The organism is Accumulibacter sp. (assembly GCF_023806625.1).
GTDB lineage: Bacteria > Pseudomonadota > Gammaproteobacteria > Burkholderiales > Rhodocyclaceae > Accumulibacter.
The window spans coordinates 1-115,343 of record NZ_JAMTDX010000057.1 but is presented as its reverse complement, the minus strand read 5'-3'; the positions used below and the strand labels follow the sequence as shown (position 1 = coordinate 115,343).

General features: G+C 66.2%; 96 protein-coding genes and 2 pseudogenes. 32 read left to right on the top strand and 66 right to left on the bottom strand.

Annotated features, from left to right (window positions below; genetic code table 11):
• Positions 1 to 114 precede the first annotated feature (114 nt).
• Both NFW05_RS10780 and NFW05_RS10775 read left to right on the top strand, forming a co-directional pair.
• A complete protein-coding gene (locus NFW05_RS10780; protein WP_295306253.1) occupies positions 115 to 417 on the top strand; it encodes a hypothetical protein in 303 nt (100 codons plus the stop codon).
• Positions 418 to 446: 29 nt separating this feature from the next.
• The gene (locus NFW05_RS10775; protein WP_295306250.1) at positions 447 to 626 is read left to right on the top strand and encodes a hypothetical protein; all 180 of its coding nucleotides are present in this window, start codon (positions 447 to 449) and stop codon (positions 624 to 626) included.
• A gap of 30 nt (positions 627 to 656) precedes the next feature.
• On the opposite strand, the gene NFW05_RS10770 is transcribed toward NFW05_RS10775, so the two are convergent.
• The 8 genes from NFW05_RS10770 to NFW05_RS10735 form a co-directional block, all read right to left on the bottom strand.
• Positions 657 to 1,916 (bottom strand): D-amino acid dehydrogenase, encoded by a 1,260-nt coding sequence (locus NFW05_RS10770; RefSeq protein ID WP_295306247.1) that lies wholly within the window; start codon positions 1,914 to 1,916, stop codon positions 657 to 659.
• A gap of 140 nt (positions 1,917 to 2,056) precedes the next feature.
• Positions 2,057 to 3,697 (bottom strand): GDYXXLXY domain-containing protein, encoded by a 1,641-nt coding sequence (locus tag NFW05_RS10765; RefSeq protein ID WP_295306244.1) that lies wholly within the window; start codon positions 3,695 to 3,697, stop codon positions 2,057 to 2,059.
• Positions 3,694 to 4,668: a DUF2157 domain-containing protein gene (locus NFW05_RS10760; protein ID WP_295306243.1), complete on the bottom strand. Its 975-nt coding sequence runs from the start codon at positions 4,666 to 4,668 to the stop codon at positions 3,694 to 3,696. The genes NFW05_RS10765 and NFW05_RS10760 overlap by 4 nt, the downstream gene beginning before the upstream one ends.
• Positions 4,669 to 4,885: 217 nt before the next feature.
• Complete coding sequence (locus NFW05_RS10755) at positions 4,886 to 5,098, bottom strand: hypothetical protein (protein WP_295306240.1); 213 nt, start codon at positions 5,096 to 5,098, stop codon at positions 4,886 to 4,888.
• 224 nt (positions 5,099 to 5,322) lie between these two features.
• A complete protein-coding gene (locus tag NFW05_RS10750) occupies positions 5,323 to 5,505 on the bottom strand; it encodes a DUF6116 family protein (RefSeq protein WP_295306238.1) in 183 nt (60 codons plus the stop codon).
• A gap of 128 nt (positions 5,506 to 5,633) precedes the next feature.
• The gene (locus NFW05_RS10745; protein ID WP_295306236.1) at positions 5,634 to 6,734 is read right to left on the bottom strand and encodes an AI-2E family transporter; all 1,101 of its coding nucleotides are present in this window, start codon (positions 6,732 to 6,734) and stop codon (positions 5,634 to 5,636) included.
• Between the two features lie 101 nt (positions 6,735 to 6,835).
• Positions 6,836 to 7,546: a hypothetical protein gene (locus NFW05_RS10740; protein WP_295306233.1), complete on the bottom strand. Its 711-nt coding sequence runs from the start codon at positions 7,544 to 7,546 to the stop codon at positions 6,836 to 6,838.
• A 38-nt stretch (positions 7,547 to 7,584) separates the two neighbouring features.
• Positions 7,585 to 8,898: a DUF2254 family protein gene (locus NFW05_RS10735; RefSeq protein ID WP_295306232.1), complete on the bottom strand. Its 1,314-nt coding sequence runs from the start codon at positions 8,896 to 8,898 to the stop codon at positions 7,585 to 7,587.
• A 355-nt stretch (positions 8,899 to 9,253) separates the two neighbouring features.
• Between NFW05_RS10735 and malQ the strand changes: the two genes are divergently transcribed.
• The 12 genes from malQ (at position 9,254) to NFW05_RS10675 (ending at position 23,899) form a co-directional block, all read left to right on the top strand.
• Positions 9,254 to 10,780, top strand: a complete 1,527-nt coding sequence (gene malQ / locus NFW05_RS10730; RefSeq protein ID WP_295306230.1) for a 4-alpha-glucanotransferase — start codon at positions 9,254 to 9,256, stop codon at positions 10,778 to 10,780.
• Positions 10,781 to 11,101: 321 nt separating this feature from the next.
• Positions 11,102 to 11,674, top strand: coding sequence for an aminodeoxychorismate/anthranilate synthase component II (locus NFW05_RS10725; protein ID WP_295306285.1), 573 nt, complete (start codon positions 11,102 to 11,104; stop codon positions 11,672 to 11,674).
• Positions 11,671 to 12,696 (top strand): anthranilate phosphoribosyltransferase, encoded by a 1,026-nt coding sequence (gene trpD / locus NFW05_RS10720; RefSeq protein WP_295306228.1) that lies wholly within the window; start codon positions 11,671 to 11,673, stop codon positions 12,694 to 12,696. Before NFW05_RS10725 ends, trpD begins: the two co-directional genes overlap by 4 nt.
• Positions 12,697 to 12,721: 25 nt before the next feature.
• Entirely contained in the window at positions 12,722 to 13,318 is a 597-nt protein-coding gene (locus NFW05_RS10715; protein ID WP_295306226.1) for a Uma2 family endonuclease, read from the top strand.
• Positions 13,315 to 14,178, top strand: coding sequence for an indole-3-glycerol phosphate synthase TrpC (gene trpC, locus NFW05_RS10710; protein WP_295306223.1), 864 nt, complete (start codon positions 13,315 to 13,317; stop codon positions 14,176 to 14,178). The genes NFW05_RS10715 and trpC overlap by 4 nt, the downstream gene beginning before the upstream one ends.
• A gap of 187 nt (positions 14,179 to 14,365) precedes the next feature.
• Positions 14,366 to 15,586: a porin gene (locus tag NFW05_RS10705; RefSeq protein WP_295306221.1), complete on the top strand. Its 1,221-nt coding sequence runs from the start codon at positions 14,366 to 14,368 to the stop codon at positions 15,584 to 15,586.
• A gap of 359 nt (positions 15,587 to 15,945) precedes the next feature.
• Positions 15,946 to 17,091 carry a porin gene (locus NFW05_RS10700; RefSeq protein ID WP_295306219.1) on the top strand — a complete coding sequence of 382 codons (1,146 nt, stop codon included), beginning with the start codon at positions 15,946 to 15,948 and terminating at the stop codon, positions 17,089 to 17,091.
• A 498-nt stretch (positions 17,092 to 17,589) separates the two neighbouring features.
• A complete protein-coding gene (locus NFW05_RS10695) occupies positions 17,590 to 18,783 on the top strand; it encodes a TIGR03087 family PEP-CTERM/XrtA system glycosyltransferase (protein WP_295306216.1) in 1,194 nt (397 codons plus the stop codon).
• A gap of 211 nt (positions 18,784 to 18,994) precedes the next feature.
• Positions 18,995 to 20,023: a glycosyltransferase gene (locus tag NFW05_RS10690; protein ID WP_295306213.1), complete on the top strand. Its 1,029-nt coding sequence runs from the start codon at positions 18,995 to 18,997 to the stop codon at positions 20,021 to 20,023.
• A 2-nt stretch (positions 20,024 to 20,025) separates the two neighbouring features.
• Positions 20,026 to 21,405 carry a phenylacetate--CoA ligase family protein gene (locus NFW05_RS10685; RefSeq protein WP_295306210.1) on the top strand — a complete coding sequence of 460 codons (1,380 nt, stop codon included), beginning with the start codon at positions 20,026 to 20,028 and terminating at the stop codon, positions 21,403 to 21,405.
• Between the two features lie 189 nt (positions 21,406 to 21,594).
• On the top strand, positions 21,595 to 22,869 hold the full coding sequence (locus NFW05_RS10680; protein ID WP_295306207.1) for a putative O-glycosylation ligase, exosortase A system-associated: 1,275 nt from the start codon (positions 21,595 to 21,597) through the stop codon (positions 22,867 to 22,869).
• Between the two features lie 40 nt (positions 22,870 to 22,909).
• A complete protein-coding gene (locus NFW05_RS10675; protein ID WP_295306204.1) occupies positions 22,910 to 23,899 on the top strand; it encodes a polysaccharide deacetylase family protein in 990 nt (329 codons plus the stop codon).
• A gap of 95 nt (positions 23,900 to 23,994) precedes the next feature.
• Here NFW05_RS10675 and NFW05_RS10670 read toward each other — a convergent pair whose 3' ends face one another.
• The 17 genes from NFW05_RS10670 to NFW05_RS10590 form a co-directional block, all read right to left on the bottom strand.
• Positions 23,995 to 24,807, bottom strand: coding sequence for a hypothetical protein (locus NFW05_RS10670; RefSeq protein WP_295306202.1), 813 nt, complete (start codon positions 24,805 to 24,807; stop codon positions 23,995 to 23,997).
• Between the two features lie 260 nt (positions 24,808 to 25,067).
• A complete protein-coding gene (locus NFW05_RS10665) occupies positions 25,068 to 26,069 on the bottom strand; it encodes a phosphotransferase (protein ID WP_295306200.1) in 1,002 nt (333 codons plus the stop codon).
• Positions 26,070 to 26,185: 116 nt separating this feature from the next.
• Positions 26,186 to 27,682, bottom strand: a complete 1,497-nt coding sequence (locus NFW05_RS10660; RefSeq protein WP_295306197.1) for a lipopolysaccharide biosynthesis protein — start codon at positions 27,680 to 27,682, stop codon at positions 26,186 to 26,188.
• A gap of 148 nt (positions 27,683 to 27,830) precedes the next feature.
• Entirely contained in the window at positions 27,831 to 28,700 is an 870-nt protein-coding gene (locus NFW05_RS10655) for a hypothetical protein (RefSeq protein WP_295306195.1), read from the bottom strand.
• Positions 28,697 to 29,722: an acyltransferase gene (locus NFW05_RS10650; protein WP_295306192.1), complete on the bottom strand. Its 1,026-nt coding sequence runs from the start codon at positions 29,720 to 29,722 to the stop codon at positions 28,697 to 28,699. Before NFW05_RS10650 ends, NFW05_RS10655 begins: the two co-directional genes overlap by 4 nt.
• 183 nt (positions 29,723 to 29,905) lie before the next feature.
• Positions 29,906 to 31,111 carry a TIGR04063 family PEP-CTERM/XrtA system glycosyltransferase gene (locus NFW05_RS10645; protein ID WP_295306282.1) on the bottom strand — a complete coding sequence of 402 codons (1,206 nt, stop codon included), beginning with the start codon at positions 31,109 to 31,111 and terminating at the stop codon, positions 29,906 to 29,908.
• 2 nt (positions 31,112 to 31,113) lie between these two features.
• Positions 31,114 to 33,060 (bottom strand): XrtA/PEP-CTERM system amidotransferase, encoded by a 1,947-nt coding sequence (locus NFW05_RS10640; protein WP_295306190.1) that lies wholly within the window; start codon positions 33,058 to 33,060, stop codon positions 31,114 to 31,116.
• Positions 33,061 to 33,203: 143 nt separating this feature from the next.
• Positions 33,204 to 34,376, bottom strand: a complete 1,173-nt coding sequence (locus NFW05_RS10635) for a TIGR03088 family PEP-CTERM/XrtA system glycosyltransferase (protein WP_295306187.1) — start codon at positions 34,374 to 34,376, stop codon at positions 33,204 to 33,206.
• Positions 34,377 to 34,600: 224 nt separating this feature from the next.
• Entirely contained in the window at positions 34,601 to 36,151 is a 1,551-nt protein-coding gene (xrtA, locus tag NFW05_RS10630; protein ID WP_295306184.1) for an exosortase A, read from the bottom strand.
• A 102-nt stretch (positions 36,152 to 36,253) separates the two neighbouring features.
• A complete protein-coding gene (locus NFW05_RS10625; protein ID WP_295306181.1) occupies positions 36,254 to 37,339 on the bottom strand; it encodes a FemAB family XrtA/PEP-CTERM system-associated protein in 1,086 nt (361 codons plus the stop codon).
• Complete coding sequence (locus NFW05_RS10620; RefSeq protein WP_295306179.1) at positions 37,336 to 38,202, bottom strand: XrtA system polysaccharide deacetylase; 867 nt, start codon at positions 38,200 to 38,202, stop codon at positions 37,336 to 37,338. The genes NFW05_RS10625 and NFW05_RS10620 overlap by 4 nt, the downstream gene beginning before the upstream one ends.
• Positions 38,184 to 39,389: a non-hydrolyzing UDP-N-acetylglucosamine 2-epimerase gene (gene wecB, locus NFW05_RS10615; RefSeq protein WP_295306177.1), complete on the bottom strand. Its 1,206-nt coding sequence runs from the start codon at positions 39,387 to 39,389 to the stop codon at positions 38,184 to 38,186. The genes NFW05_RS10620 and wecB overlap by 19 nt, the downstream gene beginning before the upstream one ends.
• 15 nt (positions 39,390 to 39,404) lie before the next feature.
• On the bottom strand, positions 39,405 to 40,508 hold the full coding sequence (locus tag NFW05_RS10610) for an XrtA/PEP-CTERM system-associated ATPase (RefSeq protein ID WP_295306174.1): 1,104 nt from the start codon (positions 40,506 to 40,508) through the stop codon (positions 39,405 to 39,407).
• Between the two features lie 9 nt (positions 40,509 to 40,517).
• The gene (locus NFW05_RS10605) at positions 40,518 to 42,077 is read right to left on the bottom strand and encodes a TIGR03016 family PEP-CTERM system-associated outer membrane protein (protein ID WP_295306171.1); all 1,560 of its coding nucleotides are present in this window, start codon (positions 42,075 to 42,077) and stop codon (positions 40,518 to 40,520) included.
• Positions 42,078 to 42,114: 37 nt separating this feature from the next.
• Positions 42,115 to 43,080 (bottom strand): XrtA-associated tyrosine autokinase, encoded by a 966-nt coding sequence (locus NFW05_RS10600; protein ID WP_295306168.1) that lies wholly within the window; start codon positions 43,078 to 43,080, stop codon positions 42,115 to 42,117.
• 9 nt (positions 43,081 to 43,089) lie between these two features.
• On the bottom strand, positions 43,090 to 44,649 hold the full coding sequence (locus NFW05_RS10595) for an XrtA system polysaccharide chain length determinant (protein ID WP_295306165.1): 1,560 nt from the start codon (positions 44,647 to 44,649) through the stop codon (positions 43,090 to 43,092).
• 91 nt (positions 44,650 to 44,740) lie between these two features.
• Complete coding sequence (locus NFW05_RS10590; protein ID WP_295306163.1) at positions 44,741 to 45,373, bottom strand: XrtA/PEP-CTERM system exopolysaccharide export protein; 633 nt, start codon at positions 45,371 to 45,373, stop codon at positions 44,741 to 44,743.
• A gap of 458 nt (positions 45,374 to 45,831) precedes the next feature.
• Here NFW05_RS10590 and xth point away from each other — a divergent pair, with 458 nt between their 5' ends.
• The 3 genes from xth to NFW05_RS10575 all read left to right on the top strand — a co-directional run bounded on the left by xth (position 45,832) and on the right by NFW05_RS10575 (position 47,603).
• Positions 45,832 to 46,599 carry an exodeoxyribonuclease III gene (xth, locus tag NFW05_RS10585; protein ID WP_295306160.1) on the top strand — a complete coding sequence of 256 codons (768 nt, stop codon included), beginning with the start codon at positions 45,832 to 45,834 and terminating at the stop codon, positions 46,597 to 46,599.
• Positions 46,600 to 46,602: 3 nt separating this feature from the next.
• On the top strand, positions 46,603 to 47,280 hold the full coding sequence (locus NFW05_RS10580; RefSeq protein WP_295306157.1) for a Crp/Fnr family transcriptional regulator: 678 nt from the start codon (positions 46,603 to 46,605) through the stop codon (positions 47,278 to 47,280).
• Between the two features lie 125 nt (positions 47,281 to 47,405).
• Positions 47,406 to 47,603: a DUF2892 domain-containing protein gene (locus NFW05_RS10575; protein WP_295306154.1), complete on the top strand. Its 198-nt coding sequence runs from the start codon at positions 47,406 to 47,408 to the stop codon at positions 47,601 to 47,603.
• A gap of 328 nt (positions 47,604 to 47,931) precedes the next feature.
• Here NFW05_RS10575 and rsmA read toward each other — a convergent pair whose 3' ends face one another.
• Genes rsmA through NFW05_RS10555 form a run of 4 tightly spaced genes read right to left on the bottom strand, consistent with a single transcriptional unit; the run spans position 47,932 to position 53,414 of the window.
• Entirely contained in the window at positions 47,932 to 48,714 is a 783-nt protein-coding gene (gene rsmA, locus NFW05_RS10570; protein ID WP_295306151.1) for a 16S rRNA (adenine(1518)-N(6)/adenine(1519)-N(6))-dimethyltransferase RsmA, read from the bottom strand.
• Positions 48,711 to 49,715: a 4-hydroxythreonine-4-phosphate dehydrogenase PdxA gene (gene pdxA, locus NFW05_RS10565; protein ID WP_295306148.1), complete on the bottom strand. Its 1,005-nt coding sequence runs from the start codon at positions 49,713 to 49,715 to the stop codon at positions 48,711 to 48,713. Before pdxA ends, rsmA begins: the two co-directional genes overlap by 4 nt.
• Positions 49,705 to 51,012 (bottom strand): peptidylprolyl isomerase, encoded by a 1,308-nt coding sequence (locus NFW05_RS10560; RefSeq protein ID WP_295306145.1) that lies wholly within the window; start codon positions 51,010 to 51,012, stop codon positions 49,705 to 49,707. The genes pdxA and NFW05_RS10560 overlap by 11 nt, the downstream gene beginning before the upstream one ends.
• Positions 51,013 to 51,023: 11 nt before the next feature.
• Complete coding sequence (locus NFW05_RS10555; RefSeq protein ID WP_295306142.1) at positions 51,024 to 53,414, bottom strand: LPS-assembly protein LptD; 2,391 nt, start codon at positions 53,412 to 53,414, stop codon at positions 51,024 to 51,026.
• 735 nt (positions 53,415 to 54,149) lie between these two features.
• Here NFW05_RS10555 and NFW05_RS10550 point away from each other — a divergent pair.
• The 5 genes from NFW05_RS10550 (at position 54,150) to minC (ending at position 59,247) form a co-directional block, all read left to right on the top strand.
• Positions 54,150 to 55,181: a phosphotransferase gene (locus NFW05_RS10550; protein WP_295306140.1), complete on the top strand. Its 1,032-nt coding sequence runs from the start codon at positions 54,150 to 54,152 to the stop codon at positions 55,179 to 55,181.
• The gene (murU, locus tag NFW05_RS10545) at positions 55,181 to 55,870 is read left to right on the top strand and encodes an N-acetylmuramate alpha-1-phosphate uridylyltransferase MurU (protein ID WP_295306137.1); all 690 of its coding nucleotides are present in this window, start codon (positions 55,181 to 55,183) and stop codon (positions 55,868 to 55,870) included. The genes NFW05_RS10550 and murU overlap by 1 nt, the downstream gene beginning before the upstream one ends.
• On the top strand, positions 55,867 to 57,174 hold the full coding sequence (locus tag NFW05_RS10540) for an aminopeptidase P N-terminal domain-containing protein (protein ID WP_295306134.1): 1,308 nt from the start codon (positions 55,867 to 55,869) through the stop codon (positions 57,172 to 57,174). Before murU ends, NFW05_RS10540 begins: the two co-directional genes overlap by 4 nt.
• The gene (locus tag NFW05_RS10535) at positions 57,167 to 58,321 is read left to right on the top strand and encodes an FAD-dependent monooxygenase (RefSeq protein WP_295306131.1); all 1,155 of its coding nucleotides are present in this window, start codon (positions 57,167 to 57,169) and stop codon (positions 58,319 to 58,321) included. The genes NFW05_RS10540 and NFW05_RS10535 overlap by 8 nt, the downstream gene beginning before the upstream one ends.
• Positions 58,322 to 58,461: 140 nt before the next feature.
• Positions 58,462 to 59,247, top strand: coding sequence for a septum site-determining protein MinC (gene minC, locus NFW05_RS10530; RefSeq protein ID WP_295306129.1), 786 nt, complete (start codon positions 58,462 to 58,464; stop codon positions 59,245 to 59,247).
• 311 nt (positions 59,248 to 59,558) lie between these two features.
• On the opposite strand, the gene NFW05_RS10525 is transcribed toward minC, so the two are convergent.
• From NFW05_RS10525 to nhaR, 10 genes are all read right to left on the bottom strand, one after another.
• The gene (locus NFW05_RS10525) at positions 59,559 to 60,011 is read right to left on the bottom strand and encodes a TerB family tellurite resistance protein (protein ID WP_295306126.1); all 453 of its coding nucleotides are present in this window, start codon (positions 60,009 to 60,011) and stop codon (positions 59,559 to 59,561) included.
• 14 nt (positions 60,012 to 60,025) lie between these two features.
• Positions 60,026 to 61,903 carry an ATP-binding protein gene (locus NFW05_RS10520; RefSeq protein ID WP_295306123.1) on the bottom strand — a complete coding sequence of 626 codons (1,878 nt, stop codon included), beginning with the start codon at positions 61,901 to 61,903 and terminating at the stop codon, positions 60,026 to 60,028.
• Positions 61,904 to 61,923: 20 nt separating this feature from the next.
• Positions 61,924 to 62,634, bottom strand: coding sequence for a PspA/IM30 family protein (locus NFW05_RS10515; RefSeq protein ID WP_295306121.1), 711 nt, complete (start codon positions 62,632 to 62,634; stop codon positions 61,924 to 61,926).
• A 23-nt stretch (positions 62,635 to 62,657) separates the two neighbouring features.
• A complete protein-coding gene (locus tag NFW05_RS10510) occupies positions 62,658 to 63,545 on the bottom strand; it encodes a hypothetical protein (protein ID WP_295306118.1) in 888 nt (295 codons plus the stop codon).
• A gap of 2 nt (positions 63,546 to 63,547) precedes the next feature.
• Positions 63,548 to 64,423, bottom strand: coding sequence for an ATP-binding cassette domain-containing protein (locus NFW05_RS10505; protein WP_295306115.1), 876 nt, complete (start codon positions 64,421 to 64,423; stop codon positions 63,548 to 63,550).
• The gene (locus tag NFW05_RS10500) at positions 64,420 to 65,217 is read right to left on the bottom strand and encodes an ABC transporter permease (RefSeq protein ID WP_295306112.1); all 798 of its coding nucleotides are present in this window, start codon (positions 65,215 to 65,217) and stop codon (positions 64,420 to 64,422) included. Before NFW05_RS10500 ends, NFW05_RS10505 begins: the two co-directional genes overlap by 4 nt.
• A gap of 30 nt (positions 65,218 to 65,247) precedes the next feature.
• On the bottom strand, positions 65,248 to 66,942 hold the full coding sequence (locus tag NFW05_RS10495; RefSeq protein WP_295306109.1) for a phosphate ABC transporter substrate-binding/OmpA family protein: 1,695 nt from the start codon (positions 66,940 to 66,942) through the stop codon (positions 65,248 to 65,250).
• Between the two features lie 23 nt (positions 66,943 to 66,965).
• Positions 66,966 to 67,691, bottom strand: a complete 726-nt coding sequence (locus NFW05_RS10490) for a methyl-accepting chemotaxis protein (protein ID WP_295306106.1) — start codon at positions 67,689 to 67,691, stop codon at positions 66,966 to 66,968.
• Positions 67,692 to 67,916: 225 nt separating this feature from the next.
• Positions 67,917 to 68,828 (bottom strand): Tim44 domain-containing protein, encoded by a 912-nt coding sequence (locus tag NFW05_RS10485; RefSeq protein ID WP_295306103.1) that lies wholly within the window; start codon positions 68,826 to 68,828, stop codon positions 67,917 to 67,919.
• 123 nt (positions 68,829 to 68,951) lie between these two features.
• Positions 68,952 to 69,953 carry a transcriptional activator NhaR gene (gene nhaR, locus NFW05_RS10480; RefSeq protein WP_295306100.1) on the bottom strand — a complete coding sequence of 334 codons (1,002 nt, stop codon included), beginning with the start codon at positions 69,951 to 69,953 and terminating at the stop codon, positions 68,952 to 68,954.
• Between the two features lie 108 nt (positions 69,954 to 70,061).
• Here nhaR and NFW05_RS10475 point away from each other — a divergent pair, with 108 nt between their 5' ends.
• The 5 genes from NFW05_RS10475 (at position 70,062) to dacB (ending at position 75,453) form a co-directional block, all read left to right on the top strand.
• Positions 70,062 to 70,457 carry an HPF/RaiA family ribosome-associated protein gene (locus NFW05_RS10475; RefSeq protein ID WP_295306098.1) on the top strand — a complete coding sequence of 132 codons (396 nt, stop codon included), beginning with the start codon at positions 70,062 to 70,064 and terminating at the stop codon, positions 70,455 to 70,457.
• 36 nt (positions 70,458 to 70,493) lie between these two features.
• Positions 70,494 to 71,366: a protease HtpX gene (gene htpX / locus NFW05_RS10470; protein WP_295306095.1), complete on the top strand. Its 873-nt coding sequence runs from the start codon at positions 70,494 to 70,496 to the stop codon at positions 71,364 to 71,366.
• A 329-nt stretch (positions 71,367 to 71,695) separates the two neighbouring features.
• Positions 71,696 to 72,388, top strand: coding sequence for a Crp/Fnr family transcriptional regulator (locus tag NFW05_RS10465; RefSeq protein WP_295306092.1), 693 nt, complete (start codon positions 71,696 to 71,698; stop codon positions 72,386 to 72,388).
• A 45-nt stretch (positions 72,389 to 72,433) separates the two neighbouring features.
• Positions 72,434 to 73,912 carry a CYTH and CHAD domain-containing protein gene (locus NFW05_RS10460; RefSeq protein ID WP_295306089.1) on the top strand — a complete coding sequence of 493 codons (1,479 nt, stop codon included), beginning with the start codon at positions 72,434 to 72,436 and terminating at the stop codon, positions 73,910 to 73,912.
• Positions 73,913 to 74,139: 227 nt separating this feature from the next.
• Positions 74,140 to 75,453, top strand: a complete 1,314-nt coding sequence (gene dacB, locus NFW05_RS10455; protein WP_295306086.1) for a D-alanyl-D-alanine carboxypeptidase/D-alanyl-D-alanine-endopeptidase — start codon at positions 74,140 to 74,142, stop codon at positions 75,451 to 75,453.
• A 93-nt stretch (positions 75,454 to 75,546) separates the two neighbouring features.
• Here the strand turns inward: dacB and NFW05_RS10450 are convergent, their stop codons facing one another.
• The 6 genes and pseudogenes from NFW05_RS10450 to ubiA form a co-directional block, all read right to left on the bottom strand.
• The gene (locus NFW05_RS10450) at positions 75,547 to 76,260 is read right to left on the bottom strand and encodes an ankyrin repeat domain-containing protein (RefSeq protein WP_295306083.1); all 714 of its coding nucleotides are present in this window, start codon (positions 76,258 to 76,260) and stop codon (positions 75,547 to 75,549) included.
• A gap of 180 nt (positions 76,261 to 76,440) precedes the next feature.
• Positions 76,441 to 80,658, bottom strand: a pseudogene (locus tag NFW05_RS10445) (EAL domain-containing protein).
• 58 nt (positions 80,659 to 80,716) lie between these two features.
• The gene (locus NFW05_RS10440) at positions 80,717 to 81,118 is read right to left on the bottom strand and encodes a hypothetical protein (RefSeq protein ID WP_295306080.1); all 402 of its coding nucleotides are present in this window, start codon (positions 81,116 to 81,118) and stop codon (positions 80,717 to 80,719) included.
• Between the two features lie 73 nt (positions 81,119 to 81,191).
• Positions 81,192 to 82,655, bottom strand: coding sequence for a 4-hydroxy-3-polyprenylbenzoate decarboxylase (gene ubiD / locus NFW05_RS10435; RefSeq protein WP_295306077.1), 1,464 nt, complete (start codon positions 82,653 to 82,655; stop codon positions 81,192 to 81,194).
• Between the two features lie 20 nt (positions 82,656 to 82,675).
• Entirely contained in the window at positions 82,676 to 83,104 is a 429-nt protein-coding gene (locus NFW05_RS10430) for a cytochrome C (protein ID WP_295306073.1), read from the bottom strand.
• Complete coding sequence (gene ubiA, locus NFW05_RS10425) at positions 83,101 to 83,997, bottom strand: 4-hydroxybenzoate octaprenyltransferase (protein ID WP_295306070.1); 897 nt, start codon at positions 83,995 to 83,997, stop codon at positions 83,101 to 83,103. The genes NFW05_RS10430 and ubiA overlap by 4 nt, the downstream gene beginning before the upstream one ends.
• Positions 83,998 to 84,173: 176 nt before the next feature.
• Here ubiA and NFW05_RS10420 point away from each other — a divergent pair, with 176 nt between their 5' ends.
• Complete coding sequence (locus NFW05_RS10420) at positions 84,174 to 84,905, top strand: SAM-dependent chlorinase/fluorinase (RefSeq protein WP_295306279.1); 732 nt, start codon at positions 84,174 to 84,176, stop codon at positions 84,903 to 84,905.
• Between the two features lie 24 nt (positions 84,906 to 84,929).
• Here the strand turns inward: NFW05_RS10420 and NFW05_RS10415 are convergent, their stop codons facing one another.
• From NFW05_RS10415 to NFW05_RS10400, 4 genes are all read right to left on the bottom strand, one after another.
• A complete protein-coding gene (locus tag NFW05_RS10415; RefSeq protein WP_295306067.1) occupies positions 84,930 to 86,810 on the bottom strand; it encodes an MFS transporter in 1,881 nt (626 codons plus the stop codon).
• A gap of 279 nt (positions 86,811 to 87,089) precedes the next feature.
• Entirely contained in the window at positions 87,090 to 87,401 is a 312-nt protein-coding gene (locus NFW05_RS10410; RefSeq protein WP_295306064.1) for a metalloregulator ArsR/SmtB family transcription factor, read from the bottom strand.
• A gap of 227 nt (positions 87,402 to 87,628) precedes the next feature.
• Complete coding sequence (gene recG / locus NFW05_RS10405) at positions 87,629 to 89,671, bottom strand: ATP-dependent DNA helicase RecG (protein WP_295306061.1); 2,043 nt, start codon at positions 89,669 to 89,671, stop codon at positions 87,629 to 87,631.
• Complete coding sequence (locus NFW05_RS10400) at positions 89,671 to 90,054, bottom strand: RidA family protein (protein WP_295306277.1); 384 nt, start codon at positions 90,052 to 90,054, stop codon at positions 89,671 to 89,673. Before NFW05_RS10400 ends, recG begins: the two co-directional genes overlap by 1 nt.
• Positions 90,055 to 90,099: 45 nt before the next feature.
• On the opposite strand from NFW05_RS10400, the gene NFW05_RS10395 reads away from it, so the two are divergent.
• Complete coding sequence (locus tag NFW05_RS10395; RefSeq protein WP_295306056.1) at positions 90,100 to 90,438, top strand: tetratricopeptide repeat protein; 339 nt, start codon at positions 90,100 to 90,102, stop codon at positions 90,436 to 90,438.
• A 65-nt stretch (positions 90,439 to 90,503) separates the two neighbouring features.
• On the opposite strand, the gene NFW05_RS10390 is transcribed toward NFW05_RS10395, so the two are convergent.
• The 10 genes from NFW05_RS10390 to NFW05_RS10345 all read right to left on the bottom strand — a co-directional run bounded on the left by NFW05_RS10390 (position 90,504) and on the right by NFW05_RS10345 (position 104,096).
• A complete protein-coding gene (locus NFW05_RS10390) occupies positions 90,504 to 91,043 on the bottom strand; it encodes an SPOR domain-containing protein (RefSeq protein WP_295306053.1) in 540 nt (179 codons plus the stop codon).
• A 105-nt stretch (positions 91,044 to 91,148) separates the two neighbouring features.
• Positions 91,149 to 91,775, bottom strand: a complete 627-nt coding sequence (locus tag NFW05_RS10385; RefSeq protein WP_295306050.1) for a DUF2802 domain-containing protein — start codon at positions 91,773 to 91,775, stop codon at positions 91,149 to 91,151.
• A 197-nt stretch (positions 91,776 to 91,972) separates the two neighbouring features.
• Positions 91,973 to 93,175 (bottom strand): acetyl-CoA C-acyltransferase, encoded by a 1,203-nt coding sequence (locus NFW05_RS10380; RefSeq protein WP_295306047.1) that lies wholly within the window; start codon positions 93,173 to 93,175, stop codon positions 91,973 to 91,975.
• Positions 93,176 to 93,195: 20 nt separating this feature from the next.
• Positions 93,196 to 95,583 carry a 3-hydroxyacyl-CoA dehydrogenase/enoyl-CoA hydratase family protein gene (locus tag NFW05_RS10375; protein WP_295306044.1) on the bottom strand — a complete coding sequence of 796 codons (2,388 nt, stop codon included), beginning with the start codon at positions 95,581 to 95,583 and terminating at the stop codon, positions 93,196 to 93,198.
• Positions 95,584 to 95,784: 201 nt separating this feature from the next.
• Positions 95,785 to 97,092, bottom strand: coding sequence for an outer membrane protein transport protein (locus NFW05_RS10370; protein ID WP_295306042.1), 1,308 nt, complete (start codon positions 97,090 to 97,092; stop codon positions 95,785 to 95,787).
• Positions 97,093 to 97,195: 103 nt separating this feature from the next.
• On the bottom strand, positions 97,196 to 97,594 hold the full coding sequence (locus NFW05_RS10365; protein ID WP_295306039.1) for an acyl-CoA thioesterase: 399 nt from the start codon (positions 97,592 to 97,594) through the stop codon (positions 97,196 to 97,198).
• On the bottom strand, positions 97,587 to 99,515 hold the full coding sequence (locus NFW05_RS10360; RefSeq protein WP_295306036.1) for a 3-hydroxyacyl-CoA dehydrogenase NAD-binding domain-containing protein: 1,929 nt from the start codon (positions 99,513 to 99,515) through the stop codon (positions 97,587 to 97,589). The genes NFW05_RS10365 and NFW05_RS10360 overlap by 8 nt, the downstream gene beginning before the upstream one ends.
• Positions 99,516 to 99,540: 25 nt before the next feature.
• Positions 99,541 to 100,827: an acetyl-CoA C-acetyltransferase gene (locus tag NFW05_RS10355; protein WP_295306033.1), complete on the bottom strand. Its 1,287-nt coding sequence runs from the start codon at positions 100,825 to 100,827 to the stop codon at positions 99,541 to 99,543.
• A gap of 87 nt (positions 100,828 to 100,914) precedes the next feature.
• The gene (locus NFW05_RS10350; protein ID WP_295306030.1) at positions 100,915 to 103,269 is read right to left on the bottom strand and encodes an acyl-CoA dehydrogenase; all 2,355 of its coding nucleotides are present in this window, start codon (positions 103,267 to 103,269) and stop codon (positions 100,915 to 100,917) included.
• Between the two features lie 83 nt (positions 103,270 to 103,352).
• Positions 103,353 to 104,096, bottom strand: a complete 744-nt coding sequence (locus NFW05_RS10345; RefSeq protein ID WP_295306027.1) for a TetR/AcrR family transcriptional regulator — start codon at positions 104,094 to 104,096, stop codon at positions 103,353 to 103,355.
• 187 nt (positions 104,097 to 104,283) lie between these two features.
• On the opposite strand from NFW05_RS10345, the gene NFW05_RS10340 reads away from it, so the two are divergent.
• Positions 104,284 to 106,086: an ABC transporter ATP-binding protein/permease gene (locus tag NFW05_RS10340; RefSeq protein WP_295306024.1), complete on the top strand. Its 1,803-nt coding sequence runs from the start codon at positions 104,284 to 104,286 to the stop codon at positions 106,084 to 106,086.
• Positions 106,087 to 106,335: 249 nt separating this feature from the next.
• Here the strand turns inward: NFW05_RS10340 and NFW05_RS10335 are convergent, their stop codons facing one another.
• On the bottom strand, positions 106,336 to 106,665 hold the full coding sequence (locus NFW05_RS10335; RefSeq protein ID WP_295306021.1) for a type II toxin-antitoxin system RelE/ParE family toxin: 330 nt from the start codon (positions 106,663 to 106,665) through the stop codon (positions 106,336 to 106,338).
• Between the two features lie 214 nt (positions 106,666 to 106,879).
• On the opposite strand from NFW05_RS10335, the gene NFW05_RS10330 reads away from it, so the two are divergent.
• On the top strand, positions 106,880 to 108,010 hold the full coding sequence (locus tag NFW05_RS10330; protein ID WP_295306274.1) for a Fic family protein: 1,131 nt from the start codon (positions 106,880 to 106,882) through the stop codon (positions 108,008 to 108,010).
• A 797-nt stretch (positions 108,011 to 108,807) separates the two neighbouring features.
• Here the strand turns inward: NFW05_RS10330 and NFW05_RS10325 are convergent.
• The 6 genes and pseudogenes from NFW05_RS10325 to NFW05_RS10300 all read right to left on the bottom strand — a co-directional run bounded on the left by NFW05_RS10325 (position 108,808) and on the right by NFW05_RS10300 (position 113,900).
• Positions 108,808 to 109,092 (bottom strand): type II toxin-antitoxin system RelE/ParE family toxin, encoded by a 285-nt coding sequence (locus NFW05_RS10325; RefSeq protein WP_295306018.1) that lies wholly within the window; start codon positions 109,090 to 109,092, stop codon positions 108,808 to 108,810.
• Positions 109,089 to 109,382, bottom strand: a complete 294-nt coding sequence (locus NFW05_RS10320) for an antitoxin of toxin-antitoxin stability system (protein ID WP_295306015.1) — start codon at positions 109,380 to 109,382, stop codon at positions 109,089 to 109,091. The genes NFW05_RS10325 and NFW05_RS10320 overlap by 4 nt, the downstream gene beginning before the upstream one ends.
• Positions 109,383 to 109,663: 281 nt before the next feature.
• Positions 109,664 to 110,110 (bottom strand): hypothetical protein, encoded by a 447-nt coding sequence (locus tag NFW05_RS10315; protein WP_295306012.1) that lies wholly within the window; start codon positions 110,108 to 110,110, stop codon positions 109,664 to 109,666.
• Positions 110,111 to 110,411: 301 nt separating this feature from the next.
• Positions 110,412 to 110,648, bottom strand: a pseudogene (locus tag NFW05_RS10310) (alpha/beta hydrolase-fold protein); the annotation flags it as partial.
• A gap of 9 nt (positions 110,649 to 110,657) precedes the next feature.
• Positions 110,658 to 111,764 (bottom strand): S-(hydroxymethyl)glutathione dehydrogenase/class III alcohol dehydrogenase, encoded by a 1,107-nt coding sequence (locus NFW05_RS10305; RefSeq protein WP_295306271.1) that lies wholly within the window; start codon positions 111,762 to 111,764, stop codon positions 110,658 to 110,660.
• Between the two features lie 669 nt (positions 111,765 to 112,433).
• Positions 112,434 to 113,900 carry a DUF1254 domain-containing protein gene (locus NFW05_RS10300; protein ID WP_295306268.1) on the bottom strand — a complete coding sequence of 489 codons (1,467 nt, stop codon included), beginning with the start codon at positions 113,898 to 113,900 and terminating at the stop codon, positions 112,434 to 112,436.
• A gap of 260 nt (positions 113,901 to 114,160) precedes the next feature.
• On the opposite strand from NFW05_RS10300, the gene NFW05_RS10295 reads away from it, so the two are divergent.
• Entirely contained in the window at positions 114,161 to 115,213 is a 1,053-nt protein-coding gene (locus tag NFW05_RS10295; RefSeq protein WP_295306009.1) for an AraC family transcriptional regulator, read from the top strand.
• Positions 115,214 to 115,343: the final 130 nt, after the last annotated feature.

The window sequence follows — 115,343 nt, the reverse complement described above, 5'->3', positions numbered from 1 at the left end:
ATCGCCGCTCGTTCGCCGCTGCACAGCGCCAGCGGCGATGATCGACCACGCGGCAACGTCGCGGCAAGGACTGCCGGCCGACTGGGCGGGAGCCCTGACCAGCGGCCCCCGACGATGGCCAACCTCGTCGACCTCGCCGCGGCGCGCCAGTGGGTCGGCCGCCTCGGCTTCGACGCGGCCGACGAAGGCCTGTCCGGCCATCCGCCGACCACCGTCCTCTCGGGCACCGGGGTTCCCCTCGGCGCGCTGACGCGTCTCGGCACACTCGCCGACCTGCTCGACGTTCACCCCAGCGGTACCTGGCCGCCGGTCGACGGCGCGTTCCGGCTGTTCGCCACGCTCTCACAAGAGCTCGCCCACCTGTGCCACGGAATCGAGCAGCCGACACGGTCGCCGCCGACCAGCACAGGTGGCTGAACGTCCCTTACGACTGCGACTTCGCTTTCTTGCCCGATGTCACGGCGCTCCGGGAAGCGTTCTTCGCTGGCGGCGCCGACGTCACCGGCAGGGCCTTCAACGGACGCGCCGCGATCCCTGTCGCTTGCGACAACTGGCAAACCAGCGAAGAGGATGTCCCGATCCACGAGCAGGCCATCGCCAGCGTCGCGGAATCGCTTGGCGGCTGAACGCAATGGCCGCGGTGCGCGCGGGACGATCTAGACCAGCGTCAGGCCGTCGAGCGGCACGGGGGCCTCGCGTCCGGCAAGCATCGCCGCGAGCACCCGGGCCGAACCGGTGGCCAGCGTGAACCCGAGCGCGCCATGTCCGACGTTCAGCCAGATCCCCGGAACTCCGGAAGGACCGAGAATCGGCGCCCCGTGCGGCGTCGCCGGACGCAGGCCGGCCCAGGACACCGCCCGGCCGTAATCAGCCGCTTCGGGGAGTGTCGCACGGACGACGCGCAGCAGTGATGCGACACGCCGTGGATCGACACGCGGGTCGGCTCCGACGAGGTCGGCGAGCGCGGCAATTCGCAGGTCTTCGCCGATCCGGGCGTAGAGCACCTTTCTCTCGAAATCGGTGACACTGACCTCAGGCGCGCGATGCGCTCGACCGATCGGCGCGGTCAGGCTGTAGCCCTTGACCGGGTAGATCGGCAGCCGAACGCCGATGTTCCGAGCCAGAGACGAACTGTGCAGGCCGGCGGCGACGACGAACTCGTCGGCCGGGATCTCGTCGTCCCCAGCCCTGACCGCGACTGCGCGACCCTGGTCGCGGACGAAACCCGCAACGCGCGTCCGGAGGAGCACGCGAAAGTCGCGACTTTGGGACAGTTGCTCGAGCAGGCGCAGACAGAACAGGCGGCAATCAGCAACCGCCTCGCCACCAGTGAAGATACCACCGGCAATGAGGCACTGCGCACCGTCGAGCGCCGGCTCGCGCGCCACGCACCCGTCAGCGTCGAGGATGCTGAATTCGCCCATCGCGTTCGGCGGTTCATTCGTCGGCATGGCGCGGACCGCCCGGGCAAGTTCGCGCGCCTGGCGGAAAATCACCAGCTTGCCGGGCGTACGCAATGCAATGCTCTCCGGCCTCACCTGCTTGGCGAGTTGCCCGAAAGCCGCCCGACTCAGTTCGCCGAGCCTCAGCAGGCGAAGCGTCGTCCGGCGATTCGCCGACCGGCTGCAATTGGCCAGAAAACGCACAAGCCACGACCACTGACGAATCGAGGGCTCCAGACGCAGCTGCTGCGGACTGTCGCGTTCGAACATCCAGCGCAGGGCCTTGAGCGCAACGCCTGCGTCGGCGATCGGCGACACATAACGGTAGCTGAGTTGCCCGCCGTTCGCTTGGCTCGCGCCAGTGGCGACCGAGTCGGCTGCTTCGACGAGCAGGACCTCGAAACCGGCCACGAGTAGTTCCCAAGCTGTGGTCAGTCCGATCACCCCACCACCGATCACGAGCACTCGCTTCATCCGATCCCGATCAACTGGCAAGCCTGCTGCCCGGTCATCGGTCGCCGGTTGTCGCATGACCAGCGCCTCGCCCTGTCCCGAAGACAGCCGGGAGGTGCCAGGCAAATGCAAAAGTCAAGACCTGACCCCAAGCTCCAAGCTCACGGACGCAGAGGTTCGAGATTGGCGTCGGCGAGTCCGACGAGGAGCGCCTGGCCATCGGGGGCCACGCGAAACTCGCCGAAGCGGGCGGCAGCCCAGCGCTTCGCGTCGCCCTCCCTGAAGAACCACGCATCGCTGACCAGGATCCAGCGCCCGTCTTTCGGTGTCAGTTCGACGATCATCTCGTCCGCAGCCAGCGCTTCGTTCGCGCGATAGAGGCGCAGCAGGGTCAGGACGCCGCCCGGACCGCGCCGCCCGACGACCCGCGGCCGATCGCTCGTCAGGAGCGACTGGGCTTCGCTGATGACTTCTCCGGGTATCCGGAAGTTCAGGCGCATGTAGTCGCCCTGCATCAGCGAGCGCGGGTCGACCGGCGCCAGTTCGACGAAGATGGGCTGACCCGTGGCGATCAGCGTCTCCTTCTGCCAGATGCCGGCGTTGACCACGGCCAGAGTGAGCGCCGCGACAACCACAAAGACCCAGGATTCGCGGGAGCGAGCCAGGCGTGCCGGAGATCCGGCTGAGGATCTCTCGCCACGCCGGTGCGTCAGCCACGCCAGGCCGCCGAGCAGCGCGCCGCACGCGGTCAGCACCACAGCCTTGGTCGCCAGAGGCCAGTGCAGCTGATAGTAGAAGCTGCCGACGATCCAGACGACGGCGAAGCCGGCCGCATCGGCCAGGCGATAGCGCTGCGTCGTGGCGCTGACTGCGAGGGCAAGCAACGCCCCGCCGAGCTGCGGAATGAACCAGCCGAGGACGACGAGCACGACGGCGACCGGCGCGTTCGCCGCGCGTCGCAACCCCACCCATCGATAAGCACAGACGCCGGTGGCCAATGCCGCGAGCAGCGCAGACCCCGCCTGCATGGCAATCGACTGCCAGCTGGCCCCCTGACGCTGACCCAGTTCACGCACGATGTCACCGGTCGCGCCGGCGCCCAACATGCTGCCGACGAGAAAGCTCATTCCGGAGAGCACGGCGAGACAGGCAATCGCGCCGAGCAACCAGCCCGCGGCGAGCGACTCGACGGCGGACGCCGCATGGGCCCGCGAGCCGTCGCCAGGAGCCGCGCGCTGCAGCCACAGGGTCCCCAGCCAGATGGCCAGCACCGTGTGCACCGCCAGCCACGGGCCGGCGGGAGAACGGGTCCACAGGAACCCGCTGGCCGGAGTCAGCGACACGGTGGTCAGTCCGGCGGCCGCGAAACCGACCAGGTTGCGCAGCCACGCTCGTGGAATGCCGAAGCCGACGGCCAGCGCCAGCCCGGCGAGGGCCGCACAGCCGGCACGTTCGTGCAGATCCCGGAAGATCCCGAAGCCGATCGTCCCGGCACCGACCAGCAGCACGGGGACGACCAGTTGTTCGACAAATGGCGGCACTTCCCGTGCGCGCAGGACGATCACCGCAGCGCTGAGCAGCAACGAGCCGACGACGTAGGGTCCGGCTCCGCGGGTCAGGAAGTCGCCGAAAAAGATGCCGACTGCGACGAGCAAAGGCAGCGCCGCCAGCCAGGCACCGATGGCGATCAGCACGACGACCGGCCAGGGCCGACCTTCGATCGGCCGGCGCCTGGCGTCCGCCGGCAGCAGGCCCTCGGCGACGGCTGCGTCCAGCAGCCGATCGAAGCGCTCGGTCATCATGCCGTCCCGGTCCCGGCGTATCGTTTCGACAGGTGCAGGATCGCGCTCACCGATGCAGCCAGAAGGCACGCGGCCGCAGCGCCAATGATCAGCAGGACACCGACCTCGCCATGGACGTTCCGAAGAAGGCGGTGACCCAGACCGGCGATCAGCAGCACGTCGATTCCGAGGGCCAGCGTGCTCAGGGCAAAGACATCGAAGCTTCGACGCCGGGCGAAGCAGGCCGCCGCTGCCGACAGGACGAGCAGTCCCAGCGGGTACTGCACGGCGACCCGGTCGCCGGACAGCAGGCCGCCCAGTGCGTTCAGGGTGATCATCGTCGTAGCCAGCGCGACCGCGCCGTGCATCGACGGCCGACCGGCACCGGTCAGTTTCCGAGCGGCCGGCGACAGCAGGACGGTGACCCCGACCGCGGCCCCCCAGGCCAGCGTGTGGGCCAACAGATCGTCAGGCAGAACACGCCAGCGATGGCCGGTGTGGGCGTGTGCCCATAGCGCGATCGCCGTCATCGTCACCAGCGTCCAGGGCAGCCAGAGCACATCGCTGCGCGCAGCAAGACACAGTGGCAGGGCCAGCGCCGCCCAGAACGCAAACAGTGGCCACGGATCGGCCCCCGTCTGGTACGTCTGACCGAAGAACGCCAGCAGTCCGCCGATGCCGAGAAGCGCGAGCAGGGCCAGCGGCAGGCGCGCAGCGAGGCTCCAGAAAGCGCCTGCGCACATCGTGACGACGAATGCCTGGAGCAACGCGAACCGCCCCAAACGACCGAGCGACTCCCAGTTCGCCGCGACCCAGAGGAGAACTCCGAAACCGCCCAGGGCCGCAGCGAGCACCGCGACGGCCCGTGCGACCCGTGTCGGCAGACCGGGAGGTTCGTCTCCGAGCCCGGCCAGTTCCTGCAGTCGCCGCGTCGCGGCGGCATCGAGCCGGTAGGTGGCGACCAGTTCGTAGATCTTCAGACGCAGATTCATCGATGGGCGTTGTCGCCGCGCATCGCGGCCATGGCTTCCCGGTGCTACGCGGCGCGGCTCGCTCTTCTTCCGCCTGCCAGCCAGAGAGTCAGGCCATCGCCAGCGACTCGCTGCACGCAGCATAGACGATGCCCGAGCTTGCCTGCAAGCCTTCCGCACCAGCTGCCGGCAGCCGCCGGCAGCTCCCCAGCAGGGCAGCGGCCTGACGGTGCGCAGCTCAGCTGCCTGCCGTTGGCCGCCGGCGCCGGGCGGGAGAAGCGGCGTAGCGTTCGGGCGACGGAAAGCTCGCCGCATGGCGTGCGATCCACTCGAAGGCGGCCGTGTCACCGTCGAGCTGGCGACCCTCGCGGCTCAGGACACGCTGCCGATAGCGCTCGATCAGCCGGATCTGTTCCCGCATGCGCGCAGCGAATGGGTCGTCGAGGTTCATGGTGTGACAGGCAAGACTCGGAATGGTCGGACGTTGACGAGCAATGAACGTGCCGACCTGCGATGGCCACGATAAATCAGCCGGATGCCGCGACCGGAGGATCCCGGAAGACTGGTCGTGTCAAATCCTCCGACACGGCAGGGAAGGCCCGTCGGGCCGCGCCAATCGCCGAAGCGATCCAGCGTGCGCAGCGCAGCAGGGCAGGCCTTCGCACAGTCGCCTGGCTAGCGCTTCTTCCAGGCGCCGAGCAGGGCGGCGCCGAGCCCGAGCAGGATCTCGTCGGCGAAGGGAATCACGTCGGGGATCGCGAGGTCGATCAGGAACAGCGCGACGGTGATCGCGAACAGGGTCGGAAAGCGCAGCCCCGAGAGGTAGGCGATCAGCGGACCGATGATCAGTTTGTGCATTCGTGCCCGTCAATATTCCTGAGATCGTCGGTGACCTTGTCGTTGCACGCGAAACCGGACTGCTTGCGCACAGGCATCCTGGCGTTCTCGAGTCAGGATGCGCAAGGTCGATCGCTTCCCTCCGGGGTCTATTCTACCGGCCGATCAGGATTGGCCGCCACCCAGCCCATGAAGATCTGGTAGCCGAGGGCGAGCAGCGTCGAGCCGACGAACATGCCGATGATCCCGGTGGTCGCCATCCCGCCGAGTGCGCCGATGAGCACGACAGGCATCGGCGCGTGGACCCCGCGCCCGAGCAGGAGCGGCTTGAGCACGTTGTCGGCCATCCCCGAGACGAGCAGCAGGACGGTATAGCCGATCGCCGCCGACGTCCCGTACTCGCCGCTCGACCAGATGTAGCCGATCGCTGGCAGCGTCACGATCAGCGCCGGCAGCTGGGCGATGCCGATGACCAGCACGACCACCGCCAGGGGGCCGAAGAACGGCACGCCGGCGACGAGCAGCGCGAGCCCGATGAGGATCGCCTGGATGAAGGCAATGCCGATGACGCCCTGGGCGACCGCGCGAATCGTCGCCGTCGCCAGCTCACAGAACTCCTGGCCACGCTCGACGCCAACGATCCGCTCGAAGATCGCCTGGCTGCTCCTCCCGCCGGATTCGCCAAAAGCCATGATGATTCCGGCGACGATGAACGAGCCGAGAAACATCAGCACTTCACCGCCGATCGCTGCGACGACGCCGAGAATCCGTTTGGCCAGCTCGCCGATCTTCGGCTGCAGGCTCTGGATGAATCCCGGCAAATCCTCGTGTGCCTTGGCCCAGGTCTCATAAACCCTCTTGCCGACCAGCGGCCAGTCGGCGACCGAGGCTTTCGGCGCCGGGATCGACAGCGTGTCGTTCCTCACCGCGTCGATCGTCGCGTTGAGCGAATCGCCCATCGCGCCGACCAGGACGGCCGTCGGCACGACGACCAGCGCAACGCCGGCGAGCGTGATCAGCGTCGCCGCCAGGCCCTGCCGACCCCCCAGATTCGCGGCCAGACTGCGCTGGATCGGGTAGAGGTTGATCGCCAGGATCACCGCCCAGGCCATCAGCGCGATGAACGGGGCGAAGATGCGGTAGCAGAGGATCGCCAGGACGAGGATCAGGCCGGCACGAATGAAGACGTCGAGCAGGCGTCCGAAGAGGCGATTTTCGAGTTCGGGATCGACTTTTGCGGGGAAATTCACCACGGGACTCCTTTCGTCAATGGGCAATCCGAAAACAGCGTTGATCCTGCGCAGCGACGAACAGCCGGGGGGCTAGCCGATACGGGCGGGCCAGGCCGACATCAGCCATCTTCCCGACACGCAGCGTCGCGCTCAGCAGGCGATGGCCGGCGCCACTCGTCGATCAGGATGAACACGCTGACCAGCATCACCCAGAGCGGGAAGACGAGAATGATCCTTTCGATATGGCGGTTGCTGAGCAGCAGCACCAGGGCCAGCGCGTAGCCGACGAAGGCGATCCAGCGAGCGATGAAACGCGTGCGCAGGGCCACCGTCGAGGTGACGATCATGAACACGCCGGCCATCCTGACCGCGTAGATGTTCATCACCTCATAGACGATCGCCCGCCCGAGAGTGAACGCCGGCGAACCGAGCAGGCGTGCCGGATCGACGGTATAGGAAATGATCAGGCCACCGGCGACTGCTGCCGAGTGGAAGAGCAGAGCAAGGAAGAGCAGCCCGCTGCCGAAAAAGACCGTCGAGAACAGGCGGTCCTCGAGAGCGCCGAGCCGATCGCGCAGGACGCCGACGAACCAGAGGAAGGCGATTCCGGCGAAGGGCACCAGGTTCAGCGCCGTGACGACCGTCGACGCCTGCGTCTTGAGCCACGCGCCGGCGTCGAGCGGGTCCTCGGGAACTGCTTCGCGAAGCAGCCACAGGCTGCCGATCAGCAGCACGGAAAAGAGGATGCCGGCGATCGCCGCAGCGCGCGGGGCGCGCATCAGCCGAGCGGCCCCCGGGTGAGCGGTGCCGGGCGTCGGTTCATTCGGCATCGCGAAGTCCAGAGAGAAGGAGTGGGCGGCGCACCGGGTCACCCACGGCCGCGGGAAAGGCCGAGGCCCTGCCGGTCGCCCTGCAGCGCCATCGCCTGGTCTTCGGCGTCGAAGTGCGATTGTTCGACGGCTAGGTCCAGATGATGCAGATAACGCCGGACGGTCTCCTGCCGGTCCGCCCCGATAACCGAGTCGGCGAGATCGAGTAGCGCCGAGCGCAGGCGCCGCATCACCTGCAGCGAGCCGGAACCGTACTGGCGGATCTCGTCGAAGGCCAGGGTCAGGTAATCGGCCCACGAGGGGGTCGGAAAGACCAGGCGCAGGACGCCGTGGCGATCGCTGGCCAGACCGGCATCGAGCGTCCGCCGCCCGAGGCGGCGGAGCAGGTCCTCGATCTGGTCGATCGCCTGAACGGCCGTCGTCGGGTCGTTGATCGCCGGCGAGAGGGCCTTGATCGCCACGTCGACGAGCAACCGCAGCGCATACTTCGGGTCCTGGTCGAAAGTGCGCTGCGCGGCGAGACCCACCGTCTCCAGGAGGAGGCTTTCGGAAAGGCGCCGCCTACCGCCGTGAACGCGCAGGATCACCGTGTTCTCGACGAGCGTGTCGCCCACCGCACACTCCATGGCGATCACCGCATCGACGCTCTCGGCAAGCTCGACGAGTCTGGCCTTGTCGAAGCCGGTCACGCTCACCGGCTCACCGCCGTGGTGCAGCTCCTGCAGGACCGGTCGCTGCCGGGCCTGATCGAGGGCTGCGGCAAATCCGCCTGGCGCCGTCGCGGCCTGCGGATCGAGCGGCGGGAAGAGGGCGTCGATGACTTCGCGGCCCTGGTGGCCGATGAAGCGCAGGACATTGCCGACCTGCAAGGCCTCGAGGCGCAGGACGACGCGCGAGAAAGCCAGCAGACTCAGGCCGAGCAGGACAATCACGACGAGCAGCGAAAGCAGGGGAACCCGCCCGCTCCCGCCGCGATCGGTCCAGGCCATCGTCGCGATCGCGTAGCCGAAGGTGGCGACGATCAGGCCCAGCCCGTGGACGAGCTGCACTTCGCGGCGAACGGCAGCGATCAGGCGTGGCGAATAGGCCGCCGCGCTGAACTGGACGACGACGAAGCCGAGCGCGAAGACGACACCAGCGAGCGCCATCATCCCCGAGGCGATCGTCGACAGCACCGCCAGTGCGGCACTGGCCGACGCTTCGTGACTGAAGCCGGCGAAGTACTGCTGCTCGACGCGCGGCAGGACGATCCCGCAGATCAGCGTCAGGACCACGTAGGTGAGCAGGATCAGCCATGCCGGGAGGCGCGCGGGACGCAGAGCCCGCCTGGCGAGGAGCAGCCGGCTAGCCATGTCGACCGGCCACCACGTACACCAGGCGGGGACCCGGCAGCGATCGCCTCTGCGACGCGAACCCGGCACCCGGCGATCCGATTGTTCTCACTGTCCGCGCAATCCTGATCAGCAGTACGGCGGAAAGGCCTCCACCGCTGGCGAGAGTATCGGAGATCCGCCTGCAGGGGGTCAATCGGCAGGTGGAACGCCGACCGCCGGGCGAGGCCTCCGAGCACCCGCCGCGACCCGGCGGCCGCGCGGCGATGCCGCTGAGCCGCGTTGCGCGTTACGATTATGGTTGTTCGCTTCGCGGAAGACGGTCGACCACGAGTCCTTCGCTTCCCGGCGCCCACGGATCGACACTGAGGACCCCATGACTGCCCAGCCCCGCCGAAACGGCGTTCTTCTTCACCCGACCTCGCTGCCCGGTCCGCACGGATCGGGCGATCTCGGACCCGCGGCTCGCCACTTCGTCGACTGGCTCGCCGCCGCCGGCCAGTCGTTCTGGCAGGTGCTGCCCCTGGGCAGCGTCGGCCCGGGCAACTCGCCGTACATCAGCCCGTCGGCTTTCGCCGGCAGCGAACTGCTGATCGACCTCGAGCAGCTGCGCGAAGCCGGCTGGCTCGGCGAAGCCGAACTCGCCGAAGTGCCCGATTTTCCAGCGGGGCGGGTCGACTATGGCGCGGTTCGACGCTTCCGGATCGCTCATCTGCGCCGTGCAGCCCGGCACTTCTTCGCGCGCAAGCAGTCTCCGGGCCGCGACGACTTCGCAGACTTCTGCGCTCAGGAGAAGGCGTGGCTCGACGACTACGCGCTATTCATGGCCCTCGACCACGCGTACGGCGGCGAAGGACGGCTATGGCAGGACTGGCCCGCACCGCTGGCGCTGCGCAAGCGCGACGCGCTGCGCGAAGCCCGGCGCAAGCACGCCGACGAGGTGGACTTCTGGAAGTTCTGTCAGTGGCGCTTCGCCGAACAATGGGCCGCAGTCAAGGCCTACGCGCATTCGCGGCACGTCGAGATCATCGGCGACCTGCCGATCTTCGTCGCCGCGCACAGCGCCGACGTCTGGGCGAACCGCGAACTGTTCGACCTCGACCGGAACGGTCGGCCACGCGTCGTCGCCGGCGTTCCTCCGGACTATTTCAGCGCCACCGGGCAGCGCTGGGGCAACCCGCTCTACCGCTGGCCGGCCCATGCCGCCGAGGATTATCGCTGGTGGGTCGAGCGCATGCGTCAGACGATGAAGCTCTGCGACCTCGTGCGCATCGACCATTTCCGGGGCTTCGAGTCGTTCTGGGAGATCCCGGCCGAAGCCGAGACGGCGATCGACGGCCGCTGGCAACCCGGCCCGGGAATCGCCGTCTTCGACGCGATGCGCCGCGAACTCGGCGACGCACAGGGCCCGCTGCGGATCATCGCCGAGGATCTCGGGATCATCACCCCCGAAGTCAATGCGCTGCGCGAGGCCATCGGTCTGCCCGGGATGCGCATCCTGCAGTTCGCCTTCGACGGCAGCCCGGCCAACCCGTACCTGCCGCACAACTACGATGCCCACACGGTCGTCTATACGGGCACTCACGACAACGACACGACCCGCGGCTGGTGGGAATCGCTGAGCCACGGCGAACAGGCGTACGTACGCGCCTACCTCGGCGTCGGCGACGAGGACGACGAAGGCATCCACTGGACACTGATCCGCCTGGCCTGCGCTTCAGTCGCCGCGACCTGCGTGATTCCACTGCAGGACGTGCTCGGCCTCGACTCGGCGCACCGGATGAACGACCCGCGGCTCGGCGAAGGCTCGTGGGAATGGCGTTTCGACTGGCGCCAGGTCGAGCCGTGGCACGCCCGGCGTCTCGACGAGTTCGCCCGCCTCTACGGCCGCCGGCGCAACTGAACCAGACTGACGCACTCGCCTGCGCAGCCCGCCCTCCTGATCGGCATCCCGGCGCAACAGCACAGCGCACCGGCCGGACGAACAGGGGAAGACCATGACCCTGCGCACCGAGCGCCCCGAGAACACGCCTCGTCGATGCTCTGGCGTGAGCCGATGCCCTGGACGATGGCGACTTTGAACCGGGAGCGATCTGCGGGAGAATAGGGCCTCTCGCCCGTTCGATTCCGCGCCGTCGGCACGAGCGGCCATCGACCGGCAAAGCGGATGTCAGATGGCGAAAACGGCCAATCGACCGCTGCCGAACAGAGGGGTATCGCGTTCATGCTGCTGATGATCGATAACTACGACTCGTTCACCTACAATCTCGTCCAATATTTCGGCGAATTGGGACAAGAGGTCCAGGTCTTTCGCAACGACGCGATCGGCATCGCCGACATCGCCAGACTCAAGCCTGCGCTGCTGGTCATCTCTCCGGGTCCCTGCGCGCCGGCGCAGGCAGGCATCTCGCTGACCGCGATCCGCGAATTCGCCGGCAGGATCCCCTTGCTCGGCGTCTGCCTCGGGCATCAGGCGATCGGCGAAGCCTTCGGCGGCCGCGTCGTCCACGCCAGGAAACTGATGCACGGCAAGGTGTCGCCTGTTCATCACGCCGGCCAGGGAGTCTTTCGCGGCCTGCCGAGTCCGCTTCAGTGCACGCGTTATCACTCGCTGGCCGTCGAGCGGAGTTCGCTGCCGGACTGTCTCGAAGTCACCGCGTGGACCGACGACGGCGAGATCATGGGCCTGCGCCACCGAACACTCGCCGTCGAGGGTGTGCAGTTCCATCCCGAGTCGATCCTCACCGAGCACGGCCACGACCTGTTGAAGAACTTTCTCGAGGAGCACAGTCGATGAAGCCCCAGGATGCACTCGCGCGGGTCATCGAACACCGCGAAATCTTCCACGACGAAATGATCTCGCTGATGCGCCAGATCATGGGAGGCGAGGTCTCGCCGGTGATGATCGCGGCGATCATCGTCGGCCTGCGGGTCAAGAAGGAAACCATCGGCGAAATCTCGGCGGCGGCGCAGGTGATGCGCGAACTGTCGACGAAGGTCGAGGTCGCCGACCGGACGCACCTCGTCGACACCTGTGGGACCGGCGGCGACGGCGCGCAGACCTTCAACATCTCGACCGCCGCTATGTTCGTCGCCGCTGCCGCTGGCGCACGCGTCGCCAAGCACGGCGGGCGATCGGTGTCTTCGCAGTCGGGCAGCGCCGACGTGCTCGAAGCGCTCGGCGCGAACATCAACCTGACGCCCGAACAGGTCGGGCGCTGCGTCGATGAGATCGGCATCGGCTTCATGTTCGCGCCGAACCATCACAGCGCGATGAAGCACGCCGCCCCGGTTCGCCGCGAACTCGGCGTGCGCACGCTGTTCAACATCCTCGGACCACTGACCAACCCGGCCGGAGCACCGAGCCAGGTACTCGGCGTCTTCCATCCCGACCTCGTCGGCATCCAGGTGCGCGTGCTGCAGAGGCTCGGCAGTTCGCGCGCGCTGTCGGTCTTCGGCCGCGAAGGGCTCGACGAAATCTCGATCTCGGGCGAAACGCTGGTCGGCGAACTCAAGGACGGTCGCGTGGCCGAGTACGTGATCCATCCCGAGCAGTTCAACCTGCCGGTGCATGACCCGAAAGTGTTGCGTGTGGCCAACGTCGAGGAGTCGAAGGCGATGCTGCTCGCCGCGCTCGAGGATCGCGGCGGCGCGGCACGCGACATCGTCGCGCTCAATGCCGGGGCGAGCATCTACGTCAGCGGCCTGGCCGGGACGCTCGAGGACGGCGTCGACCGTGCTTTCGAGGTCATCGCCTCGGGCGCCGCCCGCGCACGGGTCGACGAGTTCGCTGCGCTGACCTGCCGCCTCGCCGGCTGAACGACCGCACGACGGCGATTCGCTGATGGCCCTGCCCCAGCGCGAAGCGCGTTTCGATGCCGCAGCCTACCTCGCCTGGGAGGAAACCCAGACCGGGCGGCACGAATACCTCGCCGGCGAAGTGCTCGCGATGGTCGGCGTTCGCCAGTCGCACAACGTGGCGACAGGCAATCTCTACACGGCCCTGCGCCGTGAACTGCGCGGCAGTCCTTGCCGCGTGTTCATCGAGGCGATCAAGCTGCGCGTCGAGGCCGCCGACTGCTTCTTCTACCCCGACGTGACCGTCACCTGTGATCCGCGCGACCGCCTGACTCCCGACTACGTCAGCCACCCGGTCCTCGTCGCCGAAGTGCTGTCCGAGTCGACGGCGGCGTTCGATCGCGGCGGCAAGTTCGCGGCGTATCGCAAGCTCGACAGTCTGCGCGAGTACGTCCTCGTCGACCTGGCCGCGCAACGGATCGAGGTCTTTCGCCGCGATCCGGAAAACCACTGGGTCCTCTACGACTACTCGCCGGACGACGAGATCGAACTGCCTTCGCTCGGCGTGCGCCTCGGCGTTGCCGAGCTGCTCGCCGACACACTCGAGGACGCCGGGAGCGCCGAGATCGCGGGGGAACGATGAGCGACATCCTGCAGCGAATTCTCGCCGTAAAGCGCGACGAGGTCGCCGAGGCGATCGCCGCGACTCCTGCCGCCGCACTGCGCGAGCTCGCCGAGGCCCAGCCCGCAGCGCGAGACTTCGTTGGCGCGATCCGCCAGCGGATTGCCGCCGGCCGGGTAGCGGTCATCGCCGAGATCAAGAAGGCCAGCCCTTCACGTGGCGTGCTGCGTGCCGACTTCGATCCGCCGGCGATCGCCGGCAGCTACCAGAGGCACGGCGCGACCTGTCTTTCGGTGCTCACCGACCGGCAGTTCTTCCAGGGCCATCCGGCGTATCTCGAGGCGGCGCGTGCGGCCTGCGAGCTGCCGGTGCTGCGCAAGGACTTCATCGTCGACGCCTATCAGGTGTACGAGGCGCGGGCGATCGGCGCCGACGCGATCCTGCTGATCGCCGCCGCGCTCGACCTGCCCGAGATGCGCGACCTCGAAGCGCTGGCCGGCGAACTCGGCATGGCCGTGCTCGTCGAGGTCCACGACGCCGACGAACTCGACCGCGCGCTGCAACTGCGCACGCCGCTGGTCGGGATCAACAACCGGAATCTGCGCAGCTTCAGTGTCGACCTGCAGACGACCGTCGAGCTGCTACCGCGAATACCCTCCGCGCGCACCGTCGTCACCGAGAGTGGAATCCTCGCGCCGGCCGACGTACACAGGATGCGCGGGAACGGCGTCCACGCCTTTCTCGTCGGCGAGGCATTCATGCGCGCCGCCGACCCGGGCGCCGCTCTGGCCGGGCTTTTCGGGCGATCGCTGCCCGGCCCTGCGGACGCGCCGCGGGGACCTGCAGCGACTTCCGAAACCGGGCACGACACGGCTGTATGACGATTTGCGACGCCCGTTGCAAAAACACAACAACCACTGCCCGGCAACACACGAAAACGTGCGGGGAACTTGCTCAGCCCAGCGCCCTTTGCCAGAATCGCCCCAACTTCTCGTTTTCCTTTCGAGAGGTACAGTTTGGTGAGGCAGCAGCCACGCTCACCGATCTCAAACCTAGAGGAGATTCACCATGCAAAAGAAACTCATCGCACTGGCGGTCGCCGGCCTCGCCTCGGGCGCTGCCGTTGCCCAGACCAACGTCACGCTCTACGGCATCGCCGACCTCGGCTATGTCTATAGCAAGGGCGACAACGGCCTCCCGGGGGGCACCAATCCGCCCATTCTGGCCATCGGCGGCAGCAACCAGTTCAGCGGCATCCAGTCGGGCCTGCTCAGCGGTTCGCGCATCGGCTTCAAGGGTGAGGAAGCGCTTGGCAACGGCCTGAAGGCGATCTTCACGCTCGAATATGGCATCACCCCCGACACCAACAGCGGTATTGGCAACGCCTCGTACGGCCCCAACGCGCGGCAGACGTTCGTCGGTCTGGCTCACAACAACTGGGGTTCGCTGACCCTCGGCCGCCAGTACTCGCCGGGCTATCAGGCCACGGCCAACAACGATCCGGCCGCCGGCGCAGCGTTCGAGCCGCAGTCCTATCTGTCGGCGCAGGGTGGGAACACGATCACGCCGAACAACGCGGCCCGCTGGAACAACGCGATCGCCTATACCAGCCCGAACTGGGGCGGCTTCAGCGCGAAAGCGATCTATGGCTTCGGCGAGACCGCGAACGCCAACGGCACGTTCAGCAGCCAGACCTGCGACCCAGCGGCGGCTCCTGCGGGAGCGTGCGCGGGAACGAACCCGGACGTCAACGGCAAGTGGGCGGTCGGCTTCAACTTCGCGAGTGGGCCGTTCAACGCCGACCTGGTCTATCAGCAGCGCGGGCTCGTCACCGGCGGTTCGATCCTCAGCACGCCCGGCTTCGCCGTCTTCGGCGCCAACGGCCAGAACATCAACGAGTGGTACGTCGGCGCGAGCTACGACTTCAAGGTCGTCAAGATCATGGGTAGCTACCAGGCGCAGAACGACAAGAACGCCGTCAACCTCGACAACCAGCTCTGGTCGATCGGCGCGGTCATCCCGGTCCTCGGCAACAGCAACATCCATCTCGCCTATGCCCAGCTGATGTGGGACGGCGGACACCTGCTCGGCAGAGACTGGCTGGTGAACAACAACGACTCGGCGATGATCGCCTGGACGACCAACCTGTCGAAGCGCACGACCTTCTACGCTGGCTATGTGTGGAACGGCAACGACAACTGGGCGCTCAACGCAGGTCCGGTCGCCGGTGTCGGTGCGGTCAACCAGGACAACAATACCTTCCTCGCTGGCCTGCGTCACACCTTCTGAGCGAGTTCGTCTCGCGCAGTCTCCCCGGCGGGCGCTTCGGCGCCCGCTTTTTTTTGTTGACCTGACTCGAGGCTCCTGACACCACCGATCTTCGGGGATGCACCCAGGAAGGCCGGCAAAGCGCCTGCCCCCGGAAATCCAACCAGCGCGCCGCCGCGACCCGGAAGGCAATCGCTGCCGGAGCGTGGCGTCGACGCAACGAACGGCTACGGAGCGGACGTCATGCCTCTCTCGCCGTTGCGCCGAGTTCCCCGCGTCTGCCAGAATCGCGTCCGCGGACTTGGCTCGCTCGACCGAGCCGACCGGGCAGCGGTCAGTCTCTGCGGAACAGTGTTGCGGTTACTTGGGAGCTTGCAAAAATGCACAAGAAAATCATTGCGCTGGCGATTGCCGCGTGTGCGTCGGGAAGCGCGTCGGCGCAAAGCAACGTCACCCTCTACGGCGTTCTCGACCTCGCGTATCTGTACAGTTCGGGCAACGGAGCCAACGGCGGCCAGAACACCTTCAGCGGCATCAGCGGCGTCGGCGCCGGAAGCCGCCTCGGTTTCAGGGGCGAAGAGGCACTCGGCAACGGGCTGAAAGCGGTGTTCACGCTCGAGTACGGTCTCGACCCCGACATCAACTGCGGCGTCGGGACCTGCGGTCTCAACGCCCGGCAGCAGTTCGTCGGCCTCGCCGGCGGCTTCGGTACCGTCGCCCTTGGCCGCCAGTACGCGCCGGGCTTCAACGCCACCGCCCGGAACGACGCACTCGACGCCAGCGACATGAGCATCCAGTCGAGCTTGAGCGCGCTCAACGGCTACACGATCACCCCCAACAGTCCCGCTCGTTTCAACAACGCGGTGACCTACACCAGCCCCAACTGGTCGGGCCTGCAGGTCAGCGCGATTTACGGTTTTGGCGAAACCGGTAGCGAAGGCGTCAATAGGGGCATCTACAACAGCAACACGGTGAGCCCCGACGACAACAGCAAATGGGGGATCGGCGTGAACTACGCCAACGGCCCGCTGAACCTTGACCTGCTCTTTCAGCAGAGGATCAGCGTGACCGAATTCAGCCCGCTGGGTGTCAAGCTCCCCGGCTTCGGTGGGAACATCAGCGAATGGTACGCCGGCGGCAGTTGGGACTTCCAGGTCGTCAAGCTTTTCGCGAGCTATCAGGCACTGAACAACGACAACGACGTGCGCGTCACCGGCGGTCTGGACCGCAGCAACCTGTGGACTCTCGGCGTCAGCGCGCCGCTTGGTCGTGGCACGCTGGGCCTGAGCTACGGCAGGCTGACCGCTGACTATCAGAGCGGCGTCTCGGACGGCGTGAGCTGGGGCGCGGGCACGATGTACACCTATCCGTTGTCCAAGCGCACGTCCCTCTATGGTGCTTACAGCTACTTCAACAACAACAGCACCGTGTTCGTCCCGGGACAGGTGATTGCCGTCCCGGGTGTGGTCGGAGCGGCCGGCGAGAACAACTACGCAATTGGCGCCGGCATCACCCACAGTTTCTGATTGGCCACCCGACCGCAAAAGAGCAACGGGCGCCTTGGGCGCCCGTTGTCTTTTTGCGGCCGTCAGATCAGCGAGGCGCTCTGTTTCCGAATGTCTGCGCGGCAAGCTCTGGCGAACACGAATCCTGCCGGCCGCCCATCGCCCATCAACAGGAATTCCGAAGTCGAGGGCAGGGGCTTCGCGCAGTAGTTGGCAAAACAGCTCGCGCAAGTGCGCTACTCTGCAACCTGCGCTCCAGGATTCGAGGCGCAGCACAGTTCCCGAATGGCCAAGAAAGGGACATGGTTCTGATGTCTTGCCGACAGAGAGGTCCAGCAGCAGCCTCGTCCGAGTCCGGTCGCCGATCGCCCCAAGACCGGAGGTCGGACTCGAGCCCGGGCGCCGTGCTACAGTTTCCGCCTCGGCTGGCCGTTGAACGTCCTGATTCCCGGCGCGCCACCATGTGCACGAGCCGGTCATGCCTTGGCCCGGACACAACCTTCCTTTGCTAGCCCGCGAATGAGCAACCTTCTCTATCTGGTGCATCGACTTCCGTATCCGCCGAACAAGGGGGACAAGGTCCGCTCGTTCCACCTGCTCAAGCACCTCGCCGAGCGACATCGCGTGTTCCTCGCCACTTTCATCGATGATCCGCAGGACGACGCTTACCTCGACACCGTGGCCGGCTACTGCGCGGAAATGCACGCGGCGCGCCTCGTTCCGGCGGCGGCGAGGATCCGCAGCCTCAGCGGTCTGGCCCGCCGTAGTCCGCTGACTCTCCCCTACTATCGCAGCGGCGAGCTTCAGCGCTGGGTCGATCGAGTCCTCAGCGAACACCGGATCGACGCCGCGGTGGTCTTCTCGTCGGCGATGGCCCAGTTCGTCGAGGGGTCCCCGCGTCTGCGCCGGCTCGTCGATTTCGTCGACGTCGACTCGGCCAAGTGGACGCAGTACGCGACCAACCATTGCTGGCCGCTGTCCTGGCTCTATCGCCGCGAGGGCGAGCGACTGCTGAGTTTCGAGCGCTCCGTCGCTCTCGGTGCCGAGCGTTGCTTCTTCGTCACCGAGCCCGAAGCCGACCTCTTTCGCCACCTCGCGCCCGACTGCGCGGACAAGGTCGAAGCGATCGGCAACGGTGTCGATGCCGACTATTTCTCGCCGGCTCATGAGTTCCCCTCCCCTTTCGCCGAAAACGAGATCCCGCTCGTGTTTACCGGAGCAATGGACTACTGGCCGAACGTCGATGCCGTGACCTGGTTCGCTGCCGAGGTGCTCCCTCGCCTGCAGACCGACTGGCCGACCCTGCGTTTTAACGTCGTCGGGCGCAGCCCGGCGCCGGCCGTCCAGGCGCTCGCCGGGCCGGGGATCTCGGTGACCGGAACGGTTCCGGATGTGCGCCCCTATCTGCGTCATGCGGCGGCCGTCGTCGCGCCGCTGCGACTGGCGCGCGGGGTGCAGAACAAGATTCTCGAAGCGATGGCCATGGGCCTGCCGGTCGTCGCTTCGAAGCAGTGCGCGGGAGCGATCGACGCCGTCCCGGGTTGGGATTTCCTGGCCGCAGGGGCGGCCGACGAGTACGTCGCCGAGGTCGGACTGCTGCTCTCAGACCGGCAGCGGGCGGCAGCGATCGGCAGTGCCGCCCGCGAATGCGTGCTTGCCCGCTACAGCTGGAATGCCCATCTGTCGCGGATCGACCGGCATCTCGATGCCTAGCATGGGCTCCTGCCTGCTCACTGTGACGCCTGGCCCCAACTCGCTGGCCGGCGATGCCGAAGGCAGGCGTGCCTCTCGGGACGACGAGCGAAGGACCGTCAGAAGCGACGAGACCTCGAGCACGGACCACGCCAGCAGCGAATCGCCCGTCGACCGATCCGCAGTCCCGTCGGTCTGCGTGGTCGGCCCGCTGCCGCCGCCGTCTGGCGGCATGGCCAATCAGTGTGAGCAACTCGTCCGTCTGCTGTGCGAAGAAGGCTGCGCTGTGCAGCTGGTGCGCACCAATCCGCCGTACCGGCCGGCCTGGATCGGCCAGCTGCCGGTGGTCCGCGCCGGCTTCCGCCTCGTTCCTTACCTGCGGGCGCTCTGGCGGGCAAGCGGCCAAGCTGGGGTGATGCACCTCTTCGCCAACTCCGGGTGGTCCTGGCATCTCTTCGCTTCCCCGGCGATACTCGTCGCGCAGATCAGGAAGACCCCGGTGATCGTCAATTACCGTGGCGGTCAGGCTGACTCGTTTCTCGCCCGCGCGCCGCGTCATGTCCGGTCGCTGCTCGGCGCCGCTGCGTTGCGCGTCACGCCTTCGCCGTTCCTCGAGCGCGTCTTTGCGCGCCACGGTCTCCCCGCGGAAGTCATTCCGAACATCATCGATCTGACCCGTTTTGCACCGTCCCCCGAGCGCTCGTTCGGCGACGCCCCCCACCTCGTCATCACGCGCAACCTCGAATCGATATACGACGTGCCGACGGCGATCCGCGCGTTCAAGCGCATCCGTGTCGTGTTCCCGCGAGCACGCCTGACGATCGCCGGCAGCGGACCGGAACTCGCACGCCTGCAGGCGCTGGTTCGAGCGCTGGATCTGCAGGACAGCGTGCACTTCGCGGGGCGGATCGCCAACGAGGCGATCCCGGCCCTCTACGCATCGGCGGACTGCATGCTCAACCCGAGCACCGTCGACAACATGCCCATATCGATACTCGAAGCCTTTGCCAGCGGCGTTCCGGTGGTCAGCACGTCCGCAGGAGGAATTCCGGATATCGTCACCCACGGCGTGTCCGGCCTGCTGGTACCGGTCGGCGACGAAGAGGCGATGGCCCGCGAAGCGCTGCGCGTCCTTCGCGACCGCCACCTCGCCGAGGGTCTGCGCAACGTCGGCCTGCAGCAGGCCGCACGCTACGCCTGGCCGACGGTCCGCGAGCAATGGCTCGGGGCCTACCGCCGCGCCGCGGCAATCGGGAGCTAAGCTTGAACCTGTATACGGCCGTCTGTTCGCACCTCCTGTTTCCCCTGCACGAGCGCCTCAAGGGACACCAGACCGTGGCCGTCCTCAAGCGGCTCGAGCAGAGCCAGTGGTGGCCGGCCGAACGCATCGAGGAAGATCGCAAGCGGCGACTGCGGGCCTTCCTCGGCGAAGTCGGCCGGCGCGTTCCCTATTACCGTGACCTCTTCCGCAGCACCGGCTTCGACCCACAGTCGGTGCGCGCCACGGCCGACCTCCAGGCACTGCCTCTGCTAGACAAGCCGGCGATCCGCGCCAACGTCGAGCGCCTCAAGGCCGAGGGACACGGCCCACTGACCCGCTACAACACCGGCGGTTCGTCGGGCGAGCCGCTGATCTTCTTCATGGGCAAGGGACGCAAGAGCCACGACGTGGCCGCCAAGTGGCGTGCGACGCGCTGGTGGAACGTCGATATCGGCGACCGGGAACTCGTCGTCTGGGGCAGTCCGATCGAACTCGGCGCCCAGGACCGGGTCCGGCGACTGCGCGACGCGCTGCTCAGGAGTCATCTTCTGCCAGCCTTCGAAATGTCGGCGAACAATCTCGACCGCTTCGTCGAGACGATTCGCGCCTTGCGGCCAGCGATGCTCTTCGGCTATCCATCGAGCCTTTCGCTGATCGCCCGGCACGCCCGCGACCGTGGAATCGAGATGAGCGGTCTGGGCATCCGCGTCGCCTTCGTCACGTCCGAAAAGCTCTACGACGAGCAGCGACAACTGATCGGCGAGGTTTTCGGCTGCCCCGTGGCCAACGGTTACGGAGCGCGTGATGCCGGATTCATCGCCCACCAGTGCCCGGCCGGCAGCCTGCACGTCAGCGCCGAGGACATCGTCGTCGAGACGCTTCGCCCGGACGGCCAGCCGACGGCGCCCGGCGACGCCGGCGAGATCGTCGTCACCCACCTGGCCACCGCCGATTTTCCGTTCGTCCGTTATCGAACGGGCGACGTGGGAATCCTCGGCACCCGGCGCTGTGCCTGTGGCCGGGGGCTGCCGGTACTCGACGAGGTGCAGGGCCGGACGACCGACTTCGTCGTCGCCCGCGACGGCACGGTCATGCATGGTCTGGCGCTGATTTACACCGTTCGCGACCTTCCCGGCGTCGAGCGCTTCCGGATCGAACAGTTGTCACTCGACCGTACGGTGGTCCGACTCGTCGCCGGACCCGCATTCGATCGCTCGGCCGAAGAACGAATCGTCCGCGATTTCAAGGCCCGGCTGGGCGAGTCGGTCGACATCGGGATCGAACGGGTTCCGGAAATCGTCAACGAATCTTCGGGCAAGTATCGCTACGTCGTCAGCCGGGTCAAGGCCTTCGCCGTCGAAGGAGACAACGCCCGTGGCTGATTGCCGCATCAACCGTAGCAAACCGCTTCTTCGGCGTCGCTCGCCGCGGACAGGACAACGACCAGCCCGGCGGCCAGAGGCCGCGCCGGGACAGCCTCGCATATTGCCATACCCGGCGCCAGCGCCAACGCCCCACGCTGACACCGCGCACTCCCGGCATTGCGCGGCGGGTGTCCCGAGAGGAACCAGATGCGCGACATCCTGATCACGCTGATCATCGTCGGTACCCTGCCGTTCATCCTCTACCGCCCGTCAGTGGGCACCTACGTCTGGGCCTGGCTGGGGATGATGAATCCGCACAAGAGTGCCTACGGGTTCGCCACCTCGCTGCCGTTTTCCCAGATGGTGGGCATCGCGACGCTGATCGCGTTCCCCTTTTCCCGCGAGCGGCGGCCATTCCCGATCAACACGATTACGGTACTCTACCTGCTGTTGCTGCTGTGGATGACCATCACCTCGTTCTTTGCGCTGAACGCATGGTCCATCGTACTCGATCGCTGGCTCTTCGTACTCAAGATCCATCTGATGATCTTTCTCACCCTGATGCTCCTCCGCGGCCGTCAGTCAATCGAGCGACTGGTCTGGGTCATCGCGCTGTCCATCGGTCTGTACGGGGTCAAGGGCGGGCTGTGGACGATGTTCACGGGCGGCGGCGGGAGAGTTTGGGGGCCACCCGGAGGATTTGCGTCGGAGAACAATACCTTCGGCCTCTCACTGGTGATCCTTCTGCCACTGTTCTACTATCTCTATCAGGTGGCCACCCGCCGTGTGATACGTCTGGCCCTCATCGGCTGCCTGGTGACTCTTCCTTTCGCGATCCTCGGAACCCAGTCGAGAGGAGCGCTTCTCGCGCTGATCAGCATGGCAACCCTGCTCGGACTGAAGGGCAAACGCCCGGTGCTGACGACCATCCTGATCGCTACCGTGGTCGCTGCAGCGGTGGCGTTCATGCCCGACTCTTGGAGCGGCCGGATGCAGACGATCCAGAGTTACGAGGAGGACTCGTCGGCGATGTCTCGCCTCTACGCCTGGCTGACGATGTGGAATCTCGCCGTCGACCGGCCGATCGTCGGCGGCGGATTCGTCGTCGATACCCCACAGGTCTATGCCCTCTACTCGCCAGGCGAAGTGGGCTCTTACAAGGGCGGCGGCACCGTCCTGGTGGCACACAGCATCTACTTTCAGATGCTCGGCGAACACGGCTTTCCGGGTCTGATCCTTTACGTCCTTCTCGGCATCAGCAGCTGGCGCAGGGCCGGCACGCTGGCCAAGGAAGCCGAGCGCCATCCGGAGTACAGCTCATGGGCGCCGATGCTGATGCGCATGGTTCAGGTCAGCCTTGTCGGATTCGCCGCCGGAGGAGCTTTTCTGAGTCTGGCACACTTCGACCTGATCTATTACATCATCTCGCTGATCGTTCTGGTCGATGCAAGCTTGCGCGAACAGCGGCGCGCGCCGGCCTGAAGCCATGGACGCGCCGGCCGTCGCGAGACAGGAGGGAATCGTGGATGCCGTGATTGCGGCGGCCAGCAGGGCCGCCGTCGGGCTGACGCACGCGGCGCTCGGAGCGCGGCTTTCGATCCTCATCTTCCATCGCGTGCGTGCGCAGCCTGATCCGCTCTTTCCCAATGAACCAGACGCGAGGCGCTTCGAAAGGCTGATGCGCCTGGTCGGCAAGAGCTTCACAGTGCTCCCGCTCGGCACGGCCGTGTCACAGATCGCCGCCGGCGATCTGCCGCCAAGGTCGCTGGTGATCACTTTCGACGACGGTTACCGGGACAACGCCGAGATCGCCCTGCCAATCCTCGCGCGCCACGGTCTGGTGGCCAGTTTCTTCGTGACGACCGGGTTTCTCGACGGCGGCCGCATGTGGAATGACTCGCTGATCGAGTCGGTCAGAACCTCCCCGCTCAACGAGTTGGACCTGGGTTTTCTCGGACTGGGGCGCCGCCCGCTGACCAGCCTGCCCGACCGGCGAGCAGCGATCGACACCCTGCTCGCGCGGATCAAGTACCTTGGCCCAGAAGAGCGGAACGCAGCGGTCTCGCGCGTCCAGGAACTCTGCCGGGTGCGTGAATTGCCCGGCTGCCTGATGATGGCGGCAGAGCAGGTCCGGGTGCTGCACCGGGCCGGGATGGAAATCGGTGCCCACACCGTGAGCCACCCGATATTGACCGCGCTGGGTCCTCACGAGGCTGAACGGGAGATTGCCGCCGGTCGCCGGCGTCTCGAGGAAATCATCGACGCGCCGGTCGATCTTTTCGCCTACCCGAACGGCAGACCTTTCCGGGATTTCGACCAGACCCATGTCGACATCGTCCGGCGCCTTGGTTTCAGGGGGGCGGTCAGCACCGCCCAAGGCGTCGCCCGACCAGGCGACGACGTCTTTCAGCTGCCGCGGTTTACGCCGTGGGGCGACCCACTCTGGAAGTGGGCAACGCAACTGACGCTAAGCCAGACCAGGACACGCTACGCGACGACGGTCGCTTCCTGAGATGTCGTCGTGCGTCGCCTGAGGCCGATATGCTCGGCGTCAAGGCACAACGTCTGAGATCCCGAGTACCCGGAACGGAAGGGTCGGCAACCGTCTCACAGCCATAGCCACGGGGCAGCCATGCGCAGAAACCGGCGAATCGCATCCTTGCTCTGCTGTTGCGGCGAGAGGTAATCGTGCAGGTGCCGACCGCTGATTCCCTGAAGGACAGGCTGAACCGGAAAGCGGTGGATGATCCTCAGCCCGGGGAAGCTCTCACGCACACGATGAAACAGGAAGTTTGCGTCGAAACCCTCCTCATGATCCTGCCAGAGACCGCGGAATACGGCGTCGTAGGCACGCCGTCGGAAGGCAAAGACGCGCAGATCCATGTTCTCGTGGTCCCGCCACTTACGCGCATTGACCCATGGCACGTTGCGCAGGTCGCACAGGATGTCGAATTCCATTCCGCTGCACTGCCGGGACATTTCGGCAAGGTTGAGGAACCTCAGGCGACCGGTCGTCTTCCAGATCAGGTCGTCTGGCGCAAACAGACTGGTCTGCGCCAGCCCGAAGTCCATCAGCCGGAACTCGCCGTAGGCCTTGCCTCGCTGCACCGGGTGATCGTTGCCCGCGAAACTGATCAGTTCGACATCCTTGTCGTGCTCACGGGCACTGACGAAGCTGAGCAACGGATTCAGATCAGCGTTCGAGTTGTCCACGAACAGGATGCGATCGACAACGTCCCGCGGCAAGGATAGATAGAAGTCGAGCGCATCGAGGTAGTCCTTCAGGCGCTCTTCCGGATCATTGCGCGCCACGGCCCCCGCCGGCGGGACGAGTGTCGCGGTCATCAGCAGACCGGTGCCGCGGTGTGCAGCGTCAGGCTCCCTTGTGCTGCCCTGCAGGCGAAAAGCCGTATGCGTCATTCCCGCCTCCTGCAAACGCTGGCACCCCCAGCGAAACGCTCCGGGAGGCCATGCTCCCTGCCCGCTGCATGCTCCCTGCCGCCTGCATCCCATACACCGGAATCCCTGGCTGGCGGCGATTCTACCAGCAAGCGCAGCGGGTGCGCCGCCGGGACGAGCCCGGCGCGACCGCCATCACTGTCCCTTCGTCTTCGCACGCTGTCTGAGCAGCCAGTTCCCGTCTCCCAGCGACTCACCTCAGCCCCAGCGCAACCACTCCGTCACCTGTCCTCGATCCTCAGTATCAGGCGCCTGCTCAGGCTGGCGAAGATCCGGTTCAGCAACCACTTGCGAATCCCGCTGTGCGAACCGGTCATCGTCGAATACCAGAAGGGCAGGATCAACGACAGCCGCAGCCAGTCGACGTATTCTGGCGATACGCCCGGCCCCGTCGAGCGGTAGCCATTCCAGAAGGCTTCTTCGAGGTCACCCTGGAGCCAGGAGACGTGCAGCTTCGCCGGGGCGCTCAGGACCAGGTGGAAGTTGTTGAGCCACATCGCCAAGTCGTATTCGACCGCATTCTCGTAGGCGAGCCCGATATCGATGCCGAACGTGTCGTCTCCGCAGAGGAGGAAATTGTCGGTCTTGCAGTCCCCATGCAGCCAACTGATCCGCACCTTGAGCGTGCGCAGTGCGGACGAACTACGGCGAAGGACATCCAGCCCCCTGCCGAAAGCCGGGTGCGTCAGACCAATCCCCCGTAGGCTCTCGACGACAGCCAGGCGCTCGTCGAGATTCACCGTCCTCTCGGCGACCGGGCCTGCGGAATGAAAGCGGCCGAGCCACGCCCCCACGTTGCCAAACCATCGCAGGCCATCACGCACGACGCCCGGAATTCGCAGCTTGCTGGTCAGTGACTCTCCGTCGATCCACGACATGGCATAGGTGGCCAAGTCGGGAACGTGACACAACGGGCGAGCGACCAGGTAGCTGTGGGAGCGGCAACCGCCGAGCGCCTCGTACACGCTTTTCAGGGCAGCATACTGTTGGCTTGCCGCAGCGACATCGGCGAGCCCCGTTTGCGGATTGAGACAGTGCTTGACCGCTACCCGGAAAGGCGGATCCGCGTGGACGACGGCGCGAAAAACCCGCGAGTTCGGCCGCACGCTGACCGGTCCATCGAGCCTGACCTCGGCACCCGCGGACGACACCGACAGATGCTGAACGAACAGCCTGACCACGGCCATCGGATCGTCGCGCGAAAGGTCTGCGACCAGGCTCATCGGCTCGCGAGGAGAATCCCGGTGCTCTCGGACACCCTACGGATCACCCCCGTGGTGGCGAGAATCGCCCGTCCCGCCACAGCGACAGTCTCGTTCTTGCCGTACATGGCGAAGGGCTAGTTTCCCCGCGAGCGAAGGACTCCGGCGACCTTGCCGGAGAGTTCCAGGATTTCGCTCCACAACGGATGCCGAGCGGCTCGGAGGGCAAGCAACCAGAGCACGGGGACGATCCCTCCTCCAACCACGGCGAAGCGCACGAAATTGTCCTCCGCTATACGCTCGACGACCGCCCAGCATGCCAGCGGCGCAGTGGAGAACAAGGCGACGCAGAGACTCGGCAGGCAGCTGCGCAGAACGTCCCGCGCATGCAGTCCGAGGGCGCGGGAAAGAAACGACTGGGACAGAAAAAGACCGAAGACGGAGGCACCGAGAAGACCCCAGCACGCGCCCACGAGACCGAAGGGCACGACGGCCAGCAAGCCGGCAATCCGGCTCGTCTGAATGCCGATCTGCAACAGGTTGCTGCGTTTGATCTCACCGACCGCGACGAGCGCTTCCTTGGCCAGGTAGTGAACCAGTTCCACCGCCCCGACCACGCAGAGCACCTGCGCGAGAGGCGCCGATTCGGTCCACTGCGGGCCATAAAAGATACGCACGGCAGAATAGGCCGCTATACCCACGAAACCGAGGAAGGTCCATCCGATCGCCGTGAGGTACGATACGCTGGTCAGATAACCACTGATCAGGCTCCCGGTCTCGCGGTTGCTCTTGGCGAAATATGGCAGGCACACCGGGGTCACCGCTCTCAGTACGGTCCGGTTGAACAGTTCGACCAGTCCACTCGCCCGGCTGAACATGGCCACCGCCGCCATGTCCTCCGCTCGGCCGATGATCATTTCCGGAGCGCCCTTGCCGAGTTGTCCGAAGACGTAGATCCCGCTGGCGAACTTCCCGAACTGGACGACCCTGCCGACGCCACGAAGGCCCGGCCATCGCGGAAACCCTGGCGGCCGAAACCAGAGCGATGTGGCAACGGTCACCACGACGCCGGCCAGAGACGACCAGGCGAGGCTCATGTAGCTGAGCCCGTTGAGTGCGCCGAGCGTCGACACGGTGAAGGTTGTCAGGTTGGTCAGCAGGCCGGCCAGGAAGATCGGCCTGAAATCGAGCTGGCGCCTGAAATAGGCCATCGTCACGGCGCCGAAGGGGATCAGCAGAAAATTGACCGCCTGCACGCGCATCACCTCGCCGACGCCCGGATCCCGGTAGAACTCGGCGGCAAATGGTGACCCAACGAAGAGGAGCAGACCCATCACCCAGGAGACGGCGATATTGACCGTAAACGCTGCGCGGATGTGTTCCGGCCCCAGTTCGGTCTCCTGGATCAGGTACTCGGCCACCCCGAAGTCACGGAAGGTGCTGGCGAAAGCGGCAAAAACGGCTGCGACGGCAAAGACGCCCGCTTCCTGGGGGGTCAACAGACGAGAAATGATCATCGTGCCGATAAGCTGCAGCGGCAGCGCCACGTAGCTGTCGGCAATCGAATAGGCAAGCGAGCGACGGACCGTGGTCAACAGGATGTCTCCGGTGGTTTGAGGGCACTCCCAGAGCATCGACGATTCCCCCGGCGACAGCGACCGCGAAGCGGCCAGCCTCCCGGCATCAGCCTGGTGAACCTTGATCGGCTTGGGCGGCTGCCCACATTGCCATTACGGAGGCCGTATCGTGGCAGGCCGGTCACCGTCAGACCGAAGACAGAGCTCATTCCTGCTTCGCCGACCCTGGGGCCACGAGATGGCCGATGGCCTCGGCCCAGAGTCCAGCCGCGCCGTCGAGCCCGGCAACCGTCAGATGGCAACCGTCGCGATACTCTTCTCCCGAAAGTCGATCCGTATCCGGACCAGACCGAAATCGCCTGTCTTTGGCGATCAGACCGTCGATCGCGCTTCTGATCGCTGCATTCGGCGTGGAACGGCAGACAGTCGAACGGGCAAGAAGGATGGGCGCGTCTGCACCGGCTTCGCCGAGCAGGGTGGCCAGCCTGTCGAGCGACGAGGCGTAGCTCTCGTCCGCGTTGCCGGCCTTGGCGTCAGCTTCCCCCTGCTGCCAGAGGACGAACTGCGGCGGCAGTCCCGCGGCGAGCATCGACTTGACATGCGCGGCCAGACGCTGCCTCAGTGGGCTGCCCTCGTCGACCCAGTCCCCGATGTGGCTCGCGTCTACGGCGAGAACCGAGACCACCACCGGACGCCGGTAACCTCCGGCAGCCAGACTTTCGGGCAAGCGCTCCCAGATGCTCCCGCCGGTTCCTGTTCCGCCGGGCAGCGGAGCGATGCTCCGGAAGCACCTGCCGTCGACAACGACCGTAACCATGCGCTTCACCGACGCGGGCGAGCCATGATTCCCGGCGTTCGACTGGCCGAGAGCGAGCAGGACCAACGGCTGGTCCGCGGCAACGTCGGCGCAGGCCAACTCCTCGCGTCCAGAAGCCGTAACGATCCCCTCGATTCTCATCCGCAATGACGCTTCCGCACGCTGATCTTCCCGGTAGCGTTGGGCGAAGAACACGGCCGCGCCACAGGCGATGAGAACGAGAGCGCCGAGGACCAGGCGGACGCTGCGGCCAATCACGCCAGGGCCCTCCGCCGGCCATAGGCTTGTCGAATCCAGCGCATCGCCGGCTGTTCGATCCACGCAGTGACTGCCCAGGCCAGACCAAGGCTGAACAGCACGACGACTACGACGGTCTGGTCGGGATCCAGGCCATAGGCCCGCAGCCGCAACTGCATGCTCCAGCCGATGTTCTCGTGGAGCAGGTAGAGCGGATATGAAATGCTGCCCAGCCAAACCAGCGGGCCGATGCGCAGAACCGGCGCCCGCCCGCTTGCTGCGAGATAGACCAAAGCTCCCAGAGCAGCGGCGATCAACGCCAGAACGGGCGGCTCGACAAGCAACAGGGTGGCCAAGGCGCAGAAAATGGTCACCAGCGGCGCCCACCCGGCCGTGTCGCCGCGGCTCACCAGCTGGTAGATCGAAATCCCGATCGCAAACCACGGGATGTACCTCAGGATCAGAAACCGGAAAATCATCCAGGGGAGGTCGACACCAAAAACCCGTTCGCTGATGAAATAGCCGACGCGCAACAGCAACATCGCCAGGAGGACCTTGTTGACCAGATCGAGGCGCTGGACCCGGTAGAGCAGGAACATGCCGCAATAGAACAGCAACTCCACTTCGAGCGTCCAGTAGACGCCATCGACATGCGCCATGCCGAAAACCCCGTGGAACATCAGCATGTTGCCCACCGCCGTGCCGACGCCGACGAGCTTTCCGGGCAGACCCAGGGCGTGGGTGATCAAAAAGGTCAGCAGGATGGCGAACCAGTAGGCAGGAAACAGCCGGCTGAAACGCGAGATCACGAAATCCATCGGCCGCAAGGTTCTTTCGAGCGTCATGAAAATGACGAAGCCGCTGATGATGAAAAAGAGATTGACACCCAGATGACCGTGGGCAAACGACAGCATGGGTAGCGGCAGTTCTCCGAAGAGTTCGTTGAAGCGGGTCGTGTAGTGGAACAGAACGACCGACAGCGCGGCGATGCCACGCAGGGCATCGACCTCGACCAGCCGCCTGGTGCCCGTTGCCGCAGTCATGCCGCCTGCCAGAAGCCTGACCGGACCAGGACAGTCAGCCGGCAGGCTGCCTCTGCCTGGTCGCAGTGACCGAGGATTCGGCCATTCCGGGACAGTGGCGCGACCGACGAGGAGCCGGACTGGCCAGGAGACCTTGCGACTCCTGGCCGAGGAGCCCAAGCGCTGGCGCTCACCCTGGGTCGGTCAGTGGTCGACACGTCGCCCCAGGGATGCCAGTGCCTTGGCGTAGACTTCGCGATAGTGAGCCGCACTGCTCGCCCAGGTCCTTTCGACCTCGACGTAACGGCGAGCTCGCGCGCGGATTGCCGGCCAGTCCGACCTTTTCGCCAGCGCATCGGCGAGTGCTCCGGCCAGCGAGGCTGCGTTCCCAGCACGGAAGAGGAACCCGGTTTCGCGGTCGCGGATCAGCTCCCGATGACCACCGACGTCGGAGGCGATCAGAACCCTTCCGAGGGCCATCGCTTCGAGCGGCTTGAGCGGCGTGACCAGCTCGGTCAGGCGCATCGGCAGACGCGGATAGGCCAGCAGGTCGACCAGTTCGTAGTAGCGCGGCACCTCGCCATGGGGAACCCGGCCCGTGAATACGACCTGTTCCGCGAGCCCGCAAGCCGCAACCTGAGCGCGCAGACTGCTCTCCTGCGGTCCGCCGCCGACCAGCAACAGTCGCAGCCGTGGGTACCTCGGCAGCATCACGCGCAGCGCTTCGACCAGCAGCCCGAGTCCCTCATAGCCGTAAAACGAACCCGCAAAACCGATCACCGTGGCCCCTTCCAGCCCCAGCGAGCGGCGCAATTCAGGATCGGGCTCGGCGCCAAAGCGGAAACGGGCCACGTCCACCGCATTCGGAATCACCGTGATGCGCTCCGGCGGGATGCCCCGGTCGATCAGGTCGCGGCGCAAACCTTCGCAGATCGTCGTCAGCTGATCCGCGCGCTTGGCCGCAAAGGTCTCGATCGCCCTCGATGCGCGATAGCGAAGACTGCCTTCGGTCGTCGAACCGTGGTCGACGGCGGCATCTTCCCAGAAAGCGCGAATCTCATAGACCACCGGCAGCCGATGCCGCCGCCCTACCCATAGCGCGGGCAGGGCGTTGAGGACCGGCGAATGGGCGTGCAACAGGTCAGGCCTGACCGCCTCGACGATCTCATTCAGCCGGGCAGCAGTCAAGCGCATTTGCGACGGCATGCCCACACCAGCCGCGGCCGGTGTGCGGTAAAAGGTCCACCCGTCTGCCTCTTCCTGAAGGGCGGCACCGCTGCCCTGCTTCGGCGTCGTCAGATGAAACGTCTCCCAGCCCAGAGCCCGCTGCTCACGCAGGATCGAGACGGTACGGAAGGAGTATCCGCTGTGCAGGGGAAGCGAATGATCGAGAATGTGCAGGACGCGCAGGCTCATTGTCCGGTCCCCGGGATCGGTGTCCCTGACGACGCCGTCGCCTCGACCGGGGCGTCGAGTACATTGCGCAGGAAGGACTCGAACATCAACACCGTCCATAGCGCCGCACTGTGGTCGTAGGCCCCCGACTGATGGGTGTCCACGAGGCGACGCAGGTAGCCTGGACTGAACCAGCCGGTCTCGGCGAGCCGCGGACCGAGAACCGACTGCCGAACGCGTTCGCGCAGTGGCCCGCGGAACCAGCGGGCCAGCGGGACGGCGAAGCCCATTTTCGGGCGATAGAGAATGTCCACGGGTAGGCGCTTCTCCATGGCCCGCTTGAGCAGGAACTTGCCTTCCTGCCCGCGGACCTTGAGCGACGAAGGCAGACGCGCCATCCATTCGACGAGTTCATGGTCCATCAGCGGTTCGCGCACTTCGAGCGAATGCGCCATGCTCGCGCGATCGACCTTGGTGTTGATGTCGCCGACGAGGTAGGTGTTGAGGTCGAGATACTGGATCAACGCCAGTGGATCGTCGGTATCGGCGCGGGCGGCATGAAAACGGAAGACATCTTCCGCACTGTAGCCGTCGATCTCCCGGCGGAAGCGCTCGGAAAACAGGGCCGTGCGCATCGGACCACGAAGAATCGACATCGAATGGAAATAGGCTTCGACCGAATTTCGGCCCATGCCCTCGAAGGTCGTCTTGGCGCGAAAGACACGCGGCGCCCAGTCGGCCTTGGGATAGAGACGTCCGAGAAAGCCGAACACGCGCCGGCGCAGGCCGTAGGGAATCGCCGAGCGCAGGCGCTCTTCCATCAGGTGCAGGCGATAGCGCCGATAGCCGCCGAAGGTCTCGTCGCCGCCGTCGCCCGAGAGCGCCACCGTGACATGCCTGCGCGCCAGCTGGCAGACACGGTAGGTCGGGATCGCCGAACTGTCGGCGTAAGGCTCGTCGTACAGTCTCGCCAGGGTGTCGATGAGGTCGAAGTCGTCACTGGCCACGACGTCGCAATGGTGATTCGTTCGATAGCTGTCGGCAACCTTCTGCGCGAAGGTCGACTCGTTGAATGCCGGAACGTCGAAGGCGATCGAACAGGTGTTGACCGGTTCGGCCGAAAGCCCGGCCATCAGGGCGACCACCGCACTCGAATCGACGCCTCCCGACAGGAAGGCACCGAGCGGCACGTCCGAGATCATCCGCAGCCGAATCGACTCGCGAAGCCTCTCGTCGAGTTGTGCGCAGGCCTCCGCCAGCGAGCAGTCGTTGTCGGTGGTAAAGCGGACGTCCCAGTACTGGCTGGGCTCCGGCGAGGGTTGTCCGCGGCGCAGGGTCAGCGTGTGTCCCGGCGGCAGCTTCCTCGCCTGACGAAAGATCGTCCTCGGCTCGGCGACATAGCCGAGAGCGAAGTACTCCTCGACCGCGAGCGGGTCGATGGCTCTTTCGAGACCGCCGTGCGCGAGCAGCGACTTGAGTTCCGACCCGAACAGGAACATCCCGTCGGGCAGGAAGGCATAGTACAGCGGCTTGACCCCGAGCCTGTCGCGTGCCAGAAACAGGGTCTCGCGGTGGCCATCCCAGAGTGCGAAGGCAAACATGCCGCGAAAACGCTTCACGCACTCCGCTCCCCAGGCCTCCCACGCGTGGACGATGACTTCCGTGTCGCTGCGCGTGTGAAACACATGCCCGAGTGCCAGCAGTTCCGGAATCAGTTCCTGGTAGTTGTAGATCTCTCCGTTGAAGACGACGCAAACGCTGCCATCTTCGTTGTACAGCGGTTGCTGGCCGGTCGACAGGTCGATGATCGACAGTCGCCGATGGCCGAGGCCCAATCCAGCCTCGACGTGCAACCCGCCTTCGTCGGGACCGCGATGGTACTGCGACTCGTTCATCCGCACGAGAACGGCCCGATCGATGTCGCGATGCCCCCTGGTATCAAGAATTCCGGTAATACCGCACATATTTGGTTTTCGTCTTCTTTGGTCGGTCAGTCGAGGGAGAGCGTCACGCCGCGCTGCCTGAACTGAGGCCAGGAGGCCGATCGAGGCGTGCCAAGCCCGCGGCCGGAAGGCATCGCCAGCGCTCCGGCCTCGGGCCAGACAGGCTAGGTCCGGTTGCAGAGTTCTTCATACACTGCCTGGTAGCGGCCCACCATCGTCGGCAGACTGAAACGCGTCACGGCCATCTCACGAGCCCGCCTGCCCTGATCGCGAAGCATCGCCGGTTCGTCGACGTAGCGGCTCAGCAGTCGGACGAGCGTAGCCACGTCGCGCGGTTCGAACAGCCAGCCGTTCTCACCCTCGGTGATCAGTTCCCGGTTGCCGCCGACTGCGGTGGCGAGGACCGGAAGGCCGGAAGCCATGGCTTCGAGCAGCGTGTTCGAGATGCCCTCGGCCAGAGACGGCAGGACGAATACGTCGCAGTTCCGCAGGAGGCCGGCAACGTTGCTGACGGTGCCCGGAAACCAGCAACGATCGGCGATGCCCAACGACGCGGCGAGTTCGACGAGCGCCGTCCGCATGGGCCCGTCGCCGGCGACGACGAGTCTTGCCTCTGGTCGTCCGCCGGCAACCAAGAGCGCAAAGGCGCGCAGCAGGGTCTCCTGGTCTTTGACCGGTTGCAGTCGCCCGACGGTACACACCACTAGCGCGTCGCGACCGCGGAAACCGTCGGGAAGCCCGCTGCGCCCCGGCTCCGCAGACGGACAGAAACGTGCGGTGTCCACACCATTGACGATCTGTACGACTCGCTGCGGAGCAATGCGGACACGCTCGACCAGATAGTCGCGAAGATGATCGGACACCGTGATGTAACGATCGACGAGCGGCGAATGCAGGCGACGCAGCATGGCCGGCTTGACCTGCCGACCTTCGAGATCGTTGACGTCCCAGCCGTGTTCACCGTGTATGCAGCGACGAACGCCGGCAAGACGTGCCGGCAACAGAGCATCGAGTCCCGACTGGTTGCGCGAGTGAACGATCGTCGGCCGCAACCTGCGGCAGAGCGAGAACAGGGCCTTGCGCAGGCGCCACACGCCGATCTGCGAACGATGCAGGGCGATCACCGGCGCGTCCCCACGTTCGAGGCGGTGGCGAAAATCAGAGAAGTCCTCGATACAGACCACTGCGTGCCGGAAACGCGACTCCGGAAGGCAATTGATCAGATTGACCAGGCCGTTCTCCAGACCACCGGTCCGCAACTGATGGATGACATGGAGAATCAGCGGCCTGACGTCGCCGGCAAGGGCTGTGCTACGGACATCGTCAGCTACCAACACGGGCCAATCCTCCGCCATCATTCGCGGTCACTACAGACCATTCTCATTGCCCCTGGAAAGACCCGGAGGACGCCGTGACGATGGGCCAGGGCTACGCCGGGCGCCCGGGGAGCGGCGCACTCACGGTCTGTGACGAGACGAAACGCTCCGCTGATCGACAACCTCTTCGCCATCCCCGCCTCACCGCCATGCTCCGTGCTCAAGCGGGTTCCCAACGCCTTGGATCACCGCTTGCGGGTCCTCTCGAGGCTCTCGGCCAGAGCCGGACCTGCCGCCCCGACAAAGTCTCCGAGTACGGCATCCGCCCCGCCGTCTGCACGCCTCGCCGCAAATACGATGATCACTGCCGAGTCGTCCCCCCGCGCCGTCAGACGGGACAGCGCAGTATACGCCTTGGCGACGAAGTCGCTCGCCGTCCATCGGCCGTTGATCCAGTACCATTGCCAGACCCTCAGACCGGTTCCTGCGTGTTCACGCAGGTCGGCCGTACGCACCTGGACGACACCACCGTCGACAGCGATCTCGTGCGTTCCACCGCCAATCCTCGCCCACCTGGCGTCGTCACTGCGCGCCAGCGCATTCGTCGAGCTGACCAGCTTGCGGTTCTCGCGCTGGTTCTGATAGTAAGCGAGGAAGACCCCGACCTGCGTGCCGTCCCTCTCGAAGTACAGCTGCGTGCTGGCTGAATCACCCTCGAATGCCGGACGCCAGTCGGTAAACCCCTGTTCATCGCGCTGCCAGCCGGGAACCGTTCCGAGCGGAGCGATCTGATCGACCTGTGGCACCGTCGGGCGCGCCAGTTCCCTGTCGGCCAGCGGCCAGATCGCCATGGTCAACACGCTGAGCAGAGTGGTCACCGCCAGCGGTCCTGCTGTGGAAGGCACCGTGGGCCGCGCGGCAACGCGCGCAGTGTCCTGTGCGCCAGTTCCGTGCATCGGAACGTCCTCGTCCTCGCGCCAGCGTGCGCCAATCCAGAACATCGCCAGAATGACCACGCCAAAGAACGCCCAGCCATAGATCAGGTGATCGACGCCGACCGCCAGCCGATTGCCCGACAGATGCCCGAGCATGACGATCATGTAGGCACGCAGCCAGTTGGCGACGATGGGCACGAGAATCGAGACGCCCACGAAGAGCAGCCGTCGGCTCAGAGAACGATAGGTGAGATAGGCGAAGAGCGTACCGACGGTCACCGAGGCGATCAGATAGCGGACGCCACTACACGCTTCGACAACCGACCAGCTGCCCGATGGGATGACCAGATGCTGTCCCTCGTGGAAGACCGGCACCCCGGAAAGCCTCAGTCCGAAGACCGTCGCGTGCGCGGTCCACTCCATCAACTTGGGCTGGGTGAAATCACCGAAAGGCACGGCAAAGAACAGGAAAGCCAGCGGGAAGGCGATCGTCCGGACGACCTCCCAGCCGACCACTGCCGGCACGGTCAGCACGAGGATCGCCACGAAGGCGAACTGTGTGAGGGCGTTGACCGCAGCCACCTGGCCGAGGAGCCAGGCAAGACCGGCAGCAGCGAGCAGCGGCAAGGCCAGGTAGCTGCCTCTCGGTGTCACCGCACCGACACTTGCGCGAACCCGCCAGACCAGCCAGAGCGAGATCGCCGGCACGAGCATGCCGTGGGCGTAGGTATCCGACCTCGCCCAGATCGCCACCATCGCCAGCGCCGTCTCGTGGAACAGGATCAGCGCAGCCACCAGAGCGACGGCGAGCGCTGGCAGGGCCATGCGCCAGCCCGAACTGGCCACGGGAGAGACGGACATAGGCAGGGATCGATTCATTGCGTGGGCCACTGGCTAACAGGTCAGTTCAGCGCCGATCACCGGCCGCGGAGCGACGATCGACGAGCGCAAACATCGCGCAGATCATCCGACGTTGCGCACGATCAGCGGTCCCAGCCAGTTGGCCAGACCAATCGGCATCCGGCGCCAGGCGTTGATCAGCAGCCGGTATCTGGCGTTCGCTGGGTTGTTCTGGGGAACCGACGCGCGACGGTAGAGGCAGTACTCGTATGACAGGGGCTCGGGCACGAAGCCCCAGTTCTTCTTGAACGAGAACGAGCCGGTCCCCTGTTTGCTGCGTCCGTAATCGAAAGTGCGACAGCCCCTTTCGCAGGCGCGGCGCATCAGTTCCCAGTACTTGAAGTCATTCGCCGCGAGGTCGCGTGCTGCGAGGTGATCGCCTGCATAATAGGGCAGGACTTCGTCACGGAAGTAGAAGCTCAACACGCTGCTCACTGGTCGACCGGCGGCGTCGACGACGGTCAGAATCTCGCAGTCGTCGGCGAACTCGTGCTGCAGCACCTCGAAGTACCGCTTCGGAAACGCTGGCGTTCCGTGGCGGTGCACGTTATCCGCGTAGAGAGCGAAGAATCGTCCGGCATCGTAGTCGATCTCGCCGCGCAACCCGTTCCTGATCCCCTTGCGGACCATGGCCCGCTGCTTGCGCGGAATGGCCAGCAGGTTGGCTTCGGCATCCGCGGCGAGTTCCTTGCGAAACCTCACGTAGAGATCCTGTCGAGGCCATTCGGGATGGCGCTGTCGGACGTTGCGCAGTTCGAGGTGCTCCACACCGAGGCGCCGGGCCTCGGCCTGGGCCTCGATCTCGAGCGCTTCAACGGCGTCCGGCTTCGAAGCCGCGACGCCACCGTAAACGGCAAAGGGCAGGGAAACGAGCGAGTGGCCGAAGAGCAGGCTGCTGACCTGCGCCATCGGCAGAACGCCGACGATCTGGCCGGCACTCTCCGCGTACAGGTAATGGGTACGATGGCGGAAGACCCGGCCGATGATTCGCTGCCAGCCGGCCCGATGGAAGAAGGTGGCTTCCGGACACGCCGTCACGAATGCCTCCCATCGCGACTCAGCCGCGGCGTCGCCCGGGTCGAGTCGCCTGACGACCACCCGTCCCCCTCCCGTGCCCGGCCTGGACGGCTCGTGCGCGCGGGCAGTCATGCCGTCACCGCCGCTCCGCGCAGCGTCGGGCCCAGGAATACCTCGTCAACTCTTGCCCAGCTGAAATCGGCGAGCAGGCGGCGCAGCTTGGCCTCGGTGTGCCGCAAATTGACGTAGTGGCGAAAGCGCGTCCGGGGAGTGATTCCGCCAATCCGCGGCTGACCGTCGTCGATCTCCCACGGGTGGAAATAGAAGATCGCCGGCCGGCCGTCGAGCTCATTGACCCGACGCAGCAGCCAGCGCGACACCCCGTACGGGAGCAGGCGGAAATAGCCCCCGCCGCTCGCCGGCCAGTTGCGCTCCAGGATCCGCGCCGTGCTCACCGGCAATTCCAGCAGTCCCGGTCTGACCTGATGGGCAAAGCGTGGCGCGTCGGGGACGCCGTAATGGTCATGCCGGATCGGATAGACGCTCGAACTGTAGCGATAGCCGGCGCGTTCGATGCAGTCGAAAGCCCAGGGATTGCTTTCTCCGATCGAAAAGCTCGGCGCCCGATAGCCTCTCACCTCGCACCCCGAAATGTCTTCCAGCAGTTTCTTGGCCATGACGATGTCGGAAAGGAAATCGCTCTCGCTCAATTCGTTGGCTCGCTGGTGTCCGTACCCATGACTCGCCACCTCGTGCCCGCAGTCAACGAGGCGGCGCACGAGTGCAGGATAGCGCTCGGCGATCCAGCCGAGTGTGAAGAAAGTGGCCCTGATCCGCTTTTCGTCGAGCATCAGCAGGATCCGCTCGACGTTGGCCTCGACCCGACATTCGCGCGAATCCCACTCGCCGCGTGCTATGTAGGGAGCCAGGGCAGAAACCTGGAAATAGTCCTCGACGTCGATCGTCAGGGCGTTGGTTACTTGCCCACCGGGCATGACCGAGCCTCCGACTCTTGCTGGCTGCACTGCGACTGGCCGCTGGTCAGCCATCGAGCCAGGTCGGCGGCGATCCGCTCTGCAGCCCGCCCGTCCCAGAACTCCGGAACGCGGCCCGTCTTGCCCCCGCCGGCGACGATCTCGTCGACCGCCTTCGTGATCGCCTCGGGGTCACGGCCGACCAGGGTGTTGGTTCCCTGCTCGACGGTGATCGGGCGTTCGGTGTTCTCCCTGATCGTGAGACACGGCACACCCAGAGCGGTGGTTTCTTCCTGCAGACCGCCCGAATCCGACAGCACGACGCTCGCCCCGGCGAGCAGGCCGAGCATCTCCAGGTAGCCCTGTGGAGGCAGAACCGCAATCCGTGGGCTGACCAGCAGTTCGTCGAGCGCGAAGCGTTCGATGTTGCTGCGCGTCCGCGGATGCAGCGCCATCACCAGCGGCACCTTTCCGGAAACCTCGCGCAGAACGACGAGCAACGGACGCAAGGTCTCGACCTGGTCCACGTTGGCAGGGCGATGAAGGGTCACCACGCCATAAACCTGCCGCTCAGCGAGAAAAGCCCGATCGATGCCCGCTGCCTGCAGGGTCGCCGAGGGCGGCAACGCAAACTCGCGATTGAAGAGCAACGAGTCGATCATCACGTTGCCGACGAAGCATACCCGGGCGGGATCCACTCCCTCGCGCGCCAGATTGGTCTCGGCGCTTCTTTCAGTGGTGTACAGCCGATCCGCAATCTGGTCGGTCAACAGGCGGTTGATCTCCTCCGGCATCGTGCGGTCGAAACTGCGCAGACCGGCCTCGACATGGACGACCGGGACAGCTTTCTTGGCACAGACCAGCGTACACGCGAGCGTCGAATTGACATCGCCGACGACCAGGACGCAGGATGGTCGATTGGCGTCCACGATGGGCTCGAAGCGCCGCATCACTTCCGCGGTCTGCACGGCATGGCTGGCTGAACCGACGCCAAGGTTGATATCCGGGTGCGGCAGGCGCAGATCCGAAAACAGACGATCGTTCATCTCCCGATCGTAGTGTTGGCCGGTATGGACGAGCAGCGCCGGGATCGCCGGACGATGCGCCGCGAAGGCCCGCAGGATGGGCGCGATCTTCATGAAGTTCGGACGCGCCCCGACGACACAGATCACCGGGCCGAGTGCGGCCGGCCACTCTTGCTCACTCAAGCTTCCGCCCTCCTTTCAGGACCGGGCCCTTACGGCATCGACGAGTTGCTGCAGCAGGCTCAGCAGGGCCGCGTTGTTGCGTTCGAGGCGAAACATGCTGCGCTCGATGCGGATCATCCTCTGCTCCGCCTGACCAGTCCTCAGATCGGCAATGACCCGCGAGGCCTGGTCGGCAGTACTGGCGTCGAGCGCCAGCCTGCTCACGTCCACGTCGAGCAGGCCGCTGTCGGTCAGCTGGGAAGTCCCTCCCGACGGACCCTCGTCGGTCGCGCGCTCGGCACTGGCGGCATTTCCCGGCGGGGAGGAATGCGTCTCCTCCCGAAGTTCCCTGGCTACTTCCTCGACGTCGGCCCGTGTAAACTCGCTCCGGCCGTTGAGAAAGCCCGAGAGCAGCAGGCGATCGCAGTGCGCATTGATTCGCCTCGGAATCCCGCCACTGGCTTCATAGATCGCCTCGAATGCGCCAGCGTCGAAGTGCGGAGAACCCTTCGAACCAGCACACTTGAGTCGATGCTCGATATACGCCTGGGTCTCGTCCTGGTCCATCGGACCAATGTGGCAGGCGGCGATCACGCGTTGCCGCAACTGCTGCATCTGCGGGCTCTGCATGATCTTGCGGAACTCCGGCTGACCGATCAGGAAGCTCTGCAGCAGAGCCTGGGTTCCGAACTGGAAGTTCGACAGCATGCGCAGTTCCTCGACGGCACGCGCGGTGAGGTTCTGCGCTTCATCGACGATCAGCAGGCAACGCTTGCCCTGGCGGGTCACATCGACCAGGAAGGCCTCGAGGGCGAGCAGCATTTCGGACTTGCCGAGATTCTTCATCCCCACACCGAAAGCCGCGGCCACCATGCGCAGGGTATCCTCGGCGTCGAGCTGGGTGCTGACCAGCTGAGCGGCCACGACCTTGTCCGGGTCCAGATCGTTGAGCAGGCCGCGAACGATCGTCGTCTTGCCGGCACCGACTTCGCCCGTGACGACGATGAATCCTTCGTTCTGGTTCAGCCCGTATTCCAGATAAGCCATCGCGCGCCGGTGCTGCTTGCTGGCGAAATAGAACGAGGGATCGGGATTGAGCTGGAAAGGCTTGCTGGTCAAGCCATAGAAGGATTCATACATGAGCGGCGGTCAGAAACGGTATGAGAGGACCCCGGTCAGCGCACTTTCCGTATAGCTGGTATTGACTGCCCCATCGTAGATGACCCGCCGCGCGCCGATGTTCGCCGTCGCATTCGGTGAAACCTGGGTCGTCAGCAGGAAGTATGCGCCGGTCGTCTTGTTGTCCACCTGGCTGGCGAGCTGGCTGAGGCTGCGCGACTGATTGAGCGAGAGCGAGAGCGACGTGAACCCGGTCAGTTGGTGTCCCCAGACGACCCCGGCGCCACGCTGGGTGATCTGGTTGGCCAGCGAGAAATCGTCGGTCACGCCGCTGACCAGACCGAGTGGCTGCTGCTTGACTTCGCTGGCGTTGAAGGTCACCGTGTTGCGCACACCGAGCAGGGCGAGCGACAGCTGCTGCCCGGTGGACAGCGTTGGACGGTTGTTCAGAAAGCCGTTGACCACCGTCCCGTCTGCGGGAACCCCTCTTCCCTGGAGAATCTGACTCACCTGCGCGCGAATGTCTTGCGGCGATGCACCCGGATTGTTGGCCGCCACGATCGCGTAATAGGCGTCGTAGTTGCTGCCCTGACCGGTGTAGTTCACGCCTGCCGGCTGATAGGACACGTCCCGACTGGCCGAGTAGCGGATCAGCGAGCGCCGCATTCGGTGACTGAAGGCGACCTGATAGCCGTTGCCGAAGTAACGCCGGGTCATGGTCCCTTCGAGCTTGGTCCGCGGACTCGGCGACCACACGAGGCCGAAACCCGAATCGTTGTAAGTCTTGTCCTGCAGGCTGACCATGTTCGTCGTTTCGCGGCCGAGAATCGCCGACAGCTGGAACTGCGGCGTGAAACGATACGGCAGCGTCAGTCCGTAACGCGTGTCGGTGCGGTCCCTGCCCAGATCGTAGTTGGTGCTCACGCGGCTCGCGTCGAGCGACCAGCCGAGGGAACTCCAGCGCGTCGTTCCGTTTATCCGACCCACCCACTGACTCATCGTCATGTCCGAGGCGAGTGAGGACTGCGAACTCGTCGTGCTCGTCGAGTAGCGCAGGAAGTACTCGGTGGAGGAGAGAAAACGCCCCTTGACGTATGGGGAGATCGAGTAGCTCGAGGTCTCCGTACGGTTGTTGTCGATGTTGGCGATGCTTGGCGAAGTGGGGCCAAAGGCACTCAGGTACTGCTGAGAGATGACTCCCGAGGCGTCGAGGAACAGGAAGTCCTCGATGGCCTCGAGCGTGCCCGACGCGGTCAGTGCGTTCTGACGATTGTTCTGCGAGGACTCACGGGCATAGAGCTGCTGAGTGAGCCCGTAATTGAGGTTCAGTCTCGCGCGCGCTCCCTGTCCGTTGATCGAGATCCCGGGCGTGATGCCGGTCACCAAGTCACCGGTCCGGTTGCTCGAGGAGAGGAAAAGGTTGTTGGTCAGCGTTTCGCTGACGCTGATGCTCGGGGTGATCTGCCAGTTCTCCGCGTGCACCGGGAAGAACACCGAGAGCAGCGAGATGCCGACGAGCGAGGACTTCAGGCGAGCGTCGCCCGGACCACGAGCGTCAGCCAGCGCCTTCAACGATACTGACCCCGGCAACTCCGACCTCTCTCGATACGACACCCGGCGCACGCGCTCAGGTCCCATCCGAACCATAACCATAGCCATAGCCGTAGCCATACCCATAGCCGTAGCCGTAACCATAGCCGTCCTGGCTCGACGCCCTGGCTTGATTGAGAAGCAGCAGTTTCACGGGGCAGGCTTCGATCGCCGACAGCGCATGCTTGACGTCGCCGCGGACGGTGCTTTCGGCCTTGACCACGACGACTACCTGGCCCATGTGAGTGGCCAGCACCCTTGACTCGGTGGTCATCAGCAGTGGCGGGGAATCGAAGATGATGATCCGGTCGGGGTAACGGCTGGCCATCTCGTCAAGAAGCTTGGCCATCATCTCGCTGGCCAGAAGTTCGGTCGCACGCGGATGCTGGGTGCCGCTTGGCAGGAGGCTCAGCTTGTCTACGTTGGTGCGCAGGATCACCTGCGAAAGACTCGTCGACTCGTCGGTCAGGACGTCGAGCAAACCCGGGGCGGCGGGGAGCCCAAGCATCTTGAGCACCGAAGGCTTGGGCACGTCCGCATCGACGAGCATCACCGTGTTGTCGAGTTCCATGGCGATGCTCATCGCCAGATTGACCGCCGAAAAAGTCTTGCCCTCGCCGGACAGCGCACTGGTGACCATGATCAGGTTCCCCCGCTTGATCGGTGTGGCCCCCCTGCCCATTGCATTGGCGATCAGCGGACGCTTGATCACCCGGTATTGATCGGCCAGCTGCGATCGGGGAGCATCGGGGCTGATCAATCCGGCGACGGCCAGCGCGTTCAAATCGAGGTCGACCCGGCGAGACATCTGAGCAGCGGCTGGAGAGGGAGATGGCACGACCGGCACGCCGTCCGAACCGGCCAGAGGAACAGCCGAAACAGGCTCGATCGCGGGCATCGCCGCGACGATGGGCTGGCCACTGTCCTTCGCCGGGCGAGACAGGTCCACACCTGCTCTGCGCAACTGTTCCAGGCGTTTGGCTGCTTGTTCAATGAGGCTCATCGACTTTCCTCAGACTGTACGGGCAGAAAGGAGGAACAGGGCAAGCAGTCCCGCTCCATAGGCCCCGAGAAGCGAGACGCAGGCAGCGACAAAACGCCACAAATCCTTCTTGTCGCGGCGCTTGACGGTCTCGTCGACGAGCAGCGAAACCGTGCCGAGCAACGGCAGGCCGCAGGCTTCGCGCAAGGAACGGGACTCGAAGAAGACCGGACGCAGCTGACTCGCGGCAAACGATGCGGCGATGCCCGCGGCAACCGCGAGAAGCAGCGTCAGCGGGAGGAAGAGCGTACGATTGGGCGCCACCGGCTTGGGCGAAACCCTCGGTGGATCGATCAGCCGGAAGTCGACTCCTGCCGTGCTCTCCATCTCGCTGCCCATGCTGGCCGACTCGCGCCGCTGGACGAGTTGCTCGTAGTTCTTCTTGTTGATCTCGTAGTCGCGGTTGAGCTGAGCGAACTCGGCTTCGATCTGCGGCATCATCTTCCCCGACTCGGCGAGACGACTGTAACGCGCCTGATACTCGGCCAGCCGTGTCCGCAACGCGGCCACCTTCGCTTCCGCCTCCGCCAGCGCCATCTTGAGCCGCTGGCTCACCGGGTTCGTATTGACTGAAGAGGCGGGATCGGTCAGTGCGGTCTTCCGCCGGGCAGCCAGTTCCTCGCGCTTCTGCTCCTCGAGTTCCTTGATCACTCGGCGCGTGCTGATCACGTCGGGATGCTGCTCGGTGTAGCGCAGCAGCATGGCATCGAGGTTGCGCTGTACGGCGTCGATCCGCGCATCGATCTCCGGGACGGACAAGCCAGCAATCGATTGCTGTGCGGCTCCCGACGAGCGCGACGGCTCGTCGCCGACGATCTGCCGCCTGATCGCGTCGCGCGTCTGCTCCGCCTCACGCAGCGCGAGCTGAGTTTCCTCGATCTGTGCTGCAGCGGCAGACATCCGGCTCAGGTGATCCTTGCCATCGGTGCCCTGCGTGCCCAGGTTGCGCAGCTTGAAATCCTTCAGTCGCGCCTCGGCCTCCTCGAGCCTTTTCTCGTAGGCCGCAATCTCCTTGTCGAGGAACTTGCGCGCCGATTCGGTATCCTTGCGCGCGTCACCCAGATTCGATTCGACGAAGATCGATACCAGGGACTGGACGACCCGCTTGGCACTCTCCGGCTGAGTATCGCGGTAGGTGATCGTGTAGATGTTGTCTCTCGTGGTATTGTTGATCTTCAGCGATGACATCAGCGTCTCGGCCAACGCGTCGCGATCCTCCTTCGAGCGAATCTTGAGGTCGAGATCCGCCATGCGGATCAGCTTCTCGACGTTCGGGCGCGTGATCAGCGTCCGGCTCAGCATCATCACCTGCTGGTCCATGTTCGGCTGGGTCACCAGGCCGGACATCAGCGGTCTGAGGATCGACTGCGTATCGACGTAAATCCGCGCGGAAGCCTCGTACTTGTCGGGGATGGCCAGCACCGCGACGACGCTGGCGACACCGACCACCCAGGCGACGATGACTCCCAGCCAGCGACGCCGCCACATCCCGCGCAGGACAGCCGTCACTTGTCGCAGCAGTTCATCCATCAGAGTCAGCCCCTATGTCTAGCAGGTTCGGGAGCGACCGTCGCGCCATCACGAGGCGGTCGGCGAGCAGTCGAGTTTGCTGGCCTGAAGGTCAGAACCAGCTTTGCGGGATGATCAGCACGTCGCCTGGCTTCATGTCGACGTTGGCCGACACCTCGCCACGACGGATCAGGTCGGTGAGACGAACGCTGTACTGCTGCCTCCCTTCGGACGAATTGCGCACAATCGTCGCCGCGTTCCCGTCGGCGAAGTCGGTCAGCCCTCCGACGGCGATCATCACGTCGAGCACCGTCATGTTCTGCCGATAGGGCAGCGCCTGCGGCTTGGCCGCCTCGCCGACGACGCGTATCTGCTCGCTCTGCGTGCCCACGAAGCCGGTGACCACCACTGTCACGATTGGGTCACGGATGAACGTCGCGAGGGCCTTCTCCATATCCCGGGCGAGCGCCGTCGGCGTCTTGCCCATCGCCGGCATGTCCTCGATCAGCGGCCCGGCGATCATTCCGTCAGGGCGCACCGGGACGGCCATCGACAGTTCCGGATTCCGCCAGACGATGATATTGACGTTGTCGCCAGGCCCGATGATGTAGCGGTAGTCTGCCGAAGCAGCCGATGGAGGCGCCGGTGGATGATAGGACGCGCAACCAGCTGCGAGAGCCCCCAGCACACCGACACCGGCCCAGTGGAACGAGACGCGAAACAAATCCTGCAGGCGGGTAAACATAATGCTCTCCTTTTCTAGTCGCCAGCTTGGTAACCCGTAACCACCGAAAAAGGCTCGGGGACCGTACAGCGGCACCGGACGCGAAACGCGGCACAGTATAGTTGAATTGCCCGGTACCGCCAAAACTCCGGGAGTTCGCCCTTGCGTCCGCTGGTTGCCCGACGACCATCGACCGTGGAAGGATAGCGACTGCAACCGCCCGAACAGCGGAAATAACGCACGCCGCAGCCGATTTCTTTAGCCCGCCACGCGCCAGAGCCGGACGCACACGATACCACGTTGCAACGAGGCGACATTTCGCCAACCGCCAGGCGTACCGGAACGCACCGCCACCGCGGCGCAGCCCGCTTCTTCCCGGCTGCCGGCTGGTATGATTCCGGATGCCACCGTGCGCGATCCGCCGAGGTCATCCAAGGACGTCCGGTTGCGCCGCGCAAACCGATCGACGCCCCGAAGCCATGAAACTCGCCAGCTGGAACGTCAACTCGCTCAACGTTCGCTTGCCCCAGCTCATCGGCTGGCTCGAAGCCGAGCAACCGGACGTCGTCTGTCTTCAGGAGACGAAAGTGGAGGATGACCGGTTTCCTACCCGGGAGATCGAATCCGCCGGATATCACGCGGTCTTTTCCGGCCAGAAGACCTACAATGGTGTCGCCCTGCTGGCGCGCGAGACGCCTGGCGAGGTCGTCGTCGGCAATCCGCTCTATCCTGACGAGCAGCGGCGTTTCCTGGCGGCAACCGTCGGCGGAATCTGCGTCGTCTGCGTCTACGTGCCCAACGGTCAGTCGGTCGGCAGCGACAAGTACGCGTACAAGCTCGACTGGTTCGACGCCCTTGGGCGCTGGCTTGCCGGCCGACTTGCAGTCGATGCGCAGATCGCCGTGGCTGGCGACTTCAACATTGCCCCGGAGGACCGTGACGTCTACGATCCGGCTGCCTGGACCGGTCAGATCCTCTGCTCCGACGCCGAACGCGCCGCATTTCGCCGCTTGCTCGCGCTCGGCTTCCACGACAGCTTCCGCCTCTTCGAGCAGCCTGCCGGGAGCTTCTCGTGGTGGGACTACCGGATGCTTGGATTTCAGAAGAACCGCGGCCTGCGCATTGACCACATCCTGCTTTCCAGGCCACTCGCCGCGCGCTGCGTCGCGGCGACGATCAACCGGAGCCTGCGCAAGCTGGAGCGTCCATCCGACCACGCGGCGGTAACGGTGGTGCTCGGAGAGTGAGTGATGCGCGTGGGCCCGGATAGCGTTGGTCAGGCCGTTCTCGCTCTTTACCCGTCGCTACGCTCGCTCTCGGCCGAACAGTGGGCCACGGCCTGTCAGGCGATGAGCCTGCTGAGAATGCCGGCGGGGGCCCAGATATTTGCTGAAGGGCAGAACTGCCTTGGTTTCCCGTTGGTCCTCGAGGGCACGATCAAGATCGTGAAGAACACCGCTGCTGGACGCGAAATGATTCTCTACCGCGTCGAGCCAGGTGGCTCGTGCATCATCACTTCAGGCTGCCTGCTCGGCGGAAGCGCCTGCTCGGCGCGCGGGATCGCCGAGACCCCGATCTCCCTCTCGCTGCTACCGACGACGCTTTTCGCCCGACTCGTTGCCGAGAACGCTGACTTCCGCGCCTTTGTCTTCCACCTCTTCGCCGAGCGTATTGCCGAACTGATGCAACTCGTCGAGGAGGTTGCCTTTCACCGGCTGGATCAGCGTCTCGCCAGGCTGCTGCTCGCCAAAGGACCGACTGTCCGTGCGACGCACCAGGCTCTCGCCGAGGAACTCGGCAGCGTACGCGAGATCATCAGCCGCCTGCTCAAGGGCTTTGCGCTCCAGCACCTGGTGACCCTCGGCCGCGAGCAGATCAAGGTGATCGACGAGCGGGGCCTCAAGGAAATCGCCAGAGTGCCCGATTGAGACGGACTGCCGGAATCGCTGGCAACCGGCGGGGCGGCCCGGCCGCCTCTGTGACCGCAGTTACAGACCTGGCACGCGTACCCGCGTAATCTGTCAGCTCATCGCAACTCTTCAAGGAACGCGCCATGAAAAGCAACGTCGGCGGGATAGACAAGATCCTGCGCATCGTGGTCGGCATCGCCCTGATCGCCGCAACGGCCTTGGGCATGATAGGCGCATGGGGCTGGATCGGCGTCGTGCCCCTGGCGACCGGCCTGTTTGGTGTTTGCCCGGCCTATTCGCTGCTTGGAGTGAACACCTGCGGGGTCAGGAAGACTTCGTGAGCGAAGCCGGGCGCTGTCTGTGGGCGCAGCGCTCCAGGCGACGACTCGCCGCTGCCGCACCGCCCGGGGTTGCGCATCAGGCAGCGACGCAAACAGTAGCCAGCGGTGCTTGCTCAGACGCTGTGAATAAATCGTCGGCGCGACCGATCTTCGCTATTGCCCGCTCGCCCACTTTTCGCCCATCTATTGGACATGTCTCGTTGGCTCGCTCGCGCCGGGCATCCGGTCCTGCTCGCGACGACTCCTTGACCACCTCTCAGCGCTCGTCCGTTTCCCGTATCGGCTTGGCCGTTCGCTCCCAGCCGGCATTCCCACCCGCCGGCAGCAGCTACCGAGCCGAATCTCTGGCCAGGCGGACGTAGTCTTCGACCGACAGTTCCTCCGCCCGACACGTCGGCGAGATGCCCAGGCTGGCCAGGCGATGCTCATCGATCAGGCCGCCGAGACTGTTGCGCAGCGTCTTGCGACGCTGTGCGAAGGCCGCCCTGACGACGATGGCGAATCGCTCCCCGTCAGTCGCAGACTCTCGCTCCAGCCCACGGGGCAACAGGCGAACAACGGCCGAGTGCACCTTTGGCCGCGGCGAGAACGCCTCGGGAGGAACGTCGAGCACTCTTTCAATCACGAAGTGACGCTGGAGCATGACTGATAGCCGCCCGTAGTCGCGGGTCGCCGGATCGGCGACCATGCGGTCGACGACCTCCCTCTGCAGCATGAAGTGCATGTCTCTGATGCACTCCGCCGAGTCGAGCAGATGGAAGAGCAACGGCGTCGAGATGTTGTAGGGCAGGTTGCCGACGATTCGCAGGGCTCGAACTGCGTCGCCCGCCACCCGTCGAAAATCGAAGAGCAGCGCGTCCCCGGCATGGATGGTCAATCGGTCCGCAGCGTAGCGCTGCCGCAGGCGAGCGACGATGTCGCGGTCGATTTCGACGACGTGCAGGTGTTCGACGCTGCGCAGCAGCGGCCCGGTCAGGGCTCCGAGCCCCGGACCGACTTCGACGACGAGGTCGTCCCCCCGGAGCGAGAGGCAGCTCAGAATCTCGTCAACGACACGCGCATCGATCAGGAAGTGCTGGCCAAAACGCTTGCGCGGGACGTGCTCCCTCACTTGCGCCTGGCAACTCTGACCATGTCGATCGCCTGGTCGACGGCGGCGAACAGACTGCCCGGGTCGGCCGCGCCGCTTCCGGCAATCTCGAGCGCAGTGCCGTGATCGACCGAGGTACGGATGATCGGCAGGCCGAGCGTCACGTTGATGCCGTGACCGAAACTGGCAAACTTCAGCGCGGTGAGTCCCTGATCGTGGTACATGGCCAAGACACAATCGCCGCGCTTGAGGACCGGCGCCGAGAAGATCGTATCGGCCGGCAGAGGACCAAGCAGTTCCATGCCATCTTCGCCACGCAGGCGCTCGAGCACCGGGCTGATGACCTCGATCTCCTCGCGGCCGAGGTAGCCACCCTCGCCAGCGTGCGGGTTGAGCCCGGCGACGAGGATTCGTGGTTGCGGAATTCCGAATCGGCTCCTCAGCTCACGGTGCAGAATGCGCAGCGTCGCTTCGACTGCGGCACCCGTCACGGCGTCCGGGACATCCCTGAGCGGCAGATGCGTGGTCACCAGCGCCACGCGCAAACCGCCGCCCGCGAGCATCATCACCACTCGCGACGTGTTCGTGCGCGCGGCAAGGTATTCCGTATGACCGGAGAAGGCGATCCCGGCGTCGTTGATCACCCCCTTGTGCACCGGACCGGTGACCATCGCCGCGAATTCTCCCGTCTGGCAACCGGCGAGCGCGCGGTCGAGCAGAGCCAGAACTGGCGCGGCATTCGCCGGATCGGGTCGGCCAGGACAGGCTGGCACGGCTAGCGGCAGGTGAGCGACCTCGAGCACGCCCAGCTCGCCAGGCTGGGCCGATGGCCAGTCGCGAAGGCGGACCTGCAGCCGCGTCGCCGCCGCTCTCTCCTCGAGCAGCGACCGGTCGGCGAGGACCACGAGGCGCCCCGGAAACTCCCGTTCGGCGAGACGAAGACAGATATCCGGACCGATGCCAGCCGGCTCGCCGACGGTGACCGCGATCGTCGGGACCGCTGCAGAGAGATCAGCGTTCATCGAGGCGAAGTTCGACATAAGCCCGATCGCGCGCCTGGCGCAACCAGTCCTGATAGGCCTCGTCGCGCTTTCGCTCGCGCAAGGTCTGGCGCGCTGCCGCACGCTGGCGCTCGTTGGAGACATCCTGGACCCGGCGCTCGATGACCTCGATCAGATGGTAACCAAACGGTGACTGGACTGGCTGGCTGAGTTCGCCCGGGGCGAGCTGATTCATCGCTGTTTCAAATTCCGGAACGGTATCGCCTGGGTAGATCCAGCCGAGGTCGCCGCCCTTCGCCGCCGACGCATCCTGTGAGAAGAGCTTGGCCAGTTCGGCAAAACTCTCGCCGTGTCTGATCCGCTCGCGCAGACCCTCCACTTTGTGCCGCGCTTCCGACTCCGAGACGAGTTCATTGACCTTGATCAGGATGTGCCGCGCGTGGGTCTGTTCAACTGCCTGGGCTCCGGCAGCGCCACCTCGTTTGCCGAGCAGCTTGACGAGGTGAAAGCCGTTCGAACTACGCAGAATCGGTGAAACCTCACCGACTTTCAGTTTCTGGCCAGCCTCGGCGAAGAGCGAAGGCAGCCGGTCCGCGGGCCGCCATCCGAGATCGCCACCCCGCATCCCGTCAGGAGCATCGGAATACGCGGCGGCGAGTTGGGCAAAGTCCTCGCCCTTGCGAAGACGCTCGAGGATCTGCTCCGCCTTTCCGCGCAGCTTCTGGATCTGGTCAGGGTTCGCCGACTCGGGCGCGCGCAGCAGGATGTGCGCCAGGCGGTATTCCTCACCGGCACTCCCCTGACCCGCGACAAGCGTCAGGTAGTTGTCTATTTCCCCGTCGGAAATGAAGATCTTGCTGTCGACCTCGCGTTCACGCAAACGCGCGATGATCATCTCGGAGCGAATCTCCTCGCGAAAACTCGCAAAAGTGACGCCGTCCTTTTCGAGAGCCGCCCTGAACTGGGCCAGTGACATGTTGTTGGCAGTGGCGATACGCTGCAGCGCCTGCTCGAGCTGCGCGTCGTCCACGCGCAGCCCTGCCTCCCTGGCCAGCTGGAGCTGAACCTTGTCAAATACCAGGCGCTCGAGCACCTGCCGTTCGAGTACGTCGGCAGGCGGCGGCGTCATGCCCTGCCGCTTGAGCTGAGCCAGTGCCGAATCGAGGCGCCCGCGCAGGTCGTACTGCGTGATCACCTCGTCATTGACCACGGCGACGATCCGGTCCACCGGTACAGGCTGGCCTGCCGTCCCGGCCTGAGCCAGCGCTACCCCGACCAGACCAAGGATGAGAAGAAAGACGCGAATCGGATACACCATGCTGGATCCCGCTAGTCACCGAGAGCCCGGTCCGTCTGGACTGGACCGACCGCATAACCGGGGATCCTTCGCTGCAGGAAGTTCAGCGGATTGTTCCCCAGACCGGCGAGTCCGGTCAGTTCGAGCTGGACGAAGAACTGTGTCGAAGAACTGGACTGAGTCGTCTGCACCCGGTGGGCAACCGTCCGCAGCGCCCAACAGCCGGCGTTGTACTCGAGCCCGCCGATGATCTCGACCGGGTTGTCATTGACGAAAGAATAGTTGTACCGACCCACCGCCTGCCAGTGACCGGTGATCGGCCACTGGCCGGAAATGTCCACCTGGTTGATCTGGGGCGAGGTCTGGTTGTTGTAGCTGTAAAGCGCGCTGAGTATCTTGCCAAGCTCTGGCACGTAGCGTGCACCGAGCGCATAGCGCTGAAACTGCTGGTCAGCGAAGTTGTACTGGAGCGCGGCATCCGCGTAGACTTTGGGGTACACCTGCCCCGAGAACGCGGCCAGAAAGTCCGACCTGTCCGACTGCGCGGTGGTCGTTCCGGGGAGCACGACCTTGTTGGGGGTGAAGTAGAAAATCTCCCCGATCATCCCGCGCATGATCTCCGCGCCGCTCGCCGGGTCGATCAGCCGTGAGGACAGAGCGGCAGTGAGCTGATTTGCATTGTTGATCCGGTCCCAGCCCGAGAAGCGGTTGTCGGCGAAGATCTGCGTAAAATTGAAGTCCGCCAGCGCCGTGTCGAAAACCGGGATGTCGTTTTGGTCCGTATACGGGATGTACAGATACATCAGCCGCGGCTCCAGCGTCTGGGCGTATTCGCGGCCGAAGAGGTTCGTCGACCGTTCGAAGGTCATTCCCGAATCGACGCTCATGATCGGCAGCGTACGATTGATCGAGTCCGGAGCGCCAACCGCGGAAACCGGCTGGACCAGCGAGTAGTGGGTCACGTTCACCCCCGCCCGTGGCGTGACGTACCAGCCGGGAGTCACGTAGGGCAGCGAGACCTGTGGCTGGAGAACCGTGCGCTGTCCCTCGACCATGTTCGGGTCAGGGTGCACGAAGTGCGTATACTGCCCGAAGAAGGCGCTGTCGGTGGCGAACAGGTCAGGCTGCCGGGCGTTGAGGGTGAACTGCGGATAGAGACGGTAGGGCTTGGAAACCGGATTCTGGGGATCGGGCTGGAGGGTCTGGAACGACTGGACGTTGGTGGTTGCCGTCCACCATCCCATTCCACCATAGCTGATCACTCCCTGCTGCAGGAGTTGGGTCTGCGAGGTGCTGGTAATCTGGTTCGACAAGTCGGTGTAGTAGTCGTTGTCCGACACCTTCGTGTAGTTGATGCTCCCTGAGAAGCCGCTCGCGGTTGTGGGCTGGGTGTGCATCAGGTTGAATGCCCAGCGGTTGGTGTTCGTTTGCCGGTCATTGGGCAGGAACGCGACGTGCACCCGGCCGCGATAAGGCCAACCGTCGAGCAGATCGAGATAGCGGAAGTCTGCGCCGAGCAGGAGGCCCCGTTTCGAGAGAATCGTTGGCTCGATCGTCGAGTCCATGTTCGGTGCGATCCGCCAGTAATATGGCACGGCAACTTCCAGGCCGCTCCGGCTCGAGGTCCCGTAGGTGGGGATCAGGAAGCCCGACTTGGGCTCGTCGCTCAACGAAAACGAAACCCACGGCGAATGCAGGATCGGCACCCCGAGGAAGCGTAGCGTCGCGTCATCGCCCGTACCGACTTCGTTGTCGTAGTCGAGCCTGAGATCCTCGGCGCTCAGATACCAGTCGTCGTTGCCCGGCTTGCAGGTCGTGAAGGTCGCGCGCGTCAGATGATACTGATTCTCTCCTTCGAGATCGACGCGATCCGCATCGCCGCGCGCTTCGCCGATCAGGGTCCTCTGCTTGCGCGAGACCTTGATTTCAGTCTGACCCGGCTTGATGGTCAGCGCACGCGGTGTGGCGAAGCCGGTCTCGGGTTCACCGCTTTCGTCTTCAACGGCCATTCCTCGAACGACCGTCGATCCACCGGCCGCGCTGCCCGCAAGCGGTTTGCGCTTCAGAAAGTACGAGGCCTGGTCCAGGAAACCGACCTGATCCTCTATCTTGAGCCGCCCGTGCGTGCCAAGGAAGACGTCGTCTCCCTGTTCCAGGCGAACGTTACCGAGAGCCTCTGCCTCGTCCTCGACCGGCCAGTAAGTCAGGCGGTCGGCGGTCAGCACCCGGCCGATCCTGCGCAACTCGGCATCCCCTTCGGCGAGCAGTTCGCGGTCGATGATCCCCGAGATGCTCAAGGCGCTCACGAAAACCGGGCGGGGCGTTGCGCTCTGTGGAGCCTGGTCGGTCATGCGCCTCGCCAGACGCAGTGCCAGACTGCCTTCAGCACCCACCGCACCGATTTCAGGCCCCTGGGGTGCCACCGCAGATCCGGGCCTTGCAGCGGCGGCGGCGCTGGATTTTCCGGGAACCGGGCGCGACAGATCCGACCGATCCGCAACAGCCTCCGGCGGAACGGTAACTGGCGTCCCTATCTGGTCAGTCGTCGACCGAGTCGCCGCACCCGACACCCCACCGGCTCCAGTCTGCCGTGCCGGAGCCTGGGAAGACAGTTCGGCTTCGGGTGCTCCTTCCTCGGCGCCTGCCGATACCGGTGCGGTGCGCACTGCCCTCGGCACGACTGCGGCCGGTTCCCCGGTGACCGGCGACTCTCCCGGCGGTGGCACCGGGACGGCCTGCGCTGACACGGCGTCCGCTTCTCCTGCCTGAACCGCTGGCTGGTCTCTTCGCTCCGGGGGACTGCCAGCAAGCGGCCTCGACTCGACCGGAGCCGACTCGACAGGCTTCGCTTCAGCAGCCGGCCGGCCGGTTGCCGCGGCCGGCGGCGCCGGCTTTGCCGGCGGCAGGCCGAGCAGTAGCGGATCGACCCGCAACGGCGCCATCCCCTGCGCGTCGGCCTGGCCGGCAAAACCCGCCGCCAGGGAGCCGGCAAAGCTGCAACAGAGGATCAGGGGCAATGGTCTGCGCCGTAGACGCTTCATTCCGGGTGCTTCTGTCAGGCAGAACAGAAAAAGGAAGTCCCACTCCGGCGCGAATCCGAGGCTAGGCCGGGTGCTAAAATCGCGGCATTCTAGCACCATCATCCAAGGAGAAGCGGGATGCGGCGCACAGCCCAGCTCGAGTGCTGGGTCCGCGAGCTCTTCGCCGGGCAGTTCCCCGGCGAGGTCGTGGCCATTGAGCCGGCGTCGGCCGACGCCAGTTTCCGGCGTTACTTTCGCGTACGGCTGGCTGACGATACGACGCGGATCGTCATGGATGCCCCCCCCGAGAAGGAGGACTGCCGCCCCTTCCTGACCATCGCGGCGCTCTTCCGCGAAGCTGGGGTGCATGTCCCGGATGTGCTTGCCGAGGATCTCGAGCAGGGTTTTCTTCTGCTCTCAGACCTCGGCAGCACGACTTATCTCGCTGCGCTGCAGGACCGGCGCCAGGCACCGAGGCTCTACGAAGACGCCAACCGGGCGCTGGTCGCGATTCAGCTCGCCAGCCGTGAAGGCCAGCTGCCCGACTATGATCGCTCGCTACTCTACCGCGAGATGTGCCTCTTCCCCGACTGGTACCTGGTCCGTCACCTCGGGCAGACTCCGGACGATGCGACCCGCCAGACGCTGCTGGCGGTCTTTTCGACGATCCTCGACAACAACCTGAGCCAGAAGCAGGTCTTCGTACACCGCGACTACCATTCGCGCAACCTGATGGTCGTCGCCGGATCGAGCGAACACTCGCTCGCCAACCCGGGAATCCTCGACTTTCAGGACGCGGTCTACGGCCCGCTGACCTACGACCTGGTCTCCCTCTATCGCGACGCTTACATCGAGTGGCCGGAGGAAGTGGAACTCGATCACGTGATCCGCTACTGGGAGATGGCCAGAAAGGCGGGGCTCCCGGTGCAGAGTGATTTCCACGACTTCTATCGCGACTACGAATGGATGGGTGCACAGCGGCAGATCAAGGTTCTCGGCATCTTCGCCAGGCTCTGCCACCGGGACGGCAAGGACGACTATCTCAAGGACATGCCGCGGGTGATCGGCTATCTCCGGCGCACCAGCCGGCGCTACCGGGAATTGCAGCCGCTCGCCCTGCTGCTCGACACACTCGACGAGAGAAGCTCCGACGTCGGCTACACGTTCTGATGAAGGCGATGATCCTTGCGGCCGGCCGTGGTGAGCGCCTGCGGCCACTGACCGACACGATCCCGAAGCCGCTTCTCCCGGTCGGCGGCAAGGCGCTGATCGCCTGGCATCTCGAGCGGCTCGCCGGAGCTGGCTGGCGTGAGGTGGTGATCAATCACGCCCACCTCGGCGAGAGAATCGAGGCCGCCCTGGGAAATGGCCGCTCGTTCGGTCTCTCGATCGCCTACTCGCCCGAGCCCACCAGGGCCCTCGAAACCGCTGGCGGAATCCGCGCGGCGCTGCCGCTGCTCGGTGACCAGCCCTTCTTGACGATCAGCGCCGACGTCTGGTGCGACTGGACCCTCGGCGAGGCCCGGACCGTCGCCCTGGCCAGCGACGGCCGGCTCGCGCATCTCGTCCTCGTCGATAATCCGCCACATCATCCCGAGGGCGATTTCTGCCTCTCGGGGAACCGCGTCCAATTGGCCGCCGGCGGCGGCACGACGCTGACCTTTTCCGGCATTGCGGTCTTCTGGCCGGCGTTCTTCGCCGAAGTTCCCGCCGGAGCGGTGATCAAGCTGCGGCCCCTGCTCGAGACCGCGATCGCCCACGGCTTGGTCACCGGTCAGCGACACGCCGGCCGATGGGTCGACGTCGGCACTCCGCAGCGTCTCGCCGAACTCGACAGCCAACTGACCGCCAGCTCATGAGCCACGATTTTCATGCCCGACGACGCCAGGCCGTGCTCAGCCGCATCGGCGACGCAGTCGCGCTGATTCCCACCGCTCCCGAACGCGTCCGCAACCGCGACTCGCACTACCCCTATCGCTTCGACAGCTACTTCTGGTACCTCAGCGGCTTCCCTGAACCCGACGCGGTGATCGTACTCGTCGGCGGCGACACGCCGCGATCGATTCTCTTCTGCCGCGAGAAGAACGAGGAGCGCGAAATCTGGGACGGCTTCCGCTACGGACCCGAGATGGCCGCCGAGGCCTTCGCTTTCAGCGAAGCGCACCCGATCTCGAGTCTCGACGCGAAGCTGCCCGAGTTGCTCGCCAATCGCCGGGCGCTCTGGCATTCTCTGGGTCACGACGCCGAATGGGACCGCCGCATCGCCGCGGCGCTCGCCGCGTTGCGCGCGGACAGCCGGAGCGGCGTGCGGGCGCCGCGCGAGATTCACGACCTGCGCGGGCTGCTCGATTCGATGCGCCTGATCAAGGATGCCCACGAAATCGCCCTGATGCGCCGCGCCGCAGAGATCGCCTCGGCCGGCCACGCGCGGGCGATGCATGCCTGCCGTCCGGGAATGGCCGAATACGAACTCGAGGCCGAACTGAGCTACGAGTTTCGCCGCCGCGGAGCGGATGGACACGCCTATGCGCCGATCGTCGCCGGCGGTGTGAACGCCTGCATCCTCCACTATGTCGAGAACGACAAGCTGCTCCCTGCCCATTCGCTGGTCCTCATCGACGCGGGCTGTGAAGTCGGCGGCTATGCTTCGGACATCACGCGAAGCTTTCCTGTCGACGGACGGTTCACCGCGATTCAACGCGAGGTCTACGGAATCGTCCTCGCCGCGCAGGAGGCGGCGATCGCTGCCGTCCGTCCCGGTGCCTCGTTCATCGACTACCATCAGGCCGCACTGCGCGTTCTGACGCAGGGCCTGGTCGACTTGCGCCTGATCTCGGGCAGTGTCGATGGTGCGATCGAAAGCGGCGCGTACCGGCCATGGTACATGCATCGGACTGGCCACTGGCTGGGACTCGACGTGCATGACGCCGGCGACTACCGTGCGGACGCCGACCCGGACGCCTGGACGACGCTGGCTCCGGGAATGACCTTGACCGTCGAGCCGGGGCTCTACTTCCGCCCGGACAGCGCCGTCCCCGAGCACCTGCACGGGGTTGGCGTGCGCATCGAGGATGACCTGCTCGTCAGTGACGACGGTAGCACCGTCTACACGACCGCCCCGAGGACGATCGACGAGATCGAGGAGGTGATGCGGCATGACTGAGCCGGTCGAACGCGCCGACATCGTGATCATCGGAGCCGGTCCGGTCGGGATGACGCTCGCCCGGGCAATCGCAGACTCGCCGTACCAGGTCCTGCTGATCGATCATCGTCCGCGTGGCGCCTGGTCCGCCGATCCGCGCGCATTGGCCCTCGCGCACGGATCGAGGCAGATCCTCGAGACCCTCGGCGCGTGGCGGGCGTCGGCTGCGACGCCGATCGAGAGCATCCACGTCTCACAGCGCGACGGCTTCGGTCGAACGCTGATCGAGGCCGCCGATTACGCGATCCCCGCTCTCGGCTACGTCATGCGTTATCGCGATCTCGCGGCTGCGCTCGACGAGCAGATCGGAACCGGCCGCCTGCTCGACGATTCGCGTGTCGTCGACCTGAAACAGGGTCACGACGCCGTCCATCTCGCCGTCGACTGCCACGGCGACATTCACCGGATCGACGCCCGCTTGGTCGTGCATGCCGAAGGGTCGCCAGCCAACGACTCCAGCGTCAGAGTCTGCGACTACCGGCAGCATGCGGTGGTCAGCGAAGTCAGCCCGGTGGCGGCGCATCGCCGCCGCGCGTGGGAGCGTTTCACGGCCGACGGGCCGGTCGCCCTGCTCCCGCTCGGTCAGGACTATTCGGTGGTCCGCACGGTCCCGTCGGAGCAGGCGGACGAACTGCTGGCCTGCGACGAGCAGGGATTCCTCGCGGCCTTGCGCAAGCAGTTTGGCGGTCGCCTCGACTTCTCGCGCTGCGGCCCGCGAGCCGCTTTCCCGCTCGCGCTGCGCTGGCGCAACCAGCTGACCACTCCGCGCCAGCTGTGGATCGGCAACGCCGCGCAGACTCTTCACCCGGTCTCGGGGCAGGGTCTGAACCTCGGCCTGCGCGATGCCCGGGTACTCGCCGAGTTGCTCTCCAGCCGACCCGACGCGGATCCCGGCGATCACTCGCTTCTCGCTTCCTACGCGCGCAACAGGTGTTTCGACCGGATCGGCGGAGTGACGTTCACCGACAGCATCGTGCGCATCTTCTCCAACGACCTTGGTCCACTGCGCCTCGCCCGCGGAGCCGGTCTGCTCGCCCTCGACCTCCTTCCACCGCTGCGCCACTTCGTCGCCCGGCGGATGATCTGGGGAGCCAGGGCCTGGCCCTAGGCCGCAGTCACCGAATCGGCGACGAAATCACCCCCGGGCCGCGAGCGTGAAGCTGCCTGTCAAGCGCCAGCCTGTTCCGCTTTGCTGCCGATTCCGATAGACTGCTGGGCTTTCCAGCTACTGGCTCGGACTTTGACGCCATGCCGCGAACGAACAGGCCGCTTCCATTGATCGACTTCAAGGGAACGACGATGCCCGTCGTCGTCGTCACGCTGCGCTCCGTGAAGCCTGATGAGCTCGCCGACGCAGCTCGCGTGCTGCTCGGCGGCGAGTCCTTTTTCGACGGGGATGCCGCGCTGCTCGACCTTTCGCAGATCGTCGACGTACCCGAGGCCGACTGGCGAAGGGTCAAGCAAATCCTGATGAGCCACGGCCTGAACGCCATGGGAGTCCGCGGCGGCAGCGAGCAGTTGCGTTACAGCGCGGCGTTCGCCGGCCTGCCGACCTACGATCTCGCAGATCGACCGGTGCCGCTGCCTGCAGAACCCGAGCCGACCGTGGCATCGCCTCCACCGCCCATCGAGCCGAAACCTGCGCAAACACCGACACCCGCGACGCAACCAGCTGCCCCGACAACGGTGTACATCGACCGGCCGCTGCGCTCGGGCCAGCAGGTCTACGCACGTGGCGCCGATCTGGTCGTTCTCGCGGCGGTCAACCCCGGCGCCGAAGTGATCGCCGACGGCAACATCCACATCTACGCACCGCTGCGCGGCCGCGCACTCGCCGGCGCCAGCGGATCGAGCGAAGCGCGCATCCTGTGCACGCGCTTCGAAGCCGAACTCGTCTCGGTCGCCGGTCTCTACCGGACCTTCGAGCCCGGCGTACCCGTCGAACTCGCCGGCCGGGCCGTCCAGGTCCGGCTGTCAGCGAAGTCGGCCGACGATACGGTCAGGCTGGTCGTCGAGTCGCTGCGCACCGACTGAACTCACCGGCGGCGTCGATCGCCGAGGGCAGACAAGCCGAGAGGCGTCCGACGAGCAGCTGATCGTCGACGCTCGCCAGGCCAGCCGGATTGCCTGCATCGGACAGTGGCACCAACAAGGGCAGACGGCAACCGACCGGTGGCGGGGCCCGCCGGTGCGCGCCAATCAGAGGTTGTGGATGAATCTGCGGCGCGGCCAATCTGCGCTGTTGCCCGCTCGCTTGCTTCCCGCCTATCTATCTGATATCTCTCGTCGTTTGCTCGCTCGCGCCGGGCATTTGCGCCTGCTCGCGACGATTACTGAACAACCTCTCAGCCGAGTTCGCTGGCCACCACGGCGACCGACGCGGCGTCGGGCAGACGCGCGAGTTGCGCGAGCATGTAGTCCTTGACCAGGGCGAGCAACTCGTCGACCCGAGTCGCCTCGGCGCCGATCTCTTGCGCAACCGCCCGCACGGCGGCGAGTTCGTCATCGCTCAGCGTCCCGTCGGCGTAGCCGACCAGCAGGCAGGTCGCCAGGACCAGATCACGCTGTTCGGGCTCGGCGAACGTCGCGCCTGCTTCGCCATCGCCAGCACCCTCCCCGAGACTGGCGAAGTCCGGCCAGCCAGCGGCCGACGTGCGACCGCTCTCGTAGAACTGCCGGATCAACGTGACTTCCTCGTCGGTCCTGGCGCCGTCCACGTGCGCGATGCGCAGGAGCAGCCGCGTGGCGGCGATGGTCTGGTCAGCGTCGAGGCTGGGGTCTGCGAAGATCGAGAGCATCAGGGACTCCTCCTTCAGGGTTGTATCCGGGAGCGCAATTCGGCGAGCTGCCGCTGGATCTCGCCCGCCGAAAGTGAGCTGAAGCGTGGCGGCAGCAGCGACCGCCGCGAGGTCTCGGCGACGGCGAGCATCTCCATGTAGCGCACCATGGCGGTTTCCTGCGGCGGCATGAAATCCGCGCAAGCCTCGGCGAAGAGCTCCTCGCTGACCGTCACCTGCGGTGCACGGACCTCCGCGCGCCCGCTGGACGGTTCCGTGGCCTGCTGGCGCTGGGCCAGTTCGGCGGCGAGCAGGACGACGGCTTCGAGGTCGGCATTCGAGTAGCCGTCGAGCGCCGTGCAGGCAGCGACGAGCGCCTCGTCCGGGATCGTGCTGAGCACGCGGTAGCGCCGAAATACGGCGTCGACGATCGCCGCCCGTTCGTCTGCGGTCTCGGCGTAGAAGAACGGTATCTTGCGGTCGAGCCGGCCTGGCCGCTTGATGTCGGTGTCCAGCTTGTCGGGGCGGTTGGTCATCAGGATGAACAGAACCTGGCCGCGGTTCTCGGGGTCGGACATGAATTCCTTGAGGCGGGCGATGACCCGCGAGCTCGTGCCGCTGTCCGAATCCTCGCTCTGCCTGCCGAAGCTGCGGTCGCCTTCGTCGATGACCAGCGCGATCGGCCCCATCGCCTTGACCGTCGCGAGAACGCGCTCGAGATTCGCTTCGGTCGAGCCAACCCACTTCGAGCGGAAGTTCTTCAGGGCGATCCCGGAAAGCCCGGCCTCGGCAAGAAACGCGCGAATCACGAAGGTCTTTCCTGAACCCATCGGACCAACCGCGAGCAGCCCCATCGGCGCACGCGTCCGGTCACCGTCGCGGATCATTCGGGCGAGTTCGAGCAGTTCGCCCTTGATCTGCGCGTTGCCACCGACCGAGTCGAGACCGTGCCGCGGCTCGATGAACTCGATCAGTCCGGCGCATTCCTTCTCGATCAGTTCGCGCTTGCGCTGCCGGACGACGGCGATCATCTCGCTCGCCGGGTCGAGGCTCTGCGGAAGCTGGCGTGTCGGATCGACGAGCTGGCGAATCTCGGCCGGCGTCATTCCAGCGGTGATCGCCGCCAGCTTCTCGGCCCTCTCGACGGCCAGCGGGCTGCCCTCGAGGAGACCGGCGATCAGTGTCCGGCGCTGCGCCTCGTTCAGCGCCTGCGGTGCCTCGCTGGCCACGATACTCGCCAGCTGGATGACACGCAGGCCCGCCGTCTGGCTGGCCAGCTGGTCGGCCTGGTCGGCCGGCATTTGCGACGCGTAATGGCGAATCGCTGCCAGCCGGGCGGCGTGGTCGGGAACCGGCACCTCGATGGCCACCACCCGCGGACTGGTCAGCAGAGCCGAGCTGACCTCGGACAGCGATTCGCTGACCAGGATCACCACGTTGTCACGATCGGCGAACTGTTCATCGAGCGACCAGCGGTGCAGCGCCGCAAAGGCGCCGCGTTCGTCGAGCGAGAGCAGATGGAGTTCGCCGGCCGGAAAGATCGTTCCCGCATAGGGGATCAACAGCGCGCTCGACCGCTGCTCGCGCATCTGCCTTTCGAGCGACTCGAAGATCCCGGCCAGCCCTTTCCCCTCGAGATGGCGATAGAGCTCGGCCCGTTCCTCGACTCCCCCGCCCTGGACGACGCGCACGCCGCGGTCGATGCTCAGCTCGTAGATCTGCCGTTTGTTGTCCTTGAGCAGCACCTCGCCGAGCAAGGGCTGCATCGTCCAGTAGCGGCCTGCGGCCGGATAGCGGTCGAAGACGTTGCGGTAGAGCACGAAGATCGACGCCTCGCCCGCGAGATACTTCTGGCGCAGGGTTTCGGCCCAGAACGGCAGCGGCGTCCGAATGCCGCTCTCGGAGATGAGCATCGCCCGATTGGCCGGCCAGGCTACATCGACTTGCCCGTCGATTCCGCCTGCGTGCCGCGGACCCTCTTCATTTCCTCGAGCTGCTGGCGAGCGGTGATCGCGCCGCTGCTCTGGCGCAGGCGGGCAAGCTTGACGTCGAGGTCGGAGTCACGCAGTTCGCTGCCCATCTTCGCCTCGGCGACGGTATTCCGGATGTGCTCGCGGACGTTGTCGAGCGCCCGGACTTCGGCATCGACCGAAAGGCCCTCCAGCTGATTCTGAATCTTCAGCCTGGCCTGCGCGCTGTGCATCTGCGCGAGCATCCGGTCCTTCTCGTCCCTGAGCTTCTGGATCTCGGCCTTGACCTGAATCAGTGAATCCTTCGCTTCCTGAGCGTCGTTGCTCGCCTGGTCGAGTTCCTGCTCGAGCGTCCGGATGCTCGCCTCGAGCGCGTTCTTCTTCTGGATCAGCACGATGCCCAGTTCGTCCTGGCTGGTCGCCAGCGCCGCGTTGAGGTCGGCCGAGATCGCCGCCAGCTCGCTGCGTTCATTGGCCAGGCGCGCCGAGATGTCCTCCCGGCGGCGCATGATCGCCGCGGTGGCGCTCTTCAGCCTGCCGTACTTGTCGATCATCGAATCGATCGCGTTCTGGTAAGCGATTTCCGGATGCCGCTTCTCGACGTCGGTGATCCACAGTGAAACGAACCCCGACCAGAGGTTCGACAGACGCCCAAGAAAATTGATGTCGGCCATCGCCTTCTTCCTTTCGTTCGCAATCAAATCGCCCGCCGGGCGCCACCGACGGCGACCAGCCGCGCCTGCCGCACGGCGTCGGTCGCCGGCCTCGGTACCGGCACGCCGGGCAGCGCCTCGGCGAGATCGCTCGCCAGGTCCGCTTCGAGGTCCTCCTGCAACCGCAGCTTGCCGATCGCCTCGTCGAGCCGGCTGCCGAGCTCTTCGCCCGCCGGCAGGGTCATGATCATCTGGTAGATCTCATCGACCTGGTCGGGCATCGAGAGCATCGCCGCCTCGAGTGCCCGGCGCCGGCTCAACATCCGATTGTGCCGCTCGACGATCGCCAGGTAATCGGCACGCGCCCTCTGCAGCTGCCGCAGGTCGGTGCCCTGAGGCGGCGAAGCCAGTTCGCGGTCGATCGCCGCGATGCTGGCCTGGACCGCGCTCAGGTCGACCGACTCGGCGCGGTCGTCCATGACCAGCAGAGCAAGCCACAGAGCGAGGTATTCGAGCGTCACGTCGTCGAGTTGCTCGACATCACGCCAGGCCAGGCGCCCCACTCCGCTGCCGACGCGTGCGTAGAGCGACTGCACGCGCTCGACCATCCGCTGATAGGTGCGCAGCGTCGTCGAAGGCGTTGCCCGCTTGCCGACGCGCTTCTGGATCTCGGCGATCAGTTGCTCACGCGAGGCCTGACGTGTCCGCTCGCGCCAGCGCCGGTCGACGCGCTCGCGAAACCCGGGCAGCGAGGGCACGTGAAGCGCTGCGAGGAGGTCACCGGCAACGAAGGCGATCAGCGGGATCGCTCCGACACCGAAGCCGAAGGGGATCGACAGCAGCGCGCCGGCGGCGAGCGAGCCGAGGAAAGCGTACAGGTTGGTCTGACTGGTCAGCGCCTCCCTGACGTACGATGGTCTCTCGCCGGCCATGCCTAGACGGTGACCCTGACCTGCCCGCGGCCCGGACTGGCCTGGTGCAGTTGACGCAGGATCCGCTCCTCGAGGGCCTGCGCTTCGCGAGACCGCTGCCAGACGGCCGGGCGCGGCCTGGGTTCGTCGATCACGAAGTCGTCGGCGACGCGTGCCGGCTGCGTCGACAGGACGATCACCCGGTCACCGAGAACCAGCGCCTCGGTCACATCGTGGGTGACGAAGACGACCAGGCACGGCCAGCTCCGGTAGAGGTCGATCAGCAGGCGCTGCATCTCGTCGCGCGTCTGCGCGTCGAGCGCCCCGAAAGGCTCGTCCATCAGCAGGATTCGCGGGCGAAGGACCAGCGCGCGCGCCAGGGCGACGCGCTGGTTCTGGCCGCCCGAAAGCTGCGCCGGGAGCAGACCGAGCTTGTCCGACAGACCGACCGCGGCGAGCATGTCGGCGACGCGCTGGCGCCATTCGCTCTCGGGCACCCGCGAACGCCAGAGCTTCAGCCGAAACGGAAAGGCGACGTTGTCGAACACCGTCAGGTCCGGCCGGTTGGCGTAGCGCTGGAAAACCATCACCGCGTCGTCGTGCGGACCGGTGCACTCGACCCCGTCGATCAGCACGCTGCCCGAACTCGGCGTGACCACCCCCATCGGCCGAACGCCGCCGAGCATCTGCAGCAGGGTGCTCTTGCCGCAGCCCGAAGGACCGAGAAGCATGGCGATCCCCGGCCGGTCGAAAGTCAGCGATACGCGGTCGATGACCCGGGTGACTCCACCGTCGACGACCGGGTATTCCTGGACGATGTCGCGCAGGACGACGGAGATCGGCTTGGCCGCTTCCTGCGCGGAACCCGCGGACTCGGGACGCTGATCCGCCGTGCTCACTGCTGCGTCTCCCACGGATACAGCCGGCGCTTGAGCCAGACCATCGACTGATAGGTCGCCAGGGCCAGCGCGATGATCACGATGATTCCGGCGAAGACCTGATCCCAGGCGCTGAAGCGCCGTGCGTTCTGGATCAGCTGGCCGAGCCCCTGGCGGGCGTTGACGTACTCGGCGACGGTGATGTACGTCCACATCACCGAAAACGCGACGATCACCGCATCGGCAATCCGCGGCATGGCCATCGGAACGACCGACCGCTGAATGCACTCCCAGGGAGTCGCGCCGAGGTCGCGTGCGCCGATCCAGTAACTCTGAGGCACGGCCTGGATCGCGTCGCGGACCATCGGAATCAGATAGACGACCGCGCCGACGAAGAGGAAGGCGATCTTCATCGTCTCGCCGATCCCCAGCCACATCACCAGGATGGGCAGCAGGGCGACGACCGGTGCCGAGCGGAAGGGATCGACGAGTGGCGACAAGGCCGCGTTGACCCGCGGTGCGGCACCCATGACGATGCCGATCGGGATGCCGACGGCGACCACCAGAGCGCCGGCGACGAACAGACGGCCAACCGACCAGAGCGTCGCGGTGAGCAGCATGCTCTCGCCTTCGTGCCAGCCGAGGTAGGCGAGCGCGGCGAGAACGTCCCACGGCCCCGGGAGTTTCGTCGCGCTGACCAGCCCCGACGCCGCAATCAGCCCCCAGAGCAGCAGCACGGCGAGCACCGAGCCAGCGCCGAGCAGGCGGCGCCGGCCACTGGTCAGCGCCGCGTAGGGGTTCCAGAAGTCGCTCATCGGCCCGGTGCGGGTTCCATGTGCGACGACTCAGCGACCGCCGAAGACGGCGACCCTCGTCGTCCGGTTCATCGCCCGGCATTCCTCGATCGACAGGCCCTCGCCGACGACGTTGGCCTCGACGCAGAGCGGCCGGTCAGGGCCATTACCGACGATCTTGAAACGCTCTCGTGGGAACTCCCACTGGGTGACCAGATAATCGACGACGGCGCGCGCGCGAACTGCCGAGAGCCGGAGGTTGACCTCGCGCGAACCCGTCGAGTCGGAATTGCCGCTGACCTCGAAATAGGCCTTGCCGTTGTTTTCGATGAACGGAACGATCTCGCCGTCGACGGTCTTCTGAGCGCGCTTGGTCAGTTCGGCGCTGCCCGAGGCGAAGCCGACCATTACCGGCTTGGTGACCATCGCTTCCTTCTGTGTCGCCTCCTTGAGTGCCGACTGGCTGAAAGTCTCCTGTGGCCGGGCTGCCGCCTCGACCGCGGCGCTGTTCCTGGCCAGCATCGCCTTGATGAAGCGGTAGTCGAAGCTGTCCTGGGCCGGAATGACCGGCGACTTGGGATTGGCCAGCGCACCGGCCTTGCGGTAGATCTCGTCGAAGCGCCTGTAGACACGTTCGTAGTGATTCGTGCCGCCAGCCAGACCGAGGATTCGGGCGTTGTCCTCGACCCCCGTCCACACCAGGTTGGCGAACAGGCTCCGCACGAAGGCCTTGCCTTCCTTGTCGGCGAGCAGCCTGAAGAATTCCTGCGTTCTGACCAGCGCGTCGACGGCGCTGTCGGGATTCGCACGCGCAGCGAGAACTCCATCCATCCAGCCCTCGACGAACTTCTGCACGACCGCCTGACCTTCCGGCTTGCCGAGCACGCGCGAGTCGCAGACCATCACGTCGAAGATCAGATTGGTCGCCGTCTTCGTCGAGTAAACGACGTGCGCCCCGCGAACGTTGCGCAAGGCCAGCGAGAGGTCGGGGTCCCAGAGCACGGCCGCGTCCACGGCCCCCGATTCGATGGCCGCCCGAACACCGGCGGCGCCCTCCTCGGCGTTGATGAAGACCATCTTCACGCTGTCCTTGCGGCGCGCGGTCAACGACGAGTTGTCCAGCGCATCGATCAGCATGCCGTGCGAGGGAGTGAACTGGAGCAGGGCCACCGAACGGCCGGCGAGGTCTTCGATCGCCTTGACCGACGGGTCACGGGCAATCACCGCGTCACCGCCCTGGGTATTGTCCACGATCATCACTGCCCGACCGTCGAGACCCGCGTTGCGCAGATTGGGCTGCTCCTGCGCCCAGAAGTCCGACGTCCGCCAGGCGCATTGCGCGGCGCCCGACTCGAAGATCGTCGCCAGCGTCGGGATGTCGTCCTGAATCACGAAGCGCACATTGACGCCGAGCTTCGCGTAGATCGAACCCGGCTGTGTGTTGAGATTGTTGCCATTGGCGACCAGCGCCGGCGCATAACCGTGGAAGCTGACCAGACTGACCTTGAGCGGGTTGGCCGCACTGCCCAGCGGAGCGTTCCGGTCGTCGGCCGTCGCCGGCCTTGCCGGTGGCGCCTGTCTCGCGGCCGTGACCGCTTCGCCTGACGACGACTGCGCGGGAGCCTTCACCGCTTCGCCGCCCACCCCGAAACGATCCTTGAGGCCGAAGTTCCAGGCCAGCGACCCGGCCACACCGATGACGATCACCGTGATCAGCCCCTTGGCCAGCGGGGTCAGTTGAGCCATGTTTGCCTCCTCGGAATGGACACTCAGTTCGCGGCGCCGGCTGCCGAAAAGGTATTCGGGATCTCGCGCAAGCGCTCGATCTCGGCGTCGACTCGGCGCGTCTCTCGCTCCGCTGCCTCACGCGCTGCGCGCAGGCCAGCCTCGACGCGGCTCCGCTCCTGTGCGGCACGGGTCACCTCACGCTCGAGCAGTTGCTGGAGCTCCGCGATCTGCTGGCGGATCGCCTCGCTCGCCGCCTCCAGCGTACGCCCGATCTGCTCGACGAGTTCGGCTGACTGCGCCTCGCGGTTCCCCAGCTGCCCGGCGAGTAGCCGCTTGTGCTCGGCGAGTGCAGCGATCTTCAGATCGGCGTCGCGTAGGCAATCGCCAATCTGCCAGTTATCGTCGGCCTCGTCCATCGCCAGGATCGCCGTCCGGCGCGTTGCGGCATCCATCGCGCGCAGGCCGTCGAGCAGGCGCAACAGCTTCTCGGCCGGGTAGGGTGAAGGCGGCACACCGGCCGCCGCGTAGATCTCGGTAAATGCCTGGCCGACGAGATCCTCACCGGTCTCCGGCAGAGACGCCTGCTGCGTCGCTGCCGCAGCCAGTTGGCGGTCTGCCGGCGCTGGCAACCGCTCTGGTTGCACCGGCGGCACGGCAAACGGCCCCGGCGCGTCGCCGGCCTGCGACTCTGCGCGCGGATCGGGGCGCTCGTCGTCGGAGAGCTCGACCAGCCTGGCCCTGGCCAGCAGATTCAGGATCCCTTTCATTCCCGCTCCCGCAGTGCCCGCCGGATCAACATCCCGGCAGAACCGTGGATTATACGAGGCAAGGGGGGCAGCGCAAGGCTGTCGCAACGTCGTCGCGATGATCGGTGGCAGCGGGTCGACGTCCCAGCGACAAACTGCCGGGAAGGCTTTCTTCCCGGCAGCGAAGCCATCGGCCAGTGTCGCGTTGCGGCCATGCCTCGCGACCTGGCCACCGGCGCGGATCGTTTACGAGAGTTGCTGGATCCCGGCGAGCACCCAGCCGCCCCGCCCCTCGCGTGGCTTGACCATGTGCCAGACTTCGTCTATCGGTTCGGCAGCCGCGTCACGGTCTTCACGGATCAGCCCGGTGAAGCGGACGCTGACCACGTAGCGGGTGGCCTCCTCGGCGACCTCGAGCACCTCGGCATTGATCGTCACGACGTCCGTCTGCTGCGTGGCACCGCCTCGCTCGTTGATGTTCATGCGCAGTTCGGCAAACATCTCCGGAGTCGTAAACTCGCGCAGATCGTCGAGGTTGCCCGCGTCGTTCGCCGCCTGGAGGCGAATGAAGTTGACCTTGGCGTTGCGGACGAAGCCCTCGACGTCGAAGTCGGCAGGGATGCTCGGCGCGGCAGTCCCGGCCGCCGCCGGCGCGCTCGATCCCGAAGCCGGCAGCAGCGGTTCCTCGACGCGCTGACCCGCCAGGCCCCCGTAACCGGCGCCGGCGTACTGCAGGTTGCTGTTTGCGCCCAGCCCCTGTGCCGCCGACCGCCGACGCATGACGAAGCCGATCACCACCATGACCACCAGAACGAGCAGGCCGATCATCAGCAGCGAGGCCAGTTCCTCGCCAAAGCCGAAATGTGAAGCCAGAGCCGCCAGACCGAGACCGGCGGCGAGACCGGCGAGCGGGCCCATCCAAGAACGTTTGGGCTGGGCCTGAGCAGCCGCTGCACCGGCCTGCGGCGTCGTCGCCGCAGGCTGCATCCGCGAGGCATTCGCCGGACTCGCCGGCGAAGCCGACCTGTCCATGGTCACTGACTCGCGCTGCATGCCCGAAGACTTGCCGCCGCCCAGACGCTTCGCGGCCTCGGCGTCGCCGGCGACCAGCGTCAGGCCGAGAGCCAGGACGGCAGTCAACATTGCGAAGGATTTCATGATTGTCTCCTGATGGTTGAGTGATACGCCGGGCAATATAAACGCAGTCGACCCATCGGAAAAGCAGAAATAACGGTGGCTACACTTCAAAAAAATCGAAGGCTGTACGGAGCTGTGTACGGCTCACGCCGTCCCCGTCGTCGACCGCGAGCGAGCACGCGTCCGCGTCCCGGCCGGATTGCCCGGATTGCGCCTGGGAACCGCCGGGGAGGCCTCGCCTCCGGACGGAGCAAAGACGTGGTCGCGTGCGGCCTCGCTGATCGCGACGATCGCCGGATGACTCAGCCGCCGTTCGGTGGTGATCGCGAAGAGCTGCTCGCTGATCGAATCGATCCGCCCGACGGCGATGACCCGGTACTGCGCGGCGACGTAGCCGGCGATCGCCGTCGGCGCGACGAACAACCCCGCCCCTTCCTGCCCGAATGCCTTGAGCAAGGCACTGTCGTCGAACTCGCCGACGACTCGCGGGTACAAGCGGCGCGCATCGAGCCACTGTTCGAGCCGCGAGCGGATCGCCACGTCGTCACCGGGCATCAGGAACGGCGCACCATTGAGCAGATCAGGAAAGATTCCCGGCAGCGTGGCGACCAGAGCGGGGGCGCCGAAAACCGTCAGGTCGCTTTCTCCGAGCAGGTGGCTGTATCCGCGGACGTTCAGGTTGGCAGGCATCGGACGGTCGGCGATGACCAGATCCAGACGATGCACGGCGAGGTCGGCGAGCAAGGCGGTCAGGCGTCCTTCCCGGCAGACGAGGCGCAGTGCCTCGGGCAGGAGCAGGGCCGGCTCGACGAGGCGATGGGCCACCGACTTGGCCACCGAATCGGCAACCCCCACCGTGAAGCGCAGACTCTTCCTCGCTGTCTGATCGCGCGCCACTTCCAGCAGTTCGTCACCGAGCGCGAAGATTTCCTCGGCGTAGCTGAGGATCCTCCGCCCGGCCTCGGTCAGTTCGAGGCCGCGGCCGGCGCGCCGCAACAATTCGACACCGAGCGACTCCTCGAATTCGCGCAACTGCCCGCTGATCGCCTGCGGAGTGAGGTGCAGCTGTTCGCCCGCGCGGGCGATCGCGCCACATCGGGCGACCATCCAGAAATAGCGCAAGTGCTTGTAGTTGAGTGCGGGCATCGGCGAAAAACATCTGGAATCTGGAATTGTCACCTCATTATATTCGATTTGTCAGAAGTCTGAGGCTGTCCTACAGTGACCCGGGTCATTCCTCAGGAGAGTCTCGAAATGAAGATCGTCATCCGCAGCCAGGGCCTGGAGATCAGCGCTGCCCTCCGTGAACACGTCGAGCGGCGCGCACACTTCGCTTTCGACTGGGCCGACCATCAACTCAGCAAGGTTTCGATCCTGCTCGCCGACCTGAACGGCCCGCGGGGTGGCGACGACAAGCGCTGTCGGATGCTGCTCACCGTTCCCGGGATGCCACGGATGGTCATCGAGGATACCGAGACCGATCTCTACGTGGCCATCGACCGGGCTGCGGACCGCGCGGCCAGGACGCTCGCCCGCCGGCTGGCGCGGCAGCGCGAATACCGGAATCCCGACCTTGCCTCCGCCCGCGACGGAGTCTCGTGGCACGCCCTGGACGTCGGAGAAGTCGCCCGCCAGCCGGCCACTCTCTGAAGCACCTGCTGCCCAACGAGTTACCGGAAGTCCGCCATGAAACGCATCGTCCTGCTCATCGCCACCAATCTGGCCATCGTCGTCGTCCTCGGAATCTTCAGCACGCTGACCGGCGCGCACCGCTTCTTCACCGGCAGCGGTCTCGACCTCGGCAAGCTGCTGCTCTTCGCTGCGATCATGGGCTTTGGTGGAGCATTCATCTCGCTGTTGCTGTCCAGGACCATCGCCAAATGGAGCACCGGCGCCCGGGTCATCGAATCTCCGGCGAGTTCGACCGAGTACTGGCTCGTCGACACGGTCCGCCGTTACTCGGAAAGGGCCGACCTGCCGATGCCCGAAGTGGCGATCTACGAGGGCGAAGCCAATGCCTTCGCCACCGGCGCGACGCGCCGCAGTTCGCTGGTCGCCGTGTCCACGGGCCTGCTCGAGAACATGACCCGGGAAGAAGCCGAAGCGGTGATCGCGCACGAGGTCGCGCACATCGCCAATGGCGACATGGTCACGCTGACCCTGATCCAGGGTGTGGTCAACACCTTCGTGGTATTCGTCGCCCGGGTGATCGGCTGGCTCGTCGATTCGGCGTTACGCCGGCAAGACGGTGAACAGGGGCCCGGCCTCGCGTACACGGTGACCGTCGTGCTCTGTGACATCGTCTTCGGCATGCTGGCCAGCATCATCGTCATGTACTTTTCTCGTCAGCGTGAGTTCCGTGCCGACGCGGGAGCAGCGCAACTGATGGGATCACCCGTCCCGATGGTCCGCGCCCTGCGTCGCCTGGGCAGCCTCGAGGCCGGAGCGTTGCCGCAGAACGTCGCCACCGCCGGAATCAGCGGCCGCCCGGGCTGGCTCGCGCTGTTCGCCAGCCACCCGCCGATCGAGGAACGGATTGCCGCGCTCCGAGCGGCGTGATTCGCGGCCGGTCTCGCTCCCGAAGGGCAGTGCGGCGAGAACCGCCTTTCGACCTCATTCCACCGTCCTCGCCGGCGTTCTCAAGGCAGCCCCGGCAATCAGCCGTCCGCGGCGAGCGAGCCGGCGAATGGCGCATTCGATCGTCCACAGCGCTTCGCGGCGATCGGCATTCCCGCGGGGAAGCGCGAGCTGAGATCGCCACGGCAGCGGGCGATCGTCAGGAAAACGGCCTCCCGTGATCGCCGGCAAGCCACTTGCTCGAAGCTGGGACAAGTGCGAACATTGCCGGCCGTCGACCAGGCACTGGCTGACCATTCCGGAAGAGGCGCATGCAGGTAATCCAGCAGGGCATAGACATCGAGGCGTTGCTCGCCCGCGTTCCCTTGTTCAACGAGCTCGACGCCGACGAAATTGCCCGACTGGCCCGCGGTTCGCGCGAAATCAGCGTCGCGCGCGGAGAGATCCTGTTTCACAAGGGCGACATGCCAACCGGTTTCTACCTGATCCTCTACGGGCAGGTGAAACTGGCGTTCACGTCTGCGCAAGGCGGCGAAAAGGTCGTCGACATCGTCAGTCAGGGCCAGACCTTCGGCGAGGCGGTGATGTTCATGGACAAGCCGTTCATGGTTTATGCTCAGGCACTCGCCGACTCGTCTCTGCTGCATATTTCCCGGATGGCGATCCTCGGCGAACTCGACCGGGACCCGCGGCTCGGTCGCAAGATGATCGCCGGCCTGTCGATGCGCCTCCACCACCTGATCGGTGACGTCGAGTCGTACTCGTTGCAGTCGGGTCGCGAACGGATCATCGGCTATCTGCTGCGCGATACCCCGCCGGGCGGGGCAAGAGGAGTCACCGTTACGCTGCCGACGAACAAGGGGATCATCGCTTCGCGTCTCAACCTGACTCAGGAGCATTTCTCGCGCATACTCCACGAACTGTCCGGGCGAGGCCTGATCGTCGTCGAAGGCCGCAGGATCCATATTCCGGACGTCGAGAGGCTGCGCCGCCTCGACCGCTGAACGACAGGCCTGCACAAGCAAACACATGGAGAGGAGACAACGCCCATGGCACTGGAAACCGAGATCAAGCTCACCCTGCCGGCGGGAGCGGCCCGGCGCGTGCCGACGCACCGGCTGCTTGCCGGCAGCAAGGCGCTACGGCAGAAACTCGTCAGCACCTATTACGACACGCCCGACCGGCGCCTCCAGCGCAAGCGCCTGGCGGTCCGCTACCGCCAGATCGGCGAGGAATGGCTGCTGACGATCAAGAACGAAGCGTCCGCGCCAGGCGGACTCGCCCAGCGCCGCGAGTGGGAGGAGCCCGGAACTCCCGGCGAGTTCGATTTTTCGGTGGTCGACAGCCCCAAACTGCGACGCTTCCTCGAAGAGGCGATGCCCAGCCTGGCGCCGGTTTTCGTCACCGATTTCACGCGCAGCCTGTGGACCTTGACCCCGCAGGAAGGAACACGGATCGAGGTGGCCCTGGACCGCGGCAAGATCGTCGCCGGCCAGCGCAGCGAGGCCATCTGCGAACTCGAACTCGAGCTTCGCGAGGGACAGGTCGCCGATCTTTTCACGACCGCTCTGGCGCTGCAGGCCGACCTCCCGCTGCACCCCGAAACAAGCAGCAAGGCCGAACGCGGCTACCTCCTGGCCAGCGACGCCGGCCTGCAACCGGCGAGAGCCGGCAACGTGCCGTTGCAGGCCGGGATGACCAGCGTCGGCGTCTTCCGCACGACGGTCTTCTCCTGCCTGGCACAACTGCAGGGCAATGAACGCGGGGTGCGCGACAGCGATGCCCCCGAGTTCATCCACCAGGCGCGGGTGGCGATCCGCCGCCTCCGTTCGGCGATCCGTCTCTGGCGGCCACTACTGCCCGAAGACTACGTCGGCAACTTCGACCCACGCTGGCGCGACGTGGCCAACGCGATGGGCGACACGCGCAACTGGGACGTGTTCATCACCGAGATCCTCCCGCCGATCGTCAAGGCGTTTCCTGAGCATGCGGACGTGCAGAAACTCGCCGTGCAGGCCAGGAACCATCTGGCCAGCTGCCGCAAGCAGGCTCAGGCGGCGCTGACCGCTCCGACCTATTCGCAGTTGCTCCTCGAGTTTACCGGGGCCACCGTCGGACTTGCGGAAAGCAAGAAGCCGCCGCTCGCCGCCTTCGTCCCCCGCTCGCTCAACAAACGTGCCAAGCGCGTCGCGGCGCTGGCCATAGAAACCCGGGACTCGAACCCGGAGGCCCGTCACGCGCTGCGCGTCGCGCTCAAGCGCCTGCGCTACGCGCTCGAGTTCTTTGCCCCGCTGTTCCCGGCGCGGCGGATGCAGCGCTACCATCAGAGCGCGGCCGGACTGCTCGACCTGCTCGGCAGAATGAACGACATGGCCGTCGCCGAGCAGCTCGTCGTTCAGGCCCTGCCGGGTCACCACAGCGATCTCGTCCGCGCCTGGCTCGCCGGACGGACCGACCTGATGCTCGGCCAGCTCGAAGGGCTGCTGCGCGAGTTCCTCGACCATCAGCCGCCGTGGGAGGCTGGCTGAGCAGGCCAACAGCGCGTCCAGGCAGGACTGAAGAGGGTGCGCAGGTCCGGCACGAGCAACCACGGCTGATCGCCGTTCGGCCGCGGTCGCCCCGCGCACGCGCGAATCCCGAACGCCAGCCGCGAAGCGGAGACGCGCGAACCCGAGGGGCGCCCGCCGCGCTGCTGGCCCTCGCCCTGCTCGCCCTCGGCAAGTCGCCGGCGTCGGCCAGCGAGCTGCCGCTTGCGGTGAGTCGCGCACTGGCCGACGCCGGGATCCCGACGCGCTCAGTGTCGATCGTCGTGCAGAACGTCGAGGGCGGCCCGCCGCTGCTCAGCCACAACCCGCGGCAGGCGATGAATCCGGCGTCGGTGATGAAACTGGTCACCACCTACGCCGCGCTGGACATCCTCGGGCCGGCCTACACCTGGCGGACCGAGGTGTATGCCGACGGCCGACCGGCAGGAGGCCGGCTCGCCGGCAACCTGTACCTGCGCGGCAGCGGCGATCCCCGCCTCGATCTCGAGAAGTTCTGGCAGCTGCTCCGCCAGGTCCGCTCACGCGGCGTCAGCGAGATCGGCGGCGATCTGGTCCTTGACCGCAGCGCTTTCGCGCTGCCACAGCATGACCCAGGCGAGTTCGACAACGAGCCACTGCGTCCGTACAACGCCGGCCCCGACGCGCTGCTCATCAACTTCAGAAGCATCAGCCTGACGCTGCTGCCCGATCCGATCCGGCAGACCGTCGAGGTGCTCGCCAGCACGCCGGCCGAAGGCCTGCGCATCGACAACCGCCTGGTCGCCGGCCGTGAGGCCTGCGGCGACTGGCGCGAACAGATCAGGCCGTCGGTCAGCGGGCGGACGATCCAGCTCGCGGGAAGCCTTGCTGCAGCCTGTGGAGAGAAGGTGCTGCACCTCGCGCCATGGCCTGCGGACGTGCAGGTCGACAGCCTCTTCCGCGCGCTCTGGCGAGAACTCGGCGGCGCCTTCGCCGGCCAGGTGCGCGAAGGCCGCGTACCGCCGGAAGCGCAGCTGCTCGCCGCGCAGGACTCCCCTGCGCTCGGCGAGATCGTCCGCGACATCAACAAGCACAGCAACAACGTGATGGCCCGCCAGCTCTTCCTGAGCCTCGACGGCCAGCGACCGGCAACTCCCGACGGAGCGCGCCGGCAGATCGCTGCCTGGTCGCAGGCCAAGGGACTGAATCTGCCCGAACTCGTTCTCGACAACGGCTCGGGGCTGTCGCGCAGCGAGCGCATCTCGGCCGATGGGCTGGCGCAACTGCTGCGTGCCGCCTGGCGAAGCCCGGTGATGCCCGAACTGATCGCTTCGCTGCCGCTGGCGGGAGTCGATGGAACGCTGCGCAAGCGCCTCAACGAGGGCGGAGCAAACGGACGTGCGCACCTCAAGACCGGCTACCTCGAAGGCGTGCGCTCGATCGCCGGTTACCTCCTCGACCAGAGGGGCAGGCGCTGGATCGCCGTCTTCCTGATCAACGACCCGAAAGCCAGACTCGGCAAGCCGGCGATCGATGCCCTGCTGCTCTGGCTGGCCCAGCACTGATCGGCGGCGATTCCCGGGCAGTCGTCGCAGCCGACTGGGGATCGGCTGACCGCCCGCGCCCGCCCGGCAGACGATGCCCGACCGGCGATTCCTTCAGCGCTTCGGCGACGAGCGCCCGGATGGCCAGAGCGCACGCACCGCGTGCCCCCCTGGGTCCGGATGATCGTCATCATCGAGCGCCCGTGCTGCGCGGCAAAGTTCGAGCGTCGACTGCGCTCCGCGTTCGCGCAACAGACGCAGATGGTCGGGACGCCGCTTGCCGTACTCGACCGCCAGTCGATCCACCTGACCGAGCCAGGCGTCCTCGTCGGATTGGTCGGCAGTCCGCGCGTCCTCGGGCAGGCGGGTCTCCCAGACCTCGTAACGATAGGCGAACTTGGCCCAGTCGTAGAGCGACTCGGCGACCGCCCGACTCCCGGCCGTGTCGGCTTCGCTGCCGGTGCCGCGCAGGATGCGCAGGCTCGCGTTCGGATCGGCTCCGGCGTCGAGCAGGATGCCGATCATTCGCGTGTCCATGTTGACCACCGCCGTGAACAGCGGGGTAGACCCGTCGCTGCCGACGACGCCCGGGTTGGCGCCCAGCCGCAGCATCTCCCTGATGACCGCGTAGCGCTGCTTCCCCGGACAGAATTCGAGTTCACCGATCACCCGTTCGAGAATCGTCTCGCCAAGCTGATCGCAGCCATTGAGGTCGAAGCCGCTGCCCACCAGCTCGCGTAGTGCATCGAGGTCGCCAGCGCGCACACAGCACACCAGCCGGTCGATCGCCTTTTCCGCCTCGCACCACTGCCGTTTGCCGTCCTTCATCCGAAGCTCCGTGATCGATCCGGCTGGCCACTCATCGACCTCCGGCTGCCATCGCCTCGCCTTTTCCGTCGGCCGCCCCGTTGCTCGAGACGATCGCCCGTGGCTCTCCAGTTCAACCGCTTAACGGCACGGCAGCGCGCGGCTTTAGCCCGATCCCCGTCCTCTTCCGCAGCCGCGCCTTCAGCCGCCAGGTGTCTCGACGGCGACGCTGCGCAGGAAAGCTCCGAAGCGATCGGCAGTCATCGGCGGCCCGAAGAGATAGCCCTGCGCTTCGTCGCAGCCTCTGGCGCGCAGGAACGCGAGCTGTGCTTCGCTTTCGACCCCCTCGGCGATCGTCTGCAGGCCGAGGTTGTGAGCCAGGCTGATCATCGCCGAGACGATCGCCTCGTCGTCGGGGTCGGTCGACAGGTCGGCGACGAAGGAGCGGTCGATCTTCAGCTTGTGCACGCGGAAGCGCTTGAGGTAGCTCATCGACGAGTAGTCGGTTCCGAAGTCGTCGATCGACATGCGCACTCCGCGCTCGCGGAGCTTGTCCATCGTCTCGATCGCGGCCAGCGGGTTGTCCATCGCCACGCTCTCGGTCAGTTCGAGCTCGAGACATCCAGCCGACAGTTCCTCCTCGTCGAGGATTCGCGAAACCATCTGGGTGAGACTCGCCTGACGGAACTGTACCGCAGAAAGATTCACCGCGACGCTCGCCAGGGGCAGCCCGGCCCGTTACCAAATGCGCAACTGACGAACCGCCGTGCGCAGCACCCACTCGCCAATCGGCAGGATCAAGCCCGACTCCTCGGCGATCGGCACGAACTCGGCCGGCGGTACCGTCCCGAGTTCGGGGTGCTGCCAGCGCAGGAGGGCTTCTGCACCGACCAGCCGACGGTCGGCGATCGCGAACTGCGGCTGGAAGTGCAGGCGCAACTCGTCGTTGTCGAGCGCCCTGCGCAGATCGTTCTCGATCTGAAGCATGCGCGCCGAGCGCTCCTGCATCTCGGCGGTGAAGAAGCAGTAACCGTTGCGCCCGCTCTGCTTGGCGCGATACATCGCCGTATCGGCGCACATCGAGAGCACTTCGAAGCTGTCGCCGTCGGCCGGATACATGGCGATGCCAACCGACGCGGTCACGGTGAGCTCGTGTTGCTCGATGCGGTACGGCGGCGCGGTGATCTCGAGCAGCTTGGCGGCAACGTGTGCGGCGCCATCGGCATCGGTTTTCGGCAGGACGAGAATGAACTCGTCGCCGCCCAGGCGCGATACGGTGTCTTCGTCGCGTATCGCGTGGCGCAGGCGCTGGCCGACCTGGATCAGCAGTTCATCGCCGACGCGATGACCCAGAGAATCATTGATGTTCTTGAAACGGTCGAGGTCGAGGAACATCAGCGCCAACGGCTCGCGTCCACGATGCGCGCGACTCAGGTCGTGACGGAAGCGCTCGTCGAGCAGACTGCGGTTCGGCAGACCGGTCAGCGGATCATAGTGAGCGAGGCGCTGGATGCTCGCTTCCGCTTCCTTGTGCTGGGTGATGTCGATGAACGTACCAATGTAATGAGTCGTCACGCCTTCGCTCTGCACCCGGCTGATCGACAGCCATTCGGGATACACGCTGCCATCCTTGCGGCGATTCCAGATTTCCCCTTGCCAGTGCCCCTGCGCCTCGATCGCCGCCCACATCGCCTGGTAGAAACTCCGGTCGTGTCGGCCCGACGCCAGCAGCCGCGGATTGCTCCCCAACGCCTCTTCGGCCGAGTACCCGGTGATCCGCACGAAGGCCTGATTGACCATGACGATCCGGTATGCGGCGTCGGTGATCGCAATCCCCTCGCCGCCCTGCTCGAAAACCTTTGCCGCGAGCCGGAGCTGTTCTGCGGCCGCCTTTTCGGCGCTGATGTCCACGACCGTCCCGAGGTAACCGTCGATCTGGCCCTGCGCATCGCGCATCACCGTCACCGCGAGCCGGGCGGCAATTCGCCGGCCGTCCCTGCGCACCAGAGTGACCTCGCGCTGGTCGGTCACCCCGGTCGTCCGCACCTTGTAGACGAGCGCCGCGAAACCCGCCGCCTTCGGCTCACCGGAAGTCCCCGGGACCTGCCGGGCCATCGCCACGACCTCGCCGGCGTCGTGGAAGATCTCCGGCGTCACCTTGCCGACGACTTCGTCGGACCGGTAGCCGAGGATCGCCTCGGCGCAGGGATTGAACACGGTGATCATTCCCGCCCGGTCGGTCGCGACGATGCCGCAGGCTGCACTGGCCAGCACCGAGGCCTTGAGCGCCTCGCTCTCGCGCAGGGCCTGCGCAGCTTTCCGGCGAGCGGCGAGCAGCGCCGTGTTCTCCAGGGCGATCGCCGCGCTCGCCGCCAGGCCCTGCAGCAGGCAGACGTCGGTCTCGTCGAAGCCACCGGGCTTGTCGTGGATTTCGAGACAGCCGAGCAGTTCACCTCGGCGGTTGACGATCGGCACGTCGAGCAGATTCCCGAAACCGACCGCCTGACGCACCTCGGGAATCACCAGCGGATCGTGTGCGGCGTCGTTGCTCAGATGAAACTGCCTGGTCTGCAGCACCCGCCCGGGCACACCACGACCCGGCGGAAAGCGGTAGTCGACAGCCAGCAGGCGCTCGCCGCGCCGGTATTCGTCGAAGACGATTTCCCCGTTCTCGAGACGCCCGGCACCACCGCCGGTCGCGCCTGTGATCTTCAGCGCCGAATCGACGAGCCCGCTCAGGACGACCGGGATGTCCAGTTCCCGGTTGATCTCCTGCGTCGCTCCGGAGAGCATTTCCAGCTGCTGGCTGCGCCGCAGGAGCGCCTCCTCGGCCTTCTTGCGCTCACTGATGTTCATCGCCGTACCGACCGCGAGCACGGCTCGCCCACTCGCATCGCGTTGTGCCACCCGGCCACGGGTCTGCAGCCAGATGCCTTCTCCGGCGCGATTGACGATCTGGTGCTCGAAGCCGAACACCGCATCGCCGGGTCGCAGCGCTTCCCGGAAGCGCTCGATCAGCGCCGCCCGATCGTCGGGATGAACGAGTTCCATCAACTCGCCCGAATCCGCGGGGCCTTCGCCGTGAGCCAACCCGAGCAACTGGAGCATCGTCGCATCGTAGCGCAGGCGATCGTTCGCGATATCCAGCTCCCAGAAGACGAGTTGCGTCGCTTGGGTCGCCATGCGCAGCCGGGCCTCGGCGCTCTTGCGCTCGGTGATGTCGCGGACCAGGGTGATGAAGCGCGGGCCATCGCCACGGCGCGCCGCCTTCCGGGCAATCGACAGCTCGAACCAGTGCCGCCCGTCGGGCAGGCGAAGGCGCACCTGGCGGCCGACCGAATGACCGTGCTCGTGCGCCTCGTTCAAGGCCTCGAAGCAGACCGTGGCGGCCTCGGGCGGGAGGAACTCGGACAGGCGCCGGCCGATCAGCTCGTCGAGCGAAACTCCGAGCAGCACCTCGCTCTTCGGTGAATGATAGGCGTAGTAGCGTCCGTCGAGCCCGACCTCGAAGATCAGGTCGGGAATCGCCCCGAGCGTCGCGGCGAGCTGCTCGGTGCGCTGGCGGACGACCCGCCGCAGGGTCAGCACCCAGAGCAGCAGCAGCATGCCGATAACGCTGCCGGCCAAGAGCGCGTAGCCGAGGTGGCGAGCGAGCGGCAGTGAAGTCAGCGAAGTTCCCATCCACTTGTCGCGCAGCGCGCGTTCCTCGTCGGCGCCGATGCTCGCGAAACCCTCGCTCAGCAGGGCCATCGTCTGCTCATCGCCCTTGCGCACGGCCCGATGGAATTCGCCGGTGTACAGGATGAACGCCCGGTTGAAGACCTGCTCGGCGTTCTTCCGATAGAGGAGGTAACGCGCCGGAGGGTCGTCGAGGCAGAACACGCGGACACTGCCTTCGAGCGCAGCGGCGACCAGCGACTCGTAGCTCGGGAAGGTCTCGACGGTATGGATTCCGCCGCCGGCGAGCCTCTCGACGCAGGCGTCGCCGGCCTTGGCGCCTACCAGAAAGCCGCGCAAGGTGGCCAGATCGACGATCCCGCCGACGCTCGAATGCGTGTAGATCGACACCGGGATCTTCTCGTACGGAGGCGAGAAGTCGAGCGTCTGCTCGCGCGATGGGGTCCTGAAGACCGTATCGATGACTTCCGCCTGCCGGTCGGCGATCCGCTGCTGGGCGATCAGCCAGTCGCTGCCGAGCAGCTTGACGCGCACCCCGGTCTTCCGCGCCCAGAGATCCCAGAGGTCGACGAGATAGCCGGCGAGCCCGCCGTCGCCGTCCCTGTAGACGAACGGCGGGTAGTTGTCATCGATGGCCACGGTGAGCACCGCCGGCCTCGCCGCGGTCGCGGGGACGCCAGCCAGCAGCAGGACCAGCGAAACGAGCAGGCCCCCGGCGAAGCGGCGCAATCGGGAGGTCATCGCGGCAGCCCGGCAGGTCCCCGGCGGGCAACGATCCGGCGGGATCGCGGCGGCCGCTTCAGCGAACCCCGACCGGCCGGCGATCGGCGAGCGCGAGCCAGCCACGAATCACCCGATAGGCGACCCACAGCCCGAGCACCACGATCAGCAACCAGGCGAGCGGGATGCCGATGAGCGTGACGATCAGCAGGCCATAGACCACAAGCCAAGCGAAGGTGAACCAGAAGGTGCGAATCTGCCAGCGGAAATGACTGTCGAGCCAGCTTCCCTCGACTTCGCCGCGTTTCCAGTAATTCAGCACGACGGCGACCAGCGACGGAACGCCGAAGACGAAGGCGCCGGCGACCGTCGCCGCGCCGAGCACTCCGACGAGGACGGCGAGCGCGTGCAGGCCGTAGATCACGTGGCACCAGGCGCGAGCGCCCTCGAGATCACGCTCCGGAATCAGATCGTTGCCCATCTCCTCCTCCCCCATCGCGCATTTCGCTACCCTCCGGAAGGGTTCGAGCAGCCGGCCCCGTCCGCCCGGTCGATCACAGGCCGAGTTCTCCCCACAGCGAATCGACACGCTGGCGGACCGCCGGATCCATGACGATCGGCCGGCCCCATTCGCGACTCGTCTCGCCAGGCCACTTGTTGGTCGCGTCGATGCCCATCTTGCTCCCCAGACCGGCTACCGGGCTGGCGAAGTCGAGATAGTCGATCGGCGTGCTCTCGGCGATCAGCGTGTCGCGCGCCGCATCGACGCGCGTGGTCATCGCCCAGATCACTTCCTTCCAGTCGCGGACATCGACGTCGTCGTCGACGACGATGATCAACTTCGTGTACATGAACTGGCGCAGGAAGCCCCAGACGCCGAACATCACGCGTTTCGCGTGCCCCGGGTACTGCTTGCGGATGCTCACCGTCGCCAGCCGGTACGAGCAGCCCTCGGGCGGCAGGTAGAAGTCGACGATCTCCGGAAACTGCTTCTGCAGCAGCGGCACGAACACCTCGTTGAGCGCGACGCCGAGCATCGCCGGTTCGTCGGGTGGCTTGCCGGTATAGGTGCTGTGATAGATCGGGCTGGCGCGCATCGTCAGCCGCTCGACGGTGAACACCGGAAAGCGCGCCTGTTCGTTGTAATACCCCGTGTGATCGCCGTACGGGCCCTCGAGCGCGGTCTCGGACGGATCGATGAAGCCTTCGAGGACGATCTCCGCCGACGCCGGCACCTGCAGGTCGCAGCCGAGGCAGTTCACGACCTCGGTCTTCGCGCCGCGCAGCAGGCCGGCGAACTGGTACTCGCCGAGCGTGTCGGGAACCGGCGTCACCGCCGCGAGCATCGTCGCCGGATCGGCGCCAAGCGCCACGGCGACCGGAAAACGCTCGCCCGGTCGCTGCAGGCAGTGATCGCGGAAGTCGAGCGCACCGCCACGATGCGCCAGCCAGCGCATGATCAGGCGGTTCGGCCCGAGCAGCTGCTGTCGGTAGATGCCGAGATTCTGGCGCGGCTTGTGCGGACCGCGGGTGACCGTCAGCCCCCAGGTGATCAGCGGCGCCGCGTCGCCCGGCCAGCAGGTCTGGATCGGCAGGCTGGCGAGATCGACGTCGCGTCCCTCGCGAACCACCTCCTGGCACGGCGCCGACGAGCGCAGGCGTGGGGCCATGTGCAGCACCTGCCGGAGGACCGGCAACTTCTCCCAGGCGTCCCTGAGCCCCCTGGGCGGTTCGGGCTCCTTGAGATAGGCGAGCAGCTTGCCCACCTCGCGCAGCGCGGCGACCGACTCCTGCCCCATGCCGAGGGCCACCCTCCGCGCCGTGCCGAACAGATTGCCGAGCACCGGAATGGCGTGACCGCGCGGCTTCTCGAAGAGCAGTGCCGGCCCGCCGGCGCGCAGCACGCGATCGCAGATCTCGGTCATCTCTAGACGCGGATCGACCTCACGGGCGACGCGCCGAAGTTCGCCGATCGTCTCGAGTTGGGCGATGAAGTCGCGCAGGTCGCGGTAGTTCATGGGCAGCGGCTGGAGCCGGCCTATCGGAGGCGATACGCGTAATGGCAGGCGACACAGGGCGCGGTCAGCGAGGGCAGCGCGGCGATCGTCCTTTCCCGGTCGCCAGTCGCCGCAATGCGCGCGAAGTCATTCGCCGCCTGGTGTCCCTCGATGCCGATCCGGTGCATCTCCGGCGGCATCTGCGGTCCGGGTCGCGCGTCGAACGGCAGCGTGCGGTGCTTGCCCATCGCCGCGAAACCCAGTTCCTTTTCGGCCAGTTCGCCGGCTTCCTTGAGCTTCCCAGCGGCGACCAGGTCGAGGATCCCGTTGATCGCGAGCAGGTTTGCGCGCATATCGGCGCGCAGCGTCGCTGCGGCCTCGGCCGAAAGCGGCGCGAGCTGGCGCGTGTCCTCGGCGGCCGGCACGGCGCCGGCAAGGACGATCGACGAGAGAAAAAGCCAGGCTTTCATTGGACGACTCCGTGGCTCATGAGGAAATCGGCGGCAATCCCGGCGAAGACGCTGGCACCGAACCAGTTGTTGTGCCGGAAAGCCGTGAAGCAGCGCTGCGGATCGCGGTCGCGGATCAGCGTGTAATGGTAGCCGGCGATCGCCGCGGCGACCGCCAGCCCGGCATGGAAAGGCACGCCGAGACCGACGCGACTGCCGGTCCAGCCGATCAGTGCGAGCGCCAGCACATAGCAGATCATCACCGCGGCGACGTCGGCGCGACCGAAGGTGATCGCCGAAGTCCGGATGCCGATCCTCAGGTCGTCGGCGCGGTCGACCATCGCGTACTCGGTGTCGTAGGCGATCGCCCAGAAGACGTTGGCGAGCAGCAGCCACCCGGCTTCGGCGGGCACCTTGCCGAGTTCGGCCGCGTAGGCCATCGGGATGCCGAAGCCGAAGGCGACTCCAAGATAGGCCTGCGGAACGGCCAGGAAACGCTTGGTCAGCGGGTAGCTGACCGCGAGGAACAGCGCCGCCCCGCAGAGCCCGGCCATCAGCGCGCTGCGCAACGGCCAGACGACGAGCGCCGCGCAGACGACGAGAACGAAAAAGAGGACCAGTGCCTCGCGCGGCGAAACGCGGCGCGCGGCCAGCGGCCGGTCGCTGGTCCGCGCGACGTGAGGGTCGAAACGACGGTCGGCGAAGTCGTTGATCACGCACCCCGCCGAGCGCATCAGCACCGTCCCGAGTGTGAAGATCCAGACGACGAGCCAGTCCGGCCGGCCGAGTGCCGACAGCCACAACGCCCAGAGCGTCGGCCAGAGCAGCAGCAGGATGCCGATCGGCTTGTCGAGACGCATCAGGCGCTCATAGAGGTCGATCCGCTCGCGCAGGGATTTCCCCGAAAGTCTCATGGCCAGCATTCTACCCCGACTGGCCGTGGTCGAAGCCGGCCAGGAGTGCTACGATTGCCGCAGGCACGTTGACCGGAATCAGGCCTCGCGCCGCAGGGATCGCGATGACCGCGTTCCTGCCGGGCGCCACGCTGCCGGCCGGCCGTGCAACCCTTTCAGCAATCGATCCCCCACCGATGATCGTCCTGTTCACTGATTTCGGGATCGACGACCCCTACGTCGGGCAGATGAAGGCGTCGCTGCTGCGCCACGGCAAGCGCAGTGTGCCGATCGTCGACCTGCTGCACCGCGTGCCGGACTTCGCTCAGCGGGCCGGCGCGCACCTCCTCGCCGCGCTGCAGCAGAGCTTCGATCCGGGGACGGTCTTCCTCGCCGTCGTCGACCCCGGAGTCGGTGGCGACCGGCCAGCGGTCGTCGTCGAAGCCGATGGAAGGATCTTCGTCGGTCCGGACAACGGCCTGCTCGCCGTCGTCGCCGCGCGCGCCGGGGCACTGCGCGTCTGGCGTATCGTCTGGCGACCCGACTCGCTGTCCGCCTCGTTCCACGGCCGCGACCTGTTCGCGCCACTGGCCGCGCGCATCGCCGCCGGCGAATGGCCGGCAGCGGCGCTCGAGGAACGCCACGGGCTGGAATGCGTCCTGCCCGCTGCCGACCTGCCCGAGGTCATCTACATCGACCATTACGGGAACGCGATGACCGGAATCAGGGCCGAACGGCTTCCTTGCGAGAACGCCCTGGTCTTCGGCGCGGCGCGCATCGCGCACGCGCGCGTCTTCGCCGAGGCGGCACCGGGCCAGCCCTTCTGGTACGCGAACAGCATCGGCCTGGTCGAGATCGCGGTCGCTCGCGGCAGCGCGGCGGCAACGCTGCAGCTCGCCGTCGGGTCGGCCGTCGCCTTTGCGCTCTGAGGCCATCCGGAAACCGCCGGCCGGCTACCGCCAGTCGCCCCTGAGCCCGGCGACGATCTGCTGCAGGTTTTCGGGGGTGGCCATCGGCGGCGCGACCGGCGGGCCCACGACGAGCGCGATCTTCGAGAACATCCCGCGACGCAGCGGCCGGGTCATCGCCGGCCCGTCCTTGCGGCTGAAGAAGCTGCCCCACAGGCCCTGCAGAGCCATCGGGATCACCGGCACCGGTGTGCGCTCGACGATCCGCTGGACGCCCGGGCGGAACGGATAGAGCTCGCCGGTGTCGGTGATCCGCCCTTCGGGGAAGATCGCCACGAGTTCGCCGGCTTCGAGAGCACGGGCGACCTCCTCGAACGCCGCCTCCATCATCGCCGCGTCTTGCCTGGCCGGAGCGATCGGAATCGCGTGCATGTGGCGGAAGACGATGCCGATCAGCGGGGTGCGGTAGATCCGGTGATCCATCACGAAGCGGATCGGCCGCCGGCTCGCTGCGGCGATGACCAGCGGATCGACGAAGCTGACGTGGTTGCAGATCAGGATCGCCGGGCCTTCGTCGGGGATGTTCTCGATACCGCTGTTCCTGAGCCGGTAGAACGAGTGCACCAGCAGCCAGGCGACGAAGCGCAGCATGAACTCGGGAACGAGGCTGTAGATGTAGATCGCCACGGCCGCGTTGCACACCGCGGCGACGCCGAACAGCGCCGGAATCGTCAGGCCGTCGCCGAGCAGTCCGGCGGCGGCCAGCGATCCGACGACCATGAACAGCGCGTTGAGGATGTTGTTCGCGGCGATGATCCGCGCGCGCTGTTCGGGCGCGCTGCGCAACTGGATCAGCGCGTACAGCGGAACGATGAAGAAGCCGCCGAACAACCCGAGCGCGAGCAGGTCGAACAGCACCCGCCAGGTCTCGTGCCGGGCGAGCAGGTCGACCAGCTGCAGAGGCGCTCCTGCGGGCAGCACGCCGGGCGACGCGAACGCGATGTCGATGCCGAACAGCGTCAGGCCGATCGACCCGAAAGGGACGAGACCGATCTCGACGTGCCCCGAGGAAAGCCTCTCGCAGAGCAGCGAGCCGAGGCCGACGCCGACGGTGAACACGGCGAGCAGCAGGGTCACCGAACTCTCGCTGCCGCCGAGGACGTTCTTCGCGTAGGCCGGAAACTGGGCGAGAAATAGCGCCCCGTAGAGCCAGAACCAGGAGATGCCGAGAATCGACAGGAAGACCGTGCGGTTCTCGCGCGCGAAGCCGATGTTCCGCCAGGTCTCCGCGAGGGGGTTGAGGCCGACGACGAGGTCGGGGACCGGAGCCGGGGCAGCCGGAATCCCGCGACTGCACAGGTAACCGAGTCCCGCGACGACGAGGCCGGCGTAGGCGACCCAGTTCGGATGCCCCGCGGCGCCGGCGAGCAGCCCGCCGCAAAGCGTGCCGACGAGAATCGCGACGAAGGTGCCGGCCTCGACGAGCGCGTTGCCGCCGACGAGTTCGTCCTCGCGCAGGTGCTGCGGCAGGATCGCGTACTTGACCGGCCCGAAGAGCGTCGAGTGCAGCCCGAGCAGGAACAGCCCAGCGAGCAGCAGTGGCAGACTGTGCAGCGAGAAGCCGCACCAGGCGACGGCCATGATGACCATCTCGAGCAACTTGACGAGGCGCGCGAGCCTCGCCTTGTCGTACTTGTCGGCGAGTTGCCCGCAGGTCGCCGAGAAAAGGAAGAACGGCAGGATGAAGATGCCGGCAGCCAGGTTGGTGAGCACCTCGGGGCGCAGCTCCGTCCAGCTCGCCGCCTGGAAGGTCAGCAGAACGACGAGCGCATTCTTGAACAGGTTGTCGTTGAATGCGCCGAGGAACTGGGTGGCGAAGAACGGGGCAAAGCGGCGGGTCCTGAGCAGGCTGAACTGGGAACTCATGCGGTTCTCCTTTCAAGGAAGGCGCTGGTCTCGAAGATCGCAGGGGCGAAGCGGTGCCCCCCGAGGACAGGTGTCGCCCGAGCACGAAATCGAAGACCAGCGGGTCGGGCCGACGAATCGGCTCGAAGCACGGAAGCGTCGGACCGGCCGTCCTCGCCGTGGACGCGGGCGAAGCCAAGGAGCAGCAACTTCGCCCCGCGCTTCAGCCGGGCGACGAAGTTGCCCATCCGCTCGACCTGGCTGTCGTCCCCGTGCCCGGCGCGCAAGGCACGCCCCGCGTCATGCATGCTCCTCGAGATAGTCGAGCACCCGGCGCAGCGAATCGGCGAGCAGCGCCTTGTCGATCCAGAAATACACTTCCCGGCCGACTTTCTCGGAGAGCAGCACGCCCGAATCACGGAGCGTCTTCAGGTGATGTGCGACCGTCGACCGGGCGAGCGTGCCGGCGCCGGCGATCTGCGCGACGTTGAGACGTTCGCCGGGCTCGAAGAGCAGCAGGATGCGCTGGCGATGCTCGTCGCCGAGTGCCGCGAAGACCTGCGAAGTCCCCCGCCATTCAGCGGGGATTGCCTCTCCGAATTCGAATTTCATTGTCGGCCTCATCTGACGATCGGCGACGCACCGGGCGATATGACGACAAGTGTAGTTATATGACCCGACCTGTCAAGCCCGACGCTGGTCCCGCTCGGCGAGACCAGCGTCGGCACGCGCTGCGCGCTCGGGGCTGCTTCGGGCCTGGTCGCCGGCAGGCCCTCGGCGAGCGCCGAGGAGAGGCCCTCCGTCGATCGCCGAAGGGTCGGCTGAGCCGGCCGGTCTTCTCAAGCGCCGAGCAGTTCCTCACGTGTGCCGAGCCAGCGCCGCAGATGGCGCGTCGCACGTTCGGGCTCCTCGCGCAGCAGCTGCACCGCGGTCGCCCGCGCCAGGTCGACGAGGTCGGCGTCGGCTTCGAGGTCGGCGTAGCGCAGGAGTGGAACCCCGGCCTGCCGGCTCCCGATGAACTCGCCCGGGCCGCGCAGCCGCAGGTCCTGGCGGGCGATCTCGAAGCCATCGGCGTGTTCGAAGATCACCCTCAGCCGCGCCCTCGCCGCCGCCGACAGCGGCGGCTGGTAGAGCAGCACGCAAAGCGACTCGCCGGCACCGCGCCCGACACGGCCGCGCAGCTGATGCAGTTGCGCGAGGCCGAAGCGCTCGGCGTGCTCGATGACCATCAGGCTGGCGTTCGGCACATCGACGCCGACTTCGATCACCGTCGTCGCGACGAGCACGTCGATCCCGCCGGCCGAGAAGGCGTCCATCACCGCCGCCTTCTCATCGGCGTGCAGGCGGCCATGAACGAGCCCGATGCGCAGTTCGGACAGTTCCTCGCTGAGCACCGCGTGCGTGTCGAGCGCCGGCTGCAGATCGAGCGCCGCCGATTCCTCGATCAGCGGGCACACCCAGTACGCCTGACGCCCGGCCGCGGCGACCGAGCGCAGCGCGGCGATCACTTCGCCGCGGCGGCCGTCCGAAAACAGCCGCGTGCGCACCGGCGACCGGCCCGGCGGCAACTCGTCGATCACCGACACGTCGAGGTCACCACAGTAGCTCATCGCCAGAGTCCGCGGAATCGGGGTCGCGGACATCATCAGCTGGTGCGGATGGTCCCCCTTGCGCCGCAGTTCGAGCCGTTGCGCGACGCCGAAGCGATGCTGCTCGTCGATGATCACCAGCCCGAGGCGCGAAAAATCGACGCTGTCCTGGATCAGCGCGTGCGTACCGACGACGAGGTCGGCGGCCCGCGCAGCCTCCCGCTGGCGCTCGCGCTTGGCCCTGCCGCCGCCCTCGCCGGTGAGCAGCAGCACGCCGACGTCCAGCGGTTCGAGCCAGGCACTGAGCTTCGCGAAGTGCTGCGCGGCGAGGATCTCGGTCGGCGCCATGAACGCCGTCTGGTAGCCGGCTTCGATCGCCTGGCATGCGGTGATCGCCGCGACGATCGTCTTGCCGCAACCGACGTCGCCCTGCAGCAGACGCTGCATCGGCGAGCGGCAGGCGAGGTCGGCAGCGATCTCGTCGACCACGCGCTGCTGCGCGGCGGTCAGCGCGAAAGGCAGCGCCGCGCGCAGGCGTGAAGCCAGCCGGCCACTGCCCTGCAGCGCCGGCGCGAGTTGCTCGCGGCGCGAAAGGTAGCCCCGGCGCAAGGCGATCTGCTGCGCGAGGAGCTCGTCGAGCTTGATCCGTCGCCACGCCGGGTGGCTGCGTTCGCCGAGCGCGATCGGCGGCGTCTCCGGCGGTGGCGAATGGACGAGGCGCAGCGCATCGGCCAGCGCCGGCAGCGAATGCTCGCGGCACCAGTCGGCGTCGAGCGAGTCGCCGAGGTCCGCCTCGGCCAGCGCGCGAGCGATCAGGCTGCGCAGCGCCGTCTGGCCGAGGCCGGCCGTCGTCGGGTAGACCGGCGTCAGCGCCTCCGGCAGCGGGGAGTCGCCGGCGACGATACGCAGTCGCGGATGGATCATCTCCGGCCCGCGGACGCCAAAGCGCACCTCGCCGAAGGCGCGCACGCCCGACCCTTGGTCGCGGGCCGTTTCGAGCGCCCGCTGCTGGCTGCCGTAGAAGCTCAGGAAGCGCAAGTCGAGCAGCCCGCTGCCGTCGTCGATGCGCACGACGAGTTCTCGCCGGCGCGCGCTGCGGGTGACCACGTCGACGATCCGGCCCTCGACCTGGACCGGCCCGCCGGCAGGCGCTTCGGCGATCGGAGTGAGCTGCGTCTCGTCTTCGTAGCGCAGCGGCAGGTGGAGGACGAGATCGTCGCGCCGCTGCAGGCCCAGCTTGTACAGCCGTTTGAGGATCGCCGGCGGCGCTGCGATCTCCTCCCCGTCGGGCATCAGCCGTCGAGGACCATCACCGCGTCGGCCTCGACCAGCGCGCCGCGCGGCAGCGCAGCGACCCCCACCGCCGCACGGGCCGGGAACGGCTCGAAAAAGTAGCAGGCCATCACTTCGTTGAACGTCGTGAAGTTGACGAGGTCGGTAAGATAGACGTTGAGCTTGACGACGTCGGCCAGCGTACCGCCGGCCGCCTCGGCGACCGCCTTGAGGTTCTCGAAGACGCGAACGATCTGCGCGTCGATGCCGTCGACCATTTTCATCGTCGCCGGATCGAGGCCGAGCTGACCCGAGATGTACACGGTATCGCCGACCCTGACTGCCTGCGAGTAGGTGCCGATTGCCGCCGGCGCGTGCGGCGTCGAAATGATCGTTCTGGTCATCATCCTGTCCCCTGGAATGTCTCTGTCAACGAAGGAGAATATTAAATGAGCGCTGCGCTGATCGCCAATCTCGAGAAGCTCATCGGCGGCTCGCGCGACGGGGCGCTGCTGCGCTATTCGCTGGGCAACGAACACCTCAAGGCCGGCGACCCGGGACGCGCCGTCGCGCGCCTGCGCGAAGCGCTCGAACGGGACCCTCACTACTCGGCAGCGTGGAAGCTGCTCGGCAAGGCGCTGGCTGAAAGCGGACAGCCCGGCGAGGCGCTGCGCGCCTACGAGCAGGGCATCGAGGTTGCCGAAGCGAAGGGGGACCTGCAGGCAGCCCGCGAAATGAGCGTCTTTGCCCGACGCCTGCGCCGGCAACTGTCCGAAGCCGGCTCCTGAGCCGGAGCTCTGGCAGCAGGTCGCGGGGAAGCAGCGCGACGGCACGCGAGAGCCGCCCGACGGGCTCAGGGTTGTGCCGGGCGCAGCTTCTGGACTGTCGTCTCGATCCCCTGTGCCTTGAGCTTGCGGCGAACCTCGTCGGCCTCGGCACGGGTCCGGAACGGACCGATCTGCAGCAGTGCTTCGACGTTCGACGGAATCCCTTCGCTGGCCAGGCTCGCCTGGAGCTCCTGAGCGCGGCTCGCGTCGCCGACGACGCCCGACTGCAGCGTGTGTCCCGACAACGGGCGTGGCACAGCGGTGGCCGGCTGCGCCGCCGTGGCGGCGCTGGACTCGGCAACCGCCGATCGCGCATCGCTGACCGCTGGAACCGCTTGCGGTGCAGGCGCCGCGCCAGTGCTCGCCGCGTCCGCAACGGCCGACTCGACCGGGCCGCTCGCAGGCTCCTTCTTCCTGACCGGTACTGGCTCGGTGAATTCGCGGGCAACGGCGGGCTCCTGACCCGAACCCGGGTCTTCGACGAGCAGCACGACGACCAGCAGCGCGCTGGCCAGTACGCCGGCCGCGGCCATCCGCCCGAGCAGACGCCGTCTGAGTTCGGACAAGCCCCCGTCATCGCCGCCGGCCCGTTGAGAAAGGGGGCGAGCCGGTAAGACGTCGGCCCATGCGCGCAGCCATCGGGGCTTCCTCACCGCACCCGTCTCCATCGCCTAGCGCGAACCGCTCTCGAAACCCTCGCGGCGGTTGCGCGCCAGCGCCACGACGAGGTCGGCCTCGGCGCGGGCGATCCCGCAGCGGTGGGCGATCGCCGTCGCGTCGTGTCCCTGGATGGCCATGTGCATCGCCTCCTTGTACAACGGCGAAGCGCCCTGTGTCGAACTGGCCACCTGGGCTGCCTGGCGCCGCAGGTCCTCGCGCGCGGCGAGCACTTCGCCGCGCAGTTCGTCGACCTCACCGCGCAGCAGGTAGAGTTCGCGCTGCAGCGCGTCGATCACCGCCTTCCCGGGCACTTCGGGCGGCGGCTCGTTCCAGGGGAAGTCGGTGCGCGCGGGTTCGGCGACTGGCGGTGGCAAATCGGCGGCCGTCGGAGCCGCGGACGATCCTGCCGGGAACGCGGCTTCAGACGGCTGGTCCGGCGATGCCGCCGGCGCTTCGGGCTGCTGGATCGCCGCGTAGGCGGCCACGGCCGACTGCGCAGCGAGCGACGGCCTCGGCTCGGCCCGACGCTGCAGGCGCCGCATGCGCACGTAGAGCACGACGATGTACAGCACGAGCAGCGCGATGATCGCCAGCAGACCTTCGCGCCAGCCCGGACTGCCAAGTATCTCCGGATCCATGAGCTGCCCTGGTGGCGGTTTTCCCGCGGACATTATGCCAGACTGGCGCCTGCGCAGCGGCCGCAGGGGACGCCGTGAGGCGGGCCGGAAACCGCCAGCGTGGGGTGCGCCGGTAGCCGGCGAAGCGTCTCGACCGACACGGCAAAAAGGGCCTCGCCCGGACACCGGACGAGGCCCCCTTCACTGCCGGGGACGGATCAGTGGAGCGCCTCGAACAACCCGGCCGCACCCATGCCGGTGCCGATGCACATGGTCACCATTCCCCAGCGCTGCCGCGTACGCTGCAGGCCGTGGACCAGCGTCGCGGTACGGATCGCGCCGGTCGCGCCGAGCGGATGGCCCAGCGCGATCGCTCCGCCGAGCGGATTGACCTTCGCCGGATCGAGGTCGAGCGTCCGGATCACCGCTAACGCCTGCGCCGCGAAAGCCTCGTTGAGCTCGATCCAGTCGACTTCGTCCTGGCGGATCCCGGCCTTGCCGAGAACCCTGGGAATCGCCTCGACCGGACCGATGCCCATGATCTCGGGCGCGACACCAGCCACCGAGAAGCCGGCAAAGCGCGCCAGCGGCCGGAGGTCGAACTGACGGAGGATCTTCTCCGAAACGACGAGGACGGCGGCGGCTCCGTCGGACATCTGCGAACTGTTGCCGGCGGTCACCGTTCCGCGCGCGGCAAACACCGGACGCAGCCTGGCGAGCCCCTCGACGCTGCTGTCGCGGCGCGGTCCCTCGTCGTCCCTGGCCAGGTATTCCCTGACGCTGACTTCGCCGGTGGCCAGATTCGGCACCCGCGCGCTGACCGGATACGGCGAGATCTCGGCGCTGAAGTGGCCGGCGTCGATCGCCGCACACGCCTTCCGGTGCGAAGCGACGGCAAAGGCGTCCTGGTCCTCGCGCGAGACCTTCCACTGCTCGGCGACCTTCTCGGCGGTTATGCCCATCCCGAAGCCGATCGCGTGGTTTTCTTCCTTCGCGAAGATCGCCGGGTTGAAGGCGATCTTGTTGCCCATCATCTGGTTCATCAGCGACATCGTCTCGGTGCCACCGGCAATCATCACGTCGGCTTCGCCAAGGCGGATCCGGTCGGCGGCCATCGCCACGGTCTGCAGCCCGGAAGCGCAGAAGCGGTTGACGGTCATTCCCGGAACGCTGTTCGGCAAGCCGGCGAGCAGCACGCTGATCCGCGCGACGTTCATCCCCTGCTCGGCTTCGGGCATCGCGCAGCCGACGATCACGTCCTCGACGAGCGCGGGGTCCAGCCCGGGCGCCTGCGCGATCACCGAACGGATCGCGTGCACGAGCATGTCGTCGGGCCGGACGTGCCCGAGCATCCCCTTGCGCCGCCCGACCGGTAGACGGGTCGCGGCGACGATATACGCTTCCTGAATCTGTTTGCTCATCCTCTGTTCTCCTTGCTCGCTCAGTTGCGCAACGGCTTGCCGGTTTCCAGCATGTGCCGGATTCGCTGCTGGGTTTTTGGGTTCTTCAGCAGGTCGACGAAGAGCTTGCGCTCGACGGTCAGCAGCCACTGTTCATCGACCAGCGATCCGGTCTCGACGTCGCCACCGCACAGCGCCGTCGCCGCCGCCCTGGCCACGGCGTAATCGTGCGCCGAAATCATCCCGCCTTCCTTCATGTTGGCGAGCATCAGTTCGCAGTTGGCAATCCCGGTTCTTCCCGCGACCTTGATCCCGCGCGGCGAAAGGCGCGGGTAGTAACCCGCCTCGGCGAGGCCGCGTGCCTCGCGCAGCGCGACGTAGAGCAGTTCGTTGGCATTGAAGACGATCCGGTCGGTGTCGACGGCGAAACCGAGTTCCCTGGCTTCGGCACCGCTCTTCGAGACCGTGGCCATGGCGATCGTCGTAAACGCCGGCTGGATGAACTCGAAGGGGTCGTTGCCCGCGGTCTTCGCCGCCAGCTGCGCGGCGCGAACCGCGAACTCCTTGCAGCCCCCTCCGGCGGGAATCAGGCCGACTCCGGCCTCGACGAGACCGATGTAGCTCTCGAGCGCGATGACCCGCTTGGCGGCGTGCATCAGGAACTCGCAGCCGCCACCAAGGGCCATCCCCTGGACCGCGGCGATCACCGGTACGCTGGCGTACTTGAGCGCCATCGACGTGTTCTGGAACTCGGCGACGTACTGCTCGAGCAGTTCGAAGTCGCCCACGGCGATCGCCTCGGCGACCTCCTTGAGGTTCGCCCCGAACGCGAACGGCGCCTCGTGCCAGAGGACCAGCCCCTTGAAACCGGCCTCGGCGCGCGCGACGGCTTCCTGCATGCCGACGATCACCTCACGGCCGAGCGTGTGGTTGCGCGATTTGACGCTGACGATGGCGATCTCCGCGTCGATCTGCGGCAAGGTCCACAGCCGGACGCCCTCGTTCTCCCAGACGGTCGCACCGGCGACGGCCTTCTCGCCGAGCACCCGCTCGGGGAAGATCTGGCGCTGATAGACCGGCAGCGCCGAGCGCGGTTCGAACGCGTCGCGGCTCGCCGAATACGAACCCTGCGCGGTGTGCACGCCTTCCGCCGCGACCCGCCCGAAGACCCACGCCGGCAGCGGCGCGTCGCTCATCGCCCTGCCGGCTTCGACGTCGGCCCTGACGGCCTCGGCGATCACCGGCCAGCCCGCCGCCTGCCAGGTCTCGAAAGGCCCTTGCGCCCAGCCGAACCCCCAGCGCATGGCGAAGTCGAGATCGCGGGCATTGCTGGCGATCTCCGCGAGATGGAACGCCGTGTAGTGGAAGATGTCGCGGAAGATCGCCCAGAGGAACTGCGCTTGCGGATGCTCGCTGGCGCGCAGTTGGGCGAACTTCTCGGCCGGATTGCGGTTCTTGAGGATCGCCAGGACCGCCGGGTCGATTTCGCCGGCGCTGTCGCGGTAATCCTGGAGAGCGAGGTCGAGCACGCGGATCGTCCGCCCGTCCTTGCGGAAGATGCCACCGCGCGTCTTCTGTCCGAGAGCACCCTTGGCGATCAGTGCCGCGAGCCAGCCCGGAACGCCATAGTGACGGTGCCACGGATCGCCGGCCAGCGTGTCCTGCATCGTCTTGACCACGTGGGCCAGCGTGTCGAGCCCCACGACGTCGGCGGTGCGGTACGTCGCGCTCTTCGGACGGCCGATGATCGGCCCGGTCAGCGCGTCGACGACGTCGAAGCCGAGGCCCAGCCGCTCGGTGTGGTGCATCACCGCGAGCATCGAGAAGACGCCGACCCGGTTGGCGACGAAGTTCGGCGTGTCGAGCGCGCGAACGATGCCCTTGCCAAGGCGCGAAACGAGCCAGGACTCGAGGTCGTCGAGCAGCGCCGGCTCGGTGTTGCGCGTCGCGATCAGCTCGACGAGGTGCATGTAGCGCGGCGGGTTGAAGAAATGGATCCCGCAGAAGCGCGGGCGCAGCGCCTCGGGAAGCGCCTCGGCGAGCCGGTTGATCGACAGGCCCGAAGTATTCGAGGCGATGATCGCGTCGGGCGAAACGAAGGGAGCGATCTTCCGGTAGAGGTCGTCCTTCCATTCCGTCTTCTCGGCGATCGCCTCGATGATCAGATCGCAGCCCCGCAGGCGATCGAGATGCTGCGCGTAGTTGGCGGCGTCGATGTAAGCGACCCGATCCTTCGTGGCCAGCGGCGACGGCTCGAGTTTGCGGAGCGCGTCGATGGCCTTGCGGACGATCCCGTTGGCGTCGCCCTCCTTTGCCGGAAGGTCGAAAAGCACCACCGGAACTTCGGCATTCGCGAGGTGCGCGGCGATCTGCGCGCCCATCACGCCCGCCCCGAGTACGGCGGCCTTGCGTACGATGAAGTTGCTCAAGCTGTCCTCCTGATGTTGGCTGATCCGTGTTCGTCGGGCTGCACCCCGGAGCAGCTCTGCGGTGAGCGCTCAAACGAACGTTTGAATTATACGCTTGCTGGACTTTGCGTCAAGTGGAGCAGACTCCCCGGGGAGGGCTTTTCTCGGGCGAAAAAAAAAGCCCCGGAGACCGGGGCCTTTCTTGCAGATCGAAGGGATCGCTCAGAACTTGATCGAGTACTGGGCACCCAGGATCCAGATGTTCGAATCGTAGTCCCCAACCAGGATTCCCCGACCTTCGGCAGCCGAATTGTGGTTGATCGGGGTGTTCTTGATGTACAGATAGGCCAGACCGAATTCGAGGGTCTGTTCCTTCGCCGGATTCCACTGGGCACCGACGGTAAACCAGGTTCGATCGTTGTCGGGCAGCGAACTGAGCCGAGTCTCGGCGTTCTTGACCGGCGTCTGGTCGTAGGCGATGCCGAACATGAACTTGAGGTCGTCCGCATAGCGGTAGTTCGCACCAAGAGCGAAACGCCACGTGTCGTCGAACAACGCCGGCAGGACTTCTGCCGTCCGCCCGGCCTGCGGCCCCGACGTGCGGATGATATTGACGTTCTGGATCGAACTCCAGCCGGTCCAGGACACGTCACCGAGCATCTCCCAGCGGTCGCTCAGTTGCTGCACGACGCTGACGATGGCAGTAGCGGGAACCTTGAGGTCTGCCTGCACGTTGCTCGCCCGCCCGGCGGCGGAGAGAAGTTGCACGGCGGCACTGGCGGCCGGCGTGCCATTGCCGGCCAGGGAAATGCTGCCGCTGGTATCGTACTGGATCGCCGAACGGTAGGAGACGCCGACCTTCGTCGTTGGCGAGATCGTGAACAGCGCACCGATGTTCCAGCCCCACGCCCAGTCGTCGATCTCCATGTGCGCCTCGACGCCGGTAAACGCCACTGGAGCGATGGCTGCCTGACGATAGTAGTCGGCCTTGATCTTCTGCCAACTCACCCCTGCACCGAGCGACACGACGTCGTTGACCCGATAGGCGATCGACGGATTGATGTTGATCGTCTTGATATCGAATTCATCCGACTGCGCGCTACCCTTCCACGGCTTGTCGTACTTCGTCGCGTTGCCAAACGGGGCACCGATTCCAAGCCCCAGATACAGGTCGGGCGTCACCGCCCACGACGCATAGAGATTCGGAACAAAGGCCCAGCCACCGGCATCTCCCCCATCCCCGGCAGCGCCGAAGGTCGGACCCACCTGCGACCCCTGGTTGCCGAATGAGAAGCTCGGCCGGACGGCCGTGACCCCCCCGGACAGCGCGATTCCCTGCAGCTGCGTCATTCCGGCGGGGTTCCAGAAGATCGTGCTGGCGTCGTTCGCCTTGGCCGCCGAACCAGCGTAGGCGTTGCCGAGCCCGCTACCCTGCTCGAGCAGCTGAAAGCCGGACGCGGCTGCAGACCCTGACAGACCGGCGAGGAGTAACGCCGGGATGACGCGCATCGAAACCTTGTTCTGTGACATGTTGAGCTCCCCCAAGAACCTCTTCCAATGTGGCATTTCCGCCACTCACCGATTACGACTTCAACGGTAATCCTAAACCGATTGTCGAAGAAGAGTGTGTATCTCAGGGGCCATCAGGGAGCTGCCGCTTCTCGCCCTGTTGGTTTATTGCAACATAGGTCAGGACGGCCTCGGTCACCTTGACGATGATCGGCTCGGCCGGGTGGCGCTCGGCGTAGACCTCGACCTTGACGGTGATCGAGGTGCGGCCGGTCGCGACGACCTCGGCGTAGAAACTGACGACGTCGCCGACCGAAACCGGCTGTCTGAAGAGGAACGAATTGACCGTCACCGTGGTCACCCGACCGCGCGCGCGATGCATCGCCGGGATCGCTCCGGCGACGTCGACCTGGGCCATGATCCAGCCGCCGAAGACGTCGCCCTGGGGATTGACGTCCGAAGGCATCGGCACGACGCGCAGGATCGGCTGCCGGTCAGGCAGCTCGCCGATCCGTTCAGCCATGCTGGCTCCTCAGGTAATTGAGCGGGCCGCCGGTGAACGGCGCGAAACCGGTGCCGAAGATCACCCCGGCATCGGCCAGATCGGTGTCGGCGACGATCCCCCGGTCGACGAGTTGCTGCGTGCGCTCGAGCAGCGGGCGGACGAGGCGCTCGGCGAGCCCCGCGGGAATCGCTCCGGCAGCGGCCTTGTTCGCCCGCCCCGAAGTATAGTCGTAGAAGCCCTTGCCGCTCTTCTTGCCGAGATGCCCGGCGGCGAAGCGCTCGGCGAGGCAGCGCGGCGGCTCGGCCGTCTTGCCGGCCAGGCTCCGGCCGGCAGCCATCGCTACGTCCAGGCCGACCATGTCGACGAGTTCGATCGGCCCCATCGGCATGCCGAACGCACGCATCGCTTCGTCGACGGTCTCCGGGGCGATCCCGTCATCGACGGCACGCATCGCCTCGAGCATGTACGGCCCGAGGACCGCGTTGACCAGGAAACCCGGGGCGCTCCTGACCGGCAGCGGCAGCCGGTCGATCTGCCGGACGAAGGCCAGGCTGCGCTGGGTCATCTCGGGATCCGTCCCCTCGGCCGAGACGACCTCGACGAGCGGCATCCTGGCCACCGGGTTGAAGAAGTGGATGCCGACGAGGCGCTCCGGCCGCGCGAGCACCGGACTCAGTTCCTCGATCGACAGGCTCGAGGTGTTCGTCGCGAGAACCGCGTCCGGCCTGATCTCGCCGTCGAGCCTGGCGAGCAGCGCGCGCTTGGCCTCGAGATCCTCGGAGATCGCTTCGATGACCACGTCGGCGATCCGCGCGCCGTGCCCTTCGGGGTCGGGAATCAGCCGGTCGATCAGCGCGCGTCGCTCGCGCTCGTCGCGGATCCGCTGGCCCCAGACCGAGTAGGCGCGCTTCAGCGCCGGTGCGATGCGCTCGATCCCCTGGTCCTGCAGCGTGACGGTGAGCCCGCGCTGCGCGCACCACGCGGCGATGTCGCCGCCCATCACGCCGGCGCCGACGACATGCACGCGCTTCGCCTCGAAGCTGCTGCCCTTCCCGAAGGCCTTGAGCCTCTCCTGCAGGAAGAAGACGCGCACGAGGTTGCGCGCGGTCGGCGAACGAACGATACCGTCGATCAGTTCGGGCGCGGCGAGAGCGTTGCCCCGGTGCCGCTCCCAGATGTCGATGATCGCGTACGGCGCCGGGTAGTGCTCGATGCGCGCGCGCCTGGCGACCTGCTTCCGCGCTCCGCTGGCGACCAGCGCGCGGCCCGGGCCATCGAGCAGGCGCTGCAGCAGTGGCAGGCGGCGGCGCGCCTGCCCCGAGCTGACCAGCTGCGCGGCGGCGCTGTCCATCACCCGCGGGGGAACGCACTCGTCGGCCAGACCGAGGCGCTTCGCCTTCCTGGCGTCGATCGTCCGACCGGTGAGCATCAGGTCGAGGGCCGCCTGCGGGCCGATCCGCTCGGGCAGGCGGAGCATCCCGCCCCAGCCCGGGAAGATGCCGAGCATGACTTCGGGCAGGCCGAGGCGCGTCGAAGGCTCGTCGACGACGAGCAGATGGCGACAGGCGAGCGCGAGTTCGAGGCCGCCGCCGAGGCAGTGTCCGCGAACCAGCGCCAGCGTCGGGTAGGACACCGACGCCAGGCGGTTGAACAGGTGCCAGCCGCGGCCGACGAGCTCGATGCCCTTCTCGGCCGTGTCGAGGCCGGAGAACTCGCCGATGTCGGCCCCGGCGATAAAGCCTGCGGCCTTGCCCGAGCGAAAGATCACCGCCTTCGGCGGCTGGCTTTCGAAATCGTCGAGCAGCCGGGCAAGTTCATCGATCACCGAGCTCGACAGCGAATTGGTCGACTCGCCCGGTTTGTCGAGGGTTACCCAGGCGAGGCCGTCGGCGCCGATCTCGCAACGCCAGTTGGTGTAGATCCGGTCTTTCATGTGCATCGTTTTCGCTCTCTCTTGCCTTGTCTCAGACCGTTTCGATCAGCATCGCTCCGCCCTGCCCGCCGCCGATGCAGATCGCCGCGATCCCTCGCCGGGCTTTGGCGCGGCGCAGCGCGTGCAGCAGATGCAGGACGATCCGTGCGCCCGAAGCGCCGACCGGGTGACCGACGGCGATCGCCCCGCCGTCGACGTTCAGTCGATCCTGCGGCAGCGAACCGAGCGCAGCCGGCAAGCCGAGGTTCTCGCGGCAGTATTCGTCCGACTCCCAGGCGGCCAGGCAGCCGAGCACCTGCGCCGCGAAGGCTTCGTTGATCTCCCAGAGGTCGACGTCGGCGAGTCCGAGGCCATGGCGCCCGAGGATCGGCGTCGCCGCATGCACCGGGCCGAGTCCCATCTGTGCCGGGTCGAGGCCGGCCCACTCGCTGTCGCTGATTCGCCCGAGCGGCTCGAGCCGCCAGCGGTCTACGGCGGCCTGCGAAGCGAGGATCAGCCAGGCAGCGCCGTCGGTGATCTGCGAACTGTTGCCCGGCGTGATCTTCCCGTAGCGCCGGTCGAAGAACGGCTTGAGCTTCGCCAGGCCTGCGAGGCTCGAATCGGCGCGCACGCCGTCGTCTTCCGGGTAGACGCGGCCCTGCGTATCGACCAGCGGGACGATCTCCGCATAATGACCGGCGGCGCGGCCGGCGAGCGCACGCTGATGGCTGCGCACGCTGAACGCGTCCATCGCCTCGCGCGAGATGCCGAAGCGCCAGGCGAGGTTCTCGGCGGTCTGTCCCATCAGCAGCCCGACGACCGGGTCGGTCAGTCCCTTGAGCAGCCCGATCACCGGCGAGAACAGCGCCGCCGGCCGCAGCTTCGCAAAAACGCCGGCCTTCTGGCCGATCGTCTTCGCCTGCATCATCTGCGCGAACCAGCGAACCATCGCCGGCGAATAGAGCAGCGGCGCATGCGAGAGCGCGTCGACGCCACCGGCGAGGACGAGCTGCGAGCGGCCGCTGCGGATATTGACGATCGCCGAATCGAGCGCCTGCATGCCGCTCGCGCAGTTGCGCATCACCGTCCAGCCCGGCACCTTGTGACCACAGCCGAGGCGCAGCGCGACGACTCGTCCGATGTTGACCTCGTCGGGCGAAGGGCTCGCGCAGCCGAGGATGACCTCGTCGAGGTCGGTCGGCGCGAACGGCTGGCGAATCAGCAGCGCACGCCCGGCGTGCACGGCCAGATCGCTGGCGGCGAACGGACCGGGGGCGTTGCGTCCCTTGAGGAATGGCGTGCGTGCGCCATCGACGACATAAACGGGCTCGAATCCCACTTCTTCTCCTTGATCGGGGCGGTTCCGCAACGAAGACGGAGACGCAGGGGATCGGCCTGCGCCTCCGCGATCGGGTCGGCTGGAAGTCTAGGCGGCGGCCTTGTGCAGCACTGGCTGCTGCTGGCGGCCGCGGCCGAGGTCGTGCGGAAAGTCGTCGACGCGGATGACGATGTCGCGCAGTTCGTTGCGCCGCTTGAGCACTCCGTATTCGGCGGCGGTGACGATGCCCGCGGTGAAGGCGGCGTGAGCCAGGTCGCGCACGTTGGCCTCCGGATTGTTGGCCAGCGCGCCGCTCTTCTCGGCAGCGCGGATCTTCGCCTCGATCGGCTCGGCTTCGATCGTCGCGGCGAGCGCCAGTTCGAGCGCACCAACGATTTCGGCCTCGGTCTTCGGCACGTAGGCTTCGGCAGTCAGCCGGTCACGCGAAGCCGAGGGCTCGATCAGCAGCTTGGCGACGCGATGGCCGATCCGGTCCGACGGAACGTCGTAGGGATGGCCGAGCGGGAAGACGATCCGGTAGAGCGTGCGGCCGATCCAGCGAATCGGGAAGTTGGCGATCGCTCCGTCGAAGGCCATTTGCGCCTTGTACATCGCGTCCCAGATCGCCCAGTGCATCAGCGGGGCATCGGCCTGCTGGCGACCTTCCGACTCGTAGCGCTTGAGCGTCGCCGAGCACAGGTAGAGCATCGACAGGATGTCGCCGAGGCGCGCCGAGAGCTTCTCGCGCCGCTTGAGTTCGCCGCCGAGGACGAGCATCGAGATGTCCGAGAGGAAAGCGAAGGCCGCCGAGAAGCGCGTCAGCTGCTGGTAGTAGCGCCGCGTCTCCGGAGCGACGTCGGTCGGAACGGCGACGAAGTGCGAACCGGTCAGGCCCTTCCAGAAGGCGCCAAAGCCGTGCCGGATGGTGAACACCAGGTGTCCGAACAGCGCCTCGTCGAAGTCGCGCAGCCCCTGCGCGGCGTCGGGGTTGAACGCCGACTTCATCTCGCGGAGCACGTACGGATGGCAGCGGATCGCCCCCTGACCGAAAAGGATCATGCTTCGCGTCAGGATGTTCGCCCCCTCGACGGTGATCCCGATCGGAATCTGCTGATACGCGCGGCCGAGGAAGTTCGACGGACCGAGGCAGATCCCCTTGCCGCCGACGATGTCCATTCCGTCGTTGACCACCTGGCGGGCGCGCTCGGTGACGTGATACTTGGCGATCGCCGAGACGACCGAAGGCTTCTCGCCGAGGTCGATCGCCCCGGCGGTCATCTTGCGCACGGCGTCCATCATGTAGGTGTAGGCACCGATCCGGGTCAGCGGCTCCTCGACTCCCTCGAAGCGGCCGATCGCCGTCTTGAACTGGCTGCGCACTCGCGCGTAGGCGCCGACGGTACGCGCGGTCAGCTGCGCCATGCCGGTGTTCGACGACGGCAGCGAGATCGAGCGGCCGGCGGCGAGGCACTCCATGAGCATCCGCCAGCCCTGGCCGACCATCGCCGGGCCCCCGATCACGTAGTCGAGCGGCATGAAGACGTCCTTGCCGCGCGTCGGGCCGTTCATGAACATCGCGTTGAGCGGGAAATGGCGGCGACCGATCTCGGCGCCGGGCGTGTCACGCGGCACCAGCGCGCAGGTGATCCCGACGTGCTTCTTGCCGCCGAGCAGGCCATCCGGGTCGTAGAGATGGAACGCCAGACCGAGGATCGTGCACACCGGGCCGAGCGTGATGTAGCGCTTGTCCCAGGTGACGCGCATGCCGATCACTTCCCTGCCCTGCCAGATTCCCTTGCAGACGATGCCGATGTCGGGAATCGACGCGGCGTCGGAACCCGCCCACGGGCTGGTCAGCGCGAAGGCCGGGATTTCGAGGCCCTTGGCCAGGCGCGGCAGGTAGTGGTTCTTCTGCGCTTCGGTGCCGTAATGCAGCAGCAGCTCGGCCGGCCCGAGCGAGTTCGGGACCATCACCGAAACCGACAGCGCCGAGCAGCGCGTCGACAGCTTGGTGACGATCTGCGAGTGCGCGTAGGCGGAGAACTCGAGACCGCCGTACTTCTTCGGGATGATCATGCCGAGGAAGCCCTTCTCCTTGATGAACTGCCACGCTTCGGGGCTGAGGTCGTAGAGTTCGCTGGTCACCTGCCAGTCGTCGACCAGCGCGCAGGCCTGCTCGGTCTCGTTGTCGAGGAACGACTGCTCCTCGGCGGTCAGCTTCGGCACCGGGTACGAGAGCAACCTTTTCCAGTCGGGGTCGCCGCGGAACAGTTCGCCGTCCCACCAGACGGTGCCGGCCTCGAGCGCCTCGCGCTCGGTGTCGGACATCTGCGGCAGTATCCGCTTGTACGTCCTGAAGATCGATCGGCTGATCAGCGCCCGTCGCAGAGGACGAATGCCGAACACCGCGACCAGGCTCACCAGGCTGGCGCCGATGAGGACCGAGATGATCGTCGGAATCATTGCTGTTTCTCCTGTCTCTGATTATGTGGTTGAGGTCTGGGGGTTGCTGGAAGTTGGTCTGGTCCTGGCCGCCGCGCGTCGACTCAGCGCTTCGCTGGCGGAGTTCTGTGCTGCGTCTGGCCCGAGGTGTCGTCCGGCTGAGGCAGCGGCGCGCGCAGGCCACCAAGCAGGAAAGGCATCAGCCTGCGGGCGAGCCGCCGGGCGACGACGTTGTCGCCCGGCTCGCCTTCCGCGCTGCCCTCGCCGGCCAGATCGCGCAGGCCACAGCCGGTGACCACCTGCAGGACGTCGGTACCGGCGATCGCGTACGACATCGCGCCGAGCATGAAATGCAGGCGCCAGACGATCTCGGCGCGTGGAACGTCGGGCAGCGCGCGAAACAGCGCGAGCTTGTAGCGGTCGATGACCTGCTCGTACTCGCCGGCGAAGAAGGTACGGATGAACTCCGCCGGCTCGGTCAGCGTGCGGCCGAGCAGGCGCAGGAAGGTCATTCCGCCGAGCGATTCGTCCTCGCCCATGCGCAGCAGCGTGCCGAAGAAGGCCTCGAGGATCTGCGACGGCTTGAGCGGCCCGCCTGCGGCCTGCTGCTCGAGGCGATCGAGCGCGGCGAGCCGCTCGCGGTTCAGCCACTCGAGACGCCGCCTGAAGACTTCGCGCAGCAGCGCCTCCTTGGACCCGAAGTGGTAGTTGACGGCCGCGAGATTGACTTCGGCAGCGCCGGTGATCAAGCGCATCGAAGTCGCCTCGTAGCCGTTCTCCATGAACAGGCGTTCGGCGACGTCGAGGATGCGCTCGCGGGTATCGTGGTTGGCTCTGTGTTCGGACATGCGGAATCGGTGACCCTGGCTAGCTGAACGCCGCGCGACTCGCTCGGACTCGTTCAAACGTTCGTTTTAATCTTAGGGCGATTGGCGGCGAAATGCAAGCCTTCCGCGAATCTTTTCCCTGCTTCTTGAGACGATGGTGCGGGTCAGGGCATACTCGGCCAATCAACCCCCCCGATCGCCGACCCGCATGCGCCGTTCTTCCCTCTCCTCCCCCACCTCGCCGCCGGCGACCGACAGCGCTCTCTGGCCGACGCTCGGCAAGTTGATCCCCTATCTCTGGCAATACCGGTGGCGGGTCGTTCTCGCGCTGTCGTGCCTGATCGGCGCCAAGATGGCCAACGTCGCCGTGCCGCTCGTCTTCAAGGAGATGATCGACGGGCTCGGCGGCCCGCAGGCGCTGCTCGTCCTCCCGGTCCTGCTGCTCGTCCTCTACGGCGCGCTGCGCTTCTCGACCTCGCTATTCACCGAACTGCGCGAGATTCTCTTCGCGCGAGTGACGCAACGGGCCGTCCGGCGGATCGCACTCGAGGTCTTCCGCCACCTGCACGAGTTGGCCCTGCGCTTTCACCTGCAGCGACAGACCGGCGGCGTGTCGCGGGACATCGAACGCGGTACCCGGGCGATCTCGAGCCTGATCAGCTACTCGCTGTATTCGATCCTGCCGACGCTCGTCGAGATCGGCCTCGTCCTGGCCGTCCTGCTCGTCCGCTACGACCCGGCCTTCGTGCTCATCACGCTGACCTCGCTCGGCGCGTACATCGTGTTCACGGTCCGGGTCAGCGACTGGCGGATCGCCATCCGGCGGCGGGTCAACGACGCCGACTCGGCGGCCAACACGCGGGCGATCGACAGTCTGCTGAACTACGAGACGGTCAAGTACTTCAACAACGAGGACTACGAAGCCCGGCGCTACGATCAGCAGATGCAGAGCTGGGAAGAAGCCGCGACGCGGAGCCAGGTCTCGCTGTCGTGGCTCAATCTGGGCCAGCAGATGATCATCGCCGTCGGCGTCACGGCGCTGATGTGGCGGGCGGCGAGCGGCGTCGTCGAAGGAACGATGACCATCGGCGACCTCGTGCTGGTCAACGCTTTCCTGATCCAGCTGTACATGCCGCTCAACTTCCTCGGCGTCGTGTATCGCGAGATCCGCCAGGCGCTGACCGACATCGAGCGGCTATTCGCGCTGCTCGCGGTCAACCGCGAGGTCGCCGACTCGCCCGACGCCGTCGCGCTGCCCCCCGGCCCCCTGTCGATCCGCTTCGCGGCGGTCGATTTCGCCTACGAGCCGGACCGGCAGATTCTCAGCCACGTCGACTTCACGATCGCCGCCGGCGCGACCGTCGCCGTGGTCGGCGAGTCCGGATCCGGGAAGTCGACGCTCGCGCGCCTGCTCTACCGCTTCTACGACGTCAGCGCCGGAAGCATCCTGGTCAACGGCGAGGACATCCGGCGACTGACCCAGTCGAGCCTGCGCGCGGCGATCGGCATCGTCCCGCAGGACACCGTTCTGTTCAACGACAGCATTCATTACAACATCCAGTACGGCCGAACCACGGCCAGCCGCGGGGATGTCGTCGCCGCTGCCGAAGCCGCGCAGCTCGGCGGATTCATCGAGCAGCTACCCGACGGCTACGAGACGCGAGTCGGCGAACGCGGGCTCAAGCTCTCCGGCGGTGAGAAGCAGCGCGTGGCGATCGCCCGGGCGCTGCTCAAGAACCCTCCCGTGCTGATCTTCGACGAAGCAACCTCGGCGCTCGACTCGAAGACCGAGAAGGCGATCCAGGCGAGTCTCGACAACGCCGCGCGCGGCCGGACCACGCTGGTCATCGCCCACCGCCTGTCGACGATCATGAACGCGGACGAGATCCTGGTCATGGATCGCGGCCGGATCGTCGAGCGCGGTTCGCATTCGCGGTTGCTCGACGCTGGCGGGCTCTACGCCCAGATGTGGGCGCTGCAGCAGGCCGAGGAAGCCGCCGCTGCTTGCTGAACAGACCGGCGGGCGAATCGTGCACCGGTTTCGCGCCCGTCTGACGATCGTTGCCAATCATGAAAGGAAAGGCCCTGGCCGATGACGGCCAGGGCTTCCTTGTCTGGTAGCGAAAAGGCGACCGCACGAACCGTACACCGCGGTCGCCATCGGGCACGGTCGAACACGACAGCGAAGCGTTCCCTATCAATGCCTTGGTCAGCACTTGGCCGTCGGCAATGTCGCTCGATCGCTCTGCGGAGACGAACCTCAGGACTCGACGGGTTCGTGCATCCAGGCCGGGATGTCTCGCTGGCCATGCAGAACGCGCCAAACGTCGATCTGATCCTCGCGCTCCACGCAGAAGACCAGATGCGGATGGCGCTTCAGCGGCCAGACGCGAAGTCCCGGGAGGTCGGGTGCGTGGGCGTAGCGCGGCGGGCCGGTCGCCGGATGGCGGCCGATGTGGCCACAGGCCTGCTCCCGGGCATCGATGAAGCCGAGCGCGGCGTGTTCCGGGCCTTCGGCCAAGTAACACCCGACCGCCTCGTCCACGTCCCGATCGGCCGCCTCGCGCGGGATGACCGCCCTGGTCTTCAACCGCCGGCACGCCGGCGAACGCGCTCACGCAAGGCGTCGAAGCAGACGGTGCCGGCGGGGGCACCGGGAGCGGAACCTCCCCCTCGGGGAGCAGGGCGCGCAGTTGCTGCCGATCCTGATCCTTGCGGATCAGCTCGCACACGTACTCGCCAATACCCGCACGAAACGCGGAGAATTGCTCGTGCCTGCGGCGAATGGGTGCCATAATCTCCGCATGTATAGCGGAGATAGCACCTACATCTGGCAGGCCGACGAATGGCCGGACTGGCGCTACGACCTGGCAGCCCTTGCCGGCCCGTTGGCCGAGGTCAGCCGCGCCCAGGGCCTGCTGATGGGGCGCCTCGCGGATGTTGGCATGGCCCTGCGCAACCAGGCCAGCCTGTCGGCGCTTGCCGAGGACGTGGTCAAGACCAGCGAGATCGAGGGCGAGCAACTCAACCTCGAATCCGTGCGCTCGTCGATCGCCCGCCGTCTGGGGGTGGACATCGGAGCGCTGGCGCCAGTGGATCGGCATGTGGAGGGCGTGGTCGAGATGGTGCTCGATGCCACGAGCAACTGCCACGCGCCGGTCTCGCGGGAGCGCTTGTTCGGCTGGCATGCGGCGCTCTTTCCGACCGGTTACTCCGGTCTTTCGAAGATCGAGGTCGGCGCCTGGCGCGACGATGCCGGCGGCCCGATGCAGGTGGTGTCCGGTCCTCTCGGGCGCCAGCGGGTGCATTTCGAAGCGCCGCCCGCCGATCGCCTGGAGACCGAGACGAGGCGCTTTCTCGACTGGGTCAATCGTGAAACGGGCGAGCCGCCGCTCACCAAGGCCGGCCTCGCCCATCTGTGGTTCGTGACCCTGCACCCCCTGGACGACGGCAACGGCCGGATCGCCCGGGCCATTGGCGACCTCCTGCTGGCCCGGGCCGATGGCAGCCCGCAGCGCTTCTACAGCCTTTCGGCGCAGATCCAGCAGGAGCGCAAGGCCTACTACGACATCCTGGAGCGCACCCAGAAAGGCACGCTCGACGTCACGGCGTGGCTCGCCTGGTTCCTCGACGTCCTGCACCGCGCCGTCGATCAGGCGCAGCACACCCTCGACGCGGTGCTGGACAAGGCGCGCTTCTGGCAGCGCTTCGCCGGCACGCCGTTGAACGAGCGCCAGGTGAAGCTGCTCAATCGAATGCTCGAGGGTTTCGAAGGCAAACTCACCACCAGCAAGTGGGCGGCGATTGCCAGGTGCTCGCCGGACACGGCGCTGCGCGACATCCACGAGCTTGTCACACAGGGCGTGCTGCGCAAGGCCGCCGCGGGCGGGCGCAGCACCCATTACGAGTTGAATGAATCGCCGGCGGGGCGTTGACGCCCGCAGGCGGATGCCGGTCGCCAACGCGGCTTCCTCTTTCCGGTCCACGCGCTGTCACGCGTCTTCCGCGGCCAGCTCATCGCCGCGCTGGACGCCCGAGTTCGACAAAAATACGTCTAAGTGATTGTTTATGAACAATTCACCCTTGCGGAATTGGCACTACACGCGTCTGGCGGAGGGCTCGGGCAGGTCGACGGTTTCGAACAGCTCCTTCTGTTGGGGTGTGATGGTAGACAGGCCGGATAGCGACTGGCATTGGTGCACCGTGACCTGGTGGTACTGAAGGCGACGGGCGATCTCGAGTACCCGCTCGGACGCTGTCCCGGCGTGTGCGACACCGGCACTCGCCGCCAAGAGGCCAGCTTCGTCAGCCGCTGGCCTCCTCGCGAGCCCGCTGAAGTCCTCCCGAGCACCGATTTCGCTCCAGGCCGCGGATCGAGTTCGTATTTCGCTTGGGTGGCAATACAATTTCACCACTGACCGCCCAAAAAACCCAATGCAATCAACGACCGGATGCATTGGTCGCCCAATGGTCAGACGGAGAAAAGAGAGGAATTTGCGCCCTGCGGGGCGCGAAAATTCGCTTCCGGCGGGGCCGGTAGCCAACGCATCCAGAAACAAGTGCTCCGAAAACATGCGCTTATGGCGAAAAAAAAACCCGGCCGAGAACGGCCGGGGCTTCGTTGTCTGGTGGTGGTTGGTTGACGGCGACAAAACTCGCTCGTGGGACTTCCGAGGAGTAGCGGGGGCACCTGCGGACTTGTGGGTAGAACGCCTTCGACTGCCACCTCCGATCACGACCGGGTGGGCGGCCACAGGCGTGCGCTATGCACCAGGGCCAAGATCCACACCGTGTCGGCCTGCACCTCGTAGACCAGCCGGTAGCTCTCGTGCGGGATCCACTCGCGAGTGCCCGCGATTTGTCCGGGCCGTCCCATCAGGGGGTGCTTGGCCAGTCCGCCGACGGCTGCCCCGAAAAGCTCATCCATACGGATGGCCGCGAGCGGGTTGTCCTGTGCGATGAAGTCGACAATGTCGGCGCGGTCCTGCTCGGCGGCTAGGGTCCACAAGACCCTCATGCATCAGCGCCGCCTGCCTGGGCCCGCAGCGCGGCGCGACGGGCCGTAAAGCGTACCTCGACGTCGGCGTCACTGGCGACCTGGCCGGAGGCGATCTGCGCCCGTGCGGTGTCGACCTTGGCACGCAGGAACGCGTCGTACTCGCGTGCCTGCCGTTGACGCTCGATGAACTCGCGCATCAGTTCCCGCACCACCTGCGACGCCGGGCGGTGGCTGGCCTCGGCCTCGGCCATAAAGGCGTCGCGCAGCTCGGGCTCCAGCTTCATCGTGAACACGGCTTCTTTGGGCATGTCCGGCTCCGGGATAGAACATAGTCGAGAAGTATATACAACATCAATACCGATTTCCATGCTGCCTCGGCTGATACAGACCTTTCCGCTCGCTCCAATTCAAGCCCGATTGAACCCTCAAAGGAGGCCTTCATACGGGAGGCCCTCAGCCGCGATCCGATACCCCATCGCCCGGTAGCGGCGGTGGCGCGTGTCCTACATCCGCAGCAACTCCGGGGGGCCGGTGTCCACGAAGGCCATGATCCGCACCTCGGTCCTGCTGGCGTGCCCCCGGCGCGGTGTCACGCGTCTTCCGTGGCGAGTTCATCGCCGCACTGGACGAGGCCCGAGGCGCGAACCAGCCGTTGGCCGAAGTTCTGTCCGACGACCAGGCCTGGCGCGCCCGGGGACTCTGAGCGACGGCGGCCTGGAACGCTGCGGATTTCTGCATCGCCGAACAGGGACAGGTGCTGGCGTTGATCCCGGCCGGCGACCCTGGCCGGAACGTGACCACGCAGGCGATCCTGTCTGTCGGCCAATGTTCGGAGCGCAACGAAGCTGTCTCCTCGGAGCGTCCACGAGCCGAAACCGAGTTCGTTGGCGGGCAGCAGGAATGGATTCGCGTAGGCCCGGATATGCGACGATTCCTTCGCGGCAAGCGTGTGCAGGGCGGCCAGATGCTGCGTCTTCCTGTTCGCCAGCGCCGTCAGATCATCAGGGTAACCAAGGGCAACCTTAGACCACGACATGTCGGACGGATCCGGGAGCGGATGGTCCCGGGCCGCGAACTGGCGATCGAGGAGGCAGTCGGACCGGCACAACTGCCCTATGCGCTCATCGTCAGAGCAGAGTACCGTTTGCCAGACTGGGGCTGAGCTTTGTCTTCTTCCCCGGTCGCAGCAGGATGATCGTGCTTCCCGCCCTGGTCCCGATCCACGAAGCGAGGCGCACCGCTGCCGCGCGGCACACCGAAAGCGTCCGGCAGGAAGAAGGGCTCAGCCTCGGCCAACCGCGTGGTGCGGCGCGCTGGCAAAAGTCCAGATCTGACCCCATCCCCTCTGTGCGCGGACTGGTGTCGGGAACGAGAATCGCGATGCCGTGCTCCGCCGCGTAGCGCTGCAGGCCGGCCTTGGTGACCAAGTTCTCGTCGGTGCAGGTCAGCCCCGAGAGCCAGTGGAGCAGCGGCAGGCAGGGGGCGAACACCATATCGCAGTCGAGCGCCTCCGAGCGGTGTCGGAAACGAAGCTGTCGGCCGCCGAAGCAGCGGTGCGACTCGATCTGCTCCACCACCGCAGATCAATAGAGAACGACCGACCGGATGCTCTCGCCGGCGTGCATCAGGTCGAACGCGCGGTTGATGTCTTCGAGCGGCATCGTGTGGGTGATCAGCTCGTCGATTCGGATCCGCCCGTCCATGTACCAGTCGACGATTCTCGGAACGTCGGTGCGCCCGCGCGCGCCGCCAAAAGCCGAACCACGCCACACGCGACCGGTCACCAGCTGGAACGGACGCGTGGCAATCTCCTGCCCGGCGCCGGCCACGCCGATGATGCAACTCTGACCCCAGCCCTTGTGGCAGCACTCCAGAGCCTGGCGCATCGTCGCCACGTTGCCGATGCACTCGAAACTGTAATCGACGCCACCGTTGGTCAGGTCGATCACCGCCTGGGTCACGTCCTTGACGTCACGGGGGGCGATGAAATCGGTCATGCCGAAGCTCCGGGCGAGAGCAGCCTTGGCCGGATTGACGTCGATGCCGATGATCCGCGTCGCGCCGACCATCTTCGCGCCCTGGATCACGTTGAGGCCGATGCCGCCCAGGCCGAACACGGCCACCGTCGAGCCCGGCTCGACCTTCATCGTGAAGGCGACCGCGCCGACGCCGGTGGTCACCCCGCAGCCGATATAGCAGACCTTGTCGAACGGCGCGTCCTTGCGGATCCTGGCCACGGCGATCTCGGGCAGCACGGTGTAGTTGGAAAACGTCGAGCACCCCATGTAGTGCAGGAGCTTTCGTCCCTGATAGGAAAAGCGGCTGCTGCCGTCCGGCATTACGCCCTGCCCCTGCGTCGAGCGGATCGCCTGGCAGAGGTTGGTTTTCGGATGCAGGCAGAACTCGCACTCTCGACATTCCGGCGTGTACAGCGGGATCACGTGATCGCCGGGGGCGACCGACTTCACGCCGGCGCCCACCTCGACGACGATTCCCGCGCCTTCATGGCCAAGGATCGCCGGGAAAACGCCCTCCGGGTCGTCTCCCGACAGCGTGAAGGCGTCCGTATGGCAGACACCGGTCGCCTTGATCTCGACCATCACCTCTCCCGCCTTCGGCCCTTCGAGGTCCACCTCGACGATCTCCAGCGGCTGGCCCACCGCGAATGCCACTGCTGCGCGTGTCTTCATGAGCACCCAACTCCCCTGAAAGCTGTTCTCGATCAACGCCCGGCCGGTGCCGGACACCCAGCGAACCGGAATCACCCAGGAACTGACTCTACCCGAAACGATGTCGCCCGGCGAGCGCGTTGCCGAGATCGCCTCCCTGCACGCGCCCACCGTTGCACGCCTGCACGCCAACCGGCCTTCTCCAAGCGAAGCTTCGCTGGGCTTCCCGGCGCCCAGGCGCGTTCATGTGACTCCCTCAACCACTGGAGTCCTCCGATGACCGTCGCCTCGATGGCCTACAGGTCGGCGATGCGGAGCAGCACGCGCCTCGGCTCGGCACTCAGGCTCGTTCAGGAAGCCGGGCTCCGGGCAGCGTGGCGGAAAGATCACCTGTTTGAGGTGTCGGCAGAAAATGCGCAGCGGCAGGGACTGAAACTCGTTGCCTCGAGGCGACCACCAGTCTGAACACAGAGGACCCCCGGCGGGGGATCAAATCGGCGTTCTGCTGGAGCAGCGGGGCGCGAGGCCGCTCCACTCCGGAACCGGCCTCATGGCCATCGGAAGTGCAGCGGCCAGAGTGGTCGCCAAGTGTCTACAAAGTCGGGGGCCGATTCAGGCAATGTTGCGGTCGACACCGCGAAAGCCCGAGATTCGGCCTTGTTTCAGGCCCTCGTCGATGACTTCAGGAGTTCAGCTGGCTTCCTTGACGGGCGGTACTTTCCAGCTGCCATCGAGGATCGACGGCGCCTGTTCCTTCGGCCAGTACAAGCGCATCATCAGCACGAACGGTCCCTTCGGAGCCGGGAGCCAGTTGGATTCCTTGTCCTTGCCCGGCGATTCGTTCTGTATGTAGAGATCGACCGACCCGTCCGGGTTGACCTTCAACTTGTTGCGCTGGCTCAGGGTATAGCGGTTCAGCGGGTTATCGACGAAGAAGTAGTCCGCGTCGTACATCGTCAGCGACCAGAAGCCATTGACGGGCGGCAGCTGGCCTTTCTCGAAGCGCATGACGTACTTCTTCTCGCCACTGTACTTGGCGGCGACGTCCGGCCCCTCCGAGGTCGGATAGACCGCGTCCTGGGGCCGGTTGGCACCGAGGCCGATCGCGGTGATCAACGCGCGCTGCACGTAGCTCGTTCCGTACAGGCCCGTCTTTGTCGTGAACAGCCATCCGTTCTCGAGCTTGAGGTCGCCGGCGACGATGCCCGCCTTCATCCAGTCCATGATCGCGTCCTGGGCCGGCTTGGGGGCGCCGGCCAGGCCCTTGGCGACGGCCGGATCGAGCGTGGCTGCATCGAAATCCTGCCCCGGAACGACGCCGATCTTGGCCAGCTTGGCCAGCATCGGGGCATCGTCGGCGGACGGCGGGTTGGTTTTCAGCAATTCGGCGAAAAGCTTGAAGAAGGCATTGGCGTCGAGCGCGTTGACCTGATCGCGCACGGCGGTTTTCATGTCGATTGTTGGGTCGACCGTACCCGCCGGCGGCGTGTAGGGCTTGCCGTAGGCAGACAGCGGCACGACGGAGATCTTGTCCTGCAAGGCGTGCACTTCCTTGTAGTCCTGCGCGGTGCCGGTGCTGTAGATGCGGCCGAGAATCCAGACCAGGCCGGTCGGCGACTTGTACTCGGTCACGCCGGCCGGCAGCTCGCCGGACCAGCCCGGGCCGGTGATGGCGTAGGTTTGCGCCTTCGTGCCCGTGGTCCGCTTGCCGGGGACCTGGAACACGTTGGTCCAGCCATCGAGCATCGGGAACAGCGCATAACGGCCCTTCATGTCCGGAATGCTGAGGATGTAGGGCTCCTTGGAAACGTCGATCCAGGTGGTCGTGTACAGCGTGTCGGCGTTCGGTGCGGTGAAGTCGCGGTACGAGGCATCCGGATAGGTGCGTTTGCGGATGAACTGCCCCATCGGCGCGCGGTTTGCCTCGGGTTCGGCGACATTGGTCATGACCCGGCGCGTCATCTCCATGGTGACCAGCGGGTAGGCGTAGACGTAGCTCTCGATGGCGATTGCACGTGCCTCGGCTTCCTTCGCCGCAGCGTCGACCGCCTTTGCCTCCGCCTCGGCCTTTGCCTTGGCTTCCATCGCAACCCGGTCAGGCGGCGTCTCGGCTTGCTTGCCGCAGGCGCCGAGAGTCAGCGCACACATCGCCGCCATGGTCACCCAACAAAGATTCTTTCGTTGCATTTGTTTCTCCTGTCGATTTCCAGGGCGCGGAGGGAATTCGCTTTCGGAGGGCGCAGCCCTGGGCGGAAAGCGTTCGGGTGCCGGGCCCTGGGTCGTTGTTTGGCAAGTCACGAGGATCCGATTCACACCGGGTCGAGTATAGAAGACGACAGCGCCGAGCGCGCGACAGATCTTTCAGTTTCCTGACATTTCATGCCAAAATTCCTCTCCCATTCCGGCCAGGATCTGCCGTGGCAAATTCGATATCAACCAGCCGTGGCCGCCCGCCAATCAGCACCCGGGTCATCCGGGTGGGCGGCGCCATCGCCTTGCCCGCCATGCTTCGCGAACGTGGCGTCGACGCTGACGCGCTTTTCGCCGAGGCCGGTCTTCCAGTGGCGGTCTTCGACCATGCCGACAACGTGATCCCGTTCGCCAAACTGGGGGAACTGGCCCATCTCGCCGCCGAGCGCACGGGGCTGTCGGACATCGGCTTGCGAATCTGCATGCAGACAGGTCCCGTAACGCTCGGCACCGTCGGTTGCCTGGTGGCCAACGCCGAAACGGTAGGGGCGGGATTGGCGAGCCTGCAGTCCTATCTGCATCTACACGACGAGGGAGCCGCACCCTATGTCCAACTCGAGAACCGACTCGCCATTCTGGGCTACGAGGTGCTGGAACCTGACCTGATAGGAGCCGAGCAGATCGTTTTCGGAGCGCTCGCCATTGCCGCCAATCTCTTGCGCGAGATTTGCGGCGTTGGCTTCGCACTGCGCGAAGTGAATTTTGCGCACCGCGCACCGTCGGACACATCGGCATTTGCTGCCCACTTCGCCGCGCCGGTTCGCTTCGATGCCGATCGCAATGCCGTGGTGTTCGACGCCGGATTCCTTGGGCGTCCGATTGCCGGCGCGAACGCCCCTCTCCGTGACTTCCTCGCGTCGCAAATTCGGGAGAAGGAGCGACTTGGGGAAGGGGAAGTTGCAAGAGATCGAATTCAACGGGTCATGCGGACACTACTGGCAACGGATTGCATCAGCCAGGATGAGGTTGCGCGGGCCTTCGGCATGAACCGGCGGACCTTCGCCCGGCGTTTGCAGGAAAACGGAACAACTTTCAGGGAGCTTCTCGATGCGGTTCGCTTCGATGCGGCACGGGTGCTCCTTCGGGGTTCCGCCGTATCGCTGGAAGACGTCGCCAACAGGCTGGGCTACGCCGACGTTACGGCTTTTGCGCGAGCCTTCCGGCGCTGGTCCGGGTCTTCTCCCGCCGTTTGGCGACGGAAGAATGTAGCGGTCATTTGATCGTGAGGCCGGTGAGAGGTGGCCCCGCCTGTTTGGACAGAAAGAGATCCTGGACAAGGCGGAGCCTTGCCGGTTCCCCTCTGTGTCAGACTAGTTGCCGCCTCGATAGGATCTGAAACGAGGGGGCGAT

Bases quoted from the DNA above. Each gene is read 5' to 3' on its own strand.
- NFW05_RS10780 (WP_295306253.1), top strand. From the start codon at position 115: ATGGCCAACCTCGTCGACCTCGCCGCGGCGCGCCAGTGGGTCGGCCGC.
- NFW05_RS10770 (WP_295306247.1), bottom strand. From the start codon at position 1,916: ATGAAGCGAGTGCTCGTGATCGGTGGTGGGGTGATCGGACTGACCACA.
- NFW05_RS10765 (WP_295306244.1), bottom strand. From the start codon at position 3,697: ATGATGACCGAGCGCTTCGATCGGCTGCTGGACGCAGCCGTCGCCGAG.
- NFW05_RS10760 (WP_295306243.1), bottom strand. From the start codon at position 4,668: ATGAATCTGCGTCTGAAGATCTACGAACTGGTCGCCACCTACCGGCTC.
- NFW05_RS10755 (WP_295306240.1), bottom strand. From the start codon at position 5,098: ATGAACCTCGACGACCCATTCGCTGCGCGCATGCGGGAACAGATCCGG.
- NFW05_RS10750 (WP_295306238.1), bottom strand. From the start codon at position 5,505: ATGCACAAACTGATCATCGGTCCGCTGATCGCCTACCTCTCGGGGCTG.
- NFW05_RS10740 (WP_295306233.1), bottom strand. From the start codon at position 7,546: ATGCCGAATGAACCGACGCCCGGCACCGCTCACCCGGGGGCCGCTCGG.
- NFW05_RS10735 (WP_295306232.1), bottom strand. From the start codon at position 8,898: ATGGCTAGCCGGCTGCTCCTCGCCAGGCGGGCTCTGCGTCCCGCGCGC.
- malQ (WP_295306230.1), top strand. From the start codon at position 9,254: ATGACTGCCCAGCCCCGCCGAAACGGCGTTCTTCTTCACCCGACCTCG.
- NFW05_RS10725 (WP_295306285.1), top strand. From the start codon at position 11,102: ATGCTGCTGATGATCGATAACTACGACTCGTTCACCTACAATCTCGTC.
- trpD (WP_295306228.1), top strand. From the start codon at position 11,671: ATGAAGCCCCAGGATGCACTCGCGCGGGTCATCGAACACCGCGAAATC.
- NFW05_RS10715 (WP_295306226.1), top strand. From the start codon at position 12,722: ATGGCCCTGCCCCAGCGCGAAGCGCGTTTCGATGCCGCAGCCTACCTC.
- trpC (WP_295306223.1), top strand. From the start codon at position 13,315: ATGAGCGACATCCTGCAGCGAATTCTCGCCGTAAAGCGCGACGAGGTC.
- NFW05_RS10705 (WP_295306221.1), top strand. From the start codon at position 14,366: ATGCAAAAGAAACTCATCGCACTGGCGGTCGCCGGCCTCGCCTCGGGC.
- NFW05_RS10700 (WP_295306219.1), top strand. From the start codon at position 15,946: ATGCACAAGAAAATCATTGCGCTGGCGATTGCCGCGTGTGCGTCGGGA.
- NFW05_RS10695 (WP_295306216.1), top strand. From the start codon at position 17,590: ATGAGCAACCTTCTCTATCTGGTGCATCGACTTCCGTATCCGCCGAAC.
- NFW05_RS10690 (WP_295306213.1), top strand. From the start codon at position 18,995: ATGGCCAATCAGTGTGAGCAACTCGTCCGTCTGCTGTGCGAAGAAGGC.
- NFW05_RS10680 (WP_295306207.1), top strand. From the start codon at position 21,595: ATGCGCGACATCCTGATCACGCTGATCATCGTCGGTACCCTGCCGTTC.
- NFW05_RS10670 (WP_295306202.1), bottom strand. From the start codon at position 24,807: ATGACGCATACGGCTTTTCGCCTGCAGGGCAGCACAAGGGAGCCTGAC.
- NFW05_RS10665 (WP_295306200.1), bottom strand. From the start codon at position 26,069: ATGAGCCTGGTCGCAGACCTTTCGCGCGACGATCCGATGGCCGTGGTC.
- NFW05_RS10660 (WP_295306197.1), bottom strand. From the start codon at position 27,682: ATGCTCTGGGAGTGCCCTCAAACCACCGGAGACATCCTGTTGACCACG.
- NFW05_RS10650 (WP_295306192.1), bottom strand. From the start codon at position 29,722: ATGACTGCGGCAACGGGCACCAGGCGGCTGGTCGAGGTCGATGCCCTG.
- NFW05_RS10640 (WP_295306190.1), bottom strand. From the start codon at position 33,060: ATGTGCGGTATTACCGGAATTCTTGATACCAGGGGGCATCGCGACATC.
- xrtA (WP_295306184.1), bottom strand. From the start codon at position 36,151: ATGTCCGTCTCTCCCGTGGCCAGTTCGGGCTGGCGCATGGCCCTGCCA.
- NFW05_RS10625 (WP_295306181.1), bottom strand. From the start codon at position 37,339: ATGACTGCCCGCGCGCACGAGCCGTCCAGGCCGGGCACGGGAGGGGGA.
- NFW05_RS10620 (WP_295306179.1), bottom strand. From the start codon at position 38,202: ATGCCCGGTGGGCAAGTAACCAACGCCCTGACGATCGACGTCGAGGAC.
- NFW05_RS10610 (WP_295306174.1), bottom strand. From the start codon at position 40,508: ATGTATGAATCCTTCTATGGCTTGACCAGCAAGCCTTTCCAGCTCAAT.
- NFW05_RS10600 (WP_295306168.1), bottom strand. From the start codon at position 43,080: ATGAGCCTCATTGAACAAGCAGCCAAACGCCTGGAACAGTTGCGCAGA.
- NFW05_RS10595 (WP_295306165.1), bottom strand. From the start codon at position 44,649: ATGGATGAACTGCTGCGACAAGTGACGGCTGTCCTGCGCGGGATGTGG.
- NFW05_RS10590 (WP_295306163.1), bottom strand. From the start codon at position 45,373: ATGTTTACCCGCCTGCAGGATTTGTTTCGCGTCTCGTTCCACTGGGCC.
- xth (WP_295306160.1), top strand. From the start codon at position 45,832: ATGAAACTCGCCAGCTGGAACGTCAACTCGCTCAACGTTCGCTTGCCC.
- NFW05_RS10580 (WP_295306157.1), top strand. From the start codon at position 46,603: ATGCGCGTGGGCCCGGATAGCGTTGGTCAGGCCGTTCTCGCTCTTTAC.
- NFW05_RS10575 (WP_295306154.1), top strand. From the start codon at position 47,406: ATGAAAAGCAACGTCGGCGGGATAGACAAGATCCTGCGCATCGTGGTC.
- pdxA (WP_295306148.1), bottom strand. From the start codon at position 49,715: ATGAACGCTGATCTCTCTGCAGCGGTCCCGACGATCGCGGTCACCGTC.
- NFW05_RS10560 (WP_295306145.1), bottom strand. From the start codon at position 51,012: ATGGTGTATCCGATTCGCGTCTTTCTTCTCATCCTTGGTCTGGTCGGG.
- NFW05_RS10550 (WP_295306140.1), top strand. From the start codon at position 54,150: ATGCGGCGCACAGCCCAGCTCGAGTGCTGGGTCCGCGAGCTCTTCGCC.
- murU (WP_295306137.1), top strand. From the start codon at position 55,181: ATGAAGGCGATGATCCTTGCGGCCGGCCGTGGTGAGCGCCTGCGGCCA.
- NFW05_RS10540 (WP_295306134.1), top strand. From the start codon at position 55,867: ATGAGCCACGATTTTCATGCCCGACGACGCCAGGCCGTGCTCAGCCGC.
- NFW05_RS10535 (WP_295306131.1), top strand. From the start codon at position 57,167: ATGACTGAGCCGGTCGAACGCGCCGACATCGTGATCATCGGAGCCGGT.
- minC (WP_295306129.1), top strand. From the start codon at position 58,462: ATGCCGCGAACGAACAGGCCGCTTCCATTGATCGACTTCAAGGGAACG.
- NFW05_RS10525 (WP_295306126.1), bottom strand. From the start codon at position 60,011: ATGCTCTCGATCTTCGCAGACCCCAGCCTCGACGCTGACCAGACCATC.
- NFW05_RS10520 (WP_295306123.1), bottom strand. From the start codon at position 61,903: ATGCTCATCTCCGAGAGCGGCATTCGGACGCCGCTGCCGTTCTGGGCC.
- NFW05_RS10515 (WP_295306121.1), bottom strand. From the start codon at position 62,634: ATGGCCGACATCAATTTTCTTGGGCGTCTGTCGAACCTCTGGTCGGGG.
- NFW05_RS10510 (WP_295306118.1), bottom strand. From the start codon at position 63,545: ATGGCCGGCGAGAGACCATCGTACGTCAGGGAGGCGCTGACCAGTCAG.
- NFW05_RS10500 (WP_295306112.1), bottom strand. From the start codon at position 65,217: ATGAGCGACTTCTGGAACCCCTACGCGGCGCTGACCAGTGGCCGGCGC.
- NFW05_RS10495 (WP_295306109.1), bottom strand. From the start codon at position 66,942: ATGGCTCAACTGACCCCGCTGGCCAAGGGGCTGATCACGGTGATCGTC.
- NFW05_RS10490 (WP_295306106.1), bottom strand. From the start codon at position 67,691: ATGAAAGGGATCCTGAATCTGCTGGCCAGGGCCAGGCTGGTCGAGCTC.
- NFW05_RS10485 (WP_295306103.1), bottom strand. From the start codon at position 68,828: ATGAAATCCTTCGCAATGTTGACTGCCGTCCTGGCTCTCGGCCTGACG.
- nhaR (WP_295306100.1), bottom strand. From the start codon at position 69,953: ATGCCCGCACTCAACTACAAGCACTTGCGCTATTTCTGGATGGTCGCC.
- NFW05_RS10475 (WP_295306098.1), top strand. From the start codon at position 70,062: ATGAAGATCGTCATCCGCAGCCAGGGCCTGGAGATCAGCGCTGCCCTC.
- htpX (WP_295306095.1), top strand. From the start codon at position 70,494: ATGAAACGCATCGTCCTGCTCATCGCCACCAATCTGGCCATCGTCGTC.
- NFW05_RS10465 (WP_295306092.1), top strand. From the start codon at position 71,696: ATGCAGGTAATCCAGCAGGGCATAGACATCGAGGCGTTGCTCGCCCGC.
- NFW05_RS10460 (WP_295306089.1), top strand. From the start codon at position 72,434: ATGGCACTGGAAACCGAGATCAAGCTCACCCTGCCGGCGGGAGCGGCC.
- NFW05_RS10450 (WP_295306083.1), bottom strand. From the start codon at position 76,260: ATGAAGGACGGCAAACGGCAGTGGTGCGAGGCGGAAAAGGCGATCGAC.
- NFW05_RS10440 (WP_295306080.1), bottom strand. From the start codon at position 81,118: ATGGGCAACGATCTGATTCCGGAGCGTGATCTCGAGGGCGCTCGCGCC.
- ubiD (WP_295306077.1), bottom strand. From the start codon at position 82,655: ATGAACTACCGCGACCTGCGCGACTTCATCGCCCAACTCGAGACGATC.
- NFW05_RS10430 (WP_295306073.1), bottom strand. From the start codon at position 83,104: ATGAAAGCCTGGCTTTTTCTCTCGTCGATCGTCCTTGCCGGCGCCGTG.
- ubiA (WP_295306070.1), bottom strand. From the start codon at position 83,997: ATGAGACTTTCGGGGAAATCCCTGCGCGAGCGGATCGACCTCTATGAG.
- NFW05_RS10420 (WP_295306279.1), top strand. From the start codon at position 84,174: ATGATCGTCCTGTTCACTGATTTCGGGATCGACGACCCCTACGTCGGG.
- NFW05_RS10415 (WP_295306067.1), bottom strand. From the start codon at position 86,810: ATGAGTTCCCAGTTCAGCCTGCTCAGGACCCGCCGCTTTGCCCCGTTC.
- NFW05_RS10410 (WP_295306064.1), bottom strand. From the start codon at position 87,401: ATGAAATTCGAATTCGGAGAGGCAATCCCCGCTGAATGGCGGGGGACT.
- recG (WP_295306061.1), bottom strand. From the start codon at position 89,671: ATGCCCGACGGGGAGGAGATCGCAGCGCCGCCGGCGATCCTCAAACGG.
- NFW05_RS10400 (WP_295306277.1), bottom strand. From the start codon at position 90,054: ATGACCAGAACGATCATTTCGACGCCGCACGCGCCGGCGGCAATCGGC.
- NFW05_RS10395 (WP_295306056.1), top strand. From the start codon at position 90,100: ATGAGCGCTGCGCTGATCGCCAATCTCGAGAAGCTCATCGGCGGCTCG.
- NFW05_RS10385 (WP_295306050.1), bottom strand. From the start codon at position 91,775: ATGGATCCGGAGATACTTGGCAGTCCGGGCTGGCGCGAAGGTCTGCTG.
- NFW05_RS10380 (WP_295306047.1), bottom strand. From the start codon at position 93,175: ATGAGCAAACAGATTCAGGAAGCGTATATCGTCGCCGCGACCCGTCTA.
- NFW05_RS10370 (WP_295306042.1), bottom strand. From the start codon at position 97,092: ATGTCACAGAACAAGGTTTCGATGCGCGTCATCCCGGCGTTACTCCTC.
- NFW05_RS10365 (WP_295306039.1), bottom strand. From the start codon at position 97,594: ATGGCTGAACGGATCGGCGAGCTGCCTGACCGGCAGCCGATCCTGCGC.
- NFW05_RS10360 (WP_295306036.1), bottom strand. From the start codon at position 99,515: ATGCACATGAAAGACCGGATCTACACCAACTGGCGTTGCGAGATCGGC.
- NFW05_RS10350 (WP_295306030.1), bottom strand. From the start codon at position 103,269: ATGATTCCGACGATCATCTCGGTCCTCATCGGCGCCAGCCTGGTGAGC.
- NFW05_RS10345 (WP_295306027.1), bottom strand. From the start codon at position 104,096: ATGTCCGAACACAGAGCCAACCACGATACCCGCGAGCGCATCCTCGAC.
- NFW05_RS10340 (WP_295306024.1), top strand. From the start codon at position 104,284: ATGCGCCGTTCTTCCCTCTCCTCCCCCACCTCGCCGCCGGCGACCGAC.
- NFW05_RS10330 (WP_295306274.1), top strand. From the start codon at position 106,880: ATGTATAGCGGAGATAGCACCTACATCTGGCAGGCCGACGAATGGCCG.
- NFW05_RS10325 (WP_295306018.1), bottom strand. From the start codon at position 109,092: ATGAGGGTCTTGTGGACCCTAGCCGCCGAGCAGGACCGCGCCGACATT.
- NFW05_RS10320 (WP_295306015.1), bottom strand. From the start codon at position 109,382: ATGCCCAAAGAAGCCGTGTTCACGATGAAGCTGGAGCCCGAGCTGCGC.
- NFW05_RS10315 (WP_295306012.1), bottom strand. From the start codon at position 110,110: ATGTCGTGGTCTAAGGTTGCCCTTGGTTACCCTGATGATCTGACGGCG.
- NFW05_RS10305 (WP_295306271.1), bottom strand. From the start codon at position 111,764: ATGAAGACACGCGCAGCAGTGGCATTCGCGGTGGGCCAGCCGCTGGAG.
- NFW05_RS10300 (WP_295306268.1), bottom strand. From the start codon at position 113,900: ATGGCGGCGATGTGTGCGCTGACTCTCGGCGCCTGCGGCAAGCAAGCC.